Origin of the sequence: Phycicoccus sp. Soil802 (assembly GCF_001429605.1) — a bacterium.
GTDB lineage: Bacteria > Actinomycetota > Actinomycetes > Actinomycetales > Dermatophilaceae > Pedococcus.
The window spans coordinates 343,055-457,590 of the sequence record NZ_LMSS01000006.1 but is presented as its reverse complement, the minus strand read 5'-3'; the positions used below and the strand labels follow the sequence as shown (position 1 = coordinate 457,590).

Below are 114,536 nucleotides of genomic sequence, written 5' to 3'. Positions count from 1 at the left end.
CCGGTGCTGTGCCTCCTCCTGCTGTCGGTCTCGGCGCTCTGGTGGCTCCGGCTCCCCGTCGACTTCGAGGCGCCTGACGAGGAGCCGGACCCGTCGGTCCGGAGGCCGCGTCGCTGGCGCCCCGCCCCCGCACCCGACGCGAATGTCGACGACCTGACCCTCGACGGGGTCGAGCTGATCGAGCCGGTCGAGCGCCTGCACCCGCGCGACGACGACGGCGACGGATCGACGCCGAGCGGGTACGACGACTACTTCCGCCGTTTCTAGGGCTGCTTTTATCGAACGCATGCCTTCGGTCGGGTCTGTCGCGTGCAGTCGCGGTCATTCAGTTCGTTAGGCTTGCGGTGTGATTTCCAGGGACGACGCCGTGTCCATGCTGGGCGCCGTGTCGATCCTCCGCGAAGAGGTCGAGCAGGCCCGGCTGCCTCTCGACATCCCCGATGCGATGACCGGGCGCGCGACCCGGGACGCCCTCCTGAAGCAGCTCGACGACTACGTCATCCCGCGGCTGCGCTCCCTCGACGCGCCCCTGCTGGCCGTCGTCGGCGGGTCGACCGGAGCCGGCAAGTCGACCCTGGTGAACTCGATCGTCGACGCCGAGGTGAGTCGCTCCGGGGTGCTGCGACCCACGACCACGACCCCGGTGCTGGTGCACCACCCCCAGGACGAGCGGTGGTTCGCCGACGACCGCGTGCTCCCGACCCTGAGCCGGATCACCGGCGCGCCGACCGAGGGTGACGGGGCCAACACCCTGCGCCTCGTGCCGTCCAGCTCCCTGCCGCCGGGCATGGCCCTGCTCGACGCCCCTGACATCGACTCGGTGGTCAGCGCCAACCGCGCGCTGGCCGCGCAGCTGCTCGCCGCGGCGGACCTCTGGCTCTTCGTCACGACTGCCGCGCGCTATGCGGATGCGGTGCCGTGGGACCTGCTGCGCGAAGCCGCCGAGCGCGGCACCGCCATCGCGATCGTCCTCGACCGGGTGCCGCCAGAGGCGATGGCCGACATCCGCAGCCACCTCGCCTCCATGTTGCGCGAGCAGGGCCTGTCGACCGCACCCATCTTCGGCATCCCGGAGGCGACCCTGACGGCCGAGGGACGCCTGCCCGAGCCCGACGTGGCCCGGCTGCGGTCGTGGCTCACCGCCCTGGCCAGCGACGCCCGAGCCCGCTCGGTGATCGTCAAGCAGACCCTCGACGGCGCTCTCGGCAGCCTCGACGAGCGGGCCGCGGTGCTCGTGACGGCGACCCACCAGCAGGCGCAGGCCTTGGCCGCGCTGCAGCGGGAGTCCGACACGGCCTACCGCGAGGCGCTGGCCAACGTCGAGCACGGCATGACCGACGGCACCCTCCTGCGCGGCGAGGTGCTGGCTCGCTGGCAGGAGTACGTCGGCACCGGCGAGTTCTTCAAGCAGGTCGAGTCGACGATCTCCAAGGTCCGCGACCGGATCACCGCGGCGCTCAAGGGCCAGGCCCCACCGTCCGGCGACCTCGGTGAGGCGCTGCAGACCGGCGTCGCGGCCCTGATCGACGCCCAGGGGCAGGGCGCCGCCGCGACCGTGGCCCGCCAGTGGCGCAAGCTCCCCGGCGGTGATGCGCTGTTGGACGAGACGACAGGGCTGTCGAAGGCGTCCCCGGACCTGGGGGAGCGCACGGAGCGGCTGGTCCGTGACTGGCAGGGCGAGGTGCTCGAGCTGGTGCGCGGCGAGGGCAAGGACCGTCGCACGACGGCCCGCATCGCGGCATACGGGCTCAACGGCATCGGCGTGATCCTCATGCTGGTGGCCTTCGCGCACACCGGTGGCCTGATCGGCGCCGAGGTGGGCATCGCCGGCGGCACCGCCGTGCTGGCCCAGAAGGTGCTCGAGGCGATCTTCGGCGACCAGGCGGTGCGAGAGATGGCGACCAAGGCGCGCAAGCGCCTCCTCGAGCACGTGCAGGAGCTGTATGCCGCGGAGCGGGTCCGCTACGACCAGGCCCTCGAGGACGTGGAGACCAGATCCGGCCAGGCGCAACGCCTGGCCGACGCGGCAGCAGCGGTGAAGGCGGTTCGATGAGCCCGTTGAAAATGGGCAGCAAGCAGGTCAAGGCAGTCAGTGCCGAGGAGCTGACCTCCAGGTCGGCGGCTCTGGAACAGGCGGTGGAGACCGGCGGTCGTGAGCTCGACCCTGCCGCGGTCGCTGCCGCCCGGGCCGTGGTCGACAAGATCGGTGAGCGGATCTCCAAAGCCGGCAACCACACCGTGGTCGCGCTCGCGGGCGCCACGGGTTCGGGCAAGTCCAGCCTCTTCAACGCACTGGTCGGAGCCGAGGTCGCCGTGGTCGGCGCCCGGCGGCCCACGACCTCGCGGCCCGTGGCCGCGGTCTGGGGCGACGAGGACGCCACCGAGCTGCTCGACTGGCTGTCGGTGTCGCAGCGGCACCACGTGGCGCCGGGGGCGACCGACGCGACCCGGGTCACGCCCTGGACCCTCGACGGGCTGGTGCTGCTCGACCTGCCCGACTTCGACTCGCGGGTGGTCGCCCACCGTGAGGAGTCCGAGCGGGTGCTCGAGCTCGTGGACGTGTTCGTGTGGGTCACCGACCCGCAGAAGTACGCCGACGCGCGACTGCACGACGACTACCTGCGCGTGCTCGCCACGCACGACGCCGTGACCGTGGTGGTCCTCAACCAGTCCGACCGCCTCACCGGCGACGCCACCGGCCAGATCCGCAAGGACCTCACGCGGCTCGCCGCGGATGACGGGATCCGCGGTCTCCAGGTCATCACCACCTCGGCCACGACCGGCGTCGGGGTCGACGACCTGCGGATGCGACTCGCGACCGCGGTGGCTGCCCAGAACGCTGCACAGCACCGCCTGCTCGCCGACGTCTCGGCCAGCGCCGCGACGTTGCGCGGGGGAGTGGCCCCGACCGAGCCGACCCTGCCCGAGTCGGTCGACGCCGAGCTCGTCGACGCCCTCTCGCGGGCCGCCGGCATCCCCACCGTCGTGGCCGCGGTCGAGCGTGACTACCGCAACCAGGCCTGGGGCCGCACGGGCTGGCCGTTCACCCGGTGGGTCCGCGCCCTGCGCCCCGACCCGATGAAGCGGCTCCGGCTCAACACCCGTGACGCCGTCGAGGAGAAGCTCGCCGTCACCGCCGGCGACGTGCGCACCGTGCTCGGTCGCTCGTCGCTGCCGCCCCCGACCCCTGCCGCGCGGTCCGCGGTCGAGCTGGCCACCCGGCGGGTCGGGGACCAGGCAGCCGAGGGCCTGCCGAACCGGTGGGCCCAGGCGGTCGCCGACGCGGCGACGCCAGCGGGCCCCGAGCTCGCCGACGCGCTCGACCAGGCCGTCGTGGGCACCTCCCTGAAGATGCGGGCTCCCTTGTGGTGGCGGCTCTTCGGTGCGGCGCAGCTCGTGCTCGCCCTCGTCGCGGTGCTCGGTTTCGGCTGGCTCGCCGTGCTCGTGGTGATGGGATGGCTCGCGCTGCCCGACATCGACACGCCTCGGCTGGGTCCGCTGCCCTACCCGCTGCTGATGCTGGTCGGTGGTCTGCTGCTCGGACTGGGTCTGGCCGCACTGGCCCGCGCCCTCGGGCGCAGGGGCGCACGACGCCGGGGCCGGCAGATCCGACGGCGGCTCACCGACAAGGTCGCCGAGGTGGCCGGTGAGCGCATCGTCGGCCCGGTGCGCGCCGTGCTCGAACGGCACCGCCAGACCCGCGAGTCACTCGACCGGGCGGAGCAGATCTCGCGCCGTTGAGGCGTCGCTCGTCCACCGGTCGTCCCGCTCCCTCGGTGTGTCCACAGGCGACAGCCCGCACTGTCGCGGGGGCCTGGCGGCCGCACCACTGTTGCGTCGTACCCCGGGGAGTCACCTCCCCGGGGCTCATGGACAGCTGAGACACGACACAGATGAGGTGAGCGAGATGAACGAGTCCTACATCACGGTGACCGGTCGGGTGGTGGCCGACCCCGAGTCGCGGACCACCCGCCACGGGGTGCCGTTCGCGGCCTTCCGCCTGGCGTCGACGGTGCGCCGGCTCAATCCCAAGACGCGCGAGTACGAGGACGGCGGCACCAGCTTCTACAACGTGACGGCGTTCCGGTCGCTCGGCGCGAACGTCGCGAACTCGCTCAAGAAGGGCGAGCCCGTGGTCGTCTACGGCCGGCTCCGGATCAACCAGTGGCTGCGCCAGGACAACAGCCACGCGACCTCGGTCGAGATCGACGCCTACAACGTCGGTCACGACCTCAGCTGGGGCACCACCTCGCTGACGCGCGTGTCACGGGCGCAGCTCGACACGCAGGACCGGATGGCTGACGAGGGCGTGCAGGACGCGATGGCCGCCCTCGAGGGTGAACCGGTCGCGGTCGAGGAGGACTTTGCCTCCTACGACCCCGGCGACCTCGCCACCCGCCGCGCCTCGGGGGAGCACGATCCCGAGACGGACGACTACGAGGTGGCGGTCGAGCCGACCGGTGAGGTGCCTCGACAGGACGGCGGCCGGGAGCTCTCGACCGTGTGACGCGGATTCGGGCGTGGGGGCCCCGGCCGATAGCCTTGCCCCCATGCCCGAGTTCATCTACGTCATGTCGAAGGCCCGCAAGGCCCACGGCGACAAGGTCATCCTCGATGACGTCACCATCTCCTTCTACCCCGGCGCCAAGATCGGCGTCGTCGGGCCGAACGGAGCCGGCAAGTCATCGGTCCTCAAGATCATGGCCGGCCTCGACCACCCGTCCAACGGTGAGGCCAGGCTGACCCCGGGCTACTCCGTCGGGATCCTCATGCAGGAGCCCGAGCTCAACGAGGAGAAGACCGTTCTCGGCAACGTCGAGGAGGGTGCCGGCGAGATCAAGGCGAAGCTGGACCGCTACAACGCCATCTCCGCCGAGATGGCCGAGCCGGACGCCGACTTCGACGCGCTGATGGAGGAGATGGGCAAGCTCCAGGAGGCCATCGACGCTGCGGACGCCTGGGACCTCGACTCCCAGCTCGAGCAGGCCATGGACGCCCTGCGCTGCCCGCCGCCGGACGCCGACGTCTCCGTCCTCTCCGGTGGTGAGCGCCGCCGGGTGGCCCTGTGCAAGCTGCTCCTGCAGAAGCCCGACCTGCTGCTGCTCGACGAGCCCACCAACCACCTCGATGCGGAGTCGGTGCTCTGGCTCGAGCAGCACCTCGGGGCCTACCACGGCGCCGTCGTCGCGGTCACCCACGACCGCTACTTCATGGACAACGTCGCCCAGTGGATCCTCGAGCTCGACCGCGGTCGCGCCTACCCCTACGAGGGCAACTACTCGACCTACCTCGAGAAGAAGCAGGCCCGCCTGCAGGTGCAGGGCAAGAAGGACGCCAAGCTCTCCAAGCGGCTCAAGGAAGAGCTCGAGTGGGTCCGGTCCAACGCCAAGGCCCGTCAGGTGAAGTCCAAGGCCCGCCTCGCCCGCTACGAGGAGATGGCCGCCGAGGCCGACCGCACCCGCAAGCTCGACTTCGACGAGATCGCCATCCCGCCCGGCCCGCGCCTGGGGTCGACGGTCATCGAGGTCAAGGACCTGAAGAAGGGGTTCGGCGACCGCGTCCTCATCGACAAGCTCTCGTTCACGTTGCCGCGCAACGGAATCGTGGGCGTCATCGGGCCGAACGGTGTCGGCAAGACCACGCTCTTCAAGACCATCGTCGGCCTCGAGGAGGCTGACAGCGGGTCGGTGAAGGTGGGCGAGACGGTCAAGATCTCCTACGTCGACCAGAGCCGCGGCGGTCTCGACCCCGAGAAGAACCTCTGGGAGACGGTGTCCGGGGGCCACGACTACATCAACGTCGGCCAGGTGGAGATCCCGTCGCGCGCCTACGTGTCGCAGTTCGGGTTCAAGGGTCCGGACCAGCAGAAGAAGACCGGCATCCTCTCCGGTGGCGAGCGCAACCGGCTCAACCTGGCGCTCACCCTCAAGGAGGGCGGCAACCTGCTCCTGCTCGACGAGCCGACCAACGACCTCGACGTCGAGACGCTGGGTTCGCTGGAGAACGCCCTGCTGGAGTTCCCCGGCTGCGCCGTCGTGATCAGCCACGACCGGTGGTTCCTCGACCGGGTGGCGACGCACATCCTCGCCTACGAGGGTGACGACGAGAACCCGGCCAAGTGGTACTGGTTCGAGGGCAACTTCGAGTCCTACGAGGCCAACAAGGTCGACCGCCTCGGTGCCGACGCGGCCCGCCCGCACCGGGTCACCTACCGCAAGCTGACCCGCGACTGACCGGTCTCCCGCATAACGCATGTCCACGGCACGACGCGTGACCACGGACCCCGACGAGGTCGTCACCGCCCCGCTCACCGAGCGGGACTGGGACGACCTCGTCGCGTTGTTCGGCACGCGGGGTGACCCGTCGTGGTGCTGGTGCCAGTTCTTCCGCACGACCGGCAAGGACTACACGCACTCCAGCGCCGACAACAAGGCGGCGCTGCACGCACAGGTGCGGGACGACCCCCGCCCGCAGGGCGTGATCGCCCGGCTGGGGGACGAGGCGGTTGGGTGGGCGCAGCTCGGTCCGCGCTCGGCTTACCCGCGGCTGTGCGAGAGCCGGGCCCTGCGCGCGGTGACGGGCGAGGACATCGACGACCCGTCGGTCTGGGCGGTGACCTGTTTCGTGGTCAAGGTCGGACGCCGCCGCAGGGGCGTCGCCTCCGCGCTCCTGGCGGCGGCCGTCGACCTGGCCCGGGCCCAGGGCGCCCGCACCCTCGAGGGACACCCGGTCGACGTGGCCGCACGGTCCGGCAAGGTCGGCGGTGCCGAGCTCTACCACGGGGTCCTGACGACCTTCGAGCGCGCCGGGTTCGTGGAGGTCGGTCGCACCGGTGCCACGAGGCCGGTCATGCGACTCACGCTGTGACCACCGGTGTCGAGCCCTGAACGGCCGGCAGCAGGCGATGCGGGGCTCCCGGACGACCGGGGTCGCGCGTCAGCGTGCGGTCGCCTCCGCGTGGTGCGGGCGGCTCAGCCGGTGACCAGGCGGATGCCGAGGTCGGCGTAGGCCGCGCCGATGGCGTCGGGGGTGCGCTTGATCTCCGGGTCGTACCAGCGGGCGACGTCGACGGCCATCGACATCAGCGCCAAGGTGGTGTCGGGGACGTCGTCGACGGAGAACTCGCCGCTGGCCACACCTGCCGTCACGACGTCGCGGACGACCGCGTCGATCTGCTTGCGCAGGGCGAGGACGGCGTCGCGGTGCTCGGGGGTGAGGTTCGCGAACTCGTACTGGACGATCCGCGCCACGCGGAAGTGCTCGGCGTGCCAGGTGGCGAACCGGCCCATGATCGCGCGGAGCGCCTCGGTGGGGGACGCCGCCCCCTCGGCCGCGGCGCGCAGCATGTCGCGGGCAGCGACGTGGCCCTCGCGGCTGAGCTGGTAGAGCAGCTCCTCCTTGGAGGCGAAGTGCACGTAGACCCCGGCGGGGGACAGCCCGGCGCGCGAGGCGATGTCGCGGGTCGTGGTCGCGTGGAAGCCGCGGTCGGCGAACGCCTCGGCGGCCGCCTCGAGCAGGCGGTGTGCGGTGTCCACCACGGGTTCGATGGGGCGCGCGGAGGTGGACATGGTTGACAGCATGCCCCAGCCATCGGACACTAAGCAAGCGCTTAGTTACCCGGAGTTCAGCGTGCCAGCCAGCCTCACCAGCAGTGTCATCGTCAAGGAGAGCCATGCCCCGCAACGTCTACGGTCCCGACCACGAGGCCTTCCGCAGCTCGGTCCGGGAGTTCGTCGAGCGCACGCTCAAGCCGCGCGCCGAGCAGATGCTCGAGGTGAAGTCGGTCGACCGTGACATCTGGAAGGAAGCGGGCAAGCAGGGCCTGTTCGGGCTCGACATCCCGGAGGAGTTCGGTGGCGCCGGCGCCGACGACTACCGGTTCAACGCCGTCGCGGCCGAGGAGATCGCGGGCTTCAACTTCGCCGTCTCGTCGTGCTTCGGCATCCACTCCGACGTCTGCCCGCCCTACATCGTCGACCTCGGCACCCAGGAGCAGAAGGAGCGCTGGCTGCCCGGCATGGCCAACGGCGACCTGATCTGCGCCATCGCGATGACCGAGCCGTCCGGCGGGTCCGACCTCGCCGCCCTGAAGACCACCGCCGTCCGTGACGGTGACGGCTGGGTCCTCAACGGCTCCAAGACGTTCATCACCAACGGCTACCAGGCCGACCTCGTGATCGTCGCCGCCCGCACCGACCCGGCCAAGGGCGCCAAGGGCATCACGTTGTTCATGGTCGAGGCCGGCATGGAGGGCTTCAGCCGGGGCCGCAAGCTCGACAAGGTCGGTCAGGAGGAGGCGGACACGTCCGAGCTCTTCTTCGAGGACGTCAGGGTCCCCGACGCCAACCGGCTCGGTGAGGAGGGGCTTGGCTTCATCTCGATGATGCAGCGCCTCCCGCAGGAGCGCGTCGGCGCGGCCGTGGCCAACACCGCGCACGCCTTCCAGATCTTCCGTGAGACGGTCGCCTACACCAAGGAGCGCAAGGCCTTCGGTCAGCCGGTCGGCTCGTTCCAGCACAACAAGTTCAAGATGGCCGAGCTGCAGACCAAGCTCGAGGTCACCCAGGCCTACGTCGACGACTGCATCGCCGCCCACGCCGAGCAGAAGCTCACGGCGGTCGACGCCGCCAAGGCCAAGTGGTTCTCGGCCCAGGTGCAGAACGACGTGCTCGACGAGTGCGTCCAGCTCTACGGCGGCTACGGCTTCATGAACGAGTACCGCGTGGCCCGCGCCTGGCGCGACGCCCGGGTCTCCAAGATCTGGGCCGGGTCGAACGAGATCATGAAGGAGCTCATCGGCCGAGACCTCGGTCTCTGACGTGGCTGCTCCTGACACGGCTGGTCCTGACGCTGCGGGCCCGGGCGTCCACGCCGGCAAGGTCGCGATCGTCACCGGCGCCTCCCGGGGCATCGGTCTCGGCATCGCCCAGAAGCTGGTGGCGGAGGGGGCTCGGGTCGTCATCACCGCCCGCAAGCCCGAGGCCCTCGCGGAGGCCGTCGAGCAGCTCGGTGGCGAGTCCAGGGCGCTCGGCGTCGCGGGCAATGCCGCGGACGAGGCGCACCAGGACGAGGTGATCCGGCTCGCCCACGAGGCGTTCGGCGGGCTCGACCACCTGGTCAACAACACCGGGATCAACCCGGTCTACGGCCCGATCCTCGACGCACCCCTCGACGTCGCCCGCAAGATCATGGACGTCAACGTGCTGGCCGCGTTCGCCTGGACCCAGAAGGCGATCGCCGCCGGGCTCGGAGAGGGCGAGCGCCCCGGTGCCGTCGTCAACGTCGCGTCCATCGCGGGGCTCGGGGCCACCGGCACGATCGGCTGGTATGCCGTGAGCAAGGCTGCGCTGATCCACCTCACCGTCGAGCTGGCGTACCAGCTCGGGCCGTCGATCCGCGTGAACGCGGTGGCGCCGGCGATCGTCAAGACGCAGTTCGCGCAGGCGTTGTACGAGGGTCGCGAGGAGAAGGTCGCCGCGCGCTACCCGATGAAGCGGCTGGGCGCTCCCGACGACATCGCGGGGGCCGTCTCGTTCCTCCTGTCACCGGATGCCAGCTGGGTGACCGGGCAGACCCTCGTGGTCGACGGTGGCGTGACCCTCGGCGCCAACCTCTAGTGTCGCAACGTCATTCGGTCCCGGCCGCCTCGGCGGATCGGACACACGCGTGAGGGCGTGGCAGGTCGCCGCCCTGGGTGAGCCGGCCGACGTGATGGGTGCCGTCGAGGCGCCGCTGCCCGAGGTCGGGCCCGGTCACCTGCGCGTGCGGGTGCTGGCCACGGCGCTCAACTTCCCCGACGTCCTGATGGTGCGCGGTCACTACCAGGTGCGCCCCGACCTCCCCTTCACCCCCGGCGTCGAGGTCTGCGGCGAGGTGCTCGAGCTCGGCGACGGTGTCGCGGGGTTCGCGGTCGGGGACCGGGTCGTCGGCACGACGGCGGTGCCGCACGGAGGGCTGGCCCAGGAGTGCCTCATGCCGGCCACCGGCACGTTCGCGGCACCGGTGTCCCTCACCGACGCCGAGGCGAGCGCGCTGACGATCGGCTACCAGACGGCATACGTGGGGCTCGTGCGGCGAGCCGCACTCAAGGCGGGGGAGACCCTGCTCGTGCACGCGGCGGCAGGCGGGGTCGGCACGGCGGCGGTGCAGGTGGGCAAGGCGCTCGGCGCTCGGGTCGTGGCCGTGGTCGGCAGCGCAGCCAAGGGGGACGTCGCGCGATCGGCCGGGGCCGATGTGGTCCTCGACCGCTCGGCCGGCGACCTCGTGGCCGCCCTGAAGGACGCGCTGGGGCGCTCGGGTGCCGACGTGGTCTTCGACCCCGTGGGCGGCGCGGCGTACGACGCCTCGACCAAGGTGGTGGCGTTCGAGGGCCGGATCGTGGTGGTGGGCTTCACCAGCGGCTCGATCCCGGCGCCCGCGCTGAACCACGCCCTGGTCAAGAACTACTCGATCCTCGGGCTGCACTGGGGCCTGTACCTCCAGCGCGACCATGCCGTCGCGGCCGCGGCGCACGACCAACTCGTGGCCTGGGCCGGCGCCGGTCTGGTGCGACCGGTCGTGTCGCAGCAGGTGCCGTTCGACGAGGCGCCCGGAGCCCTCACCCGGCTCGGAGCCGGGGAGAGCACCGGACGCCTGGTCGTGCTCGGCGCCTGACTCAGGCAGCCAGCCCCTGGGCGACCTTCTCGAGGGCGTCGTAGGAGTCGTTCATCCCGACCTCCATGCCCGAGGCGAGCACCATCTCGACGGTCTCGGGCGAGTCGTAGGTGATCACGGCGGTCAGCGTGGTGAACCCGTCCTGCTCGGAGAACGTGGACTCGATCACCGACTCCGGGCTCTGGATGTTGTCGAAGATCTCGGTGTGCACCATCCGGCCGGGCGGGTCGAGCTCGCGGTACTCGCCGGAGAACGACACCACGTCGCCGCCTGGGGTGGTCTGGGCGAAGTGCCACTTGCCGCCGACGCGCAGGTCGACCTCGCAGGTGGTGACCTCACCGTGGCCGGCCCCCCACCACTGGCGGATGTGCTCGGGCTTGGTCATCGCCTCGTAGACGAGGGCCGCGGGGGCCGCGAAGGTGCGGGTGATGACGACCTCGCAGCCGTCGTGGGTGATGGTGGCGCGCTGGTGGGTGTCGGCTGCGTTGCTCATGACTGCTTCTCCTGGTGGGTGTCGGCGTGGCCGGTGCGGGTGGGGCGTGCGGTCCCCTGGATGCGGGGCTGTTGGAGGCGGTTGAGGTAGGCGTCGAGGCTGTCGAGGTTGGCCTCCCAGTGGCGGCGGTACTCCTCTAGCCACGACGTCGCGCTCTTCAGTGGGGTGGCAGTGATGCGGCAGTTGCGTCGCTGGCCGTCCCGGTCCTTGGCGACCAGCCCAGCCCGCTCGAGCACCGAGAGGTGCTTGGAGATGGCCGGCAGGGTCATGGCGAACGGCTCGGCGAGCTCCCCGACCGTGGCGTCACCGTCGGCGAGGCGCTCGAGGATGGCGCGTCGCGTCGGATCGGCCAGGGCGGCGAAGGTGGTGCTGAGCTGGTCGTGGTGGTCCATGATCCTTAACCGATCGGTTTATTAACTGATACGGAAACTATCAACCCACGGAGTGCCGACTGTCAAGGCCCTCGGTGACCCGTCAGTCGAGCGGGCCACCGGCCACGTAGATGACCTGGCCGGAGACGAAGCCGGCCTCCTCGGAGCACAGGAAGGAGATCGTGGCCGCGATGTCCTCGGGCTGGCCGACCCGCTGCACCGGGATCTGGGCGGCCGAGTGCTTGATGAATTCCTCGAACGGCACCCCGATGCGCTCGGCGGTGGCGGCCGTCATGTCGGTCTGGATGAACCCGGGGGCGACCGCGTTGGCGGTGACGCCGAAGCGACCCAGCTCGATGGCGAGGGTCTTCGTGAAGCCCTGGAGCCCGGCCTTGGCCGCCGAGTAGTTCGCCTGGCCACGGTTGCCCAGCGCCGAGGACGACGAGAGGTTGACGATGCGCCCGTACTTCTCGGCGGACATGTGCGCCTGCACCGCGCGGGTCATCAGGAAGGACCCCCGCAGGTGCACGCCCATCACGGCGTCCCAGTCGTCCTCGGTCATCTTGAAGATGAGGTTGTCGCGGATGATGCCGGCGTTGTTGACCAGGATCGTCGGCGCCCCCAGCTCGTCGGCCACGCGGGCGACGGCCGCCTCGACCTGGTCGGCCTTGCTGACGTCGACCCCCACGGCGATGGCTCGACCGCCCGCGGCCTCGATCGCCTCGACCGTGCCGGCGCAGGACGCCTCGTCGAGGTCCAGGACCGCGACCGCGTTCCCGTCGCGGGCCAGCCGCAGGGCGGTGGCCGCCCCGATGCCGCGGGCTGCTCCGGTGACGACTGCGACGCGCTGGGTGCTCATGGGGACTCCTGCTGCTGGTGGGTGGCGCCGGGGATGCGCCGCGAGTGGGTCTCCCGGCGAGTGTACTAAGCGACCGCTTAGTGGTTGGGGTGGACCTGGCGTGTGAATGGCGAGGAGTCGTGCACAATGGGTTCGCTGGAGGCCGTCGACGTCCTTCTTCACCCGGCCCCGCACCCCCGTGGGCTGATCAACGACGAAGGCGATGCATGGAAATCTGGCCCGGCAAGTCCTACCCCCTCGGCGCCACGTATGACGGCACCGGGGTGAACTTCGCGCTCTTCTCCGAGGTGGCGCAGAAGGTCGAGCTCTGCCTCATCGACGACAACGGCGCGGAGACCCGGGTCGAGCTCCCCGAGGTCGACGGGTTCGTGTGGCATGCCTACCTCCCGGGCGTGCAGCCCGGCCAGCGCTACGGCTACCGCGTGCACGGCCCCTACAAGCCGGCCGAGGGCCATCGCTGCAACCCCAACAAGCTCCTCATCGACCCCTACGCCAAGGCGATCGACGGCCAGCCCGACGGCGACCAGTCGCTCTTCTCCTACGACTTCGACGCCCCCAGCGAGGACCCGGCCAAGGCCAACGTCGAGGACAGTCTCGGCCACACGATGCTCTCGGTCGTGATCAACCCGTTCTTCGACTGGGGCCAGGACCGCCTGCCACGGCACGAGTACCACAACAGCGTCATCTACGAAGCCCACGTCAAGGGCCTCACCGAGACCCACCCCGACATCCCCGACGAGATCCGCGGCACCTACGCGGGCATCGCCCACCCGGTGATCATCGAGCACCTCAAGGGCCTCGGCATCACGGCCATCGAGCTGATGCCGGTGCACCAGTTCGTCAACGACTTCACCCTGCGCGACAAGGGCCTGTCCAACTACTGGGGCTACAACACGATCGGGTTCCTCGCGCCGCACAACGGCTACGCGGCATACGGCACGCGGGGGGAGCAGGTCGCCGAGTTCAAGGGCATGGTCAAGGCGCTCCACGAGGCGGGCATCGAGGTCATCCTCGACGTGGTCTACAACCACACGGCCGAGGGCAACCAGCTCGGCCCCACCATCTGCTTCCGCGGGATCGACAACGCCGCCTACTACCGGCTCGTCGACGACGACAAGGCGCACTACTACGACACCACCGGCACCGGGAACAGCCTGCTCATGCGGCACCCCCACGTGCTGCAGCTGATCATGGACTCGCTGCGCTACTGGGTCACCGAGATGCACGTCGACGGCTTCCGGTTCGACCTCGCGGCGACGCTGGCCCGCCAGTTCCACGAGGTCGACAAGCTGTCGGCCTTCTTCGACCTCGTCCAGCAGGACCCGGTGGTGAGCCAGGTCAAGCTCATCGCGGAGCCGTGGGACGTCGGCGACGGCGGCTACCAGGTCGGCAACTTCCCGCCCCTGTGGACCGAGTGGAACGGCAAGTACCGCGACACGGTCCGCGACTTCTGGCGTGGCGAGTCCGCGACGCTGGGCGAGTTCGCCTCGCGGCTCACCGGCTCGAGCGACCTCTACGAGCACAGCGGGCGCAAGCCGATCGCCTCGATCAACTTCGTCACCGCGCACGACGGCTTCACGTTGCGAGACCTGGTGTCCTACAACGAGAAGCACAACGATGCCAACGGCGAGGACGGCAACGACGGCGAGAGCCACAACCGCTCCTGGAACTGCGGCGTCGAGGGCCCCACCAAGGACAAGAAGATCAACGCGCTCCGGCTGCGCCAGCAGCGCAACATGCTCGCGACCCTGCTGCTCTCGCAGGGCGTGCCGATGCTCCTGCACGGTGACGAGCTTGGCCGCACCCAGTCCGGCAACAACAACGGCTACTGCCAGGACAACGAGATCTCGTGGATCGACTGGGACCTCGACCAGGACCAGCTCGACCTCATCTCCTTCACCCAGAAGCTCGTCGCGCTGCGTCGTGACCACCCGGTGTTCCGTCGGCGCCGGTTCTTCGCCGGGTCGGCCGACCACGGTGGCGAGAGCGCGGTCGGCGACATCGCCTGGTTCGAGCCTGGCGGCAACCACATGGACGAGGACTCCTGGGCCAACGGCTATGCGCGCTCGATGATGGTCTTCCTCAACGGACAGACGATCCCCGAGCCCGACACCCGCGGGCAGCAGACCCTCGACGACCACTTCCTCGTGATCTTCAACGGCCACCACGACCCGCTCCCGTTCGTGCTCCCAGGCAAGGAGTACGGCGACCGCTGGGTCACCGAGCTCGACACGTCCGCGCAGGAGGTCGAGGCGAAGGAGTACAAGCCCGACGCCAAGATCACCGCGCAGGGCCGCAGCGTCGTGGTGCTGCGCTGTCCTCGAGTGCTTCCGTCAGGGTCGCCGGCCGGAGCGGCGCTCGCGCGCCGATGAGCTCGTCGACGGGCGCAGTGCAGACCGGTATGCCGGGGGGTGCAGCACCGCACCGGCCCGCCGCCGGGCGGGTGGTGCCCACCGCGACCTACCGGCTGCAGGTACAGCCGGCCTTCACCTTCGGTGCTGCTGCCGAGCAGGCGGACTACCTGGCCGCACTGGGGGTCTCACACGCCTACCTGTCGCCGATCCTGGCGCCGGCCCCCGGGTCGACGCACGGGTACGACGTGGTCAGCCACGAGTTCCTCAACGAGGAGGCGGGTGGCGCGGAGGGTTTCGACCTGTTGGCTGCCGCCCTCCGGCAGGCCGGCCTCGGCACGGTCGTCGACGTGGTGCCCAATCACATGACGACGCCGACCCCGGCGTCGCTCAACCACCCCTGGTGGTTCCTGCTGCGCGAGGGGCGCGACTCCGACCACGCGCACTGGTTCGACGTCGACTGGGACGCCGAGGACGGGCGCGTCCTGGTGCCGGTGCTCGGCCAGTCGCTCGAGGCCGTGCTGGCCGCCGACGAGCTCTCCGTCGAGGCGGGCGGTGGGCCGCACGGTGACGAGACGGTCCTGCGCTACTACGACCACGTCTTTCCCGTCCGGTCCGGGACCGAGTCGCTCGACCTCGCCGATCTCGTTGCAGCGCAGCACTATCGGCTCTGCGACTGGCGCGAGGGCGGCAGTTGGCTCAACTACCGGCGGTTCTTCGACGTCACCACCCTGGTCGCCGTCAGGGTCGAGGACCCCGACGTGTTCCACCACACCCACCGGCTCCTGCTGGAGGAGTTCGGGGCCGGCACGATCGACGGGTTCCGGATCGACCACCCCGACGGGCTGGCCGACCCGGCGGGCTACCTCGCCCGGCTGGCCGACGCCACCGGCGACGCGTGGGTGGTCGCCGAGAAGATCCTCGAGGGCCACGAGCAGCTGCCCGACGACTGGCGCTGCGCGGGCACGACCGGTTACGACACCCTCCTGCGCGTGCAGCAGGTGTTCGTCGACCCCGAGGGCGAAGCGCCGCTGACCGACCTGCTCGCCGAGCTCGTGGGTGAGCGACAGGAGCTCGACGAGCTGGTGCTGGCCGCCAAGGAGCAGGTCGTCGCCCAGGTCCAGGAGGCCGAGGTCAACCGGCTCATGCGCCTGCTCGCGAAGATCGTGCCCGACGAGGACCAGGCCTCCCTGCGCCGTGGCCTGGGCGCGCTGCTCGTGGCGATGGACCGCTACCGCGCCTACCTCGTGCCCGGCCAGCCCGACGACCACGACCAGCTGCAGGTGCTCGCCCACGCCGAGGCCCGCGCCGCCACCCACGTCGCCGAGGCCGACCAGGACGCGGTGGGGATCGTCTCGCTCCTGGCCGAGGGCACGCCGCTCGACGAGCTGGACGAGGCCGCCGAGGCCGCCCACCGCGAGTTCATGGTGCGGTTCCAGCAGACCTGCGGCCCGGTCATGGCCAAGGGCATCGAGGACACCGCGTTCTACCGCTACGCACGCCTCACCGGTCTGAACGAGGTCGGCGGCGACCCCGGCCACCTCGGCCTCGACCCGACCGAGCTGCACGCGTTCGCCAGCCGTCAGCTCGCCAGCTGGCCGACCACGATGACGACGCTCTCCACGCACGACACCAAGCGGTCCGAGGACGTCCGCGCCCGGCTCTCGGTCCTCGCCGAGCTGCCGGGGGAGTGGGCGGCCTGGGTGCGCGCGACCCGCGACCTCGCGGCGCGCCACCGGGGCAGCCGGCTCGACCCGGCCACCGAGTACCTCCTGCTCCAGACCGCCGTCGGCGCCTGGCCGGTCGACAACGACCGCCTGCAGGCCTACGCCACCAAGGCGGTCCGCGAGGCCAAGCAGCACACCACCTGGACCGACCCTGACAGCGACTACGAGGCCGACGTCGCGACGTTCGTGGCGGCCCTGACCACCGAGCCCGCCCTCGTCGAGCAGGTCGGCCGATGGGTGGACCGCGCCGCCCCGGCCGCCCGCGAGACGCTGCTGGGCCAGAAGCTCCTCCAGCTCGTGCTGCCCGGCGTCCCCGACGTCTACCAGGGCACCGAGCTGGTCGACCTCTCCCTCGTCGACCCCGACAACCGCCGGCCTGTCGACTACGCCACTCGCAGGCAGCGGCTCACCCGGCTCGACGCCGGCGAGCCCGCCAGCGACCTCGACGACGAGAAGCTGCTCGTGACCTCACGCACCCTCCGGCTGCGCCGTGACCACCCCGAGTGGTTCACCGGCGAGGACGCCACGTATGCCGCCGTCCCCACCTCGAGCGCGCACGCCCTGGCCCTGGGGAGGGGCGACGCGAGCGGCACCCAGGTGGTCGCGGTCATGACTCGCCTCGGCGAGCGGCTGCGCGCCGACGGCGGCTGGGGCGCTGCCGGGCTCGACCTCCCCGAGGGTGCGTGGGAGGACCTGCTCACCGGCCGGCCCGTGCCGCCCGGGCCGAGCGGGTCAGCACAGCTCTCGGAGGTGCTGGCGGCCCTTCCAGTTGCCTTGCTCGTGCGGCATGGCAGCCTTGACCCCAAATGAACACCGCACAAATGACGTCCTCGCCCGCGACGAAGCCGGCAGGCGAGCCGGTCCTTCCCGGGCCCGAGCTCACCGTGTGGGCGCCCGCTGCCCAGCACGTGGAGGTCGAGTGGTCGCTCGACGACGGCCCGGCGCGGCGCTCGGAGATGGAGCGCAAGGGCGACGGCTGGTGGCGCTGGGAGGCCCCCGCCGCTGAGCCGGGCACGGCGGCATACCCGTGTCTGGACTATGCGTTCCGCGTCGACGGCGGTGACGTGACCCCGGACCCGCGCTCGGCCTGGCAGCCCCACGGCGTGCACGGCGAGAGCCGCTGGTTCGACGCGGGCCGGCACGCCTGGCGCGACGCGACCTGGGCCGGGCCGCAGCACGGTGAGGGTGTGCTCGGGGCCGTGGTCTACGAGTTGCACGTGGGGACCTTCACCCCCGAGGGCACCCTCGACGCTGCGCAGCGTCGGCTGCAGCACCTGGTCGACCTCGGGGTCGATGTCGTCGAGCTGATGCCGGTGGCCTCGTGGCCGGGTCGCTGGAACTGGGGCTACGACGGCGTCGGGCCGTGGGCGGTCGACGACGAGTACGACGGGCCCGCGGCGCTCCAGCGCTTCGTCGACGCGTGTCACGGCCTCGGCCTCGGCGTGTGCCTCGACCTCGTCTACAACCACCTCGGGCCGGTCGGGAACTACCTGTCGCGGTTCGGTCCCTACTTCACCGAGTCGCACCCCACGCCGTGGGGCCACGGGTTCAACCTCGACGGCCCGGGCAGCCTCCACGTGCGGCGCTGGATCATCGACAACGCGTTGCGGTGGTTCGCGGACTTCCACGTCGACGCGCTGCGCCTCGACGCCGTGCACGAGCTCAGGGACGACTCCGACCAGCACGTGCTCGCGCAGCTGGCCGACGAGGTGGCGACGCTGAGCGCGCGCCTGGGCCGGCCCCTCGACCTCATCGCCGAGAGCGACCTGAACGACCCCCGCACCGTCACCCCGACCGCCGACGGTGGGCTCGGCATGGACGCCCAGTGGGACGACGACATCCACCACGCCCTCCACGTCACCCTGACCGGTGAGACCCAGGGCTACTACGGTGACTTCGCCGGTCACTGCCGTGCCCTGCCCGACGGCGGGCCGCTCGCGGTGCTGGCCAAGACGCTCACGAGGGCGTTCCTCCACGACGGCCGCTGGTCCAGCTTCCGCGACGCCGAGTGGGGTGCCCCGGTCGACCGCCGGAAGGTCGACGGGCGACGGTTCCTCGCCTACCTGCAGACCCACGACCAGGTCGGCAACCGGGCCGTCGGCGACCGCATCTCCGCTGTCGTGACACCGGGTCGCCAAGCCATCGGGGCAGCCCTCTACCTCACCGGTCCGTTCACGCCGATGGTGTTCATGGGGGAGGAGTGGGCGGCCACGACGCCGTTCCAGTTCTTCACCGACTTCGACGAGCCGGAGATGAAGCGGGCCGTCACCGAAGGCCGCCGTCGCGAGTTCGAGGCCCACGGCTGGGCCGCCGAGGACGTGCCGGACCCGCAGGACGAGCAGACCTACCGTCGCTCGCAGCTCGACTGGGCCGAGCTCCACGAAGGGGAGCACGCGCGGATGTTCGCGTGGTACCAGGCGTTGATCGCGTTGCGGCGCAAGGAGTTCGACCTCGGCAACGGAAGCCTGGAGTCAGTGGCAGTCGACTTCGATGAGGGTGCCGGCTGGTTCGTCGTCCGTCGTGGCGCCCACCGGGTGGTCGTCAACCTGGCCGAGTCGCGCTGGACCGTGCCCCTCGACGCAGCACCCGAGAGTGTCGTGCTCGCCTGGGAGCCGGCACAGACCCGGCTCCGGGGCCATGGCGTGCACCTGCCGCCGTTCACCGCGGCAGTCGTGCGGATGGGTCAGTCGACGGCGAGGTCGTAGGTCACCAGGTCGGTCTGCACGGCGAGCCGGTCGTAGGTCGACCGGGCCCTGGTGTTCGACGCCCGGGTGATCCAGCGGACCGTGGTCCACCCCCGCTCACGGGCGCGCTCCTGCACGCCGCGGAGGAGTGCGTCGACGGCTCCGCTGCCACGGTGCCCCGGTGCCACGAACAGGTCGTCGAGGAAGCCGGCCACCGATCCGTGCAGCGGTCGGATGAAGGGTCGGAGGTGAGCGATGCCAACGGGTTCCGAGCCAGCTGCCTTGCGGACCACCAGGCACTCGAGCTCGTGGGCCGGGTCCGTCAGCCAGCCCCAGACGATGGCGCTGACCTCGTCGGGGCGGGTGGACTCGTAGAAGTCGAGGTAGCCGCGGTGCAGCCGGGACCAGGCCTCGTGGTCGTCGGCGCGGAGGTCGTCGACCACCCACTGGCCCGGGTCGCGCGGTCCCGCCTCGGTCACGGTCAGGACTCCTTGACGCGGACCATGCCCTCCTGGGCGACGGTCGCGACGAGGGTGCCGTCGGCGGCGAACATCCGCCCGATCCCCAACCCGCGGCCGCCCGAGGCCGAGGGCGACTCCTGCGTGTAGAGGATCCACTCGTCGGCGTGCACCGGCCGGTGGAACCACATCGCGTGGTCGAGGCTCGCCGGGCGCAGCCGGCGGTCGGTCCAGGTGAGCCCGTGCTTGCGGATCACCGGCTCGAGGAGCGTGTAGTCCGAGGCGTAGGCGAGCACCGCCGCGTGGATCAGCGGGTCGTCGGGCAGCCGCCCCAGCGCCCTCATCCAGACACTCTGGTGGGCGGTGAGCTCGGGCCCGGGCGCCACGAAGAGGTTGTTCTCGACGTGGCGGTGCTCGATCGGGCGCTTCACCAGGTGACGGGCACCCGGGTGGTCGATGCCGCCGAACTCGTCGGCGAGCGAGCGGAGCTCGTCCGGGCCGGGGACGACGGGCATCGGGTCCTGGTGGTCCAGGCCCCCGGAGGCCTCCTGGAACGACGTGATCATCGACAGGATGGGCAAGCCGTCCTGGATGGCGTGCACGCGACGAGTGGAGAACGAGTTGCCGTCGCGCATCCGCTCGACCGCGAACCGGATGGGTTGCGTGTCGTCGCCGGGCCGCATGAAGTAGCCGTGCAGGGAGTGGATGTGCCGGGGGCCGTCGCCGTCGTCGACGTCCTGCATCGTGCGGCCGGCGGCGATCACGCACTGCGCCAGGACCTGCCCGCCGAAGACCCGCCCGTGGGGCATCTTCTGGCTGCGCCCCAGGAAGACCGTTGCCCCGGACTCGCCGAAGTCGGCGCGGTCGCCGACGCCCTCGACGGTGATCCTGGCCGTGCCCAGCTCCTCGAGGTCGAGGGTGTCGAGCAGGTCGGCCAGGGGGTCGAAGTCGGGGTCTGACCCAGGGGCGATGTCAGGGGTGCTCTCGTCGCTCACGCCTCGACCCTAGCGGGGGCGGTGACGCGCTCACGCAGCAGTGCGACGGCTCTCCGGGCGGCCGGGTGGTGCTCGACGGAGGCCTTCACGGCGACGTAGACGTGCCGCACCGGCGTGGGTGCCACGAGCGGGATCGCGACGACACCCGGGGGCAGCCGGGTCGCCCCCAGACCGGGCAGGACGGTGACGCCGACGCCGGCCGCCACGAAGGCGATCGCGGTGGGGTAGTCGTGCGTCTCGATGCGGAAGTCGGGGCTGAAACCCGCCTCGGCACAGGCGTCGAGGATGACCTGGCGGCAGAAGCCGCGGTTGAAGTCGTTGTCCACCCACTGCTCGCTCGCCAGCTCGGCGAGCGGGACGCTCCGAGCCCGGGCCAGCGGATGGTCGGTCGGCACGACCACGGCATAGGGGTCGTCGAGCAGGTGGTGCACGCGGGACTGGGCGCGGCCCGGGCGCAGGTGCTCGTCGGCACCGCCGACGAAGATCTCGAGGTCGGGATCGGGGTGCCCGTCGCCGAGCAGCTCGATGAGCCGCAGGTCGAGGCGCAGCTCGGGGAACTCCTGCATCAGCCCGGCGACGATCGGCGGGATCCACGCCGCCCCGGCAGAGGCGAAGTAGCTGATCGAGAGCCGCCCCACCCGACCGGCGCGCAGGTCACCGACCACCCCCTCGACGCCGCTGAGCGACTCCAGCACGCGGCCGGCCTCGTCAGCCAGGGTGCGGCCCGCCGCGGTCGGCTGGATGCCGCGACCCTTGCGCTCGATGAGCAGCAGGCCGGTCTCGCGCTGCAGAGTGGCCAGGTGCTGGCTCACCGCGGACGGGGTGTAGCCGAGCGTGGTGGCTGCCGCACCGACCGAACCGGTGGCGACGACGGTGCGCAGGACACGGAGGCGATGCACGTCGAGCATGCTCCGACCATACAGTGATGCTTAACGGAAGTGAAGGAACCATCGCTTGTGCTGATGTGTCCCCGCCCTCGACGATTGACCGGTGACCACCGCGACCAGTCCAGTCCTCGAGCCCCGCGACGCCACCCTGCCGGAGACCGCGCAGCCGCGGCGGCTGGTCAGCCCCGCCACCCGGGCGGCCGGGGCCGCGCTCGTGACCATCGTGCTCTGGGCGTCGGCCTTCGTCGTCATCCGCAGCAGCGGTGCGCACCTGTCGCCCGGGCCGATGGCCCTCGCCAGGGTCGCGGTCGCCGCGGTCGGGCTCACCCCGTTCGTGCTGCTCGGGCCCGGACGCGCTGCCGGCCCGCTGCTGCCCCGCGGTTGGCGCGCGGTGCTTCCCGTCGTGGGGTACGGCGCGCTCTGGTTCGCGGGCTACAACGTCGCGCTCAACGCCGCGGAGCGGCACGTCGACGCCGGCACGGCGGCGCTCCTGGTCAACGTCGCCCCCGTCCTCATCGCCCTCGGCGGCGGGCTCTTCCTCCGTGAGGGCTTCTCGCGACCGGTCTTCCTCGGGTGCGCCGTGGCCTTCGCGGGCGTCGCCCTGATGGCGTCGGACTCCAGTGGACGGCGCGACGGCGCGGGCATCGCCTTCGCCCTCGTGGCCGCGGTGCTCTACGCGTCGTCGGTGCTCCTGCAGAAGGTCACACTTCGCAGCGTGGACGCGCTGCGGGCCACCTGGCTCGGCTGCCTGGTCGGCACCGTGGTCACCCTGCCGTACGCGGGCGAGCTGGTGCGCGAGGCGCAGGATGCACCCACGTCGGCGCTGCTCGGGGCGGCCTACCTCGGTGCGTTCCCGACGGCGGTGGCCTTCACGACGTGGGCCTACGCGCTGCGACGTATGCCGGCTGGTCGCCTCGGACCGCTCGGCTACCTCGTGACCGTGCTGTCCGTGCTGATGTCCTGGGTCTTCCTGTCGGAGGTGCCGAGCACGCTCGCCCTGGTCGGCGGAGCGGTCTGCCTGGTCGGCGTGGTGGTCAGCCGCCGCCGCCCGCGCTCACGCGACGAGGGGTGAGCCACCGTGCCTCGACGGCCGGGCCGACTGCGCGTCGTCCCAGGCCAGGGCCAGGCGCTCGACCGCCTCGCCGACCACCTCCGTCGGGTGACCGGTGAACGGCAACCGGAGGAACCGCTCCATGCCACCCTCGACCGCGAACTGGGCCCCGGGAGCCAGCACGAGGCCGCGCTGGTCGGCCGCCGCGCACAGCGGGGTCGACAACGCCTCGGGCAGCTCCACCCACAGGCACAGGCCGCCCTCGGGCATGCGGAACCTCCACTGCGGCAAGCGAATCCGCAACGCGTCGACCAGGGCGTCACGAGTGGACACGATGGCAGCGCGCCGGTCCGCGATGATCTCTTCCCGGTGCGCGAGCAGGTCGGTCAGCACGAGCTGCTCCAGCACCGGCGCCCCGAGGTCGAGGGTCAGCCGGGCGCCCACGAGGGCGGGCATCAGCTCGCGGGGGGCGCGGATCCAGCCGATCCGCAGGCCACCCCAGAACGACTTGCTGGCGCCGCCCAGGGTCACGGTGCGCGGGTGGTGGGCGCCGAGCGGGCGGGGCATGCGGAGGTCGGGGTCGTGGGCGAGGTCGACCAGCGTCTCGTCGACGACCCCGACCGTGTGGGTGCCGGCCAGGGCGTCGCCGAGCTCGGCGCGCTGGGCGTCGGGCATGAGCGCGCCGGTCGGGTTGTGGAAGTCGGGGATCAGGTAGGCGGCACGCGGGGCGGTCTGGCGCAGGGCGGCCTCGGCGGCGCCGATGTCCCAGCCGCTGCGGTCGAGGGGCAGGGCCACCGCGCGCGACCCGGAGCGCCGCAACGTGTCGATCGCGTTGGGGTAGGTCGGGCTCTCGAGCAGCACGCGGTCGCCGGGGGAGAGCAGCGCGCGAGCCGTCACGGCGAGCCCGGCGAGGGCTCCGCTGGTCACCATGACCTGGTCGGGTGTCGTCGCCAGCCCGCGCTCGGTGAACCGCTGGGCGAGGGCCTCGCGCAAGGACATCAGGCCGAGTGGGTGGTAGCCCGTGCCGGCGAGGTAGCGGGGCAGCTCGGCCACGGCGCGCTCGTAGGCGGCGACCGTCCCCGGCGGGGCGCTCATCGAGGCGCAGGTGAGGTCGATGACGCCTCCGTCGTGCTGCTCGGACGACGGGTGCAGCGCGGTGCCCTGCCGTCGCCCGGCCGGGTCGCCCGGCAGCGCGACGACGCTGCCGGAGCCCTGCCGCGAGGTGAGGTACCCGCGGTCGCGCAGCTCGGCATACGCGCGCGTGACGGTGGTGCGGCTCACCCCGAGGGCGGTGGTGAGGTCGCGTTCGCTGGGCAGCCGGGTGCCCACGGGGACCCGCCCGTCTGCGACGAGGAGCCGCACGGCGTCGGCGAGCCCGCGGTACGCCGGCGCCGTCTCGAGGGCCGCGCCCAGCATCGGCACCAGCCGGGTCGCGGAGATTGCTCGGGTCGCCATGCAGACCACTTTCTCACGATTGGCTATGGAAGAACAGACCAATGCAGGCCAATCTTGGCACCATGACCCGCACCTCCCTCGCCTCCCTCACTCCCCGGCAGCAGCTGCGGGCCGGCCGCACCACCCGTCGGCTGGTCCAGCTCGCCGTGGGCCTGACCCTCTACGGGGTCTCGATGGGGATGATGGTCCGCTCCGGGCTCGGGCTGGACCCGTGGGACGTGTTCCACTACGGCATCGCCCAGCACCTGCCGGTCAGCTTCGGCACCGTGACGATCATCGTCGGGGTGGCGGTGCTGCTGCTGTGGATCCCGCTGCGGCAGTGGCCCGGGCTGGGCACCGTCGCCAACGTGGTCGTCATCGGTCTGGCCACCGACGCGACGCTGGCGCTGCTCGAGGCGCCCGACGCGATGGTCTTGCGGGTCGTGCTCCTGGTGGGCGGGATCGTCCTCAACGGGTTGGCCGGCGCGCTCTACATCGGGAGCCAGTTCGGCCCCGGTCCGCGCGACGGTCTGATGACCGGTCTCGTGCGCCGCACCGGGCGCAGCTTCCGGTTGGTGCGGACCAGCATCGAGGTGACCGTGCTCGTCGTGGGCTGGCTGCTCGGCGGGGTGGTCGGGCTCGGCACCGTGCTGTATGCCGTGCTGATCGGCCCGGTCGTGCAGGTGTTCCTGCCGATCTTCACCGTGCCGCTCGACGGCATGGCAGGCGTGGCCGGCCTGACGGCTGCAGGCAACCCTCCGGCGTCAGGCGTCGAGGGCCAGCACGAACGGCAGCACGCCGGTGGCACCCGCACGGCGCAGGGCGGCGGCCGCGACGGTGAGCGTCCAGCGCGAGCTAGCGATGTCGTCGACCAGCAGGGCGGGTCCGTCGAGCCCGCGCAGGCCTGACGCCTGCTCGGCGCCGACCTCCAGACGACCCCACACCCCGGCGAGCCGGAAGGCGCTGTTGCCGCCCGCCTCGCCGACCGGTCCACCGTCGACGGCGTCGAGGGCGCCCAGCCACTGCATCCGGCCCATCTCGGCGATGCCCCGGCCCAGCGACTCGACCAGGAGCGGACGGGTGCGGGACGGGACCATGGCCACGGCGACGGGTCGCTCGGTCCAGCCCCAGTCGCGCAGGATCGGCACACAGGCCCGCAACAGCTCGGGCGGCACCGCGGCATCGGGCGCTCGCAGGAGCGACCGGAGCTGCTGACCCCAGCCCAGGTCGGTGAGCCGGGCCACGGCCCGACCGGTCTCCATCGCCTCGTCGGGGCTGATCTTCCCTCGCACTGGCACACCGAGCCGGTCCATGCCCGTCGGCCACTGCGCCCGCGACTCCAGCTCGACCCCGGCCCGCTCGAGACGACCTCGCGCCGTGGTGACCGCGACGGCAGGGATGTCGGTGGGGAACCACACCCCGGCACACGAGTCGCAGCGTCCGCACGCCGCGGCGGAGTCGTCGTCGAGCGACTCCTGGAGGAACTCCATCCGGCAGCTGCCGGTCTGCTCGTAGCTCACCATGAGGTCCTGCTCGCGCACCCGGGCTGCGGTCACCCGCGCGTAGCGCTCGGCGTCGTAGGTCCACGGCTGGCCGGTCGAGGTCCAGCCACCCGGCACCCGCTGGACGGCGCCGTCGACGTCGAGCACCTTGAGCAGGAGCTCGAGCCGGGTGCGCCGGATGTCGACGATCGACTCCAACGCTGCGGTGGACAGCGCCTTGGCCGAGCCGGCCAGGGCGGTCAGCACGGCGTCGGCCTGCTCCTGACGGGGCATCGAGGCGGAGGCGAAGTAGGCCCAGATGTCCTTGTCCTCCGGCCCGGGCAGGAGCAGCACGTCGGCCCGCTCGGTGGCGCGACCGGCACGGCCGACCTGCTGGTAGTAGGCGACCGGCGACGAGGGCGCGCCGAGGTGGAGCACGAAGCCCAGGTCGGGCTTGTCGAACCCCATGCCCAGCGCCGAGGTCGCCACGAGCGCCTTGACCTGGTTGTCGCGCAGCATCGCCTCGAGGCGCTCGCGGTCGGCCGGGTCGGTGCGGCCGGTGTAGGCCCGCACCTCGTGGCCCGCCTCGCGCAGGGCGACGGCGATGTCCTCGGCGGCCGACACGGTGAGGGTGTAGACGATGCCGCTGCCGGGGAGCGAGTCGAGGTGGGCGAGCAACCAGGCCAGCCGCTGCTCGGGTGAGGTCAGGGCCATCACGCCCAGGCGCAGCGAGTCGCGGGCGAGGCCGCCGCGCAGGGTCAGCACGTCATGGCCGCCGGCCCCGAGCTGCTCGACCACGTCGGTCACGACGCGGGCGTTCGCGGTGGCCGTGGTCGCCAGCACCGGGGTGTCTGCGGGCAGCACCGTGAGCAGGTCGCGGATCCGGCGGTAGTCGGGGCGGAAGTCGTGGCCCCAGTCGGACACGCAGTGGGCCTCGTCGACCACGAGCAGGCCGCACCGGCGGGCCAGGTCGGGCAGCTGCTCGTCACGGAACCGCGGGTTGTTGAGGCGCTCGGGGCTGACGAGCAGCACGTCGACCTCGTCGGCCGCCAGCGCCGCCGAGACCTGCCCCCACTCGTCGGCGTTGGCGGAGTTCATGGTCACCGCCCGGATCCCGGCCCGGCCCGCGGCGGCGATCTGGTCGCGCATCAGCGCGAGCAGCGGCGACACGATCACGGTCGGGCCGGCGCCCTCGGCCCGGCGCAGGGCGGTGGAGACGAAGTAGACCGCCGACTTGCCCCAGCCGGTGCGCTGGACGACGAGCACCCGGCGGCGCCGGCCGACCAGCGCCTCGACGGCCTCGAGCTGGCCGTCGCGGAAGTCGACGTCGTCGCGGCCGACCAGGCGCCGCAGCACGGTGGTGGCCTGGGTGTGCAGGTCGGGTGCCGCGGTGGTCTCCATGGCGACCACCGTATGCCGCCGGCCCGACAGCCCTGCGAGGATGTCCACATGGCCCACGACCAGCACCCCGACGGGAGTCCCGACGACCGCCGCGACTCCACCGAGCCCACCGCCCGGTACCGGGTCAACGTGCCGCTCCGCTGGAGCGACATGGACGCCTATGGCCACGTCAACAACGTGCAGTTCCTCCGGCTGCTCGAGGACGCCCGCGTGATCGGCTTCGAGGACTGGTTCGGCCAGGACCGGTCGGTGCTCTCGGAGGGGATCCTCGTCGCGCGCCACGAGATCGAGTACCTCGCGCCCCTGCTGTTCCGGGTGCCGCCCATCGTCGTGGAGATGTGGGCCACCAAGATCGGGGGCGCCGGCTTCGACCTCGCCTACGAGGTGCGCGACGGGCGGCCGTCGGCCGAAGGTGGCGAGGGCGACGTGGTCTACGCCCGCGCGGAGACGACGCTGGTCCTCTACGACTTCGCAACCAGCACCCCGCGACGGATGGACGACACGCTGCGGGCCATGCTCAGGGCGCACTCGGGTGAGCCGGTGCCCTTCCGCTGGCGTCGACGCTGATGGAGCTGACCTTCCCCGACCCGCAGGGCCTCGACGACCTGCGCACCTACGTCGCCCGCGCCAAGGCCGCGGACGAGGACGGCGCGATCCGGCTCCAGGCGACCGGGCAGACGTTGGCCGCCTACGTCGGCGTCCTGCCGGGCAGCGGCCTGATGGCCGAGGGGGTCGTGATCGGCCTGCGGGCGATGCCGCTGGCCGAGCCGGTCCACCTCGACGTCACGGTGTCGCTGGCCGCGGTCACCGACCGCCTCGCCCGCGAGGGCGGCTCCACCCTGTCCCTGCCCCCGGTGACCGTCAGCGTCGCCTGGGCGGCGATGGCGCCGCCGCGTGGCGGGTGGGAGCGCGTCGGGGCGGTCACCGCCGACGAGGTGTATGCCGTGGCGCGACAGGGGATCGAGGAGGTCGCCTCGGGCGCCCCTGCGGACGCGGGGAGCGCGGCCGTCACGGCCCTGCGCCGACGGGTGTGGGGGCGGCTGACGACCACGACCCCGCCGGTTCCTGCGGGCGGCGCCTTCGCGGCATACGTGCTGGGGTTCGCTGCTCCCGGGGCAGAGATGACGGTGTGGGCGCACGGCCGGTGGACCCGGCTGTCAACGCCCGCAGGTCACGTCCTGATCCGCTGACCGGCCACCACGGTCACTCCGTCGCGGCCGTCCAGAGCCGGGTGCCGGTCGCCGTGCCCGTCACGAGGACCAGCCGCCCGGGTGACGCGGCCAGCGACACCGGTCGACCGGGAGGTCCCCGGAAGGCGACCCAGCCGCTGCCCTCCTGACGAGCCAGCACGACGGCCTCGCGCCCGGCCACCGCGACCCAGACAGAGCCCGCTGTCACGGAAAGGGCTGGAGGCACGCCCGATGAGGTCGGCACCGCGGGCAGGGGCGATCGGGTGACGGACGCCGGCGCCACCTCCCATGCCGCGGGAGCATCCCCGTCGAGCCCGGCGACCCAGCAGGCGTCACCTGCGCAGGCCGCACTGGTGGCGCGGGCCGAGGGGCTCCTCGTGGGCAGGTCATGGCGCGTCCACGGCCCGCTCACCTTGGGTGCCGTCCACGTCGTGGCGCGGGTGACGACGGACGAACCTCCGCCCAGGTCGGTCACGGAGCCGGCCACGAGGAGCCGCGTGGCTGACCAGCCGACTGCCGCAGGCTGGGGCAGGAGGCGGCCGGTGCTGGCCAGAGCAGGGTCGGCAGGGACGCGGTCCCACCCGTGCGGCGCGGTGTCCGTCCAGAGCCTGGCGTCCAGGCCCGGGCCGTCGTCGTCCCACGTCCCCGCCACCACAGCTCCTCGGCCGAGTCCGACCGCGGCCAGCCCGCCCGATCGTGGTCCACCGAAGGTCTCGAACGGCTGGGGTTCCTCGACGAGGCGTGCCGGCGTGCCGTCCCACACGGTCCACCGGGGGAGGCCGTGGGCCCCGCCTGACGCTCGCCCGAGCGCCAGGACGCGCCGGCCGTCGGTGGCAAGGTCGACCCAGCGGGCGCCCGGGGCGTAGACGCTGTGCGGCTCGAGCCTGACCGGGCCGGAGCGGCCGTGCCCGGCACGTCGACCCGGTACATCGATGCCCGTTCCCCGGTGCGGGTCGCGACCAGGACGACTCCGTCGCCCGCGCGGACCAGCAGCGGGCGCGCACCGGCAGGGAGGTCCACGGCCGCCCACTGCATGGGCCGGGGAGAGGGCATGGGCACCGGCGCAGGGGTGCTGCTGCAGCCCACGGCGCCGCCGAGCAGCAGGGCGCTCGCCACGACCGTTCGCAGCCTCCTCACGGCAGGGCTGCGTCCAACAGCGGCGCGAGCTCCCTGGACACCACCCGAAGCGCGTGGGTGTCCCGCTCGGCGCGGGCCAGGACCAGGCTTCCTTCCAACGCTGCGAGCATCAGCGTGGCGAGGGCGGCGGCCCGAGCCGGCCGCACTCCCATGGTCCGCAGGCCGGAGCGCAGGGGCTTCTGCCAGGTGGCGAGAGCAGCCGCTGCGGCCGCCCGTACCTGCGGGTTGGCGTTGGCGGTGTCGACGACCGAGGCGGCGACAGGGCAGCCGCGCGCGAACTGCCGGTCCTCGAGCTCCGCAGCCCACTGGCGCACCAAGTCGTTGAACATGCCAGAAGGACTGGGCCGACGTGTGTCGCGGAGGTAGGCGCGGACCTGTGCGGCAGCGAATTCTCCTGACCACTCGAGCGCCTCGGTCACCAGCTGGTCCTTCCCGCCGGGGAAGTAGTGCTGGAGTGAGCCGCGCGGGGCGGCGGCACGGGTGGCGACGGTCCGCAGGGCCGCGCCTCCGACACCGTCCTCGCGCATGGCCTGCGCGGCCTCGTAGACCATCCGTTCCCGTGGGGACCGCTGCGGCTTCTCCATCGACCCACACTATGACACTTGTCATGATCGCTCTACTATGACAAGTGTCATGACAGGGTCGTGACACACCTGGACAGGAGGATCGACATGACGGTCGGATTCATCGGGCTGGGCATTATGGGGCGACCGATGGCGGCGAACCTGCTCGCAGCAGGTCAGGACCTGGTGGTGTGGAACCGCTCGGCACCGGCGCTCGACCACCTCGCGAGCCTGGGTGCACGGAGGGCTGTCGACGTGGCCGAGGTCTTCGAGCGAAGCGAGGTCGTCCTGCTCATGCTGGCCGGGGAGAGTGGGGTGGACGCCGCGTTGCCGAGAGGCACCGAAGAGCTCACCCACCTGGTCCGGGGACGCACCGTGGTCCACCTCGGGACCACGTCACCGTCCTTCTCGGTCGCACTGGGACGCGAGGTCGAGGCAGCCGGTGGCTGGTACGCAGAGGCACCTGTCTCGGGGTCGCGACCGGTCGCAGAGGCGGCCCAGCTCGTCATCATGCTCGCCGGTGAGGCAGCGGTGCGGTCCCGCGTCGCGCCGCTTCTCGCGCCGCTCGGCAGGGCGGTCGTCGAGACGGGCCCGGTGGGCAGCGCGCTCCTCACCAAGCTGGCGGTGAACCTCTTCCTCATCACCCAGGTGACCGGCCTGGTCGAGGCGTTCCACTTCGCGGCCGCGCACGAGCTCGACCTCGAGGTGTTGCAACGGGTCGTCGACGAGGGGCCGATGGCGAGCACGGTGTCCCGCGCCAAGCTGGCCAAGCTGGTCGCGGGTGACTGGGCCGTGCAGGCAGGCGCCGCCGACGTGCTCATGAATGCCGAGCTCGTGGTCTCGGCCGCCCGGCAGGCCGGGGTCGCCACACCACTGGCCGATGCGGCGCACGACCTGTTCGCCGAGACCGTGGACGGGGGGTGGGGAGGCCTCGACATGGCCGCGGTCATCGCTGCAGTCCGGGCGCGGTCCAGCCGTCCCGGCGGTGCGGAGCCGGGGCCGCGGGCTCAGGTCCTGATCCGCTGACCGGCGACCACGACCAGGGCGGCGACGACGCTGAGTCCCAGCCACATGCTCACGAACACCGGGACGTCCTGGCCGGCGGTCGTGTGCCGGGCCGCGAAGACCGCGCCGGCGGCGGCGATGCCGAGCACCGAGCCCAGGACGTCGGCGAGCTGGAGCGACGACGACGTCGTGCCGTGGTCGGCAGGCGACGTGAGGGTGAGTGAGAGCACCGAGAGGCTCGCGGTGCCCAGGCCCATGCCCATGCCGCAGGAGACGAGCGCCACGGCGATCAGCCACGGAGGCCAGGCGAACTGCGCGACCGCCACGATCGCGAGCAGGCCCGCGGTCAGCAGCACGCCACCGGCGACCACGAGCTGGTGGCGACGCCCGGCCCAGCGGTCGCGGCCCTGCACCCACGAACCGGTGGACCACCCGAGCGACCCGACCGCCAGGATCGTGCCGGCCGTCGCGAGGGTCTGACCACGCTCGTTGACCAGCATGAGCGGGATGTAGGTGATCGTGCCGAAGAACGAACAGGTCAGCAGGAAGCGCGCCAGCATCACCGACGGCAGCCCGCGACGCAGCAGCCAGGTGCCGCGCGGCAGGAGCATCGGTGCGGTGGCGGCGATCCCCGCCACACCGAGGACGGCGACCGCGGTCTTGGTCGACCAGCTGAGCTCGAGGTCGTGGGTGCCCCACTGGAGGGCGCCCGCGGACACCGCGATGAGCACCCCGAACCACGCTGCCCGGGCGTGCTCGCGGTGGTCGCGGCTCGACTCGTCGATACCCTCGTCGGCGGCTGCGATCTGTGCGCGCCGGGCGAAGACCAGCGCGAGGGCGGCGACGACCGGCACGACCACGAGCCAGAAGACCCAGCGCCAGGACCACGTCGTCGTGACCCATGCGGCGACCGGTGGACCCAGCAGCGAGGGCAGCACCCACGCGGCGGAGATCACGCTGAACACCTTGGGCCGCAACGACTCCGGGTAGGCCCGGCCGATGACGACGTAGCCGGCGACGATGATCAGCCCGGCTCCCAGGCCGGCGACCCCACGCCCGGCGAGGAACGGCCCGAACGACTGCGAGCCGCCACACAGGCCGCACCCGGCCGCGAACAGGAGCTGGCCCGCGAAGAGGGAGGGCAGCGGACCCAACCGGTCGCACCAGACACCGGCCAGCACGATGCCGAGCAGCTGGGTCGTCAGCATGACCGAGAAGGCGAGCCCGTAGGACCGCACCGCGTCGAGCTCGCGGGCGGCGTCCGGCATCGCCGTGGAGACCGCCATGCCCTCGAAGGCGATCACCGTGATCAGCGCCAGCAGGGAGACGGACAGCAGCACGTAGCGCGGGTGGAAGACGCCGACACGCGCCTCGGGTGCGCTGCCCGGACCAGCATCCTCGACACCCTCCGGGGCAGGGTGTGGGGTGGGCGTGGTCACTGGCGCAACGGTACGCCGCGCTCGGTCAGGACGTCGGCGAGGGTGTCGATGCGGTCGGACACGATGCCGTCCACGCCGAGGTCGAAGAGCCGGTGCATCTCGTCGGCGTCGTCGATGGTCCAGACGTGGACGTGCTTGCCCATCGCGTGCACCCGCTCGACCAGCCCCGGCGTGACCAGGTCGAGGCGACGACCGCCGACGAGGTGCCCGGTCGGGATCTGCAGGACGGCCGCGGGGGAGCGCAGCCACGAGGCGACCCGCTGGGGGGCCAGGCGCAGGGCGGCCACCTCAGCCGGTCCGGTCGCGGTGGCCAACCCCGGTCCGAGGAGCCGGCGCACGGCCCGCAGCCGCCGGTCGGAGAACGAGCCGACGCAGACGCGGTCGATCGCCCTGTGTCGACGGATCACCTCGGCCAGGGGCTCGATGGCTCCCGGCGCCTTGACGTCGATGTTGATCCGGGTGTCCGGAAACTCCTCGAGCAGGTCCGAGAGCAGGGGGATCGGCTCGGTGCCGTGGATCCGGGCGACCCGCACCGCGGCATACGGGAGGTCGGCGATCACGCCACGCTGGTCGGTGACCCGGTCGAGCCGCAGGTCGTGGAAGGCGAGCAGCGTGCCGTCCACCGTGGCGTGCACGTCGGTCTCGAGGTAGCGGTAACCCATCCGTACCGCCTCGCGGAAGGCCGCGAGGGTGTTCTCGAGGTGCAGGTTGGCCGCGAGCTTCGCCCCACCCCGGTGCGCCAGCCCGATGGGGGTCGGGGCGTCGAAGAAGGCGAAGTCCGCGGCTCTCACGCGCCCATTCTGTGCCACGACCCGACTCCGTCAGCCGGTTCGATGTGAACGCGCCGGGGATTCCCGGCGCGTTCACATCGAATGAGGGTGAGGGTCACGTCAGAGAGCGGCCCAGACCGTCGTGTCGGTCGGCACCAGGCCGTCGTCGGTCAGGTCGCCCGAGGCCACCACGACGGTCGCGCCGTCGGGCAGCGCCACCGGCTCGGTGCCGAGGTTCGCGATGACGAGGGTGTCCTGGCCCTGGCCCGTGTTGACCAGGGCGACCACCTCGTCGCCGAAGCCCTCCGCGAACCGCAGCCCACCCGTGCCGAGCTGGCGGTCGCGCCGCGTCCGCAGCAGGGTGCGGTAGAGCTCGAGCGTCGACCCCTCCACGCCGTCCTGCTGGTCGACGGCGTAGTCGCCGTAGATCGCGGGCTGCGGGAGCCAGGTCTGGTCGGTGGGACCGAAGCCGAACGACGGCGCGTCCTTCTCCCACGGGATCGGGACGCGACACCCGTCGCGGCCGATCTCCTTGCCCTTGCTGCGGATGAAGGTCGGGTCCTGGCGGAACTCGCCGGGCATGTCGGTGGAGTCGGGCAGGCCAAGCTCCTCGGCCTGGTAGAGGTAGGCCCCACCCGGCAGGGCGAGCATGAGCGTGGTCGCCGCCCGCGCCCGCCGGAGCCCGAGCGCCCGGTCGGGCTGCGGGTCCTCGGCGCTGATGCCGTTGGGCCGGCGCTCGCCGACCGGCAGGCCCAGCCTGGAGGCGTGCCGCACCACGTCGTGGTTGGACAGCACCCAGGTGCTGGGGGCGCCCACGGAGTCGGCCGCCGCGAGCGAGGACTCGATCACCTCGCGCAGGTCCTCGGCGCGCCACTGGCTCTGCAGGAAGTCGAAGTTGAACGTCTGGTGCATCTCGTCCGGGCGGATGTAGCGCACCGCGCGCTCCTGGGGTCGCACCCAGGCCTCGGCCACGAGGATCCGGTCGGGCTCGCCGTACTCGGCCAGCACCTTGTGCCAACGGCGGTAGACGTCGTGGACCGGGTCCTGGTCCCACATCGGCGGCATCGGGGCGCCGGGCTTCACCTCGCCGTCGAGGATGTGCAGCTCGGCGTCGTAGTCGGGCAGCCCCTTCTCCTTGATGAGGCCGTGCGCCACGTCGACCCGGAAGCCGTCGATGCCGCGGTCGAGCCAGAAGCGCAGGATCGACTCGAACTCGTCGCCGACCTCGGGGTTGTCCCAGTTGAGGTCGGGCTGCTTGGTGTCGAACAGGTGGAGGTACCACTGGCCGGGCTGTCCGTCGGCCTCGGTGATGCGCGTCCAGCCGTTGCCGCCGAAGACCGAGTGCCAGTCGTTGGGCGGCAGGGCGCCGTCCGGGCCCTTGCCGTCGCGGAAGATGTAGCGGTCGCGCTCCGGGCTGCCGGGTGCGGCGGCGAGCGCCGCCTGGAACCACTCGTGCTCGTCGCTGGTGTGGTTGGGGACGAGGTCGACGATCACCTTCAGACCGAGCTCGTGGGCCCGCGCGACCATCGCGTCGGCGTCCTCGAGCGTGCCGAACAGGTCGTCGATGTCGCGGTAGTCGGCGACGTCGTAGCCCGCATCGGCCTGGGGCGACTTGTAGAACGGGCTGAACCACACGGCGTCGACGCCGAGCGCCTTGAGGTAGTCGAGCCGGGCGGTGACACCGGGCAGGTCGCCGATGCCGTCACCGTCGGCGTCGGCCCAGGACCTGGGGTAGATCTGGTAGATCACGGCGTGCCGCCACCAGGCTGCGTCGGCCGAGGCTGCGGGGTGGATGAGGTGCGTGGAGAGGGTCGTCGTCACGGGAGACAATGCTGACGCATCGAACGCGTTCGGGGAAACCAGCCTGCCACCGTCTTGCCCAGCGGAACCACCCGCGAGCCGGAGGGTATGCCGCGTGGCCGGGCCACGCGGCACCCCGCACCGTGAGCGGTGGGTCAGTCCTCGTCGAGCGAGTTCACCATCGAGTGGGCGGCGCGCTCGAGGTAGTCGCGCAGCAGCAGGTCGTTCGCCGGGGGGAGGTCGAGGGTGTCGACCGCGGCCATGATGTGGTGCAGCCAGCGGTCGCGCTGCAGAGGGGTCACCTTGAACGGGTGGTGCCGCATCCGCAGCCGGGGGTGGCCACGTTGGTCGGAGTAGGTGGTCGGGCCACCCCAGTACTGCTCGAGGAACATCCGGAACCGCTCCTCGGCCGGTCCGAGGTCGTCCTCGGGGTAGAGGGCGCGCAGCGGGGGGTCGGTGGCCACTCCCCGGTAGAACTCGTGGACCAGCTTGCGGAAGGTCTCGTGCCCGCCGACCTGGTCGTAGAAGCTGCCGAACTGCTCGCCACCGGGCGACTGGATGCTCATCGGGCGCCTGCCGCGGGGCCGAAGGGCGTCATGACCGGGGCCTTGACGCCGTTCTCGTCGAAGGCGGCCTTGACCCGCTCGCGGATCTCGCGCGAGACGCCGTACTGCTGCTCGGGGGCGGTCTTGGCGATCACGCGGATCGTCACGACCGAGCCGGTCATCGACTCGACCCCGACGACCTGGGGCTCCTCCAGCAGCTTGTCGGTCCAGTCGGGGCTCTGGTCGAGCTCGTGGACCACGGTGCGGATCAGCGGGATCACCTTGTCGAGGTTCTCGGAGTAGGCGACCGGGATGTCGACCATCGCGGTGGACCAGCCCTGGCTCTTGTTGCCGATCCGGATGATCTCGCCGTTGCGGATGTACCAGACCACGCCCTGGCCGTCGCGCAGCCGGGTGACTCGCAGCGAGACCTCCTCGACGGTGCCGATGGCCTCGCCGGTGTCGACGACGTCACCGACGCCGTACTGGTCCTCGAGGATCATGAAGATGCCCGAGAGGAAGTCCTTGACGAGGCTCTGGGCGCCGAACCCGAGCGCCACACCGCCGACCCCGGCCGTGGCGAGCACCGGTCCGAGGTTGATCCCCACCGTGGTCAGGATCGTGAGGACCGTGACCATGACGACGACGAAGGTGACCATGCTCCGCAGCAGCGAGCCCATGGTCAGGGTGCGCTGGCGGTGCCGCTCGTGGGCCGAGCCGGTGGCCTGGGCCAGCACTCGTCCCGCCCGGCTGCTCTCGCCGGTCCGCCGGGCGTCCGACCGGGCGAGGGTCGTGGCGACCACCCGACCGATCGATCTCAGCGCCAGCCAGCGGAGGATGACGGCCGCGACCACCGTGATGACGATGTCCAACGGCTGGCCGGTGAACCAGTCCCAGGCCGAGTGGGGAGTGACCTCGAGCAGGGCATGCAGGTTGAACCCGTCCAAGAACCTCTCAGGCATCGGCATCACGCTGCTGCGCGCGCAGGGCGCGGGCGATCGGGTCGCGGTTCTCCGTGACCAGGCGGCGCAGGGCCGCGGGCGCGTCGGGGTGCGCCAACAGCCAGGCCTCGGTGGCGTCGTGGAGCCGCTGGTCGGCCAGGACCGTGGGGTAGAAGCCGCGGACCAGGATCTCGATGATGGCGTGCGACCCCTTGCCCTCCACGGTGTCGAGCATCGCGTGGTACTTCTCGACGTAGGGCTCCAGGAGCGTGTTGTCGTGCACCGTCGCGAAGCCGGCGGCGACCGACTCGAGGATCGAGTTGGGCAGACCGGTCTCCTCCACGCCACGGCGCCAGGCCTCGGCCTTGGCCTCGGCGGTCGGGAAGGACGCGCGGGCCTGCTCGGCGTGCTCGCGCCCGGTGGCCGTGTTGTCGCGCGCCAGCTCGGCGTCGATGTCGGCCGTCGTCGCCGCGCCACAGGCGGCGAGCGTGGTGAGCAGTCGCCAGCGCATGTCGGTGTCGATGGCGAGGCCGTCCAGCACCTCCGTGCCGTCGAGGAGGCCACGCAGGTATGCCGCGTCTTCGCCACCGCGCTGGTGCGCGGCATACGCCCCGACCAGCTGGAGCTGGGCGTCACTGCCGGGCTCGGCGGCCACAGCGAGGGCCCGCAGGTCGCGGGCGGCGCTCGCGAGCGCCGCCTCGCGGTGGGCCGGCGCGACATAGAGGTGCAACGCCGTCTGCAGCTGGCCCAGGAGCACCCGGAGCAGGGTCGAGTCGGTCTCGCCGGGGAGCGAGGCGAGGACGAGCGCCGCGAAGTCGCGGGCCGACATCTCGGCGTCGCGGGTCATGTCCCACGCGGCGCCGAGGACGAGGGCGCGGGGCAGGCTGTCCTGGAACCCGCGCGGGTGCGCCAGGGCGGTCGCGAGCGAACGCTCGTCGAGGCGGATCTTGGCGTAGGCGAGGTCGTCGTCGTTGACGAGGAGCAGGTCGGGGGCCGGGCGACCGACCAGCTGCGGCAGGTCGGTGGACTCCCCGTCGACGTCGAGCTCGATCCGGTCGGTGCGGACCAGCGCGCCACCGCCGGGGGCGCTGTCGTCGACGTCGTACAGGCCCACGGCCAGGCGGTGCGGACGCAGCGTCTCGAACCCCTCGGCGTAGGTCTGGACGATCCGCGCGGAGGAGACCAGACCCTGGTCATCGGTGTCGATCTCGGGGTGGAGGGTGTTGACGCCGGCGGTCTCCAGCCACAGCTTCGACCAGGATCCCAGGTCGCGCCCGGAGGTGGCCTCGAGCTCGCGCAGCAGGTCCTCGAGCCGGGTGTTGCCCCAGGCGTGCTTGGCGAAGTAGGCCCGCAGACCGGCGGTGAACGGCTCGCGGCCGACGTAGGCGACCAGCTGCTTGAGCACCGAGGCGCCCTTGGCATAGGTGATCCCGTCGAAGTTGACCTCGACGTCCTGCAGGTCGCGGATCGGCGCGACGATCGGGTGGGTCGAGGACAGCTGGTCCTGGCGGTAGGCCCAGGACTTCTCGGAGGTGCCGAAGGTGGTCCAGGCGCTGGTCCACTCGGTGGCCTCCGCCTGGCAGGTGGTCGAGGCCCACTCGGCGAACGACTCGTTGAGCCACAGGTCGTTCCACCACTTCATCGTCACGAGGTTGCCGAACCACATGTGGGCCAGCTCGTGGAGCAGGGTGAGCGCGCGACGCTCGACGAGGGCCTCGGTCACCTTCGAGCGGAAGACGTAGATCTCGCTGATGGTGACGGCGCCGGCGTTCTCCATCGCGCCCATGTTGTACTCGGGAGTGAAGAGCTGGTCGTACTTCTCGAACGGGTACTCGCAGTCGAACTCCTCCTCGAAGAAGGCGAAGCCGAGCTTGGTGCAGGCGAAGACGTTGTCGGCGTCCAGGTGCTCCAGCAGCGACTGGCGGCAGAAGATCCCCAGGGGCACCGTGCCGCGGCGGGTCTCCACCTCGTCGCGCACCACGGCGTAGGGGCCGGCGACGAGCGCGGTGATGTAGCAGGACATCCGCGCGGTCGTGCCGAACGCCCACGTGGCCACGCCGGCACGCACCGGCGTCGGCTCGGGGGTGGGGGAGTTGGACACCACCTGCCAGTGGTCCGGGGCGGTCACGGTGAACGCGAAGGTCGCCTTGAGGTCGGGCTGCTCGAAGACCGCGAACATCCGGCGGCAGTCGGCCACCTCGAACTGCGAGTAGAGGTAGACCTCCCCGTCCACCGGGTCGGTGAAGCGGTGCAGCCCCTCGCCGGTGTTCATGTATGCCGCGGTGGCGTCGACCGTGAGCGTGTTGCGCTCCGCCGTGGCCGGGACCCGGACGCGCACGCCGTCGAAGTGGGTGGCCGGGTCGAGCGGCTCGCCGTTCAGGGTGATCGCTTCCACGGACGGGGCGATCAGGTCGACGAACGTCTCGACGCCGGGCTCGGCGCTCGTGAACGTGATCGTGGTCGTGCTCCGGAACGTCGTGTCCGAGGTGGTCAGGTCCAGGGTGACGTCGTAGTGGTCGACGGCGATGACAGCGGCGCGGGCGGTGGCCTCGTCGCGGGTGAGGTTCATGCCAGGCAACGGTGCTCCTGCACGTAGGGAGGTCGAGTGGTTTCGGCGGCCATCCTCGCACGGGTGGGCCACCGGGCGACCACCGCTGGTGTGGCTCCCGGAGGGCAGTGGCAGGATTGTGGGTGTGACTGCCACCCCTGTGTCCGAGACCCGTACGTCCGCCGAGTTCTGGTTCGACCCCCTGTGTCCGTGGGCGTGGATGACGTCCCGCTGGATGATGGAGGTCGAGGAGGTCCGTCCCGTCGACGTGACCTGGTCGGTGATGAGCCTGGCGGTCCTCAACGAGGGTCGCGACCTCCCCGACAGCTACCGCGAGATGATGGATCGAGCCTGGGGCCCGGTGCGGGTCATCATCGCCGCGGCGCGCGACCACGGCGACAAGGTGATCAGGCCCCTCTACGACGCCATGGGCACGCGCATCCACCTCGGTGGCGAGAAGGACTACGCCAAGGTCATCGGCCCTGCCCTGGAAGAGGTCGGGCTGCCCTGGGAGCTGGCCGACTTCGCCGAGTCCGACGCGGTCGACGCAGAGCTGCGCGCGAGCCACCAGCGGGCCATCGACCTGGTCGGTGACGACGTCGGCACGCCGGTCGTCGCGGTCGACGGCGAGGCCTTCTTCGGTCCGGTCGTCTCACCCGCCCCCAAGGGTGAGGCTGCGGGTCGGCTCTGGGACGGCTGCGTCCTGGTGGCCGGCACCCCCGGTTTCTACGAGCTCAAGCGGTCGCGGACCGTCGGCCCGATCTTCAGCTAGACCCACGCAGCAGCTAGACCCACGCAGCAGCCAGACCCACGCAGCGACTGAGAGACGGGGGCTGCAGGGCGCAATAGGATCGCTGCGCGCTGTTGGCGACACAGCAGACTTCGACGGAGGAGCACCAGATGCGCGTCCACATCGGCGGCGACCACGCGGCATACGAGCTGCTCGGTGAGCTGGTCTCGTTCCTCGAGGCCGAGGGCCACGACGTGACCAACCACGGGCCGCACACCCTCGACCCCGAGGACGACTACCCCGTCTTCGTGCTGCGTGCAGCCGAGGCCGTCGCCGCTGACGCGGACTCGCTGGGTGTCGTGCTCGGTGGCTCGGGCAACGGAGAGCAGATGGCGGCCAACAAGGTCGCCGGCATCCGCGCGGCCCTGTGCTACAACGCCGAGCTCGCGACCCTCGCTCGGGAGCACAACAACGCCCAGGTCATCTCGATCGGGGGCCGGATGAACACCGTCGAGGAGGCCAAGGCGATGGTGGCGGCGTTCCTCGCGACGCCGTTCTCCGGTGCGCCGAGGCACCAGCGCCGGATCGACATGGTCAGCGCCTACGAGGAGTCCGGCACGCTGCCGCCGCAGGCCTGACTCGCCGCCTGATCTCCACCGATCTGGCGCGCACCCACTGACCTCCCACTACGCTGGCGGCGGGTCGGATAGGGGTCGACCCATCCCGCAGACGCACAAGGGTGCCCGCACCCTGCCTTGCCGAAGGAACTTCACAGTGGTTGTCGAGAGGACTTTTCTCGCTCGGCGATCCGTCATGTCCCGGGTCCAGCGCAGTCGGTACAGGTTCGTGCGCTGGGGCCAGGCGGCGACCGCGGCGGGCGTCATCGCTGCGAACACGCTGCTCTGCTGGTCCATGTCCCTGTGGCCCGACAACGTCCCCTTCTCGGCGTACGTCCCGGTGGCCGTCCTCGCGGGCCTCTTCCTCACCCCGAAGGTGCTGGCCGCGGTCGACGTCGCGATCCTCATCGCCGGGGCCTACACGGTGCTGGACCGGGACGCCTCCCCCGGCATCCTGGCCGCGTACGGCGTGCTGACGCTCGTCATGATCATCATGTTCTGGGTGGCTGCCTCGCGGGCCCGCCTGGGCGTGCAGGGCAACCTCGGGGAGTCGATGCTGGTCGACCTGCGCGACCGGCTGCGCACCCAGGGCGAGCTCCCGGAGCTGCCGAGCGGGTGGGGCGCCGAGCTGTCCGTCCTGTCCGCGTACGGTGACTCGTTCTCCGGCGACTTCCTCGTCACCAGCCGCCACGACGACGTCCTCGAGCTCGCGCTGGTCGACGTCTCGGGCAAGGGCATCGCTGCCGGCACGCGGTCACTGCTGCTGTCCGGGGCGTTCGGGGGCCTCCTCGGGTCGCTGCCCTACGACACCTTCCTGCCGGCCGCCAACTCCTACCTGCTGCGCCAGGCGTGGGACGAGGGCTTCGCGACCGCGGCGCACGCCATGATCAACCTGACCACGGGGGAGTACAGCCTGGGGTCGGCCGGTCACCCCCCGGGCGTGCGCTTCTCGGCCGGCTCGGGCCGGTGGGAGGTCCTCGAGGGTGACGAGGGCCCAGTGCTCGGCGTCACCGAGGGGCTGGCCTTCCCCCGGATCCGCGGCCAGCTCGGCCGTGGCGACGCGCTGCTCCTCTACACCGACGGGGTCATCGAGGTCCGCAACCGCGACCTGCGCGACGGCATCGACCGGATGCTCGGGACGGCGGAGCGGATGATCGGCAAGGGCTTCGAGGGCATGGCTGCGAAGGTGTGCAACGCGGCCCGGGCCGGCGAGACCGACGACCGCGCGGCCGTCCTCGTCTGGCGCCGCTGAGCCCGAGCCTGCGTCGGGTGGGCGCCGGCCCGGTCGTGGTCAGGCCTGCGAACCCGCGGGGGCCCCTGCGGCCGCCGCCTGGCGCTGGGCCGCGCGGCGGGTGATGTCGGCGCACTCGAGGCAGACCGACTCGGGGATCAGGCCGAGTCGCATCAACCAGCCGAAGACGATGCACCCCACGCAGATCCCGGCGAGCGACTCCAGCGCGGGGAAGACCACCATGACGACGCCGATGAGGATGACCGGCAGGCTCGTCCCGGCCAGCCAGAGGATCGTCGCGGCCAGGGTGAAGACGGCCCCGACGGTCGCGGCGAAGCGCTTGGGGGGCCCGGCCGTGTAGCGCGGGGCGGCCGACACCCGGGGTCGGATCCAGCGGTTGACGAGGATCGCCACCGGGCTGGCCGACGGTCCCCAGCCCGAGCGCAGCACGAAGTCCGTCGCGAGCACGGCATACAGCCACCACTGGTGCGCCGCGAGGGCGACGACGGCGAGCACCAGGATGACGCCCGCGATGAGGCGGACGGTGACGTCGTCGACGATGTTGGGGAAGCGGGAGATGCGCATGCCCACATTATGGGTTACATAAGCGTCGGTTATCGACCCGTGGGTCGCAGGTCGGGACGGGGAGGGTGTCGGCAGCCACTCCGCAGGCCGGGGTCAGGGGACGTCGTCCGGTCCCTAGGCTGGGGCGGTGGACACCGAGGGACGCGTGCGGTCCTACAACGCCCGCCGGGGACGGCTGTCGGCGCTCACCGTCGAGCGCATGCAGACCCTCGCCCCCGCGCACTCGGTCCCGACCGACGGTCCGCTCGTGCCGGAGGAGGCGTTCGGGCGGACCGCACCCGTCGTGCTCGAGGTCGGCTGCGGTCACGGCGCCGCCGCCCTGGCCTACGCGGCCACCCACCCGGGGCACGACCTCCTCGCCGTCGACGTCTTCACGCCCGCGCTCGCCCGGATGCTGGCCGAGGCGGAGCGCCGGGGGCTCGGCAACGTCTGGATGCACCAGGGCGACGCGGTCCTGCTGCTGGCCGACCGGGTGCTCCCGGGCTCCCTCGCCGCGGTGCACGTCTTCTTCCCCGACCCGTGGCCCAAGGCCAAGCACGCCAAGCGCCGCTTCGTCTCACGACAGACCCTCGACCTGGTGGCCGATCGGCTCGCCCCCGGTGGCCACCTCCTGCTCGCCACCGACCACGACGGGTATGCCGCCCACGTGCGCTCCGAGCTCGCGGCGCACGGGGGGTTCGACGTCAAGGAGGGGGAGCGGCCGCCGTGGCGACCCACCGACGGGTTCGAGGCCAAGGGGCTGGCCGCGGGCCGTCGGGTCAGCGAGTTCCGGGCCACCCCGCGCTGACCGAGCCCTGTGTCGGGGTAGCCGGATTTGAACCGGCGACCTTCCGCTCCCAAAGCGGACGCGCTACCAACCTGCGCCATACCCCGTCGATGGTGTGCCGATTTCAGGTCACACGATCGCGGGCATTAGGCTAACGCCTCGGATCAGCCGCCCCTCCGGGGGTCTGTCGGTCCACGCGGGTGTAGCTCAATGGTAGAGCCCTAGTCTTCCAAACTAGCTACGCGAGTTCGATTCTCGTCACCCGCTCCAGAGTCAGCCAAGGGCCCGCACCGACGTCCGGTGCGGGCCCTCGCTGACGGTGCCCAGGAGGGTCAGCTCTTGCCGCCTCTGGCGCGGAACTGCTGCCAGGCGTCGCTCATCCGGTCCGCCTGACCCTTCGTGAACATGTTCATGCACGAGTCCTGCGTGTAGTCCATGAAGTTGTGGATCGGGTCGACCCCGGGGGCGGCGCAGGTGTCCGCGCCGATCGGGCAGTCGAACTGCGGGATCGCCTCGGGTGCGGTGTCGGCCACCCAGTCGCCGTTGGCTGCGCAGCCGTGCGCGAACGTGTGCTCGAGCATCAGCCAGTGGCCGGACTCATGGGTGAGGGTGTCGCCCCCGGTGTACTGCGGGTATCCCAGCCCGGTCCCTCCGGGCATCGACTCGGCCATCATGACCACGCCGTCGATGTAGTCGCGGCCGTGGTTGTAGCCCTTGGGGAAGTAGGCCCAGCCCAACAGCCCGCCACCCTGGGTCCCGTAGACGTTGAGGGTGGTGGCGTCGCCGCGGTACAGCGTCCGCTTCATCTCCCGCTCGGCGTTGCTGCCGGGCACCGCGGTGTACCACGCCGGGTTGGTCGTCCACGTCGTGTCGACCAGTCGGAAGCGGAAGGGGGTGTCGGCGGCACCGGTGGCGGTCGCCCCCGAGTACGAGTCGTTGAGCACCTTCAGCTGGGCCGCGATGAGCGTCTGCCACCGGGCCTTCTCCGCGGTGGTGAAGGCATCCTTGTCGACCATGTGGAAGACGGTGTCGATGCGCACGCTGCCGTCGGCGAGGGTGGGCAGGTTCGTGAGCACGCCGTAGGCGTTGGCCTCGTTCTTGGGGTAGAGCGCGGGCTCGACGGCCTTGCTGCCGGCCTTGACCCGGGCGCCGCTGTGGTTGCCGCCGGGCTGGCACGCGGCCACCCCCGGTGACGTCACGGCCGCGGCGTTCACGGTGGCGGCCGTCCCACCACCGAGCAACGCGAGGGCTGCTGCCGCGGTCAGGACGCCCAGGCGCAGGGGAGTGCGAAGTCGCATGGTGTCCCTTCGGAGGTCTTCCCCCGCGTGCGGTCGCCGGGGTCAAATTCGGACCGTACCTCGCGAAACGTCCTCGTGGGCCGTACGGATGACGGAGAGCTCCGCTCGCCGACGGAGATCTTCCGTCGCCCGGCTCAGACGCCGTACTCCTCCAGCAGGCGCAGCCAGATCTCGCTCATCGTCGGGTAGGACGGCACTGCGTGCCAGAGCGTCGTCAGCGGCACCTTGCCGACGATCGCCACCGTGGCGGCGTGGACCAGCTCCGCGACGTCCTGACCGACGAAGGTCGCCCCGACGAGGACGCCGGCCTCCTCGTCGACGATGATCCTCGCCTGTCCCTGGTAGCCCTCGGCCTGGAGTCCGGCGCCGGCCGCGGAGTCCATCGGCAGGTCGACCATCCGGATGGTCAGGCCACGCTCGCGAGCCTCGGCCTCGGTGAGCCCGGCCGCCGCAACCTCGGGGTCGGTGAAGACGACCTGGGGCGACCCGGCGCCGGTGGCCCAGGGGACGGTGGTCCGCGGGTCCGGCTCACGGCCGGCCGCGCGCGCACCGAGCAGGTCCCCGACGGCCCTGGCCTGGTACTTGCCCATGTGCGTGAGGAGGGCTCGCCCGTTGACGTCGCCCACGGCATACAACCAGGGGTGGTCCGGCGAGATGCCCTCGACCTCCATGCGTTCGGTGACCCGGACGAAGCCCGCGTCGTCGAGCTCGCCGCCTACCTCCTGCACCCCGAGGCCACTCGTGGCGGGTGTGCGACCCACGGCGACGAGCAGCTCGTCCGCGGTCACGCTCGTGCCGTCGGACAGCTGGACGGTCACCTCGCCGGTGGGCCCCAGTCGCGAGACGGACTCGGCTCGCGTCCCCAGGCGGAGGTCGACGCCGTCGCGCTCCAGCGCCTCGGCGACCGCGTCTCCCGCGAACTCCTCGTGGCGGCCGAGGATCCCGTCGGCCTGCTCGATGATGGTGACCGCCGACCCGAGCGCCGCGTAGACCTGGGCGAGCTCGCACGCGACCACGCCGCCCCCGAGCACGGCCAACCGGTCGGGGATCCGCCGGCTCGTGGTCGCCTCCCGGTTCGTCCACGGGCGCGCCTCGCGCAGCCCGGGGATCGGCGGGATCGTCGAGGTGGTGCCGGTCGCGAGCACGACGGCCCGTCGGGCCCGGTACGGCTTCCCGTCGACCTCGACCGCGAGCTCACCGGTCAGGCGGGCCTCCCCGCGCAGCAGGGTGATGCCGACGTGGTCGAGCCAGCCGACCTGGCCGCCGTCGTCGAACGTGTCGGTCGTGCCGATCCGGTTGACCCACGCGTCGCGGCGAGCCAGCACCCCCGCGGGGTCGACGCGTGCCCCCTCGGAGCCCTGCACCCGCTGGGAGGCGCGCGTCGCGTGGATCGGGCGGAGCAGGGCCTTGCTCGGGGAGCAGGCGTAGAAGCTGCACTCGCCGCCCACGAGGTGCTTCTCCACGAGCGCGACCGTGAGTCCGGCCTTGTGCGCCCGGTCCGCGGCGTTCTCACCCACGGGGCCGGCGCCGACGACGATGACGTCCCACTCGGGCGGCAGGTCGGGGGTGCTGGGCGGGGTCTGTGCAGCCATGACCTCAACGTAGACGGCGGTCGGTCCGCGTGCGCGAGGAGCGCCCCACGACGGCGGGCGGTCCACGTGAGGAGCAGCCCGGCCAGCAGCATGGCCAGCGCCAGGGCGGTCTCGGGCGCCGGGTCGGCTCCCGTGACGGCCAGCTCGGGGGGGCACGAGGGGCACCGGTCGGTGACCGCGGGCGGCGTGGGCGACGCCGCCGGTGGATCGGGTGAGGCCGCCGGTGGCGGAGGCTCCGGGGCGGCGACCGCCAGCACCACGGAGTCCTGGTCGTTCGTGCCGACCCGGTCGTTGGACGGCGTGACCACGCGGGCCGTGTTGGTCAGGGACTCGCCCCCCGCTGCGGCGAGCGCCGTTGCGGTCACCCGGATCTCGGTGGATGCAGCGGCCGCCAGCTCGTCGAGGCGGCAGGTGACCCTGGGTCCGGAGACCGAGCACTCACCATCGTCGGCCACGGGGGTTCGCGACACCCGCAGCCCTGCAGGCAGGAGGTCGGTGACGACGACCTTGCGGGCGGTCGACGGTCCGGCGTTGGAGACCTTGAGCCTGAAGACGACGTCGTCGCCCACCTCGGCGGTCGAGCTCGAGACGCTCTTCAGGAGACTCACGTCCGTGTCGACGACGACCGGGGTCGAGACCGTGTCGGCGTTGTCGGCCTCATCGGGGTCGCGGGTGGGGGAGGACACCGACGCCGTGTTGGTGAGGGCGCCCCGGGCGCCTCCGGCGACGGTCGCCCTGATGGTGATCCTGGCGGTCTGTCGGTCGGCGAGGGACCCGAGCGCGCAGGCGACCGTGTGGTCGGTGCTGATCGGGGCGCAGCTGCCCACGGTCGTGGTCACGGACGCGTCGAGCAGGTCCGCGTCCAGCAGGTCGGTCACCGTGACGCCGTGGGCGGTCATCGGACCGGCGTTGTGCACCCTGATCGTGTAGGCCACCCTCGTGCCGGCAACGGGAGCGCGGGGGCTGACCGACTTCACCAGGGACAGGTCGGCGCTCGGGCCGGTCGTGGCCGTCACCGTGTCCGTGTTGTCGGCGGGATCGGGGTCCGGCGTAGCGCTCTCGACGCTCGCGGTGTTGGAGATCGTCCCCACGTGGTCACCGTCGAGGAGCGCGATGACGCTGATCGTCACCGGGTCGTCGTCCGGGTCCAGGGAGCCCAGCGAGCACCGCAGCGTGTTGTCCGTGCCCACGGCGTCGCACGTGCCGGCGGTCGTCGTCGACGTCGCCCCGCTGAGGGCGACATCGAGCACGTCCTCGACGGTGACGTCGGTGGCCGCCGACGGGCCGTCGTTGTCGACCGTCAGGGTGTACGTGACCGTCGACCCCGGCACCAGCACCGGCGGCGAGACGGTCTTGACGATGGAGACGTCCGCAGAGGCGGCGGCCGCCTCGGGCGCCGCGGGGGTGTCGCTGGCGTCCTTCTGTTCAGCGGAGGGCGGGTGGACCGGGGCCACGGCCGGGGCGGGTGCCGGTGGGCCGTTGGTCGGGTGGGAGGCGGGGGTGCCCGAGGGCGGCACCGCGGCCGCCAGCGCCCGGTCCGCGGGAGCGATGACCGTGACGACCGAGGTCAGGGCGACGACCAGCACGAGGAAACCTCGTCGAGGAGCCGCAACCCGATGCGGCGTCGAGTACTGGACTGACGGCACAGCGCTAACCCCTATTCGTCCACTCGACGTCCGTGGACTGGGGGCGCCGAACAGCGGCCGCCGTTGGCCGTTCGGCACATGCTAGGTGCGGGGTGCGGCTGCGCCAAAGGTCTGCCGTCCCAGCCTTGTCCAAGGTCAACCAACTGCTCACCAACGGGCGTGAACGGAAGGTTTCGGCAGGACCGGAGCGCCGGACACGCAGGTGCCCTGGGGTACACCGCCGGCCCCGGGGGTCGTCCCCGGGGCCGGCGGTGTGACTGACCGGTCAGGTCAGAACGCCGAGGTGCCGTTCGGGGTGCCGAGCCCGGTCGGGCCGTCCCAGCCGGACCTCGCCGTGCACCAGGAGGCGCACGTCCCGTTGGAGCCCGAGGTCACGTCGAACAGTCCCGCCGGGTTGGCGTAGGGGAGCGTGTTCGCGTAACCGGCGGTGTTGCCACTGAGGGCGTAGACCGAGGCGACGATCGGCGAGGAGAGGCTGGTGCCGCCGTACTGCGCCCACGACGAGGCGGTCTTCGTGGTCGGTGCGTAGGTGGCCAGTCCGGTCGCCGGGTCGGCCACGGCCGAGACGTCCGCGATGGCACGACCGCTGCAGCTGGTCATCGCCGAGGTCTGGCCGGCCGGCGCCGCGTTGAGGGTGGTGCAGCCGGAGCCGGCGCCGCTCCAGGCCGTCTCCGACCACCCGCGGGCGCTGGAGTCCTTGACCAGGGAGGTGCCGCCGATGGCGGTGACGTAGTGCGATGACGCGGGGAAGCTGCCGCCCTGGTACCCGTTGTCGCCGGTCGAGGCGGTCACGGCGATACCGGGGTGGTTGTATGCCGCGCCGTACGAGCCGTCGGCAAGGTCGCCTCCGCCGTAGCTGTTCGAGATCGCGGCGACACCGGCCTGCGTGGCCGCGGTGTTCACCGCTGCACCGAGGTCGGTGAGGCTGGCGCTGTTGGCCTGCACCAGCACGATCTTGCAGCTCGGGCAGGTCGCCGACACGGCGTCGAGGTCGAGGGCCTGCTCGCCGGCCCAGCCGACGTTGAAGCGGGGCAGCGACGTGCCGCCGGTCTGGTTGATGATGCGCAGGCAGCCGTTGGCCGTGGTGCAGGCCGACAGGCCCCACTGGGCGCGGTAGATGCCGAGGTCGCGCTCGGCGTTCGGGTAGCCGTAGGCGTCGACGATCGCGACGGTGCGTCCGCCGGCCGACAGCCCCGTCACCTTGTAGGCGCTCTGGATGTCCGCGGGGGTCTTGCCGGAGATGGCGTTCGGGGTGACCGGTTGTCCCGCTGGGCTGACCGCTCGGCCGTCGGGGTCGACCAGCTTCAGGGCGTGGCACGCCGCGACGGTCGGTGAGCTCGGCGTCGCGCACACGCGCTGGGCGTGCGCCTTGGGGGAGGGGGCTGCCGAAGCGGCGGTGACCGCGGTCGTGACGAGCCCCAGGGATGCCGAGGCCGCCAACGCGACAGAGAGGATCTGCGTGCGCATACGAAGTGTCTCCTGACGTGGAAGGAGGCGGCCACTACCGCCTCACCCGTGGAAGACTCACTCCGAAAGCATTGTCTGGCAATGGATTTCGGTGCCCAACCTCCCGGCTGGCGAAGAATTGGGAAGCGCCGGGGAGACCCTTGACACAAAGTCGTGACGGATGTCATGGGCACTTCGGCCGGCGATGTGGCGGTGGTCCCGCGCGGCATGCTCCGCGGCATACTCCTCGGGCTGGTGGGCCGCCGGTTCGGAGCGTGGGCGCACACCGGCTACCATGAGGTTTTGGCCCGGTCGCCGCCTGTTGAAGCCGGCGCAGCGGGCCTTCGCATTGCCCCGTCGCGAGGTGACCGGTGGTGCTCCGCACCGCAGGCACGCACCACGCCCCAGCACCACCACCAGCACCACGCCCCCCACGACCTTGGAGTATCCCGCAGTGAAGAGTGCCGTCGAGACCCTGAACCCGACCCGGGTCAAGCTGACCGTCGAGGTGCCGTTCGAGGAGCTCAAGCCGAGCCTCGACGCCGCCTACGCCACCATCGGCTCGCAGATCCAGGTGCCCGGTTTCCGCAAGGGCAAGGTCCCCTCGCGCATCATCGACCAGCGGGTCGGCCGCGGCGCGGTCCTGCAGGAGGCCGTCAACGAGGCCCTCCCGCAGTTCTACGGCCAGGCCGTCGAGGAGAACAAGGTCCGCCCCATCGGGCAGCCCGAGGTCGACGTGACCGAGGTGCCGGCCGAGGACGGGCAGGACCTCAAGTTCACCGTCGAGGTCGACGTGCGCCCCGACGTCGAGCTGCCCGACGACTTCAGCGGCATCACGGTCGAGGTAGACGAGGCCAAGGCGTCCCCCGAGGACGTCGAGGCCCGGCTGATCGCGCTGCAGGAGCGCTTCGGCACCCTCAAGGGCGTCGAGCGCACCGTCGAGAACGGCGACTTCGTCTCGATCGACCTCAAGGCCAGCATCGGCGACGACGAGATCGACTCGGTCACGGGTGTCTCCTACGAGGTCGGCTCGGGCAACATGCTCGACGGGCTCGACGAGGCCCTCACCGGGATGGCCGCAGAGGAGACCAAGTCGTTCACCGCGCCGCTCGCCGGCGGTGACCGTGAGGGCGAGGACGCCGACGTGGTCGTGACCGTGCAGTCGGTCAAGGTCCGCGAGCTCCCCGCGCTGGACGACGACTTCGCCCAGCTGGCGTCGGAGTTCGACACCCTCAAGGAGCTGCGCGAGGACGTCACCAAGCAGGCCGACCAGGCCGCCAAGTTCGAGCAGGGCGTCCAGGCCCGCGACAAGGTCCTCGAGCACCTGCTCGAGACCATCGACATCCCCGTGCCGGACGGCGTCGTCGAGGCAGAGGTCAACCAGCACCTCGAGGGCGAGAACCGCCTCGAGGACGACGAGCACCGCGCCGAGGTCGACGCCAACACGCGCAAGGCCCTCAAGGCCCAGTTCCTGCTCGACGCCATCGCCGAGAAGACCGAGGTCAAGGTCGAGCAGCCCGAGCTGATCGAGTACCTCGTGATGTCCGCCCAGCAGTACGGCATGGACCCCAACCAGTTCGCCCAGGCGATCGACCAGCAGGGCCAGGTCCCCGCGATGGTCGCCGAGGTGGCTCGTCGCAAGGCGCTGGCCGCGGTGCTCGAGCAGGCCAAGGTCGTCGACACGGCCGGTCAGCCCGTCGACCTCAACGAGGTCACCGCCACCGACGTCGCCTCGCAGCTGTTCGAGGGCGGTTCGGAGCACGACCACGAGGGCCACGACCACGCCCACGACCACGACCACGACCACGACCACGGTGACCACGAGGGTCACGACCACGCCTGAGCGCTCCGTCTGACCGACCCGAACGAGGTCATCCAGCAACAAACAGTAGGTCGCGTCCCCTCCCGGGGACGCGACCTACTGCATTTGGGTGATTTCCTGGAGCCCCGCCGCGCCCGACCATGAGGCATGGACGTCACGAGTTTCAACAAGCTGCGGCTCGCGGTGCAGGAGAATGCCAGCCCGGCTGACTCCGCACTCGCCACCCACCTGCGGCACGCGCTGCAGGCTGCCCTGACCGAGAGCCGGTTGTTCGGCGATGTCGAGCTCGGCCACACCGACGACGTCGACCAGCTGGTCATCGGGGTCTGCCGCTGCGCCGACGGCGTCCTCCCGTGGGAGGCCGGCATGGGCCTGGAGCGGCTGTGGCAGACCGTGGCGGCCGACACGGCCTGGGAGGCCCACTTCGTGTCGTGCACCGACAGCCTGATGGACTTCCAGGCCGCGGTGACGGTGGACGACAAGGGTCGCTACATCACCGTCCACGTCGTGGCCGAGCCGTCCGAGGCCACGAAGGCGGTCCAGGCGGCGCAGGCCGCCGAGGCCGAGCGGGAGGCCGAGCGCCAGGCCGAGCTCGCCGAGCAGGCCGACGGCGAGACCGCCGAGGCCCAGCAGAGCGTCAGCATCCTGCGGTCCTGACCGCGTCCGGGTGACCTAGCCGACCGGTGCCGTGGTCGTGCCGATCCGCAGGTCGGTGCGCTGCACGGCGTCGTCGGGCCGGTCACCGTCGAGCAGGCTGCGCAGCATCTCGCCCATCAGCCGACCCTTGGCGCCGCCGTGCTGGTCGATGGTCGTCAGCGTGCCGGGGAACCACGGCAGCTCCACGCCGTCGAACCCGGTCACGCTCAGGTCGTCGGGCACCCGGAGCCCCAGCTCCTCGGCCGCCCGGACCACCCCCATCGCGAGCAGGTCCGACTGCGCGACGACGGCCGTCGGTCGCTGGGCCTGTGGAACGTCCAGCAAGAGGCGGGCGGCGATGGCGCCCTGCTCGACGTCGGGGATCGAGGTCTGGACGAGGCCGGAGGGCGCGCTCGGCACCCCGCCCGCATCGCCGAAGACGTCGAGGAAGCCGAGCGCCCGGTCGCGGGTGTCGGCGAACTCGGCGGCAGCGACGTCCGCCAGGCTGGCCGGTCCGGTCACGGAGTCGTGTCGCAGGGGCATCATCACGTGCGCCACCCGGCGGTGACCCAGCGACTCCAGGTGCCGGCCCAGCTCGACCGTGGCGCCACGGTTGTCGAGGGCGAGGTGGGTGATGCGCGGGTCGGCGGGTGAGCCGTCCCCGAGCATCGGTATGCCGCGGGCGGCCAGGTGATCGACCGCCGGGTTCGTGTCGGGACCGCAGAGCGAGAAGACCACCGCGTCGAGGGCGGTGGCGGACAGCTGGGTGATGGCCCGCTCCGGGGTGCCCGCAGGCTGGGCGATGAGCAGCATGCCGGCGGGGATCTCGTCGAGCACCTGGGAGAGCCCGTCGAGGACACTGACGGCGAAGGGGTCGCGGAAGGCGTGCAGCAGCCGGCCCTCGACGACGACGCCGACCACGCCGGAGCGCCCCTGCCGCAGGGACGACGCGAGGGGGTCCGGCCCGGCGTACCCGAGCTCCTCCGCGGCGGCGCGCACGCGGGCGACGGTCTCCGGTGCCACGGGGCCCTTGCCGCTGAAGGCGAGCGAGGCCGTCGACGTGGACACGCCCGCGGCCTGCGCCACGGCGCGCAGGGTGGGACGAGGTTGACGCGGACGGCTCATGGACGACAGACTATCGAATCGATTCGACCGAATCGATTCGATCCGCAGATTCCCTCCGTACCGACCGCCGAGAGCACCTCCGTGACGACCTCCTCCCTCGCCCTTCCCCAGCACCGGGTGCTGGCCGCCCGCAACGCCGTCTTCGTGGTCTTCGCGCTCGCCGGCATCACCTTCTCGTCCTTCGCGTCGCGGATCGCCGACAGCAAGGCGGCGCTCGGGCTCTCCGCCGGAGAGCTGGGCCTGACCCTCTTCGCCGCCTCCGTCGGCTCGGTGCTCACCCTCCCGTTCGCCGGGCGGGTCGCCGACCGGATCGGGGCGGCCCGGGCCGTGGTCGTGGGTGTGGTGGTGGCCTCGATCGGGCTGACCGGCATCGGAGTCGCGGTGGACGTCGCGAAGTCGCGGCCCCTGATGGCGCTCTTCCTGTTCTTCCTCGGCATCGGGGTCGGCCTCTGGGACGTCGCGATGAACCTCGAGGGCGCTGCCGTCGAGCGGCTGCTCGGGCGCACGGTCATGCCGCACTTCCACGCCGCCTTCTCCGGTGGCACCGTCGGCGCCGCGCTCGTCGGGGCGCTGATGTCGTGGTCCGGCGTGACCCTGGTGCCGCACCTCCTCGGCGCGGTCGTGGTGACCGTGCTCGTCGCCGCGTGGGCGCTGCGGGCGTTCCTCCCGCGCGACGTCGAGGTCGACACCGACGCAGCGCAGGTCGTCGACGACGCCGCCGTGGTCGCGCCGCGGTCGGCCTGGCTCGAGCCGCGCACCCTGATGATCGGCCTGGTCGTCCTCGCGGCCGCGTCCACCGAGGGCATCGCCAACGACTGGATCGCGGTCGGCTTCGTCGAGGGTCACGACCTGCCCAACTGGGCCGGCGTGCTCGCCTTCGCGGTCTTCCTGTCCTTCATGACCCTGGGCCGGATCCTGGGGACCCGGCTGCTCGACCGGCACGGCCGGGTGCCGGTGCTGCGGGCCACCTTCGCGATGGCTGCCCTCGGCTCGGTGCTGGTGATCTTCGGCAACGCGCCGGTGGCCTACGTGGGTGCCGCGATCTGGGGTGTGGGTGCCTCGCTGGGCTTCCCGGTCGGGATCTCCGCCTCCGCCGACGACCCGGCGCGGGCCGGTGCCCGGATGTCCGTGGTGGCCACGATCGGCTACACCGCCTTCATCGCGGGTCCGCCGCTGCTCGGCTTCCTCGGCGACCGCTTCACCGTGCTGCGCTCGCTCGCGGTGGTCACGGTCATCGTGGCGCTCGCCATGCTGGTCATCCCGGCGACCCGTGAGCTGGCCGGCCGGCCCTCGGGCGACGCTGCTGGTGACTCGGCCGCAGACTCGGCTGGTGAGCCGGCCGAGGAGTCGGCACGCAGCGGCCACGCGGCCAGCTGAGGGAGTTCGCCACGGGGCCCGGCCGGACGGCATACCGGTCCGGACGCCGGCCCGCCCCGCACTTGAGTCCTGTGCGCTCAGGGCGAACATGGAGCGGATCGGGGACTTCTGCCCACCATGACCGCGTTAGGGTCACTGACAGGCAAGGACCTCAAGTGATGGAGACATGGTGAACGAGATTCACGGCGCGGGCGAGGGCCCGCAGGGTGGTCTGGACGACCACATCTACAACCGTCTGCTCAAGGAGCGGATCATCTTCCTCGGCTCCGACGTGCGCGACGACAACGCGAACGCGATCTGCGCCCAGCTGCTGCTGCTCGCCGCGGAGGACCCGAGCAAGGACATCTGGCTCTACATCAACAGCCCCGGCGGCTCCATCTCCGCGGGCATGGCGATCTACGACACGATGAAGTGGATCCCCAACGACGTCGCGACCGTGGCGATGGGCATGGCCGCGTCGATGGGGCAGTTCCTGCTGTCGGCCGGCACCCAGGGCAAGCGCTACGCCACGCCGCACGCCCGCGTGATGATGCACCAGCCCTCGGGCGGCATCGGCGGCACGGCCTCGGACATCAAGATCCAGGCCGAGCAGATGCTCTACGTGAAGAAGCAGATGGCCGAGCTGATCGCCGAGCACACGGGTCAGACCAAGGAACAGATCGAGAAGGACTCCGACCGCGACCGCTGGTTCAGTGCCGAGGAGGCCAAGGAGTACGGCTTCGTCGACCACGTGTTCAGCAGCGCCGCCCAGGCCGGTGGCCGCAGTGGCAGCGACGACAACCCGGTCACCGGGGACAAGTGAGGGATCGACACATGAACGCCAACATCAACCCCTCGATGCACTCGGCCGGCCGCGGCGGCCTGCAGGTGCCGGGTCCGTCCAGCCGCTACATCCTGCCCCAGTTCGAGGAGCGCACCTCCTACGGCATGAAGCGGCTCGACCCCTACACCAAGCTGTTCGAGGACCGCATCATCTTCCTCGGCGTGCAGGTGGACGACGCGTCCGCGGACGACGTCATCGCGCAGCTCATCGTGCTGGAGTCCCAGGACCCCGACCGCGACATCCTGATGTACATCAACAGCCCCGGTGGCTCGTTCACGGCGATGGCCGCGATCTACGACACGATGCAGTACATCAAGCCCGACGTGCAGACGTTCGTGATCGGCCAGGCCGCCTCGGCTGCCGCGGTGCTGCTGTCGGCCGGCGCCAAGGGCAAGCGGTTCGCCCTCCCGAACGCCCGGATCCTCATCCACCAGCCCGCGCTGGTCGGTGGCGACTACGGCCAGGCGTCCGACATCGAGATCCAGGCCAACGAGGTGCTGCGGATGCGCACCTGGCTCGAGGAGACCTGGGCCGAGCACTCGGGTCGCACCCCGGAGCAGGTCCGCAACGACATCGAGCGCGACAAGATCCTGTCCGCGGCCGAGGCCGTCGAGTACGGCCTGATCGACGAGGTCCTGCTCTCGCGCAAGGGCACCCTCGCGGACTGACCCGCCCCGGGCCTCGTCCCCGACACCGCGCCACCAGGTATGCCGCCCGCTCGCCAGAGCGGGCGGCATACCTGCGTCCCGGGGTGGGGAACGGCACACTGGTGGGGTGCGTCCGACCGTCATGAAGCGCGCGCTGCTGGTCGTCCCGCTGGTGTTCGCCGCCCTCCTGGTGCTGCCGACCGCCCCCGCGTGGGCGTGCTCGTGCGCCGCCGCGACGCCGGCGCAGCTCGTGGACCGGTCCGACGTCGTCCTGCGCGGCACGCTCGGGGACGTCGCGGAGCCAGCGGGGCTGGCCGAACCGTCCTCCGGTGCACCCGCGCGCAGCTATCGGTTCACGGTCGCGGAGGTCTACCGGGGCACGGTGGCCCCCACCACCTGGGTCGGCTCGGCAGCGGACGGCGCCAGCTGTGGGCTGGAGGGCCTCGAGCCGGGCCGCGAGTACGTCGTGTTCGCGCAGGAGCGTGGGGAGGAGCTGTGGGCCAACCTCTGCGGTGGCACGGCGCCGGCCGACACCCGTCTCGTGGGGGAGGTCGAGGCGGTGGCGGGTCCGGGGCAGGCCCCGGCGCAGGCGCTGCCCGAGTCCCCGAGCGGGCAGCCTCCCGGCGCCGTCGCCCCGGGGTCGGAACGGGCCTGGCTGGTCCCCCTGCTCGGCGGGCTGGCCCTCGCGCTCGGGCTGGGAGTGGCCCTGGTCGTCGTGGTCCAGCGTGGTCACCGCAGGGAGTGAGGACGGGTCGCGGCGCCCCTGCGGCGTGTTGTCCGCCCTCAGCGGACAAGCGCGACGAACCGGCGACTCGACCGTTTCAATGGAGCGAAGGCGGTGTCCTGCGCTGTAGCGTCGGGGCGTTGCCGGTCCGAGGTGGACCGCACACCGTCGGGCAGATTCGTCAGACAGGTTCGTCAGACAGACCGGAGGACGTCGCGTGGCACGCATGGGAGAGAGCGGCGACCTGCTGAAGTGCTCGTTCTGCGGAAAGAGCCAGAAGCAGGTCAAGAAGCTCATCGCCGGCCCCGGGGTCTACATCTGCGACGAGTGCATCGACCTGTGCAACGAGATCATCGAGGAGGAGCTGGCCGAGTCCTCCGAGCTGGGCCTCGACGAGCTGCCCAAGCCCCGCGAGATCTTCGACTTCCTCCAGAACTACGTGATCGGCCAGGACGTCGCCAAGCGCGCGCTGGCCGTCGCGGTCTACAACCACTACAAGCGGATCCAGGCGGGCGAGACGGCCGGCAAGAAGGACGCCGAGTCGGTCGACATCGCGAAGTCCAACATCCTGCTGATCGGCCCCACGGGCTGTGGCAAGACCTACCTCGCGCAGACCCTGGCCCGCATGCTCAACGTCCCGTTCGCGATCGCCGACGCCACCGCCCTGACCGAGGCCGGCTACGTCGGCGAGGACGTCGAGAACATCCTCCTCAAGCTGATCCAGGCCGCTGACTACGACGTCAAGAAGGCCGAGACGGGCATCATCTACATCGACGAGGTCGACAAGATCGCCCGCAAGTCCGAGAACCCGAGCATCACCCGCGACGTGTCCGGTGAGGGCGTCCAGCAGGCGCTCCTGAAGATCCTCGAGGGGACCACCGCCTCGGTCCCGCCGCAGGGCGGTCGCAAGCACCCCCACCAGGAGTTCATCCAGATCGACACCACGAACGTGCTGTTCATCGTGGGTGGGGCGTTCGCCGGCCTCGAGAAGCTGATCGAGTCGCGCAACGGCAAGAAGGGCCTGGGCTTCGGCTCCGAGCTCCACACGCCCAAGGACCTGGCCGACTCGATCCACGAGGTCATGCCCGAGGACCTCATGAAGTTCGGGCTCATCCCCGAGTTCATCGGGCGCCTGCCGGTCATCACCACGGTCAGCCCGCTCGACCAGGCCTCGCTCGTGACGATCCTGTCGCAGCCGCGCAACGCGCTGGTGAAGCAGTACAAGAAGATGTTCGAGATCGACAACGTCGAGCTCGAGTTCACCGACGACGCCCTCGAGGCCATCGCCGACCAGGCCCTCAAGCGCGGCACGGGTGCCCGCGGCCTGCGCGCGATCATGGAGGAGGTGCTCATGCCGGTGATGTTCGACGTCCCGAGCGACGAGGGCATCTCCCGCGTGGTCGTCACCCGTGAGGTCGTCCTCGACAACGTGCTGCCGACCATCGTGCGGCGCGACGAGGAGCCCAAGCGCACCCGCAAGCGCTCCGCCTGAGAGAGCTCGACCCCAGCCCAGACGCCAGGGGCCGCCCGGTTCGCCGGACGGCCCCTCACGTCTGCCCTGGTGTGGCACCCAGCTCTGGCCACCGGTGCCGGGTGTGCGCCCCTTTTCGGCACCCCGGAGCGGCATGGGTGGCCAGAAGTCGGGGTGGGTCAGGGGCGGGGGCGGTCCTCGCGGCTCAGCAGCCAGGTGGCGAACGCGAGCAGCGCGATGGCGGCGATCGCGGCATACGTCAGGGAGACCTGACCCCGGGCGCTCTCCTGCCCGGCGAGCAGCGCCACCGCCCACACCGGCACCGTGGCCGCGGCCACGACGGCACCACGACGGGCCCAGCGGCGCAGGCTCGGGACGGGGACGGGGGCCGGACCCGGCAGGCTGGCCGCGAGGCTGGCGGTGAGGTGCAGGACCAGTCCCGACCACGCGGCGCCGAGCAGGGCCACCCACGCCCCGGTGGTGGTCGGCACGGGGACGGCCGCCGCCCAGTGCAGTGCCTGCGCCCCGAGCAGGACGGTGACGAGCCCGGAGTCCGGCTCGACGGCGGCGTACACGGTGAGCGCGACGATGCCGATTGCCAGCACGACGATCGGGTGGGGGGACCAGGCGAGGGTGAGGGCGAGGAAGGTCAGCGAGGCCACCGTCAGCAGACCGCGCAGCACCAGCTGGGAGCGCGACATCAGCGGCTCACGACCCTCGGCGCCCGTGACCGCCGGCCCAGGTCGCGCAGCACGAGGTCGAGCGTGCCGGGGCCGGCCCACGGAACGATCGGTACGCCGGCCTCGCGCGCCCTGGTCATCTCCCGGTGCCGCTCGAGCAGCCGCAGCCGCCAGGCCAACCGGGTCTCGGTCGGGTGCTCGTCGGCGGTCGAGGCGAGCTGCGCCAGCGACTCCTGCGGGATGCCGGGGGAGGCCAGCTCGGCGGGCAGCGTGTCGACCGTGACGACGGAGATGCCGCGTCGGGCCAGCGCGACCGCGTGGGCCAGCACCTCGGGGGAGACGGCCGGGGTGAGGACGATCGCAAGCGTGCCGGCCGAGACGTGGTGGCGCAGCTGGGACCGGAGCCGCTTCTCGTCGCTGACCGTGCCGTCGGCGACGGTGACGCGGGCGAGGACGTCGAGCAGGCGGCGCAGGTGGTTGCTCCCGGCGGCCGCGGTGACGTGCGGGGTGTCGCGGGAGCCGAGCACCAGCAGCCCGACCCGGTCGCCGCTGCGCAGGTAGTGCTCCGCGATCGCGCCCGCGGCGCGGACGGCGTTGTCGAGGCTGCTGCTCGACCCCTCGATGCCGGTGCTCTGCCCGATGTCGTGCATGGCGTCGACCAGCAGGAGGATCTCGGTGTCCTGGTCGGCATGGGTCGCGGTGACGTGGAGCTCGCCGGTGCGGACCGAGACCGGCCAGTGCACCCGCCGGAGCCGGTCGCCGAACCGGAACGGCCGGATCTGGTCGAGCTCGCCACCGGAACCCTGGTGGTGCGAGCGGTTCTGGCCCACCAGGCCGTCGGGGTGGGGCACCGGGACCCGGGCCGAGAACGTGTCGGGGAGGGGGACGGTCGGGATGGCGGGCAGGGACACCGCCGGTGGCTCCCACCGGAAGGCGCCGAACGGCCCACTCACGGCGAGGATCGCGGGCCCCAGGGGTCGCCGACCCCATCGCGTGCTCCGGCAGATGACCTCGAGCGAGCGGGGCTGGTCGTCACGGGCGAAGGCGGTCGCCGTGGTGCGGTGCCCCGGGGTGTACTCGGTGTGCGGGGTCGGCAGCAGTGCGAGCCCGGCCTCCTCGATGCCAGGGCCGGGCGAGATCGTGGCCCGCCACCTGGTCGCCTGCCCCTCCCGCAGGAGGGGGTGGACCAGCCTGGCGACGACGGTCGGCGCGGACCTGGGGCGGCTGGCGGTGGCCCACAGCCCGACGACGAGCAGCGGGGCACCGATCACCAGGGCGTCGGGCCGACGCAGCAGGACGCCGATCCCCGCCAGCAGCAGCCCCAGGAACAGCGCCCGGAGGTGGGCCGAGGTCACGCGCCAGCGCGCCTCCAGCCGGCGCCCGGGTGAGGTGGTCACGGACGCTCGAAACCAGTCCGCGGGCCGGTCTCCGTGGCCGCCGGGATCGGCACCGAGGACAGCACGCTGTCGACGACGCTGGCCGCGGAGACGTCGTTCATCCACAGCTCGGGACGCACGGTGACGCGGTGGTCGAGGGCAGCGTGCGCCACCGCCTTGACGTCCTCGGGGGTGACGTAGTCGCGGCCGCGCAGCACGGCATACGCGCGGGACGTCAGCAGCAGCGCCAGCGAGGCGCGCGGCGAGGCACCCATGAGGAGGTTCTGGTGGGTGCGCGTCGCGCCGACGAGTCGCACGCAGTACTGGCCCACACCCGCGTCGACGGTCACCGTCTCGACGGCCCGCTGCATCTCGATAAGGCCGGCCCCGTCGGTCACGCTGGCGACCACCTGGGCCTCCTGCTGGCGCGCCATCCGTCGTTGGAGGACCTCCCACTCGTCGGCCGGGGTCGGGTAGCCGAAGCTCACCCGCAGCAGGAAGCGGTCGAGCTGGGCCTCGGGAAGGGGGTAAGTCCCTTCGTACTCAACAGGATTCGCCGTGGCCAGCACGTGGAACGGCTTGGGCAGCACGAAGGTCTCGCCCTCGACGGTCACCTGCCCCTCCTGCATCGCCTCGAGCAGCGCGGACTGGGTCTTGGGGGGCGTCCGGTTGATCTCGTCGGCGAGCAGCAGCCCGGTGAACAGCGGCCCCTTGCGGAAGGTGAACTCGTGGCTGCGCTGGTCGTAGAGGAACGACCCGGTCAGGTCGCTGGGCAGCAGGTCGGGCGTGAACTGGGCCCGCGCGAAGTCGAGCCCCAGCGCCTGCGCGAACGACCGCGCCGCGAGCGTCTTGCCCAGCCCCGGGAAGTCCTCCATCAGCACGTGGCCGCCGGCGAGGATGCCGGAGAGCACGATCTCCAGGCTCTGGCGCTTGCCGACGACGGCACGTTCGACCTCGGTGAGGATGGCGGTCGCGCGGGCGGCGACCTCGTCGAGGGTCAGGGTCACGAGAGCTCCTCCAGGGTGGTGGTGAACGCCGCGAGCTGGGCGGCGGTGAGGCGGGTGGTCGGGGGTGCAGCGAGGTATGCCGCGAGGTCGGGACCCAGGACCGCGGCGCCGTCGGTCAGGGTCCCGTCGCCGCGGCTGCGGAGCCGTTCGGTGGCCAGGCTGCTGAGCGTGGCGTGGAGACGGGCGCTCGGGGCGGGGGCGCCGGTGCCGGCCTCGCGCACGTCGCCGGCGAGCCGGCTGATGCGGGAGTCGACGCCGCGGGGCGCAGCGGCCTCGGTGAAGGTGTTGTCCCAGTCCGTCGACTGGCGCGCCTGCCAGAGCCACTGGGCCACGATGGCCAGCGCCGCGAGCAGGGCGGCGGAGGCGATCAGCATGCCCACGTTGCCCAGCGCCGTCACCGACACCGCGAGCGCGCCGATGGCCACCGTCACGCCGAGGACGACGAGGAAGAGCTGGGCGGGGGGCAGGCCCGCGAGACGGCGGATCACCGGCTGACGGTCCTCGCCTGGGCGAGCCGCGCCATGGTGCGTCGGAGATCGGCCTGCACCTGCACCAGGGCCTCGCGGGCGGTGGTGCGCTGGTCCTCGCCGATCGGGTGGGTGGAGAACCTGGCCTCGCGGTAGAGCGCTGCGAGCGTGTCGAGGGGCGCGCGGTCGACGCGGTGCGAGCGCAGGACCGCCGTGACGAGCTCGGCTGCGGTGCGGGAGTAATCGTCCCGGACGCCGGCGGCGCGACAGGCGTCCTCGAGGGCCACCCAGGCGGCGATCACGGCGTTGGCCGGCGTGCCCCGGGACAGCTGGCGCTCTCCCTCGAGCGCGGCCTCGAGGAGCACCTCCGGCACGACGTCGACCGCGGCCACCTGGTCCGTGGTGACCTCGCGGGTGCGCCAGCGGTCGAGGAGGGCCCGGCCGATGGCGACGAGGACGATGACGACGACGACCACCAGGACCAGCTTCAGGGCCAGCTCGACCAGGGTGACGGTCCACGGGTCGCCGTGCCGGACGTCCGCGCCCCTGAGGCCGTTCCCCCTCCTCGGCGGGGCGGTGACGGCGCCGAAGTCCTTGCCGGGCGTGCCCGACTCCTTGCCCGAGAAGTCCTTGCGCGCGAAGACGCCGACCGGACCCGCACCGGACACCCAGGCAGCCAGCAGCAGCGTCGCTCCTGCCCCCACACCCACGGCCACACCACGCTGGTTCACGATGGTCGACCCTAGCAACGGCACCCGTGGAGTCGAGCGAACCGGGCAGATCGCACACAGTTCGTTACGGACCGATGAGTTTTCGGAGGAGGACCGGTCTGTCCCTGTAGCGCTGGTGCCACGTGGCCCGGTGTGAGGTGCCCTGGAGCCAGGTCGCACCGGTGTGGCTGTCGCACCGGTGTGCCAAGGTGGGCAGGGTGCGCAGGGCTGGCCAGTGGTCGGACGACGGAGGAGGACCCCATGACCGAGGTGCGCGAGCGGGTGGACGTGCAGGACTTCCCGGAGGCCGCCGACGGCTACCGGCGCGAGCTGACCGCGCACTGCTACCGGATGACGGGGTCGATCCACGACGCCGAGGACCTCGTGCAGGAGACCTACCTGCGCGCCTGGCGCGCCTACGCGGCGTTCGAGGGCCGGTCGTCGGTGCGGACCTGGCTCTACCGGATCGCCACGAACGTGTGCCTCACGGCGCTCGAGGGCAAGGACCGACGGCCGCTCCCGGCCGGGCTGGGTACGCCCTCCAGCGACGCCGCCGACCGGCTCGTGGAGTCGACCGAGGTGTCCTGGCTGGAGCCGGCGCCCGACCCGTTGGTCGCGGGCGACGCGAGCGACCCGGCCACGATCGTCGCGCAGCGCGAGAGCATCCGGCTGGCCTTCGTCGCTGCCCTGCAGCACCTGCCGGCCCGGCAGCGCGCGGTGCTGATCCTGCGCGACGTCCTGCGCTGGAAGGCCTCCGAGGTCGCCGAGGCGCTCGAGACGAGCGAGGCCGCGGTCAACAGCGCCCTGCAGCGCGCGCACGCCCAGATCGCCAAGGCGAAGGTCAGCCAGGACGAGGTGCCCGCCGAGCTGGACGCCGAGCAGCAGGAGCTGCTCGACCGCTACGTCACGGCGTTCTGGGACAAGGACGTCGACGCCATCGTCGCGATGCTCACCCGCGACGCCGTCTGGGAGATGCCCCCGTTCACCGGCTGGTACACCGGTGCCGAGAACATCGGCCGCCTCATCGACACCCAGTGCCCCGGCGAACGCCACGACATGCCGATGGTGGCGACCCGTGCCAACGGCCAGCCGGCCTTCGGCCTCTACATGCGCCAGCCCGACGGCACGTTCACCCCCTTCCACCTGCAGGTGCTCACCCTCGACGCCTCGGGTGGGGTCAGCCACGTCGCCGCCTTCTTCGACCTGACGCTCTTCGAGACCTTCGGCCTGCCCGCCTCGCTCCCGGCCGGTTACTCCGGCCCGACGTGAGGCAGCCGGTGTCCAGCGCGGCCGGCCACAGCCGGCCACCGCGGGCCGTCGAGCTGCTCGAGCGGGCGATCGGCTACACCCGGACCAGCCTGGTCCTGGTGACCGAGGCCGACCTGGGGCGGCGCACTCCGTGCCGGGGGTGGCTGCTCCACGACCTGCTCACGCACATGGACGACTCGCTGGAGGCCATGGTCGCGGCGGCCCGGGCCACCTCGCTCAGCCTCGTGCCGCCCGTCCCGCCGACCGAGGACGCCGACCTGCTCGACAGCATCTGCCACCGGGCGCGGGGGTTGCTCGCGCACTGGCACCCCGAGGACGACGTGCCGGCCGGCCCGGTGCGGCTGGGTGACCTGAGCCTGTCGCGGGAGCTCCTCGGGGCGGTCGGGGCGCTGGAGATCGCCCTGCACGGCTGGGACGTCGCCGAGTCGATCGGCCGGCCCCGCTCGATCCCCCCGGCTCTGGCGATGGACCTGTGGCCGGTCGCCCGGGACCACATCACCGACGCCGACCGGCCGATTCGGTTCGGTCAACCGGTCGAGCTGTCGGACTGGGCGACGCCTGCCGCCCGGCTCCTGGCCCACGCCGGTCGGTCGACCTGCTGGTGACCGCGCGCCGTTGGTGGAAGTTTGCGGCGTCACCCGCGAGGATGAGGCCATGTCCTCGGGGTACCGGTTGCGCAGCGGTGACATCGGGCCGGTCCAGCAGTCCCCGGTGACGTGTGGTTCGGCCTGCCTGACGGTGGCCAGGATGCTGGTCAACCCGGTCTTCGCGCGGTGGATCACCTCCGGTGAGGGCCCACGGGCCGACGCCCCACCCGGCGCCACCGAGAAGGAGCGCTTCGCGGCATACGAACGGGTCGTGATGGGGCGCACCAACCGGCTGTTCTCCGGCGGCGGCCGGCTCAACGTCCCGTGGCCCCGGTCGCTGGGCACCCCACCCTGGGGTGCTCGCAAGGAGCTCGAGTTCGGGGCGTCGCGGCGGGGGACCGACTACGAGCTGCGGGTGCTCCGGCAGCTCACCCGGCGCGCGCTGCGGGACGCGCACGCGCGCCTCGTGGAGGTCGTCGCCGACGGCGAGCCGGCCCTGCTCTACATCGGCAACGGCCTGCTGCCGCGCCACGTCACGCTGGTCCTCCCGGGTGACGGCGACCGGGTGCTCGACGTCTACGACCCGGCGACGGGTCAGGTGACCCTGCTGGACGAGGGCAGGTTCGCCAGCCGTGAGCTGCGGATCGCCGGGTGGGACGTGCCGTGGATCGCGGTGCAGCCCAACGGAACCCGTCGGATTCAGGCCTTCGGCTTCGCCACCGGGATCAGCTCCGCGTCGCGCACCTCGGGCGTCTCGGCCTCGGCGTAGTCGACCGTCCCGGTGATCCGGCCTGCCGCCCGCAGGTCGGTCTCGGCGAGCCGGACGTGGTCGGTCCACGCACCCGGTCCGGCCAGCACGATCGACGCCACCTCGGCGCGCATGCCGACCTTCGCCTCGGACTTGGCCTTGCGGACACCGGCCAGGGCCTCGCCCACGGCGGCCAGGAGTGCGGGGTCGCCCCCGTCGCCGGCTGCGGCGTCAGCAGCCGTCGGCCACGGGGCCCGGTGCACGGAGCCCTCGTGCCACCACGACCAGGCCTCCTCGGTGACGTAGGGCAGCATCGGCGCGAACAGCCGCAGCAGCACGTCGAGCGCGATGCGCAGCGCAGCCCGCGCGGACGCGGCCTCGCCGTCGCCCTGCCCGCCGTAGGCGCGGTCCTTGACGAGCTCGAGGTAGTCGTCGCAGAACGTCCAGAAGAAGGTCTCGCTGACCTCGAGCGCACGGGTGTGGTCCCACGCCTCGAAGCCCGCGGTCGCCTTCGTGACGACGTCGCCGAGCTGGGCGAGCACGGCGCGGTCGAGCGGGTTGGTCACCGCAGCAGCCAGGTCGCCATCCACCTCACCAAAGCTGAGCGCGAACTTCGTGGCGTTGAGGATCTTGATGGCCAGCCGGCGGCCGACCTTCATCTGCCCGGTGTCGTAGGCGGCGTCGGCGCCGAGCCGGCCCGAGGCCGCCCAGTAGCGGACGGCGTCGGTGCTGTGCTCCTTGACCACGTCCTCGGGCGTCACGACGTTGCCCTTGGACTTGCTCATCTTCTTGCGGTCGGGGTCGAGGATCCACCCGGACAGCGCGGCGTTGCGCCACGGCACCGAGCCGAACTCGAAGTGCGAGCGCACGACGGTGGAGAACAGCCAGGTGCGGATGATGTCGTGCCCCTGCGGGCGGACGTCCATCGGGAACACCCCCGCGAACAGCTCGGGGTCGTCGCGCCAGCGCCCGGCGATCTGCGGCGTCAGGGACGAGGTGGCCCAGGTGTCCATGATGTCGGGGTCGCCGACGAAGCCGCCGGCCTGCCCGCGCTGCGACTCGTCGTAGCCCTCGGGCGCCTGCGCGGCCGGGTCGACGGGCAGCTGGTCCTCGGAGGGCACGAGCTGCTTGTCCCAGACCGGCTCGCCCTGGTCGTCGAGCGGGTACCAGACCGGGATCGGCACGCCGAAGAAACGCTGGCGGGAGACCAGCCAGTCGCCGTTGAGACCGCTGACCCAGTTCTCGAAGCGGGCCCGCATGAAGGCGGGGTGGAAGTCGACCTGCCGGCCGCGCTCGATCATCTCGGCGTTGAGGTCGGCGTCGCGGCCACCGTTGCGGATGTACCACTGCCGCGAGGTGACGATCTCGAGCGGCTTCTCCCCGCGCTCGTAGAAGTTCGCCTTGCGCTGGGTCGGGGTGGGCTCCCCGTCGAGGTCGCCGGACTCGCGCAGCGCGGTGACGATCGCCTCCCGGGCGCTGAAGGTGGTCTTGCCCGCGACCTGCTCGGCGAACAGCTGCTCACCCGGGCTGCCGGCCAGCCACTCGGGCGTCTCGGCCTGGATGCGTCCGGACCGGGTGATCACCGACCGGGTCGGCAGCTGCAGCTCACGCCACCACAGCACGTCGGTCAGGTCGCCGAAGGTGCAGCACATCGCGATGCCGGCGCCCTTGTCGGGCTCGGCCGCGGGGTGGGCCACCACCGGGATCTCGACCCCGAACAATGGTGAGCGGACCGTGGTCCCGAACAGCGCGGCATACCGCTCGTCGTCGGGGTGGGCGATCAGCGCGACCGCGGACGGGATGAGCTCGGGCCGTGTCGTCTCGATGTGGATCGGGCCGTCGGCGCCGTGGAAGGCGACCCGGTGGTAGGCGCCGGGGTAGTCGCGGGCCTCGAGCTCGGCCTGGGCGACCGCGGTCTGGAAGGTGACGTCCCAGAGGCCGGGCGCCTCGGACTGGTAGGCCTCACCGCGGGCGAGGTTGCGCAGGAAGGCCTGCTGGGCCGTCGCGCGGGAGTGGTCGTCGATGGTGCGGTAGCTGATGTCCCAGTCGAGGCTGAAGCCCATCCGGCGGAACAGTGACTCGAAGGCCTTCTCGTCCTCGACGGTGAGCTCATCGCACAGCTCGATGAAGTTCTGCCGGGAGATCGGCAGGGTGTCGGCGGCCTTGAGGCTCTTGGCGTCACCGCGGTGCGGCGGCTCGAAACCCTCGACGTAGGGCAGCGACGCGTCGCCCCGCACGCCGTAGTAGTTCTGGACCCGCTTCTCGGTCGGCAGGCCGTTGTCGTCCCAGCCGATCGGGTAGAAGACCTCCAGGCCCTGCATCCGCTTGTACCGGGCCATGCAGTCGGTGTGCGTGTAGGAGAACACGTGCCCCATGTGCAGGGAACCCGAGGCGGTCGGCGGGGGAGTGTCGATCGAGAAGACCGACTCACGCCCCTGGGCGAGCGCCGTGGCCCGGTCGAAGGTGTAGGTGCCCTGCTCCCGCCATACCTGCGCCCACTTGTCCTCGAGCCCCTCGATGGAGGGCTTGTCGGGGATCGTGGCGGCGCCGGACGTGGTGGGTGCATCGGTCATGGCGTCAATCTTCCCATCCCCTCACCAGTGGTGACCAACGGGATACGGGTATGCCGCGGGCTCACCCCTAGGGGCCGTCGACGACCACCACATAGGGTTGCGGCATGGAACCCGTGTACACCCCGGTCATCGGGTTGGCCCGAGCGCTGTTCGCCGCCCAGGGCCTCAAGATCACGATGACCGGTACCGAGCACGTGCCGCGTCACGGTGGTGCCGTGATGGCGATCAACCACACCGGCTACTTCGACTTCACGTATGCCGGGTTGGTCGGTGTGAAGGCCGGGCGCTACGTACGGTTCATGGCCAAGAAGTCGATCTGGTCGAACCCGGTGGCCGGCCCGTTGATGAGGGGGATGAAGCACATCCCGGTCGACCGCGAGGCCGGTCTGGGGTCGTTCGACGCCGCGCGCGACGCGCTGCGCAGCGGTGAGATCATCGGCGTCTTCCCCGAGGCCACCATCTCCAGGTCCTTCGAGCTCAAGGCCTTCAAGTCCGGCACCGTCCGCCTCGCGCAAGAGGCCGGCGTGCCGATCCTGCCGGTCACGATCTGGGGTTCGCAGCGGGTCTGGACCAAGGGCCAGCCGCGCAAGATGGGCCGGCACCGCATACCCCTCTTCATCACGGTCGGCGCACCCATCGTGGTCGGCGCCGACGAGAAGCCGGGTCTGGCCACGGTTCGGGTGCGGGCCGCCATGGACGCCCAGCTGCGCGCCGACCAGGACCGCTACCCGCACTGGCCGGACGCGGAGCGACACCTGTTGCCGGTCCGCCTCGGGGGCACCGCACCCACCGTCGACGAGGCCGAGGAGATGGACCGGGCCGACCGGCGCCGGCGCAGCAGCCACTGAGGCGGGCCGCCTTCGCAGGGTCGCGGCGGCGAGCGGACTAGCGCTTGCCCTGGTTGGTGTGGCCCTTGCCGTGCGCCTTGGCCTGCGCCTTGGTCAGGTGCTTGGCGTGCGCCTTGGCCTGCGCCTTGGTCAGGTGCTTGGCGTGGCCCTTGGCGAGGTGCTTACCGTGGTGCTTGGCGTGGCCCTTGGCGAGGTGCTTGCCCTGGTGCTTGGGGTGGCCCTTGCCGTGGCCGTTCCCGCTGACGGCCGGCTTGACGGTGCCGTTGCCCCGGCCGTTACCGCTGCCCTTCCCGATGGCCTGGCCCTTGCCGTGCCCGTTGCCCTCCCCGTTGCCCGCGGGCACCACGGGCGGCCGCGGCTTCGGCGGGGTGGGGACCTCCGGAGTGGTGGGCGTGACGGGCGGCTCGGTGGGCGTGGGGGTCGGGGTGTCGACGGGCGTCGACGGCGTCTGGGGGGTTGGGTGGAAGACGGCGACCACGACCTGGACCCCGGTCCCGCGAGGCGGGCTCACGACCTCGTCGGTGCCGCCGCTGCCGTCCTGACCTCCGCCGGAGTCGGTCGGGCCGGTGGCGGGCTTCGTTGGCGTGGGGGTGGGCACCCGTCCGGGCGAGGGTGTGTCACCCGGGGTGGAGGGCAGCGGGCCGGGGACCACCGGGCCGTCGGCCGTGACGAGTGGACCGCGGTCCCGGCCCAGGACGCCGTCGATGGCCACGCTGAGCAGGCCGCTCATGGCCGCGGCCGTGCTGATGCCGCCGACGGCGAGCAGCCACGCGGCGGCTGCGGCGGCGGTCCGGGCCGACCGACTGGGGGTGCCGAGGGTCCGCTGGGCGCTGGCGGGGGCGGACGACTGCAGGCTGTGGATGTCGACGACCGACGGCTGCTGGAGCGCCCCGACCGGCACCACGGCCGGTCCCGCGGCGGCTGCGGCGCCGAACGCGCCAACCGCAGCCGGTGCCGGTGCCGGCGCAGCCGAAGTCGCTGCGGCCGGTGCCACTGGCCTGAGCACCACGGGGAACCCCGCCGCGAACAGCCCAGCGGCGAAGGGCAGGTCGGCGAGCTCGCTCGGAGTCGCCGGCACCCGCAGGGAGTCGATCAGCACCTCGAGCGTCACGGGCAGGTGCTGCTGGCCCTGGCGCACGAGGGCCAGGACGGTGTTGGGCTCGAGGCCGGTCAGTCGCGAGACGGCCTCGCGGCCGAGGTTGGCCACGGCACCCATGGCCAGGACCTCCGCCTCTGCCGGCGGGCAGGCGCGCAGTGCTGCGATGGCCCGGCCGAGGGCCTCGGGCTCGACGTCGGAGGGACTCTCCGACGTGCCTGCTGGTGCCAGCGAGGAGGCGCCGTCTCCGGCCAGTACGGCGGTGCGGGCAGCGCCCACGACCAGCTCGAGCCAGGCGTCGTCGTCAGGGGGGCAGACCTGCAGCTGGGGCAACGCCGTCGTCCAGGCCGCGCGGGCGAGCTCGGCGTGGTCGCCGTCGGCAGTCACCCGCAGGTAGCGCAGCAGCACCGGGTTGGTGGCCGCGTGGAGGCGTGCGAAATCGTCCGCGACGCCCCCTTGGGCGCCGTGGAGGTATGTGGCGATTTCCCCCGGCACGTACCCAGTTTCGTCCTCTTGCGTGCGAATACGCGTCATCCGTTCGGCCGATGTTGGCCGAATGAGGTCGCGCAACCGTCGACCTCAGCCGTACAAAGGTGGGTTCGGCCGGGCCCGGCCGCGCTCAGAGCGGGTGTCCCAGGTGGGCCATCGCCTGGCGCAGGAGCACACCGTGCCCGCCGTCCATCTCCTCGAGGAGCGAGGGTGCCACGGCCTCCTCGGGGGTCAGCCAGGCGAGGTCGAGGGCGTCCTGCTGCGGCTGGCAGTCACCGGCCACCGGCACCACGAACGCGAGCGACACCGCGTGCTGGCGAGGGTCGTGGAACGGCGTGACACCGGGTGTCGGGAAGTACTCCGCCACAGTGAAGGGTTGCGGGCTGGCGGGGACCTGGGGCAGGGCCATCGGCCCGAGGTCCTTTTCGATGTGCCGGATCAGGGCGTCGCGGACCCGCTCGTGGTAGAGCACTCGGCCGGAGACGAGCTCGCGGTTGATCGCCCCGTCGGAGGCGCGCAGGAGCAGGCCGACCGCGCTCACGGCCCCGCGCTCGTCGACCCGCACCGGGACGGCGTCGACGTAGAGGATGGGCAGCCGCTCGCGGGCGGCGTCGAGCTCCTCGCGGGTCAACCAGGCCTCACTGCGGTCGAGTTCGAGGTTGCTCATGACCCTGTTTCTACCAGTCACCCCCCAGTCCCAGCTTTATCGGGTCAAGCAGGAACGTTGACCTTCACCCCGGTTGCGAAGTCGTGCGAGGGTCAACGAAGTCCCTAGACCCGATAAAGCTGTGACTGGGTCAGGACCAGTAGACCCGGCCGGGGTTGAGGATTCCGCGCGGGTCGAAGAGCGCCTTCACCGCGCGCTGGCGCTCGAGCTCGGGCTGGCCGAGCTCCTGCGCGAGCCACGGCGCCTTCAGCGTGCCCACCCCGTGCTCGCCGGTGATCGTGCCGCCCATCTGCAGGGCCGCCGTGACCATCGCGGAGAACGCCTGGTGGGCCCGCTGCCGGCTGGTCGGGTCGGCCGGGTCGAAGAAGATGCTCGGGTGCAGGTTGCCGTCCCCGGCATGGCCGGCCATCACGATCTCGACACCGTGGGTGGCGGCGATGCCCTGACCGATGCGGATCAGGTCGGTCAGCCGACCCACGGGGACGCAGACGTCCTCGAGGTAGCGCGAGCCCTTGGCCTCCAGGGCCGGGCTGAGCGCACGGCGGCCCGCGAGCAGCAGGTCGGCCTCCGCCGGGTCGTCCGCCACGGCCACGTCCACGGCCCCCGCGTCGGTGAGCAACGCGGCATACCGCTGCACGTCCTCGCTGGTGTGGTCGGGGCGGTCGGACTGCACGAGCAGCACCGCCGCGCAGTCCTGCGGGAAGCCGTAGTCCGCGAGCGCCTGCACGGCCGCCACCGCGGCCCGGTCGAGCAGCTCGACCAGCGAGGGCACGTGCCGCTCGCGGCGCAGGGCGACGATCGCCACGGAGGCGGCGTCGAGCGAGTCGAAGGTCGCCAGCACGGTGAGGGCAGGGTCGGGCGCGGGCACCAGGCGGGTGGTGACCTCCGTGACCACCCCGAGCGTGCCCTCCGACCCGACGAACAGGCCGGTGAGGTCGAGGCCGGCCACCCCCTTCGCGGTGCGGTGGCCGGTGCGGATGACCTCCCCGCCGGGCAGCACGACCTGGAGGGCGCGGACGTAGTCGGCCGTGACGCCGTACTTCACGCAGCAGAGGCCGCCGGCATTGGTGGCGACGTTGCCGCCGACCGTGCAGAACGCCGAGCTGGCGGGGTCGGGTGGGTAGAACAACCCTTCGGCGGCCGCCGCGTCCTTGAGCGCCTTGGTGACGACGCCCGGCCCGAGCACGGCCAGGCCCTCGAGCTGGTCGACCGTGGTGATCGTGTCGAGGCCCTCCGTGTTGAGGACGACGCCGCCCTCGATCGCCACCGAGCTGCCGGTCAGGCCGCTGCGCGCGCCCTGTGGCACGACCGGCGTCCGGGTCTCGTGGGCCCACCGCATCACCTCGACGACGTCACCGAGGTCCCGCGCGCGCACGACCTCGAAGTCGGCCGGGGCGACCGCGCCCACCGACTGGTCGACGGCGTAGGTCGCCTTGACGTCGGGGTCGGTGACGGTGCGGATGGGCAGCGAGGTGGGCGTGCTCACCCGTGCAGCGTATGCCGCGTGGCCGGCTCGTCGGCGTCGGCGAGCTCCACGTCGGCGAACTCCACGTCCGCGTCGAAGGCGGCCCGTCGCGAGGCCCGGCGCAGCGTGCCCAGGACAGCCCGCCCGGTGACGGCGATGAGGACGACGTTGGTGACCGCGCGCCCGACGTCCCACCAGACCGACGTGGCCAGCGAGAAGAGCCCGAACCGCCGCAGGTTCTCCCACGGTGCGGCACCGGCGACGAACGACAGGTCGCTGGCCAACCCGCTGGCGAACGGCCAGAACGAGAAGTTGAGCGCCACCCCGTAGAGCAGCCCGGCCACCGCGCCGTAGCCGGCCAGGAGGAGCAGCTCCCAGCGCCCGGGGACCCGCGGGAGCAGGCCGGCGCCCAGACCCACCCAGGCGGCACCGAGCATCTGGTAGGGCAGCCACGGGCCGACCCCACCGGTGACCAGCGCCGAGGCGAACAGCGTGGTCGAGCCGAGCACGAACCCGAAGGCGGGACCGAAGACCCGGCCCCCCAGGACGAGCAGGAAGAAGACCGTCTCGAGCCCGGCAGTGCCGGCGCCCAGCGGGCGCAGCGCAGCACCGACCGCCGACAGCACGCCAAGCATCGCCACCGCCTTGACGTCCAGGCCACCCTCGCTGATCTCGAACAGCACCACCGCCATCAGCAGCGGCAGCAGGAGCGCGAAGACCAGCGGGGCGTCGGCGTGCTGGCCGAGCCGCGAGCCGGCCGTCGCGAAGAGCGGCCAGAGGAAGGCCAGCAGCCCGGCCACGGACACCAGGACGAGCGCCGCCGTGGAGCGCGGACGCAGGGCGATGGCGCGCATCGGGGTGGCCATCAGGGTGCCCCGAGCCTGGTGGCGGCGCCCAGCACCTGGTCGAGGCGCAGCACTCGCGCCGGGGCGAGCACCTTGGCCACCTGTGGTGCGAACGCGGGGGAGTCGCACAGGATGTCGGTGGCCGGCCCGTCCGCGACGACCTTCCCCTCGGCCAGCACCACGACCCGGTCGGCCGCCGTGGCGGCGAACTCCACGTCGTGGGTCGCCACCGCCAGCGCGGTCCCCCCTGCGGCGAGATCGCGCAGGACGGTGGCCAGGGCCGCCTTGCCGGGGTAGTCCAGCCCCCGGGTGGGTTCGTCGAGGAGCAGCGCCCCCGGAGACGCGGAGAGCTGGATCGCGAGCACGAGGGCCAGCTGCTGCCCCTCGGACAGGTCGCGCGGGTGGTGGTCGTCCGGTATGCCGGGTGCGAGCCGGTCGAGCGTGGCGCGCGTTGCGCCCGGTGCGGCTCCCGACTCGTGGTCGGACTGCTGGCACTCGGCGTGCACCGAGTCGAGGTAGAGCAGGTCCGGGGCGCTCTGGGGGACCAGCCCGACGTGGCCGCGCCGGGTGCGCGGAGCCTCGGCGGCGGGGTCGACCCGTGCGCCGGTGGCCGTGACGACGGTGACCGCACCGTCACTGCGGGTGCCGCTGCCGTGCAGGGCCCAGAGCAACGAGGACTTGCCAGAACCGTTGCGGCCCATGAGGACTGCGAGCTCACCGTCACGCAGGGACAGGTCCACCGAGCGCACCGCGGCCACCGTGCCGTGGGTGACCGAGACGGCCGAGGCGATGAGGCGCTCAGGCCCGAGGGGGTGTGTCTCCACTCCCGCAACCTGAGCACCCCCCGGGGCGCCCAGGTTGCGGGAAAGGTCGGCGCGGAGTCCAGTCGCTGCACGCCGGGCATCCCGGACCGTCAGGGGCAGCGGGTCCCAGCCGGCCCAGCGTCCGAGGTGGACCACCGGTGGCGCGAGGGCCGAGGTGGCCATGACGTCGCTCGGTCGGCCGTCGCTGACCGTGCCGTCGTCGTGCACCTCGATGACCCGGTCGGCCGCCCCGACGATCCGCTCCAGCCGGTGCTCCGAGAGCAGGACGGTCAGGCCGAGGTCGTGCACCAGCCGCGAGAGCGTCGCGAGCACCTCCTCGGCGCCGGTCGGGTCGAGGGCCGAGGTGGGTTCGTCGAGCACGAGGAGGCGCGGGCTGGCCGTGAGCACCGACCCGATGGCCACCCGCTGCTGCTGCCCGCCCGAGAGGTCGCGCAACGGCGCGTCGCGCAGGTCGGCGATGCCCAGCAGGTCGAGCACCTCCTCCACCCGGCGGCGCATGGCTGCCGGGTCGAGCGCCAGCTGTTCGAGCGTGTAGGCGAGCTCCTCCTCCACGGTGTCCGTCACGAAGCCTGCCAACGGGTCCTGGCGCACGACGCCGACCACGCCCGCGAGGTCCCGCGGCCGGTGGTTGCGGGTGTCCCGGCCGAAGACCGACACCCGGCCCGAGAGGTGGCCACCGGTGAAGTGGGGGACGGTGCCGTTGACCGCGCCCAGCAGGGTCGACTTGCCCGAGCCCGTTCGGCCGGTGACGACGACGAGCTCACCCTCCTGGAGGGCGAACGACGCCGCGCGGAGCGCGGGACGAGGGCGATCGGCATACCGGATGGTGACGCGGTCGAAGACGACGGGGGCGTGCGGGTCGACGGGGCCGCTCATGGCTCTCCTCGCCGGGCCACCGGCGGGTCGGGGGCGACGAACGCCGGGAGGGCGGCCACGAGGATCCCGAGGACGGGCAGCAGCGGCAACGCGGGGGCAGCAAGCGGGTCGACGGGGAGGACGAGGGTGCCCGGCGCACGGGCGGACTGCACGACCACGAGGACGGCGGCCAGCAGGCCCGAGGCGGCGACGAGCCACTCGGGCAGCGCCCACGGGTCGGGCCGGTAGACGCTGCGCTGCACGCTGCGGCCGCCCACCCGCAGGCCGATCGCCGACAGGGCGAGGCCGAGGACGAGCATGGGCAGGCCGATGGCCGCCGGCGCCGTGCTGTCGAGCAGGCCGTACATCCCGATACCGGCGCCCAGCAGCCCGGTGAGGGTCAGGGCGGCGGTGACCCGCCGCGTGGCCGGCGACTGCTCGGTCCGGCGCCCGTACCCGCGCGAGTCCATCGCCGAGGCGAGCGAGAGCGACCGGTCGAGGGTGTCCTGGAGGACCGGCAGCGCTACCCGGCCGACCGACCGTAGGCCGGTGCCACCCTCGCCCCGCAGCACCCGGGCGCGCCGGACCCGCTGGACGCTCTCCGCCAGCTGCGGTGCGACCGTGACCGAGATGACGACGGCGGTGCCGATCTCGTGCAGCGCACTCGGCAGCGCCCGCAGGAGGCGCTTGGGGTTGGCCAGCGCGTTGGCTGCGCCGATGCAGGCGATCAGGCTGGCCAGCCGCAGACCCTCGACCGCCGCGGCCAGCAGCCCCTCGAGGTAGAGCGGGCCGAGGAGGGTGATGCCGGGCAGCTCGACACTGGGCAGGGTGTAGAGCCGGGTGCTGCCGAGCTTGTAGCCGACCACGACGTGCAGCAGGACCCGCAGGACGATGATCACCGCCCCGAGCACGAGGTACAGCCGGAACGCCCGCGCCCACGGGGAGCTGCCGCGCTTGGCCGCGACCACGAGGCAGGCGACGGTCACGGCGAGCAGGAGCAACAGGGGGTTACTGGTGCGGGAGCAGGCCACCGCCAGCCCGATCGCCCACACCCACCAGGCGACCGGGTGGAGGTGTCGGGCCAGCGGGGAGCCTGCCGTGCGCACGAGCCTCAGCTGGCGGCTCGGCGACGGATCGCCAGGTATGCCGCGCCGGCGCCGACCAGCCCGACCAGGCCGAGACCGGCCAGCAGGGTGGTCGGCGAGCCCGAGTCGGTCGAGTCCGCCCGGGCCGCTGCGGCGTTCGCGCCGTCGCCGGTCGAGTCCGTCGAGGGGGTCGTGCCGGTGGTGGTGCCACTCGGCGCCGTGGTGGTCGTGCTGCCCGGCGCCGTGGTCGACGGCCTCGGGCCGGGCCTGGTCACCGAGCCGGCGGCCGAGGTGGTGCCGGGCTTCGCGCCGGCCGAGCTGCTCGAGCTGCTGGGACGCGGGGGAGTGGTGCTCGCGGGCTTCGGCTTGGGCGCCGGCGGCCGGCTCGACGACGAGGACGGGCTGGGCGACGGCGACGGCTTGGGGGCAGCCTTGGCGGGAGGGGGGCTGCTGGGGGCCCCACCGGAGCCGAACGCGAACCCGATGACGCTGCCCGGCGCAGGGTCGTAGTCCGCCACGCCGGAGCTGCTGTAGGTCCACGAACCTCCGCGGGGCGCGTGGAAGAACGCCCAGTAGGCGCTCGCCGGAGGCATCCGCTGGCAGGACTGGTCGGAGGGGACGCTGTTGATCTTGCAGACCACCGTGCCCGGGTACTGGACCGGGCTGACGACCGTGGCGACCTTCTTGAGCACCTTCATGGCGGAGGTGTCGTCCGCGGCGCAGAGCGTGCTGCTGCTCGAGCCGTAGTCGATCACCACCGTCACGCCGGTCGTGTTGCTGCAGGCCGCCGCCTGGGCGGCCCCGCCCGGGAGGGCGAGGCCACCGGCGAGGACCAGACCGGCGACGGCGACGAAGCGCGCGACGAGCCGCATCAGGCGTGCACGCCCTTGCGCCGGGCGAGCACGATGGCGCCGACCCCGGCCAGCAGGAGCAGTGTGCCCAACAGGCTCATCGCCGCCACGTCGGTGCCGGTGAGGGCCAGCGACCCGGGCGTGGCCGACCCGGGGTCAGCCGGGTCGTTGCTACCGGTCGAGGGAGCTGAGGACGTGCTCGTCGACGTCGCGGGCGACGTGGTGGTCGTCGTGCTGGTGCGGCAGTCGAGCGTCGGCGCGGTGGCCGCGGCTCCGTCCGCGCTGACCGTCAGCAGCGAGTCGCCGGCCAGGCCCAGGGTGGCCTGGGGCGTGGCCCGCAGCGCGCGGTCGATCGCAGCCGTCGTGGTCGGGGCTGCCTTGAGGGTGGCGTGGTCGGCTGCGGTGAAGGCGATCCCGCCGCGCAGGCCGGCTGCGAAGGAGCAGTCGAACTGGAGCGAGGCCAGGAACTCCTGGGCGCTCGCGAGCTCGTCGTCGAGGCCACCGGCGGCGAAGGCCTGCGCCGCGACACCGGCGGTGTTGGCGTTGTACTGGCCGTCCTGGTTGAGGAAGCCACCGTTGGGCGCCTGGCGCGACGAGAGCCAGTCGAGTGCGTCGAGCGTGGCCGGGTCGTCCGCCCCCAGCAGGCCGACGAGGGCCTGGGCGGCGAAGGCAGTGGCATCCGCGTCGCTCGTGCAGGCGGCACCCGCGACGTCGAGGTTGCCGCGGAACCCGCCGTCGGAGCACTGCTGGTCGAGGAGGTAGTCGCCAGCCGCGTCCGGGACCGAGCCGGTCGCGCGACCGAGGGCGATGATGTCGAGGACCTGGCCGATGGTGTTGGAGTAGTCGCCGCTCGGGTTGGTCGGGTCACCGAAGTTGGACTTGTCGGAGAACCGGCCGTCGACGGTCATCAGGCCCTCGAGCCGCGCGACCAGGTCCTGGCCGCCGAAGTCGGTGGGGTCGCCGCCCTGGGCGACCACGCCGACGATGAGCTTGCCCAGCGGGCCGGCGTAGGTCTCGGCGGTGGGTGAGCCGGGCGGGTCGGGGTAGCCGACGTAGTCGTTGACGTGGGCGGCGAGGTAGTCGGTGGTGGCATCCGCCTGGTCGAGCCCGGCGCCCGCCCCGTCCAGCGCGAGGATCGCGTCGATGGTGTTGCCGCCATCGAAGAAGGTCGAGGCAGGGTAGTTGTAGTGGTCGTCGCGCGCGGCGAGGGTGCGGACCACGAAGCCCGCGGCGTAGGCGGCCTGGTCCGAGCTGTCACCCGGCACGAGGGCGGCCCGCAGGGAGGAGCTGGCGCCGAACGGCATCCGCTCCTTCGACGCGGCCGGGGCCTTGGCCTTCGCGGCGGTCTTCGGCTTCGACGCGGTCGTCGTCGTGGCGGGGGGCGGGGTCGTCGACGTCGTGGACGACTCGGTGCTCGTCGTCGCGGTGCCGGTGGTCGGCGGTGTCGTCGTCGTGGGCGACTCGGTGGCCGTCGTGGTCGTCGTCGACGGCGTGGTGGTGCTCGTGCTGCCGGTGCTCGTGCCGGTCGGCTCGGTCGTGCCGGCGAACGCCGCGCTGGGGACGACCAGGGTGGCCGCCAGGGCCAGGGCGAGGGCAGCCGCCGGACGGGCGGTGCGAAGGGTGCGGTGCATGGTGCCTCTTCAAAGCGAACGGTGTCGCGACGGGTGCACCGGCACCAGAACGTGAAAGACCCCCGGCGTCGCTGGAGCGACATCGGGGGGCGGCCTCGGACTGGGTGTCCGGGCTCCGCCCCGCGTACCTCGACGGAAATGGAGCCGCTTCGCGTACCAGGTGTTCCGGCTTGCCGCGTTTCAGGCGGCCTACGGTTGCGGGTCAGCGCCGGCATCTGACCGGCTTCCCCTGGTGTCGCGTCGTGGGTGTTGCCAAGCGGTCGGGACCTCAGGGCAACGCCGCTCAGACTACACCGCTGGAGGGCGTCCTCCCGTCGTGCGCACGTGCCGTTCGTCACGGACGGCTAGACTGGGCTGCACAGGCGTCGAACCGGCCATCACCGGGGAGCCTCCGGAAGAACGGCAGGGCGCCCCGCGGCATACGCAGGGCACCCGGCTCACTAGAACCGGACGGGTGGGTCCGTCACAACCTTCGGCAAGAGCGGCCGTATGCCGCGTGCGGAGCACGCGGGGCACGGCAAGCGAGGTGGCACCACGGTGCCGTCGGGAAACCCGGCGACGTCGTCCTCGTGTGAGAACACGAGTGATGTGAGGACCGCCGACACCATGACCTACCCCAAGGTCTCCAGCGACACCGTCTCCAGCGACGCCCCGGGCACTCCCTCGGGCGTGCCCGCGTCCCCGCGCTTCCCGGAGATCGAGGAGCGAATCCTGAAGTACTGGGACGAGGACGGCACCTTCATCGCGTCGGTGGAGAACCGGTCGGCCGGCACCAACGGCGACAACGAGTTCGTCTTCTACGACGGCCCGCCGTTCGCCAACGGCCTGCCCCACTACGGCCACCTGCTCACCGGCTACGTCAAGGACCTGATCCCGCGCTACCAGACGATGCGCGGTCGCCGGGTCGAGCGCCGGTTCGGGTGGGACACCCACGGCCTGCCCGCCGAGCTCGAGGCGATGGCCCAGCTCGGCATCAAGACCAAGGACGAGATCCTCGAGATCGGCATCGAGGAGTTCAACGCCAAGTGCCGCCAGTCGGTGCTGAAGTACACGGGGGAGTGGCGTGAGTACGTCACGCGCCAGGCCCGCTGGGTCGACTTCGACAACGACTACAAGACGCTCAACCCCGACTACATGGAGTCGGTCATCTGGGCGTTCAAGTCGCTGCACGACAAGGGCCTGATCTACGAGGGCTTCCGCGTCCTGCCCTACTGCTGGAACGACCAGACGCCGCTGTCGAACCACGAGCTGCGGATGGACGACGACGTCTACCAGATGCGCCAGGACCCGGCCGTCACCGTCGGCGTCCGGCTGTCCACCGGCGAGCTGGCCCTGGTCTGGACGACCACGCCGTGGACCCTGCCGTCGAACCTCGCGGTGATGGTCCACCCCGACATCGACTACGTCGTCGTGGAGTCCGCCCTGCCCACCGGCAGCACCGAGCGCTACGTCATCGGTGCGGAGCGGCTGCCCAGCTACGCGCGGGACCTGTTCGGCGACCCCAAGTCCGACGTGGAGTCCTTCGTCGTCGAGCGGCTCAAGGGCCGCGACCTGCTGGGCCGCTCCTACACGCCGCCGTTCAGCTACTACGAGGGCCACGAGAACGCCCACCGCGTGGTCGAGGCCGACTTCGTCACGACCGGCGACGGCACCGGGCTGGTGCACAGCGCCGGCGCCTTCGGCGAGGACGACAAGATCGTGACCGACCGCGAGGGCATCGAGCCGGTCATGCCGGTCGGCCCGGACGGGTGCTTCACCTTCCCGGTCGCGGAGTACGAGGGCATGCTCGTGTTCGACGCCAACCTGCCGATCATCGACCACCTCAAGGCCGCCACCCGCGGCGAGGCCGACCACGGCTCGGTCACGGACGGCACCGTCCTGGTGCGCCGGGAGACCTACGACCACTCCTACCCGCACTGCTGGCGTTGCCGGCAGCCGTTGATCTACAAGGCGGTGTCGAGCTGGTTCGTCGAGGTGACCAAGTTCAAGGACCGCATGCTCGAGCTCAACGAGCAGATCGACTGGACCCCCGACCACATCAAGAACGGCCAGTTCGGCAAGTGGCTCGACAACGCCCGCGACTGGTCGATCACCCGCAACCGCTTCTGGGGCAGCCCCGTTCCGGTGTGGCGGTCCGACGACCCGCAGTACCCGCGGATCGACGTCTACGGGTCCTTCGAGGAGATCGAGCGCGACTTCGGCCGGCTGCCCCGCAGCGCCGACGGCCAGGTCGACCTGCACCGCCCGTTCGTCGACGAGCTGACCCGGCCCAACCCGGACGACCCGACCGGGCAGTCGACGATGCGTCGCGTCGAGGACGTCCTCGACGTGTGGTTCGACTCCGGCTCGATGAGCTACGCCCAGGTGCACTACCCGTTCGAGAACGCCGAGTGGTTCGAGCACCACTTCCCGGCCGACTTCATCGTCGAGTACATCGGGCAGACCCGCGGCTGGTTCTACATGCTCCACATCCTCTCGACGTCGCTGTTCGACCGACCGGCCTTCAGCTCGGTGATCTGCCACGGGATCGTGCTCGGGTCCGACGGCCAGAAGATGTCGAAGTCGCTGCGCAACTACCCCGACGTCCGCGAGGTGTTCGACCGCGACGGGGCCGACGCCATGCGCTGGTTCCTCATGGGCAGCCCGATCCTGCGCGGTGGCAACCTCATCGTTACCGAGCAGGGCATCCGGGACGGGGTGCGCCAGGTGATCATCCCGCTGTGGAACACCTGGTACTTCTTCTCGTTGTACGCCAACGCGTTTGGTGGCACTGGGGGGAAGGGTGGCAGTGGTGGTGGGGCCGGGTACGAGGCGAAGTGGTCGACGGCGTCCACCGACCCGCTCGACCGCTACCTGCTGGCCAAGCTGCGCCAGTACGTCGAGACCATGACGACCCAGCTCGACGGGTACGAGGTGGCCTCGGCCTGCGAGACGACGCGCGGCTTCCTCGACGTGCTGACCAACTGGTACGTGCGGCGTTCGCGCGAGCGGTTCTGGGACACCGGAGCGACCGGCGGTGCAGCCGGCGGTGGTGCCGCGCAGGCGTTCGACACCCTCTACACCGCGCTGGAGGTGCTGTGCCGCGTGACGGCGCCGCTGCTCCCGCTGGTGACCGAGGAGATCTGGCGGGGCCTGACCGGTGGCCGTTCGGTGCACCTCACGGACTGGCCGGAGGCCTCGGACCTGCCTGCTGACGACGCGCTCGTGGCGGCGATGGACCGGGTCCGCGACGTCTGCTCCGTCGCCTCGTCGCTGCGCAAGGCCGACGGGCTGCGCACCCGCCTGCCGCTGGGTGACCTCACCGTGGTCGTGGCCGATGCCGCGTCCCTGCAGGCCTACACGCCGATCATCGCCGACGAGGTCAACGTCAAGCAGGTCACCCTCATCGACGAGAGTGACCCGGCGGCCGCTGCGTTCGCGGTCGACCAGCGGCTGACGGTGCACGCGCGGGTGGCCGGGCCCCGACTCGGTCGCGAGGTGCAGAAGGTCATCCAGGCCTCGAAGTCCGGCGACTGGACGGTGGACGAGGACGGCACGGTGCAGGCCGGCGGGATGGTGCTGCAGGAGGGCGAGTTCACCCTCGAGCAGGCCTTCCTCGGGGAGAAGGACGAGCGGCACAGCCGGGCCCTGCTGCCCGACGGCGGTGGCGTCGTGGTCCTCGACACCCTCGTCACGCCCGAGCTCGCGCAGGAGGGCCTGGCTCGCGACATCGTCCGGGCCGTCCAGCAGGCCCGGCGCGACGGCGGGCTCGACGTGTCCGACCGGATCTCGTTGACGGTCACGGGCTCCCAGGCGGTCTGGGAGGCGACGGTGGCCCACCAGACGCTGATCGTCGAGGAGACGCTGGCCAGCCAGTTCGGGTCGGCGCCGCAGCTCGACGCCTTGCCGGAGCGCGCCGACGTCGTCGGTGCCACGGTCGGTGACGGCGAGCCGGTGCGCATCAAGGTGATGAAGCTCTGACCCGGCCCTGACCCGGCTGGACGAGACGGGCGGTGGTCCTCCGGGACCGCTGCCCGTTTCGCGTCGAGGGTGGTCACTGCGGGAGGATGGGTGGCATGCCCGCCCCTGATGCCGCCCAGCGCGAGGCCGCGCACAACCTCGAGGTCATGAAACGGCTCCGTGAGGTCGAGCAGGCCATCGACGCCCGCGCGCCGGAGTCCGACATCGAGCCGTCCCTCGACCAGATCCGTGCGGTCATGGACCTCCTCGGCGACCCCCAGCGCAGCTACCCGGTGATCCACCTGACCGGCACCAACGGCAAGACGTCGACGACCCGGATCATCGACTCGCTGCTGCGCGAGATGGGGCTGAAGACGGGGCGGTTCACCTCGCCGCACCTGCACTCGATGCGCGAGCGGATCGCCCTGTCCGGGGTGCCGATCAGCCCGGAGCGGTTCATCGCCGCCTACGACGAGGTGCTGCCGTTCGTCGAGCTCGTCGACGCCCAGTCCGCGGAGGCCGGGCGTCCGCGGATGAACTACTTCCAGATGCTGGTGGCCATCGCGTATGCCGCGTTCGCCGATGCGCCGGTCGACGTCGCCATCGTGGAGGTCGGGTTGGGCGGGGCGTGGGACGCGACCAACGTCGCCGACGGCCAGGTCGCCGTGGTCACCCCGGTGAGCCTCGACCACACCCGCATGCTCGGCGACACCGTCGAGGCCATCGCCGACGAGAAGTCCGGCATCATCAAGGCCGGCGCCGTGGCCGTCATCGGCGTCCAGGAGCCCGAGGTCACCGAGATCATGGCGGCACGGGCGGAAGCGGTGGGTGCACGAATCGCCTTGGAGGGCAACGACTTCGGTCTGTTGACGAGAGAAGTCGCCGTCGGTGGGCAGCAGATCTCGGTGCGCGGCCTCGGCGGCGACTACGAGGACCTCCTGCTGCCCCTGCACGGTGCCCACCAGGCCCACAACACCGTGCTCGCCATCGTGGCCGTGGAGGCGTTCCTCGGCGGCGGCGAACAGCGCCTCGAGCCCGACATCGTGCGGGCGGGGATCGCGGCCGTCGCCTCACCGGGGCGCCTCGAGATCGTGCGGAGGTCGCCCACCGTGCTGGTCGACGCGGCGCACAACCCCGCCGGCGCCCTGGCGCTGCGGGCCGCCCTCGAGGACTCCTTCAACTTCGCCAGGATCATCGGGGTGGTGGCGATCCTCAAGGACAAGGACGCCACCGAGATTCTCGAGATCCTCGAGCCGGTGCTCGACCACGTCGTCGTCTCCCGGACCACCTCACCGCGGGCGATGCGCCCCGACGAGCTCGGCGAGCTGGCGGTCGACATCTTCGGCGAGGACCGCGTCACGGTCGTGCAGGACCTGCCCGACGCCCTCGACACCGCAGCGGGCCTGGCCGACGAGGGCGGCGTCGGCGGGGGAGTGCTGGCCACCGGTTCGGTGACGACCGCGGCCGAGGTGCGCATGCTCCTCGGCGCCACCGAGGTCTGACCGGGAGACCCCACGCGTCCCCCCTTTATCGGGTGACCCGATAAAGGTCGGCTCCACCCCGAAACGGTTCCGGGGTGGAGCCGACCTTTGCCGGGTGAGGCGACGTGCCGATCCGGTGCGCTACTTCTTGCCGATCTGGCCCACGTCGAGGTGGGTCTTCGCGTCGGCCTTCGCGTGCTTCTCGGCGCGCTTCTCCTTGATGGACTTGCCCGCCTTCTTGGCCAGGTGTTGTCGAGGTGACTTGTCGGCCATGGCTGTGCTCCCAGCGCTAGGAAGCCTGAATGACTCCGTGCTCTGACAGTACGCCGTTCCGGTGCCTGCACGCGGCCGTGACCGCACGGCATACGCTCGAGGCATGGGAAAGCTCGTGGTGCTCGTCCTCGTGGTGGCGGTCGTGTTCTGGCTCGTCACGAGGTTCCGTGACAACGGCCGGGGTGGTCGATGAAGGGGATCGTCTTCTACGGGTCCCTCGGCACGTTCACCTGGCGGATGCTCGCCACCGTGCTGGGCAGCCAGGGAGTCGTCGTGTTCCTGGGGGCCCTGGTCGCGCGCGGGCTCGCCAGCGCCGAGGGTGACAGCCGCAGCCACGCGTGGCTGTGGACCGGGGTCGGGCTGGCGCTGCTGTGCTTCCTCGCCGCCGGGCTGATGCGGCGCCCGTGGGGCGTCACGCTGGGCTGGCTGATCCAGGTGCTCACCTTCGCGAGCGCCGTGGTGGTGCCGGCGATGATCGGCGTCGGGGTCATCTTCCTGGTGCTGTGGGTGGGCTCGCTGGTGTTGTGCCGGCGGGTCGAGGACCAGGTGGCCGAGCGGGACCGGGCCTCTGCGGCTCGGTAGGCTGGCGCCGTGACGACTCAGACCGAACGTTCCCTTGTCCTGGTCAAGCCCGACGGGTTCGCCCGCGGCCTCTCCGGCGAGGTCCTGCGCCGCATCGAGGCGAAGGGCTACACGCTGGCCGCGCTCGCGATCACCACGCCGACCCGGGAGCAGCTCGCCAAGCACTACGCCGAGCACGAGGGCAAGCCGTTCTACGAGCCGCTCGTCGAGTTCATGTCCAGCGGCCAGGTCACCGCGATCGTCATCGAGGGCAACCGCTGCATCGAGGGCTTCCGGGCCCTGGCCGGTGCCACCGACCCGACCGCGGCGCTGCCCGGCACGATCCGCGGCGACCTCGGCCGCGACTGGGGCAAGAAGGTGCAGGAGAACATCGTCCACGGCTCCGACTCCCCGGAGTCGGCCGCCCGCGAGATCGCGATCTGGTTCCCGAACCTCTAGGTCCTACGGCGTCTCGAGGTCGTCGAGCCTGCTGATCACCACTTCGAGGAGCGCGGCCAGCTGGCTGCGCTCCTTGCGGGTCAGGCCCGCGAGGACGTCGGACTCGACGACGTTCGCCTCGCGCACGGCGGCACCGAACAGCTCCCAGCCCTGGTCGGTGAGCTCGACGCGCACGCGGGTGCGGTTGTCGGGGTCGGGGGAGCGGCGCACCAGGCCGCGTTCGGTCATCTTGTCGAGCCGGTGGGTCATCGAGGACGCCGCCACGTTGCTGGCGTCGGCGAGGCGGCTCGGTGTCATGGGGGCGCCATCGGCGGTGGCCAGCTGCGCCACGACCGACCACTCGCCGTGCGACAGGTCGAGGTCGACCAGCTGGCGGGTGTACCACTGCTCGAGCTTGCGGCTCATCGAGTTCACCGCCGTGATGACCCGCTGCACCGACTCGTCACCGCCGGCCGCCACGTAGGTCGCGACGGCTTCCTGGTATTGCTCCTGGGCGCTCGGGGCGCGCTTTCCGCGGGGAGGCATGGCTCCATCTTCACATGCTAAGTTTTCGACTGCTAAGATTTCGATATCGAAATATTCGGACTCGAAGAACTGTTGACCCTCCCATGCGCGCCCGCCTCCTGATCATCGCCTCAGCCGTAGCCATGCTCGGCTGGGGCACCGTGCTGCCCTACCAGTACGCCTACGCCGCCACCACGCGTGGCTGGGGCGCGCTCGTCGCGGCCGCCGCGTCGAGCCTGTTCTCGGTGGGCGCGCTGCTCGCCGCGCCCGTCGGTGGGCGGCTGGCCGACCGCATCTCACCGGTGACCGTCGCCGTGGCCGCCAAGGTCGTGGCCGCAGCGGGAGCCGCGTCGCTGATCTGGGCGAACGGTCCCGTCTCCTTCCTCGTCGGCATGTTCGTCTTCGGCCTCGGCATCACCGCCGCGGGTCCGGCCCAGTCCGTCCTCGTGCTGCGCTGGGTGGGCGGGGCGGACCGCCGCAAGGTCTTCGCGTGGCAGTTCACCGGGCAGGCCCTCGGCATGGCGGTCGGCGCGTTCGCGGCCGGCTACGTCGTCGACCTCGACCGCGCCACCGGCATGTGGCCGGCGTTCGCCGCCGCCGCCGTCGGCTTCCTCGTCTCGGGTGTCCTGCTCGTCGCGGCCGGTGCCCGCCGCTGGGGTATGCCGGTCGGCTCGGTCGACGAGCCCGGCCTCACCTCCCAGGGCGTCGGGTCGACCAGCCCCCGCGAGGCGCTGCGGGCCATCTGGGCGATCCCGGCGCTGCGGTGGACCGCCCTCATCACGGTGACCCTGGCGCTGGGCTTCTACGCCCAGTTCGAGTCGGGCCTCCCGGCCTACGCCCTCACCGTCCTGCACGTCCAGGAGACCACCATCGGCCTGGCCGCGGCGGTCAACTGCGTCGTCATCATCGCCCTCCAGATGCTCGTGGTCCGGCTGACGGCGAAGCGCAGTGGCGCCACCCTGCTGATGGGCGTGGGCGCGATCTGGACCGTGTCCTGGCTGGTGCTGGCTGCCGCGTCGCTCAGCCCCGAGCTCTCGGCAGCGCTGTTCGTGACGACCTTCGGCATCTTCGCCGTCGGCGAGACGATGTACGCGCCGGTGCTCAACCCGCTGACCGCGAGCCTGGCCCCGTCCGGGCTGGTGGGCACCACCCTCGGCATGTTCACGGCGTTGCAGACCGGGTTCTCGGCCGTGGGTCCGCTGGTCGCCGGGGTGGTCCTCGGCGCCGGGCTGGGCAGCCTGTTCATCGGCCTGCACGTGGCCATCAGCCTGGTGGCCGTGTTCGCCGCCTGGCGCCTGCGGGCCGCGATGCGCCAGCCTCGCGAGGTGGCCCAGCCGGTCCGGGAGGCGGCGGCGTTGGCCGCCTGAGGATCCCCGCGGCACACCCGCCGATTCGAGGTGAACCCGCCGGTGAGCACCGGCGTGTTCACCTCGACCGAGGCGAGTCTTGGTCACACCAGTCACACCCGCACCATCCTCGGGGTGGCTCGGGCGCGGCTCCCCGATCGCGGGGAGCCGCCGACCTAGCATCGCGGCGTGAGGAGCGGTGCGCGCGGCTGGATGACGATGGGCAGGGACCTGGCCATCGACCTCGGCACCGCCAACACCCTCGTCTACGAGCGCGGTCGGGGCGTCGTCCTCGACGAGCCCTCGGTCGTGGCGGTCGAGGCGGGCACCGGCCGGCTGATCGCCGCCGGCACCCGGGCCAAGGAGATGCTCGGGCGCACGCCCGGGCACGTCCGGGCCGTGCGCCCGCTGGCCGACGGCGTCATCTCGGACGCCGATGTCACCGAGCAGATGCTGCGCTACTTCGTCGACCAGGTCCGCCCGTCGCGGCTGGTCCGCCCGCGGATGGTGGTGTGCGTCCCGAGCGAGGTCACCGGGGTCGAGCGCCGGGCCCTCGAGGACGCCGCGGTGCGCTCGGGCGCTCGCCGGGTCTACGTGATCGAGGAGCCGATGGCCGCCGCGATCGGGGCCGGCCTCCCGGTCAACGAGACGTCGGCCTCGATGGTCGTCGACATCGGGGGCGGCACGACGGATGTCGCCGTGATCAGCCTGGGCGGGATCGTGACCGCCAGGTCGGTGCGCGTCGCCGGCGACGAGATCGACGAGGCGGTGATCGCGCACGTCAAGAGCGAGTACTCCCTGTTGCTGGGGGAGCGCAGCGCCGAGGACATCAAGGTGGCGGCCGGCTCCGCGTTCCCGCTCAGCGAGGAGACCAGCGCCCGGGTGCGGGGTCGCGACCTGGTGAGCGGGCTCCCGAAGACCGTGACGATCACCAGCCAGGAGGTGCGCCGCGCGATCGAGGCCCCGGTCCTGCAGATCGTCGACGTGGTGCGGGCCACCCTCGACGTGTGCCCGCCCGAGCTGGCCGGCGACATCCTCGACAACGGCGTCACGCTCACCGGCGGAGGAGCGCTCCTGCGTGGGCTGGACGAGCGGCTCCGCCACGAGCTCGGCGTGCCGGTGCGGGTCGCCGACGACCCGTTGCGGGCCGTCGTGCGCGGCTCCGGCCGGTGCGTGGAGGAGTTCTCGACACTGGAGCGGGTCCTCATCGACACCCGCCGTTTCTGACCGGCGCAGGTGACCGATGCGTGACACCTCTCGCCGCCGGCTCCTCGTGGTGCTGCTGGCCCTGACCGTGGTCCTGCTCGGGGTCGACGTCGCAGGAGGCCCGGGAGCGGGGCAGCTGCGGGCCGCCGGGGGTGCGGCGTTCGGACCGGTCGAGCGGTTCCTGTCGCCGGGGGCCGACGCCGCCGGTGCCGGCGCGTCCGAGGCCCGCGCCGGGGTGCTGCGCGACCAGCTCGTCGCGCAGTCCCGTGAGGCCCGTGAGCTGGCCGCCCTCTCCGGGGCGCCCGACCTCGCGGGGAGCACCTTCCTGCCGGCTCGCGTGGTCGGCGTCGGGCGCCAGGGGGCTGCCGGGCCCGAGCGCGTCACCCTCGACCTCGGGGCCCGCGACGGGGTGCGGACCGACCTGTCGGTGGTCGCCGCCGAGGGGCTGGTCGGCCGCGTCGTGGCGGTGTCGCCGTGGACCTGCGACGTGCTGCTCGTCGGCAGTGCCGACCTGGTCGTCGGCGTCCGCGTCGGCGCAGCGGGCACGCTCGGCTCGGTGGGCAGCGGCGCTCGCGGTCCCCAGCACCGCCCGGCCGGGCAGCTCAACCTCACCGTCGTCGAGCGCGGCACGGTCCGGACCGGCGACGCGGTGACCACCCTGGGCAGCGTCGGTGGCTCGCCCTTCCCGGCAGGTCTACGGGTCGGTTCGGTGCAGCACGTCGACGAGGCGCCCGGTGACCTCACGCCGACCGCGTCGGTGCGGCCCGCCGTCGACCTGACCACCCTCGACGTCGTCGGTGTCCTGCTCGCCGGCCCGCGCACCACGCCACGCACCCCCAGCACGGCGACGGGGTGAGGCCGTGCCGCTGCCGTCGCTGACGCTGACCTTCCGGAGCCTGGTCCTGCTGCTCGCGGCCGTCACCTCGGTCGTCCTCTCCGCGCGCACGCAGCTCGCCCTGCCCGACCTCGTCCTCCCGGTCGTCGTGGCCGGGGCGCTCTGGGTGGGGCCGTCCCGCGGAGCCATCCTCGGGCTGGTCGGCGGCTGGCTGGTCGACCTGATGCCCCCCGGTTCCGCGGTGCTCGGCACCGCAGCCCTCCTGTATGCCGCGGCCGGCCTCGTCGCCGGCGCGGGCCGCCGCGAGGGGCAGACACCGTTCGGCTGGATCGCCACCGTCGGTGCGGCTGCCGCGGTGGTGGTCACGACGGGGCGGCTGGCCGTCGCGGCCCTGACCGGTGCGCCGGTGCAGTGGCCGGTGGTGGGCGTGGAGCTCCTCCTGACCGTCGTCCTGTGCGCGGTCCTCGTCCCCGTCCTGGTGCGCTGCGAGCAGCGGTTGGCCAGGGGTCGAGGATGAGGCTCCCGGCCACCCGCGCCGACCACTCGCCGCGGGTGTGGGTACTGGCCCTGGTCGTGCTGGTGTTCATGGGCGCCCTGCTCGGGCGGCTGGGACAGGTGCAGATCGCCGGCCACGCGGACTACCGGGCAGCCGCGGCCACGGTCAACACGCGCACCGTGACCGAAGCGGCGGTGCGGGGCAGGATCCTCGACCGCACCGGCACTCCCTTGGTCGACAACACCACCGAGACCGTCGTCACGGTCGACCGGGCCGTGCTCGTCGACTCCGCCGACGGTGGCCGTGACCTCGTCGGGCGGGTGGCGAAGGTCGTGGGCGCCCCGTTCGAGCAGCTGTGGGGGCGGACCCAGCTCTGCGGCGTCGCGGGAGCCCCGCCCGCCCCGGTCTGCTGGGCCGGCTCCGCCTACGTGCCCATCCCGCTGGTCAGCGGCGTGGATCCCCGCAAGGCCCTCAGCCTCCTCGAGCGCCCGGACCGCTACCCGGGCGTCGGCGTCTCCGCCGAGCCCGTGCGGGACTACCCCGCCGAGCGGACCGTCAACGCCGCCCACCTCCTCGGGTACCTCGGGCGCTCCGACGCCGACGACGTCAGGACGTCGAGGGGCGCGATCGGCGACCTCGACCTCGTCGGCCGGGCCGGCCTGGAGCAGCAGTACGACCAGCAGCTGCGGGGCACGCCGGGCACGACCACCGTCGCGGTCGACCCCCGCGGGATCGTCACGAGCCAGCTCGCGCACGCCGACCCGGTGCCTGGGCAGGACCTCGTCACCAACCTCGACGCCCGCGTCCAGTCCGCCGCCGAGCAGGCCTTGGCCACCGCAGTCACCAACGCCCGGAAGCGGGGCGACCGGGCCGACTCGGCTGCCGCCGTGGTCCTCGACGTCACCACCGGCGCGGTGGTGGCGGCGGCGAGCTACCCGTCCTACGACCCGCAGGTGTGGACCGGTGGCCTCGGCGCCGACGAGCTCGCCCGGCTCACCGACCCGAAGGCCGGCACACCACTGGTCTCGCGGGTGACCTCGGCGGCGTTCTCACCGGCCTCGACGTTCAAGGTGGTCAGCCTGCCGGCCGCAGTCGCGGCGGGAAACTCCCTCGGCGGCACGTACAACTGCACGTCCAGCTACACGATCGGCAACCGCAGGTTCGCCAACTTCGAGTCGCGGGCCTACGGACCCATCCGGCTGCGCAAGGCCATCGAGGTCTCCTGCGACACGATCTTCTACGACTTCGCCTACCGGTCGTGGCTGGCGCAGGGCGGACTCACGGCGAAGTCCGACGCGCAGGACCCGTTCGTCGAGATGGCCGACCGGTTCGGGCTCGGCCGCAGGACCGGCATCGACCTGCCCGGCGAGCAGGCCGGCCGGATCCCCGACCGCCAGTGGAAGCAGAGCCAGTGGGCCGACACCAGGGTCGACACCTGCAGACGGGCCCGGTCCGGCTACCCGGAGGTGGCTGCCACGGACCCCAGCCGCGCGGCATACCTCAAGCAGCTGGCCGTCGAGAACTGTCAGACCGGCTTCCAGTTCCGGGCCGGTGACGCCGCCAACTTCGCGATCGGCCAGGGCGACATCACGGTGACCCCGCTCCAGATGGCCCAGGTCTACGCCGCGATCGCCAACGGCGGCACGCTCTGGAAGCCGGAGGTGGCGCGGGCCTTCGTCACGCCCGGTGGGGCGACGCGGAAGGTGGCGCCGGTGAAGGCGGGGACGGTGCGGTTCCCGCCCGGCACCCTCGCCTTCCTGCGGGGTGCGCTCGGCGGGGTCGTCACGCACGGCACGGCCCGGGGTGCCTTTGCCGGCTTCCCGCTGGCGCAGTGGCCGGTGGCGGGCAAGACGGGCACCGCCGAGGCGTTCGACAAGCAGGACACCTCGTGGTTCGTGTCCTACGCGCCGACCACCAGACCGAGGTACGCCGTCGCGGTCGTGGTCTCGCAGGGCGGGACCGGCGCCGAGGCCGCGGCCCCCGCGGCTCGCGCCATCCACGACGTCCTGCGCACCCTGCGCTAGGCACGGGCGAAGTGGGGACTCGTCGGACGAGTCAGTAGGCTGGCGCGCATGGCTGACTTCGATGTCGTAGTTCTCGGTGCTGGTCCTGGCGGTTACGTCGCGGCGATCCGCGCCTCCCAGCTGGGCCTGCGGGCCGCAGTGGTCGAGTCGAAGTACTGGGGCGGGGTCTGCCTCAACGTCGGCTGCATCCCGTCGAAGGCGTTGCTGCGCAACGCCGAGCTCAGCCACATCCTGACCCACGAGAAGGACAAGTTCGGGATCGAGGGCGACGCCACCATGTCGTTCGGCCCGACGCACGCCCGCTCGCGCGCGGTGTCCGCGGGGATCGTCAAGGGCGTCCACTTCCTGATGAAGAAGAACAAGATCACCGAGATCGACGGCTGGGGCACCCTGACCAGCCCGACCTCGATGGACGTCGCGCTGAGCTCGGGCGAGAAGCAGACGGTGACCTTCGACAAGCTGATCATCGCGACCGGAGCCACCACCCGCCTGATCCCCGGCACCTCGCTGTCCGACCGGGTCGTGACCTACGAGGAGCAGATCCTCACCGACCAGCTGCCCGGCTCGATCGTCATTGCCGGCTCGGGGGCCATCGGCGTCGAGTTCGCCTACGTGATGAAGAACTTCGGGGTCGACGTCACCATCGTGGAGTTCCTCGACCGGATGGTGCCGACCGAGGACGCCGAGGTCTCCAAGGAGCTGCTCAAGCACTACAAGAAGCTCGGCATCACCGTCCTGCTGTCCACCAAGGTCGAGTCGATCGACGACAGCGGCGAGAAGGTCAAGGTCACCGTCTCGCCGGCGGCCGGCGGCGACTCGCAGGTCATCGAGACCGACAAGGTGCTCCAGGCGATCGGCTTCGCGCCGCGCCTCGAGGGCTACGGCCTCGAGGCGCTCGGCGTGGCCACGGAGCGGGGCGCCATCGTCATCGACGACTACTGCCGCACCAACATCGACAACGTCTACGCCATCGGCGACGTGACCGGGAAGCTCATGCTGGCCCACACCGCCGAGGCCCAGGGCGTCGTCGCCGCCGAGACCATGGCGGGCGCGGAGACCATGCCGGTCGAGTACGACTTCATTCCGCGGGCGACCTACTGCCAGCCGCAGATCGCGTCGTTCGGCTACACCGAGGCCCAGGCCAAGGAGAAGGGCTTCGACGTCAAGGTCGCGAAGTTCCCGTTCTCGGCCAACGGCAAGGCGATGGGCCTCGGCGACGCCGTCGGCTTCGTCAAGGTGGTCGCCGACGCGACCCACAACGAGATCATCGGTGCCCACCTGATCGGCCCGGACGTCACCGAGCTGCTGCCCGCCTTGACGCTCGCCCAGAAGTGGGACCTCACCGCCGACGAGGTCGCCCGCAACGTCTTCGCCCACCCGACCCTGTCGGAGGCCGTCAAGGAAGCCGTCGAGGGCATCGCCGGCCACATGATCAACCTCTGACCGCACCCCACCGTCCGTCCGCGGACAGTTCGGAGGACGCGGTATGCCGCGCGTCAGCCTGCCGATCACGACCGAGCGACTCGTGCTGCGCAGCTTCCTGCCGCGGGACGTCGACGACGTGCACGCCTACCGGTCGCAGCCCGACGTGGTGCGCTACATCCCGGGGGAGCCGCGGGACCGCGAGCAGGTGTCCGACCTCGTCGCCCACTCGACGACGGCCGGCCTGGTCGACGAGAAGCGCACCCACCTCACGCTCGCGGTCGACCTCGGCGGACGGGTGATCGGCGACGTCATGCTGGCCCTCAACGGGCTCGACGGCTCCGACGGCAAGCAGGTCGAGCTGGGCTGGGTGTTCACGCCCGACGTGCAGGGGCAGGGCTACGCCACCGAGGCGGCCCGCGCGCTGGCCGAGGTCGCGTTCACGGAGATCGGGGCGCACCGGGTCTGGGCGCAGCTCGAGCCGGAGAACACCGGGTCGTCGCGGATCTGCGAGCGGCTCGGCATGCGGCGCGAGGCGTACTTCGAGCAGGGATCCTGGTTCAAGGAACGGTGGACCGACCTGGCCATCTACGCGATCCGCGCCGACGAGTGGACGTCCGGGGACAGCTCCTGACCTCCGCCACGACGACGCCGGGGACCTCGGAGCGTCGCTCCCCGCTCCCGGCGCTGACCGGACTGCGCGTGCTGGCCGCCACGTGGGTGGTGCTCTTCCACTACCGCGCCGACCTCGAGGCACTCGCACCGTGGACGCTGCCCGCCGACACCTTCATGCGGGCCGGGTACCTCGGTGTCGACCTCTTCTTCCCCTTGAGCGGCTTCATCCTCGCGTACAACTACGCCGACTCGATGCGCACCTTCTCGCGGGGGTCGGCCTCCTCCTTCGTGCGCAACCGGTTCGCCCGCGTGTGGCCGGTGCACTTCGTCGCGCTGAACATCGACCTGGCGATGGCCGTCGCGATGGGGACCCTCGGCACCGGTGAGGGAGGGCACCGTCGCACGCCCGCGGCATACGGGCAGAACGTGCTGATGGTGCACAACTGGTTCAACGACCGCCCGAGCTTCAACGGCCCGGCGTGGTCGATCGCGTCGGAATGGTTCGCCTACCTCCTCGCGCCGCTGCTGTTCGTGCTCGTCGCGCGGGTGGTGCGGGCGCGCACCTCGCTCCTGCTCGCCGTCCTCTCGTATGCCGCGATGCTCACCGTCTTCGCCGGGCTCGCCCTGCCCAACGGCAACCTCGAGCACATGTTCTACGTGCGGATCATGGGGGAGTTCGTCGCCGGGATGTTCCTGTGCCTCGCGTGGGTGCGCGGTGGCCTGGCCCTGGGTCGGCTGGCGCCGGTGCTGCCGCTCGTGGTGGTGGCGGTCGCGCTCGTGCCGGCGCTCTCGTCGGGCGACTACTGGATGGCTCCGGTGATGGGGCTCGTGGTCGCCGTCGTGGCCTCGGCCGGCGGGTGGGTCGGCGCCTGGCTGTCGACCCCACTCATGGTCGCGGCGGGGGAGGCGTCCTACTGCCTCTACATGACGCACTACCTGATGCGGCCGGTCGTGACGTGGCTGCGCGAGTGGGGTGACGACGCCTGGTGGTCGGCGGGTCTGGCCGTCGTCGCGCTCGTGCTGGCGCTGGGTGCCGCCGCGTGGCTGGTGCACGTGCTGGTCGAACGCCCGGCCAGGCACGTCCTCCACGCGCGCGCAGCCCGCCTCAGCCCCGAGCCGGAGCGCGAGCTCGCCGTGACGCGCGGCTGAGACACGTGCGGCTGAGACACGGACGGCTGAGGCACGGGCTGGGGATGTGGCCTCGTCCGCCTCGATGACGAGCGCCCCACTCGGGCGAGCACGCGCTGTCGCGGAACTACGACACTGCTCGCTGAGAGTGAGCAGTGTCGTAGTTCCACGAACGGCCTGGGTGGTGGCTCCGCCCGGCGTCCGGCCGGTCGAGGCTGTCGGTGCGGAATGCCACGCTGGCCTGTGCGAGGTGCCTGTGCGAGATGCCCGTGGGAGGTGCCCGTGGGAGGTACCCGCACCAGGCGGCAAGGGGGGACGATGGAGAAACGGGGCTTTCGGGCAGATGCCCTGCTCGCGCGCGCACGAAGGCACGCACGGATGAGCCAACGTGAGCTGGCGGTGGCGGTCGGCGTTGCGCCGTCGACGGTGGCGGCCATCGAGTCCGGAGCGCGGCATCCGAGCGTCGAGCTGCTGGACCGCCTGCTGCGGGCGAGTGGGCTCCGTCTTGCCGTTGTCGACGCCGACGGCGTCGAGCTCGCGCCATTTCCTGACGAGGCCGTCCGCGACAACGCGGGCCGGCGTTTCCCGGCGCACCTCGACGTCCTGCCACCGGATCGGGTCCCGCCGACCCGAGTGGCGTCACCGCGCTACGACCGCCCGCCCGCGAAGGGCTGGTACCGCCTTCGGGCCGACGCCCCCAGGGAGGGGGCCGTCGGACCACGAGCGGACCACCCCACGGTCGCCGAGGTCGAGCTCGCCCGCCAGAAGACCCTCTACGGGAGGTCGCCCACCTGGCCGCGGCGCGAGGCCACCCTGCGCGAGGCGTGGGGCCTCGCCCCAGGGCCCGACGACGATTAGGGGGGTGCAGCACGGCGCTGGTAGCCTTGGGACCGCCGTAGACCGGCCGCGGATTCAGAGAGCCCAGGTGAACCAGCCCTGGCGCACCGCGCAACGATCACACGAAGGAGCAGTGCCGACCCATGCCGTTGAGCGCAGACGTCAAGCAGAAGATCATGTCCGAGTACGCCACGCACGAGGGCGACACCGGCTCCCCCGAGGTCCAGGTGGCGATGCTCACGCAGCGCATCCTCGACCTCACCGAGCACAGCCGCCAGCACAAGCACGACCACCACAGCCGGCGCGGCCTGCTGCTGCTGGTCGGCCAGCGCCGCCGGCTCCTGCGCTACCTCGAGAGCGTCGACGTCGAGCGTTACCGCTCGCTGATCAAGCGCCTCGGTCTGCGCCGCTAAGCATTCGACAGGGACGGTCCTCACCACGAGGACCGTCCCTCTCGCATGAGGGTGGCACCCGTGCCGCCCGAGAGCACCACCCCGAAGAACAGCACCACCCCGAAGAAGAACCCGTGCACAACGACGATGCACAGGGTCGTATGAGAGACAGAACTCTCAACTGAAGAGAAGGAGGGCCCATGGAGGGTCCAGAGATCCAGTTCGCCGAAGCAACCATCGACAACGGTTCGTTCGGCACCCGCACGGTCCGGTTCGAGACCGGACGCCTGGCCAAGCAGGCCGGTGGCGCAGTCGCCGCCTACCTGGACGAGGACACGATGCTCCTCTCCACCACCACCGCCGGGAAGTCCCCTCGCGAGGGTTTTGACTTCTTCCCCCTGACGGTCGACGTCGAGGAGCGGATGTACGCCGCGGGCAAGATCCCCGGCTCGTTCTTCCGCCGCGAGGGTCGTCCGTCGACCGACGCGATCCTCACCTGCCGCCTGATCGACCGCCCGCTGCGCCCGACCTTCACCAAGGGTCTGCGCAACGAGGTCCAGGTCGTCATCACGGTGCTCGCGCTCAACCCCGACCACCAGTACGACGTGCTCGCCATCAACGCGGCCAGTGCCTCCACGCAGATCTCGGGTCTGCCCTTCTCCGGTCCGATCGGCGGCGTCCGCGTCTCCCTGATCGACGGCCAGTGGGTCGCGTTCCCGAACTTCTCCGACATCGAGCGCTCGACCTTCGACATGGTCGTCGCCGGCCGGGTCGCGGGTGACGACGTCGCCATCATGATGGTCGAGGCCGAGTCCACCGAGTCCACCTGGGACCTGGTCAAGAACGAGGGCAAGCAGGCCCCGACCGAAGAGGTCGTCGCCGAGGGCCTCGAGGCCGCCAAGAAGTTCATCAAGGTCCTCTGCGAGGCCCAGGCCGAGCTGGCGAGCAAGTCCGCCAAGCCGGTCCAGGAGTTCCCGATCTTCCTCGACTACGAGGACGACGCGTATGCCGCCGTCGAGGCTGCGACCGCGGACGACCTGGCGCAGGCGCTCACCATCGCCGGCAAGCAGGAGCGCGAGGAGCGCATCGACGAGCTGAAGGACTCCATGAAGGAGAAGCTCGCCGCGGAGTTCGAGGGTCGCGAGAAGGAGCTGTCCGCGGCCTACCGGTCCGTGCAGAAGAAGCTGATCCGTCAGCGCATCCTGCGCGACAAGGTCCGCATCGACGGCCGTGGCCTCGCCGACATCCGCGCCCTGGGCGCCGAGGTCGAGGTCCTGCCGCGCGTGCACGGCTCGGCCATCTTCGAGCGTGGCGAGACCCAGATCATGGGTGTCACCACGCTGAACATGCTCCGCATGGAGCAGCAGCTCGACACGTTGTCGCCGGTGACGCGCAAGCGCTACATGCACAACTACAACTTCCCGCCCTACTCCACCGGTGAGACCGGTCGGGTGGGTTCGCCGAAGCGTCGCGAGATCGGTCACGGAGCGCTCGCCGAGCGTGCGCTCATGCCGGTGCTCCCGACCCGCGAGGAGTTCCCCTACGCGATCCGTCAGGTGTCCGAGGCGCTCGGCTCCAACGGCTCGACGTCGATGGGCTCCGTCTGCGCGTCCACCCTCTCGATGCTCAACGCCGGTGTGCCGCTGCGCGCCCCGGTCGCCGGCATCGCCATGGGCCTGGTGTCCGACGAGGTCGACGGTGAGACGCAGTACGCCGCGCTGACCGACATCCTCGGCGCCGAGGACGCGTTCGGCGACATGGACTTCAAGGTCGCCGGCACCCGCGAGTTCGTCACGGCCATCCAGCTCGACACCAAGCTCGACGGCATCCCCGCGTCGGTCCTGGCCGGCGCGCTGACCCAGGCCCGCGACGCGCGCCTGCACATCCTCGACGTCATGAACGAGGCCATCGACGCACCCGACGAGATGAGCCCCTTCGCTCCTCGCGTCATCTCGGTGCAGGTCCCGATCGACAAGATCGGCGAGGTCATCGGGCCGAAGGGCAAGATGATCAACCAGATCCAGGACGAGACCGGCGCCCAGATCTCGATCGAGGACGACGGCACGATCTACATCGGTGCGACCGACGGCCCCTCGGCCGAGGCCGCCCGCGCGCAGATCAACGCCATCGCGAACCCGCAGATGCCGGAGATCGGCGAGCGCTTCCTGGGCACCGTGGTGAAGACCACGACGTTCGGTGCGTTCATCTCCCTCCTGCCGGGCAAGGACGGCCTGCTGCACATCTCCGAGGTGCGCAAGCTCGTCGGTGGCAAGCGGATCGAGGCCGTCGAGGACGTCCTGGCTGTCGGCCAGAAGGTCCAGGTCGAGCTCAAGGAGATCGACCCGCGCGGCAAGCTCTCGCTGGCGGCCGTCCTGGCCGAGGGTGAGGGTGGCGACGCCGAGGCCGGCGACTCCGACGAGGCCCCGGCCTCCGAGGCCAGCACCGACGAGGCACCCCGCGAGGACCGCGGCGAGCGTCGTGAAGGTGGTCGCAGCCGCAACCGCCGTCGTGGCGGCCGTGGCGACGACCGTGGCGACGACCGTGGCGGCGACGCCCCGGAGGGCGCGGCCGCGGCCACGTCCGAGGACGCCGCAGGCTGATCGACTGAAACACGCCTGACGAGCGGGCCGGTCCACCATTCGGTGGGCCGGCCCGCTCGCTGTTGTGCCGGTCAGGTCGCTGTCGTGCCGGTCAGGTCGTGGTGGTGGCTCGGACGCAGCAGTGGCCCGGGGTCGGGTCGAGCCGAGGGCGCACCTCGGGGCAGCCCAGCCCGTCGACCGCGCCCTCGACCAGGGCGAGGTTCAGCGAGCACACGAGGTCGGTGTGCTCCCTGGCGAGTCGGTCGAAGGGGCAGTTGTCCAGGGCCAGCTCGGTGCCGTCCGGACTGAGGCGCGGCTCGTAGCCGTACCGCTCCAACAGCTGTGCCACCCTGGCCAGCGGGCGACGAGCCGGTGGCGCCGGGGGCTGCGCCGCGAGCTCCCGCCCGGTCGTGGCGGCGGCCGTCGCGACCGCGTCCGGGAGCGACCCGCCCGTGGCCGTCGCCGCGTCGAAGGCCTCGGCGAGGATGGCCCCGGCCAGGTCGTAGCGTCGCGGCGGCAGGGAGACATCGAGGGTGCGACCCGAGCGGCGGTAGAGCTTGGTCGGCCGGCCGGCGCCCGGGCCGGACCGGCCGGAGAGCCGCTTGAACTCGACGTCCAGGAGGCCCTCCTCCACCAGCCGGTCGAGGTGGAACTTCGCCGAGTGGACCGGCAGCCCCACCGCCTGCGCGGCGTGTTCGCGACTGACCGGGGAGTCGGCCGCGGCGACGTGGTCGTAGAGCGCCCGTCGCGACGGCTCGGCGAGCGCACCGAGGACGGTCAGGTCGTCACTGGTGGTCATGGGCCTCTCCCTGAGTTCCTTCTAAAAGACATATTCATTGACTAATTCGGTCGCGCGATCGTAAAGTCAAAATATCACTCCGATAGAAGAAGCTGGGAGCAACTCATGGACACGACCCGGTCAACCACCGCAGCACCAGCCCCCGAGGCTGTCGCGGCTCCAGCGGGAGCCAGGCAGGCGTTCCTCCTCCTGCGGACCGCCTTCACCGTCGCGCCGATCCTCTTCGGCCTCGACAAGTTCACCAACCTGATGACCGACTGGCCCGGCTACCTCGCGCCGTGGATCGACGACCTGGTGCCGGGGACGGCGCAACAGGCGATGTACGCGGTCGGCGTGACCGAGGTCGTGGCCGGGCTCCTCGTCGCCCTCGCACCGCGACTCGGGGGCCTCGTCGTCGCGGCCTGGCTGGCCGGCATCATCGTGGATCTCCTGACGCTGGGCGACTACTACGACGTCGCCCTCCGTGACGTGGGACTGCTCGCGGGCGCGGTGGCGCTGTCCCGGCTGGCGCCACCGGTGCACCTGCGCAGAGGATGAGGGTATGGCTGACCAGCGCAGGTTCGTGATCGTCGGTGGCGGGCTCGCCGGGGCAAAGGGCGCGGAGGCGTTGCGGGAGCGCGGCTTCCAGGGGTCCATCGTGGTCTTCGGGACCGAGGAGCACCTGCCCTACGAGCGCCCGCCACTGTCCAAGGGCTACCTCAAGACCGGCGAGGGCCTCGACGAGGCCTACGTCCACACCCGTCAGTGGTATGCCGCGCACGACGTGGAGGTGCGCACCGGCACCACCGTCACGGCGATCGACCGCGACGCCGGGGAGGTCGTCACCGCGGACGGTGAGCGCACGGCATACGACCGGCTCCTGCTGGCCACCGGCAGCTCGCCGCGCACGCTCACCCTGCCCGGCCACGACCTCGGTGGGGTGCTGTCGCTGCGGACCATCGAGGACAGCGACCGGATCCGCGCGCTGATGCAGCCCGGCGCGCGGTTGGTGTTCATCGGGGGCGGCTGGATCGGCCTCGAGGTGGCGTCGGCCGCGCGCGAGGCGGGCGCGGACGTCGTGGTGCTCGAAAGCCTGGAGCTGCCGCTGGTGCGGGTGCTCGGGTCACGGGTCGCCCAGGTCTTCGCCGACCTGCACCGCGAGCACGGGGTTGACCTGCGCACCTCGGTCACCGTCGAGGCGATCGAGGGCTCGGACGGCGCTGCGAGCGGGGTCCGGCTCGCCGACGGCTCCGTCGTGCCCGCGGACGCCGTGGTGGTCGGCATCGGCGCGGCCCCCAACGTGGCGCTCGCCGAGGCGGCCGGCCTCGCGGTCGACAACGGGGTGAGCGCCGACGCGGTCGGTCGCACCAGCGACCCCGACATCTTCGTCGCAGGTGACCTCGCCAACGTCGAGCACCCGTTCCTCGGCCACCGCGTGCGGGTGGAGCACTGGGCCAACGCGCTCAACCAGCCCGACGTCGTGGCTGCCGCGATGCTCGACCAGGACGGCCCCGAGCCCGAACTGCCCTACTTCTTCACCGACCAGTACGACCTCGGCATGGAGTACCACGGGCTGGGGGGCCCCGACGACGACGTGGTGGTCCGGGGGAGCCTGGCCGACCGGGAGTTCGTCGCGTTCTGGCTGCGCGAGGGCCGCGTGGTGGCCGGCATGAACGTCAACGTGTGGGACGTCGGCGACGGCATCAAGGCGCTGATCCGCTCGCGCACGGTCGTGGACCGCGACCAGCTGGCCGACCCGGAGGTCGAGCTCGAGGCGATCGCTCGCTGACCGCGCCCTGACCTCTCGCAGAATCTGACCCGAACTTTACCTTCCTGACCCATTCCAGACATTCCGCATTCCCCGTCCTCGTGATGTGATGCTCGACGGCCCGGACCACCGTCCTGGGGCTGCCGATCCTGAGTTCGCTGTTGGAGGACTGCTGTGCGCGTACCCCGCAAGCACGTGATGGGAGCGGTGGGCGCGATCGCCCTCACTGCTGGAGTTGTCGGTGTGGCTCCGACGAGTGCGCTGGGCGCGCCGTCGCCGGGAGCAGCCGTGGTGATCAACGAGGTGTACGGCGGCGGCGGCAACTCCGGCGCCACGTTCAACCGCGACTTCATCGAGCTGGTGAACAAGACCACCGCGGCCGTCGACCTGTCGACCTGGTCGGTGCAGTACGCGTCGGCGGCCGGAACCAGCTGGTCGACCAAGACCAACCTGACCGGCGTCACGATCCCGGCCGGCGGTCGGGTCGTCGTCGGTGGCGCCAGCGGGGCCAACGGCGCCCCCATCACAGCCGACGTCGACGGCGGCATCAACCTCAGCGGCAGCGCCGGCAAGGTCGCGCTGGTCGACACCCAGACCGCCTTGCCCGGCACCACGTGCACCGACGCCTGTTCCGACCTGCCCCAGGTCGTCGACTTCGTCGGCTACGGCACGGCCAACGACTGGGCCGGCGCGGGCGCCGCCCCGGGCACGGCCAACGCGACCTCGGTGTCGCGCAACAGCACCAGCACCAACACGGCGAACAACGCGACCGACTTCACGGTCGGGACGCCGACGCCGGGTGCAGGCACCCCGCCGCCTCCCGGCACCCCGGTCCCCAAGACCATCGCCGAGGTCCAGGGCACTGGCTCCACCTCGCCGCTGGTCGGCCAGAACGTCATCGTCAAGGGTGTCGTCACGGCCGCCTACCCGACCGGCGGTTTCCACGGCTTCTACCTGCAGACGCAGGGCACCGGCCCCGAGCCGAGCGCGTCCGGTGCCTCGGACGGCGTCTTCGTGTTCCAGTCCGGGAGCTCCACCCCGCTCGACGCTGACGCCGTCGTCGGCAACTACGTCGAGGTCACCGGCAAGGTCAGCGAGTTCAGCGGGCTCACCGAGGTGACCGCTGCCGGTGCGGACATCGTCGACGCGGGCGAGGACTTCAGCCCCGTGCAGGCACTCACGGTGCCGTGGCCCATCACCGATGCCGGTCGTGAGTCGCTCGAGGGGATGCTGTTCCAGCCGACCGGCGACTACACCGTCACCAACACCTTCGGCACCAACCAGTTCGGCGAGGTGGGCCTGGCCGTGGGTGACCACCCGCTGCTCCAGAACACCGAGGTCGGCGCCCCGGGCAGCCCGGAGGCCGCGGCAGTCGTGACCGACAACGCCAAGCGTGCGGTCACCCTGGACGACGGCGCGTCGAGCAACTTCACGGCGAGCAGCTTCGCCACCTCGACGTGTGGCACCCGGCCGATCCCGTGCCTGCTCAACGCTGACCTCACCCCGGCCTATGTGTCCAACACCAAGCCGGTCCGGGTCGGCGAGGCGGCGAGCTTCAGTGCCCCCGTCGTCGTCGACTACCGCTTCAGCCTGTGGCGCTTCCAGCCCACGGCCCAGGTCGTCGGTCCCGACAACGCCACGTCGCCGGTGAGCTTCGAGAACACCCGCACCGCGGCACCGGACACCGCAGACATCAACCAGCTCGGCACGGCCGACCTGAAGGTCGCCTCGTTCAACGTCCTCAACTACTTCACCGACCTGGGTGACCAGGACCCCACCTGCCTGGCCTACTACGACCGCGACGACGACGGCGTCACGGTACGCGACGGCTGCGACCGCCGTGGTGCCTGGGATGCCGGTGACCTGGCTCGCCAGACCGAGAAGGAGGTGTCGGCGATCACCGCGCTGGACGCCGACGTCGTCGGGCTGATGGAGATCGAGAACTCGGCCAAGTTCGGCCACCCGCGTGACACTGCGCTCGCCGCCCTCGTGGCAGCCCTCAACGCCAAGGTGGGGGCCGGCACCTGGGCGTTCGTCCCGTCGTCGACGGACCTGCCGTCGGCCGACGACCAGGACTTCATCACCAGCGCGATCATCTACCAGCCGGCCAAGGTCATGCGGGTCGACCGGTCGCGCGCCCTGGGTGACCAGAGTGGGCCGACGCAGGCGTTCGGGAACGCCCGTGAGCCGATCGCCCAGACCTTCAAGAAGAAGACCGGCAAGGCCGACAAGTTCCTCTTCGTCGTCAACCACTTCAAGTCCAAGGGCTCGGCCGGTCCGTTCCCGGGCGACGAGGACACCGGGGACGGCCAGGGCGCCTCGGTGACCAGCCGCATCCTGCAGGCCCAGGCCCTGCGCGACTGGGTGCCCGGGGTCGCGGCGGAGTACGGCGCCAAGGCCGTCGTGATGGCCGGCGACTACAACTCCTACACGATGGAGGACCCGCTCGACGTGCTGTACCGGGCCGGCTACACCGATGTCGGGAGCACGTTCGACCCGTCCAGCTACTCGTACTCCTTCAGTGGCCTGTCCGGCTCGCTGGACCACATCCTCGTCAACGACCACGCCCTGCGGATGTCGACGGGGGCCGACCACTGGAACATCAACTCCGGTGAGTCGGTGGCGCTGGAGTACAGCCGGTACAACTACCACTCGACCGACTTCCACCAGTCCGGCCCCTACCGCTCGTCCGACCACGACCCCGTGGTCCTCGGTCTCAAGGCCTTCGTGCAGTAGGCCACGTAGTGGGGATCACCCAGCGGTTCAGCGGGTCCGGTGCCACCATCACCGGGCCCGCTGCCGTCGGTGGACGGTCGCTAGGCTGGCACCGTGAGCGAGAGCAACGTGGGGACGACCAGGGTGGCCGTGGTCGGTGCGGCGGGTCGGATGGGCGCGGAGGTGTGCCGGGCGGTCACCGCCGCGGCGGACCTCGAGCTCGTCGCGACGTTCGACCAGGGGGACGACCTCGGTGACCTCGGCGGGGCCGACGTCGTGGTGGAGTTCTCCGTCCCGGCCGCCTCGCCCGGCAACGTGGCGCACTGCGTCGAGCGCGGCGTCCACGTGGTCGTCGGCACCACCGGCTGGGACGACGCGAAGCTGGACTCGCTGCGGGAGCCGCTGGCCGCGCACCCCGAGGTCGGGGTCCTCATCGCACCCAACTTCGCCATCGGGGCGATCCTGATGATGCGGTTCGCCCAGCAGGCCGCACGGTTCTACGAGTCGGTCGAGGTCATCGAGCTGCACCACCCCAACAAGGTCGACGCCCCCTCGGGCACCGCCGCCCGCACCGCCCACCTCATCGCGGCGGCCCGGTCGGACGCCGGGCTCGGCGACGTGCCCGACGCCACCACCCAGGACCCCGACGGCACCAGGGGCGGCCGGGTCGACGGCATCCCGGTGCACTCGGTGCGGCTGCGCGGCCTGGTCGCGCACCAGGAGGTCCTGCTCGGCGGCGAGGGCGAGATGCTCACGCTGCGGCACGACTCCTTCGACCGCACCTCGTTCATGCCGGGGGTCCTCGAGGGGGTGCGCCACGTCGGTGCCCACCCCGGCCTCACCGTCGGGCTCGAGCACTACCTCGGCCTGGACGACTGAGTGCGCGAGAAGGTCACCGCCCTCGTCCTCCTCGTGGTCCTGGGCTTCTACTCCGCCACGATCGGGTGGCGTGGGGTCGAGCTGGTCCGGGACGGACGACCGGTCCCCGTGCTCCTCGGGCTGGCCGTCATCCTCATCCCGGTGGTCGCGCTCCTCGCCATGGTGCCCCTGGTGCGGTTGGCCAGGGACGGTTCGGCGATGCTGGCGCAGGCCCGCGAGCACGGCGCCGAGGGCGCCTGGGGCGCCGAGCTCGAGCAGGCCGAGGCGAGCCGGGTCGCCGGTGACCGGGCCGGGGAGCAGCGGCACTACCGAGCCGCCGTGCGGGCCTGGCGCGCGAGCCGGGTGGGGTGACCGGGGCGCCAGCGGCGCCTGCGCGGCATACCGTGGTGGCATGCACCGTTCGCGCATCGGCATCGTCCTGGTCGACCACCCCGGCGAGCACCACGACGCGGCGCTGGCCTTCTGGGCCGGGGTCCAGGGGGTCCGTCCCGTCCCCGACGGGCCGTACGCCAGCGTGGGGGAGATCGGGTCGCTGAACCTCGAGGTCCAGCGCCTCGACGAGGGGCAGCCCAGGGTCCACCTCGACATCGAGAGTGACGACATCCCGGCCGAGGTGGCCCGGCTCGAGGCGCTCGGTGCCACCGTGCTGGAGCGCCGCGACGGCTACGTGATCATGGCCGACCCCGGCGGCGTGGTGTTCTGCGTGGTGGGCATCCAGACGGGGGACCGGTTCGAGGAGGACGCCCGGGAGTGGCCGTGAGGTCAGGGCAGGCCGAGTAGCCGCAGGCCGGCCGCGACAGCGGCCGCCAGCACCACGACAACGATGAACGGGGCCCGGAGGACGAGCGCCATGACCGCGACCGCCACGGCGGCCAGCCGCGAGTCGACGGCGATCGAACCGTCGGTGTCGGTCAGGGTCTGCACGCCCACGAGGGCCGCGAGCAGCGCGATCGGCAGCGCCGACGTGATCCGGGTCGTGCGGTCGCCGTCGAGCCAGCGGGCCGGCACGACATAGCCCGACAGCTTGAGCGCGAAGGCCAGGGCCGAGGCCAGGAGGACGGCCGTCCAGGTGCTCACGCGGCGGCTCCTTCGCCCTCGTGCTCCCAGTGGTGCGGCGGTGGTGGGTCGTGGTGGGCGCGGCGCCACACCCCGGCCAGGAGGGCGGTGGTCGCGGCGACGAGCACGGGTATGCCGGACGGCGCGTGGGGCGCGACGAGCACCGCCACGAGCGCGGCCAGGGCGGCGATGGCGCAGGCGTCGACCGATCGCAGCCGTGGCCACAGCAGGGCGCAGAACGCCGCGGCGGCCGCTGCGTCGAGCCCGTACCGGCGGGGGTCGCCCAGCGCGTCGCCGAGCAGGGAACCCAGGAGGGTCATCAGGTTCCAGCAGACGAAGACGCCGAGGCCGGTGGCCCAGAAACCGGTGCGTGCTGCGGCCGCGTCGCGCTGTCCCACCGCGACCGCCGTCGACTCGTCGATGGTCAGCTGTGCCGCGGCGACCCGGCGCCAACCGCGGACGTCGAGCATCTTCGACACCTGGAGGCCGTAGAGGCCGTTGCGCACGCCCAGCAGGCTGGAGGCGGCGACGGCAGCGGGTGCCCCGGCGGGGCCGGCCGCCAGGACGCCCACGAGGGCGAACTGCGACCCACCGGAGAAGAGCAGCAGTGACAGCGCCTGCGTCTGGAGGACCGACAGTCCGGCAGCGACCGAGAGCGCGCCGAAGCTGATGCCGTAGGCGCCGGTCGCGACGGCCACCGAGAAGGCCTGCCGCAGGACCCGCGAGTCGCGGGTCACGGGGCAGGGGTGTCCAGGTCGGCGACGAGCCGCACCTCACGGGCCGTGGCGCCGTCGGGGGAGACCACCCGGTCGCGGAACGCGCCGTCGGGGCCGAGCCCACCGGCCAGCAGGAACCCGCGGGTCGCCTCGTCGGAGGCGAGCACCCAGGTGTGCATCCGGGTGGCGCCGGCTCCGCGCAGGGTGTCGACGACGGCGTTCAGCAGCCGGGAGCCGTGCCCGACCCGGCGGGCGTCGGGGTGCACGCCGAGCGCGGACAGCTCACCGGTCTCGGGTGACGCGTCCGGGTCCTGGCTGGGCCCGATCGAGGCGAACCCGACCACCTGGTCACCGGCGCACGCCGCCAGCAACCGGTAGACGCCCTGGGGTGGGGACGCCAGGGACTGGCGCCAGACCGACGCGAAGGCCTGCGGCTCGAAGGTGGCGAGGACCTCCTCGGGCAGCACCGCGGCATACGCCTCGCGCCACACCACCGCCTGGACCAGGCCCACGGCGGGGGCGTCGGTCTCGCGAGCCACCCGCACGCTCGCGTCCGCGAGCGGGCCCGGGGAGTGGCTGTGCTGGGGGTCGTGGGGGTGGTCGTGCTGCGGTGCCATGGCCTGCATCCTGCCATTCGGGGGATGGCCGCCCGTGGGCCGCCCGCCGGGCGGTCAGCTGCGCTCGTAGGTGACCCAGCTGAAGCCGTCGCGGGGCTCGCGCGCGACCTCCTGCCATTCCTCCGGGTCGATCTCGGGGAAGCGCACGTCGCCCTCGGGGGACTGGTCGACCTCGGTGATGAGGAGCCGACGGGCCCAGGGCATCGCCTCGGCGTAGACCTGACCGCCACCACAGATGAACACCTCGTCGGCCGGTCCGGCCAGCGAGAGGGCCTCGCTGAGGGAGTGCGCGGTCTCCACCTCGGAGTGGGCCCAGTCGTCCTGCCGGGTCACCACGATCGTGCGCCGGCCGGGGAGCACCCGACCGATCGAGTCGAAGGTCTTGCGCCCCATCACCATCGGGTGGCCCATCGTGGTGCGCTTGAAGAACGCGAAGTCCTCGGGCAGGTGCCACGGCATGTCGTTGTCGGCCCCGATGACGCCGTTGCGGCCGACCGCGGCAATGAGCGTCACGTTGGTCATGGCGTACAGGCTATCGACAGCCGCCGCCGCACCCGGCCGGGACAGCGGGCTCAGACCGCGATCGGCGCCTTGATCGACGGGTGGGCGTCGTAGCCGACCAGCTCGAAGTCATCGAGGTCGAACTGGTCGATGTCCTTGCCCGGGGTGATCCGCATGGTGGGCAGCGGTCGCGGCTCACGGGTGAGCTGGAGGGTCGCCTGCTCGACGTGGTTGGAGTAGAGGTGGGCGTCGCCGAGGGTGTGCACGAAGTCGCCGGGCTCGAGGTCGCAGACCTGCGCCACCATCATCGTCAGCAGGGCGTAGGACGCGATGTTGAACGGGACGCCGAGGAAGATGTCGGCCGAGCGCTGGTAGAGCTGGCAGGACAGCCGCCCGTTCGCGACGTAGAACTGGAACATCGTGTGGCACGGGGGGAGCGCCATCGAGTCGACGTCGGCGACGTTCCAGGCGGACACGATGTGCCGCCGGCTGTCCGGGTTGGTGCGGATCGACTCGATGACCTTGGCGATCTGGTCGATGTGCCGGCCGTCGGGGGTCGGCCAGGACCGCCACTGGTAGCCGTAGACCGGCCCGAGGTCGCCGTTCTCGTCGGCCCACTCGTCCCAGATGGTGATGCCACGGTCCTGCAGCCACTTGACGTTGGAGTCGCCCCGGAGGAACCAGAGCAGCTCACCGATGATCGACTTGAGGTGGAGCTTCTTGGTCGTGAGCACCGGGAAGCCCTCGGACAGGTCGAAGCGCATCTGGTAGCCGAACACCGAACGGGTGCCGGTGCCGGTGCGGTCGGACTTGTCCGTGCCGGTCGTCATGACGTGGTCGAGGAGATCGAGGTACTGCTGCACGGAGGCAGCGTAACGCCGGCCGGCGACATCGCCGTGCCGACGCGGCGTTGGCGCCACGCGACGTCGCCTTCCCGCCAAATCGGGTCCCGGTCGGTGTCCGCTGCGCGGGGCCTGCTCGGCGGGGCGATAGCCTGCAGGCATGAGCACCTCGTCCCCGTTCGGCCGCGTCCTGACCGCCATGGTCAGCCCGATGAAGGCTGACGGGAGCCTCGACCTCGAGGGCACCCGCCGACTGGTCGCCCACCTGCTCGACCACGGCCACGACGGCCTCGTCGTCAACGGCACGACCGGTGAGGCCGCCACGCTCAGCGACGACGAGTCGATCGAGATGGTCCGGGTCGTCGCCGAGGCCGTCGGGGGAGCCGCTGCGGTGGTGGCCGGGGTCGGCTCCAACGCGACCGCGCACAGCGTCGAGATGGCGGCCCGTGCGGTCGACGCCGGCGCGACCGGGCTGCTGCTCGTGTCGCCCTACTACAACAAGCCGACCCAGCCCGGGCTGGTCGCGCACTGCCATGCGGTCGCCGACAGCACCGACCTGCCGGTCATGCTCTACGACATCCCGGGGCGCACCGGCATCCCGTTCGACACCGCGACGCTCATCGAGCTCGCCGCCCACGACCGCATCGTGGCCGTCAAGGACGCCAAGGGTGACCCGTGGGCCTCGACGCACGTGCTGGCCGAGACCGACCTGCTCTACTTCTCCGGCGACGACGCGACCACCCTGCCCTGGCTCGCGCTGGGTGCCGTGGGCACGGTCAGCGTCGTCGGCCACGTGGCCGGCAACGAGTATGCCGCGATGGTCGCCGCCGTCGACCGCGGCGACCTCGCGACCGCCCGCGACATCCACCGACGGCTGGTCCCCGCCGTCGACGCCATCATGAGCACCTCCCAGGGTGCGATCATGGCGAAGGCCGCGCTCGTCGAGCTCGGCGTCATCGACCACGCGACGGTGCGGTTGCCGCTCGTCGAGTCACCACCGGAGCACCTGGACATCCTGCGCGCCGGTCTCAAGGAGTCTGGCCTGCTGTGAGTCATCCCCACCCCGAGCTCAACCTGCCCCGGCCGCTGCCCAAGAACGGCGTGCGCATCATCGCGCTCGGTGGGCTCGGCGAGGTCGGTCGCAACATGGCGGTCATCGAGCACGACGGACAGCTGCTGGTCATCGACTGCGGGGTGCTCTTCCCCGAGGACCACCACCCGGGCGTCGACCTGATCCTGCCCGACTTCGAGTACCTCGAGGACCGGCTGGACGACATCCAGGCGATCGTGCTGACGCACGGCCACGAGGACCACATCGGTGCCGTGCCCTACCTGCTCAAGCTGAAGCGCGACATCCCGGTCGTGGGCTCGATGCTGACGCTGGCGCTCATCGAGGCCAAGCTCAAGGAGCACCGGATCACCCCCTACACCCTCGGGGTGAAGGAGGGGATGCGCGAGAAGCTCGGCGTCTTCGACTGCGAGTTCGTGGCGGTCAACCACTCGATCCCCGACGCGCTCGCGGTGTTCGTGCGGACGCCCGGCGGCACGATCCTGCACACCGGTGACTTCAAGATGGACCAGCTGCCGCTGGACAACCGCCTCACCGACCTGCGCGCCTTCGCCCGGTTGGGGGAGGAGGGCGTCGACCTGTTCATGACGGACTCGACCAACGCCGAGGTCCCGGGGTTCACGACGCCGGAGAAGGACATCGCGCCGGCCATCGACAAGGTCTTCCGCGACGCCGAGCGCCGGATCATCGTGGCGTGCTTCTCCTCGCACGTGCACCGGGTCCAGCAGGTGCTCAACGCGGCCGAGCAGGCCGGCCGCAAGGTCGCCATGGTGGGTCGTTCGATGGTGCGCAACATGGGCATCGCGGCCGAGCTGGGCTACCTCCACGTGCCTGACGGCGTGCTCGTCGACGTCAAGAAGCTCGACAACTTCCCCGACGACCAGGTCGTCCTGATCTGCACCGGGTCCCAGGGTGAGCCGATGGCCGCCTTGTCCCGGATGGCCAACCGCGACCACCGCATCGACGTCGGCGAGGGCGACACGGTGCTGATGGCCTCGTCCCTGATCCCGGGCAACGAGAACGCCGTCTACCGCATCATCAACGGGCTCATGCGACTCGGCGTCAACGTCGTGCACAAGGGCAACGCCAAGGTGCACGTCTCGGGACACGCCAGCGCCGGCGAGCTGCTCTACTGCTACAACATCGTCAAGCCCCGCAACGTGATGCCGGTGCACGGTGAGTGGCGCCACCTGGTCGCCAACGCCGAGCTCGCCGTCCAGACCGGCGTGCCGCGTGAGCAGGTCGTGCTGGCCGAGGACGGTGTGGTCGTCGACCTGGTCGACGGAGTCGCCCGCATCGTCGGGGCCGTGCCGTGCGGCTACGTCTACGTCGACGGGTCGTCGGTGGGCGAGTTCGACGAGGCGCTGCTCAAGGACCGTCGCATCCTGCGCGACGAGGGCTTCATCTCCGTCATCGTCGTGATCGACGCCGCGACCGGCAAGATCGCGGCGGGCCCGGAGATCCAGGCGCGCGGTTTCGCCGAGGACGACGAGATCTTCAGCCAGGTGCGTCCCAAGATCGAGCAGGCGCTGGCGGAGGCGACCGGCAACGGCGTCACCGACTCCCACCAGCTCGAGCAGGTCATGCGCCGGGCCATCGGCGGCTGGGTCGGCGGCAAGATCCGCCGCCGCCCGATGATCATCCCGGTCGTCATCCAGGCCTAGCCCTGGAATCACCTTTATCGGGTCTAGGGACAAACGCCGGCTTCACCCCGGAACGGTTCCGGGGTGAAGCCGACGTTTATCGGGTCACCCGATAAAGATGAGGTTCGGTATGCCGCGGGGGCGGCTACCAGGGGCGGGCGACGTCCAGGGCGCGCGGGTCGTTGACCGGCGCCCAGCCCTGCGGTCCCTCGACGTACTCGGCCCGCGGGCCGTGCTCGGCGAGCTCGGCCACGGCGGCGAGCAGCCGGTCGACGTGCTCGGCCGTGGTGGCCAGGCCGACACTGGCGCGGACGGCGGTCGTGGACGCCGCGGCATACGGGTCGTCGAGCAGGGCGTCGACGCACAGGTGCGCGCAGAACTTGCCGTCCCGGACGCCGATCCCGTGCTCGGCGGACAGGGCGGCGGAGACCAGCGACGACTCGACGCCGTCGACGGTGAAGGTCGCGACGGCCACCCGCTCGTGGTCGGCGGCGAACAGCGAGTAGGTCTCGACGCCGTCGATGGCGGCCAGGCCGTCGAGCAGTCGCTTCCCGAGGGCGGCCTCGTGGGCCTCGATCGCCTCGGCGTGCGACCGCAGGCTGTGACAAGCCGCGGCGAGGGCGACCGCGCCGATGACATTGGGGCTGCCGGCCTCGTGGCGGGCCGCACCGTCCTGCCACACGACCCCACGGGTGGTCACCGCCTTGGTGGCCCCACCGCCGGCCAGGTAGGGGGCGGCCGCGTCGAGCCAGTCGGCCCGGCCGGCCAGCACCCCGGCGCCGAAGGGCGCGTAGAGCTTGTGCCCCGACAGCACCAGGTAGTCCACGCCGAGGTCGTCGAGGTCGACCGGGCGGTGCGGGGCGTACTGCGCCGCGTCGAGGACGACCCGGGCACCACCGCGGCGCGCGATCGCCGCGAGCTCGCGGATCGGCCAGATCTCGCCGGTGACGTTGGAGGCACCGGCGAGGACGACCAGCTTGTGCCGGCCGGGGTGCTCACGCAGTGCGGTCCGCAGCAGGACGGCGGCGTCGCCGACGCTGCCGGGCACCGGGAGGCGGTGGGTCCGCTTGGGCGCCCACGGCAGGAGGGCCGCGTGGTGCTCGGTCTCGAAGACGAAGACGTGGGTGTCGCGGGGCAGGCAGCGGGCCAGCAGGTTGAACGAGTCGGTGCTGTTGCGGGTGAAGACGACCTCGTCGCCCTCGCGCGCCCCGACGAAGGCGCGCACCTCGGCGCGGGCCTGCTCGTACCAGGAGGAGGTCACGCGGGAGGCCCAGCCGTTGCCGCGGTGCACCGAGGAGTAGGTGCGCAGCGCGCTGTCGACGGCTGCCTTGACGCTGACCAGGGCCGGGGTCGAGGCGGCGTGGTCGAAGTTGGCGTAGTCGACCGTGCCGTCGAGGGTCGGCACCGGCAGCGCCTCGGAGACGACGGCGGGCAGCGGCCCGACCTCGCCCCACGTGCGCGCGTCCGGCACGGGGCGCAGGTGCGTGCGGGCGTGGGCGAGGGGCGCGCTCCGGCGGAAGGCGGGGGGCGGGGTGCTCGCGATCGACATGAGGGGTGCTCCTGGTCCGGGTGGGACCCGAGAGTGCTCACGGGTCCGCGCTTGCCGGCTGCGGGTGCAGACGGCCCGGTCGTCACCCGGAGCACCCCACCGCGGAGGAGGGTTGCTGGTCAGCAAGCCGGGGCTTCGCGCTGACACTCATGACCTGGTGTCGAGGGTAGGGCGTCGACACGGGGTCGAGCCACCCTGTGGGCGCAGGTTCCCGTCATCTGAGACATGGACCGCGCGGACTCGAGCGGTCGGCGCCGTGGCCTGGCGGGGGGTCGGCCTGGCCGGTCCCCGCGACCGGTTCCCCCTCGATGCGCGCCTGCGCCGACGACCATTGCTGGTCGTCGGCGCAGGCCCCGCCAGACGCACTGCTGAGCGTGTCACCTGCGGTCGCCTCTTGGTAAGGGGAAACCGGCCCGTGCGACCCAATCGCGACCAGATGTCGACCGTTCGGATGAGGGGCGGCCGGGGCAGATTGCCCCGCCGTGATACGCGTGTGACGCGTGTTTCCGGTGTGACCTTCGCGTAGCCTGCGGAGCATGGCGACACGTCCGTCCACCTCCGCACGATCAGCAGCAGGGTCGCGCTCGACCGGGAGCCGGGGCAGCGCAACCCGCCCCGCCAACCGCAAGACCAGTGCACCCCGCAAGACCTCCGCCCGTGGCAAGACCAAGGGGGGCGGGCTGCCGCTGCCCCTGCGCGCCGTCCGGGGCACCTGGATGGGTATGGCGCACGTGGCCGGTGGCGCCGTGCGCCGGGTCGGCACCAGCGCCCGTGAGCTCGAGCCCGAGCACCGCCGTGACGGGCTCGGGTTCTTCCTCATCGGGCTGTCGATCCTCGTGGCCGCCCGTGAGTGGTGGGCCTTCGAGGGCGCGCTCGGTGACATCGTGCACGCCGTCGTCGCGGGCACCTTCGGGCGCGTCGCGTATGCCGTGCCGCTCGCCCTGCTCTTCCTGGGCATCCGCTTCCTGCGCGCGCCGCAGGAGGACTCGGCCAACTCCCGCATCGGGGTGGGCCTGGGTGCGCTCGCGTTCGCGGCCGCCGGCCTGGCCCACGTCGCCGCGGACATCCCGACCCCGCCCCAGGGCGCCGACGGCATGCGTGACGGTGGCGGCATCATCGGCTTCCTGGCCTCCAGCCCGCTGGAGGCGGCGGTGTCGGTCTACGGCACCGTGCCGATCCTGCTGATGCTGGGCTTCTTCGGACTGCTGGTCATGACCGCGACCCCGGTGCACATGATCCCGACGCGCCTCACCGAGCTGCGCGACCACCTCCTGCACCGTGGCCACCTCGACGACGGAGCCTCCGCGCCCGAGGAGGTCGCCGAGGAGAAGCCCAAGCGTCGCCGCCGGGTGATCGACCCGGAGGGCCCGCTCGAGGGCGACGAGGCGTTCGAGCAGGCTGCCCTGGTGGCCCCCGACGGCCGTCGGTTCCGTCCCGGCGAGAAGCGTCCGACCAGTCCCGGCGTCCTCGCCCCGGAGTCGACTCCGGCGAAGAGCCCCGTGATCGAGGTCAAGGCCGCCCTCGAGGCCCCGCCCACGACGCCGCTGCCGCAGCGCGTGGAACAGCTGGCGCTCGCCGGCGACATCACCTACACGTTGCCCGACAACGCGATCCTCGAGCCCGGCTCGCCCCACAAGACCCGCAGCGCCGCCAACGACCGCGTCGTCGAGTCGCTCAGCCAGGTGCTCGAGCAGTTCGACATCGACGCCCAGGTCACCGGCTTCAGCCGCGGTCCGACGGTCACCCGCTACGAGGTCGAGCTCGGCCGCGGCACGAAGGTGGAGCGGGTCACCGCACTGTCCAAGAACATCGCGTATGCCGTCGCGTCGGCGGACGTGCGCATCCTCTCCCCGATCCCCGGCAAGTCGGCGATCGGCATCGAGATCCCCAACGCCGACCGCGAGAAGGTCAGCCTCGGCGACGTCCTGCGCAGCCAGGCGGCGCGGGGCAACGAGCACCCGATGGTCATGGGGGTCGGCAAGGACGTCGAGGGCGGCTACGTCATCGCCAACCTCGCCAAGATGCCCCACCTGCTCGTCGCGGGCGCCACCGGCGCGGGCAAGTCGAGCTTCGTGAACTCGATGATCACCTCGATCCTCATGCGGGCGACGCCCGACGAGGTGCGGATGGTCCTGGTCGACCCCAAGCGGGTGGAGCTCACCGCCTACGAGGGCATCCCGCACCTCATCACCCCGATCATCACGAACCCCAAGAAGGCCGCCGAGGCGCTGGCGTGGGTGGTCCGCGAGATGGACACCCGGTACGACGACCTCGCCCAGTTCGGGTTCAAGCACATCGACGACTTCAACAAGGCGGTCAAGGCCGGCAAGGTCAAGCCGCTGCCCGGGTCGGAGCGGACGATCCACCCGTACCCCTACCTGCTGGTCATCGTCGACGAGCTCGCCGACCTGATGATGGTCGCGCCGCGGGACGTCGAGGAGTCGATCGTCCGCATCACCCAGCTCGCCCGCGCCGCCGGCATCCACCTCGTGCTCGCGACGCAGCGCCCGTCCGTCGACGTCGTCACCGGCCTGATCAAGGCCAACGTGCCGTCGCGGATGGCGTTCGCGACGTCCTCGCTCGCCGACAGCCGGGTCGTGCTCGACCAGCCGGGGGCGGAGAAGCTGATCGGCCAGGGTGACGCGCTGTTCCTGCCGATGGGTGCCTCCAAGACGATGCGCGTGCAGGGCGCCTGGGTCACCGAGTCCGAGATCCAGCAGGTGGTCAAGCACGTCACCGGCCAGCTCAAGCCCGACTACCGCGACGACGTCACCGTGGTCGCCGCCAAGAAGCAGGTGGACGACGACATCGGTGACGACCTCGAGCTGCTGCTGCAGGCCACCGAGCTCGTCGTGACCACGCAGTTCGGCTCGACGTCGATGCTCCAGCGCAAGCTGCGCGTCGGCTTCGCGAA

General features: G+C 71.8%; 100 protein-coding genes, 2 tRNA genes, 1 pseudogene and 2 riboswitches (2 of these 105 running past the window's edge). Of the genes and pseudogenes, 56 read left to right on the top strand and 47 right to left on the bottom strand.

Translation table 11 applies throughout. From position 1 onward, the window contains the following. From ASG91_RS16160 to ASG91_RS16135, 6 genes are all read left to right on the top strand, one after another. Positions 1–267: the 3' end of a hypothetical protein gene (locus ASG91_RS16160; protein WP_157606385.1), read on the top strand. It extends 498 nt beyond the left edge of the window; 267 of the gene's 765 nt are visible here — the last part of the coding sequence; the start codon falls outside the window, past its left edge; the stop codon is at positions 265–267. 79 nt (positions 268–346) lie between these two features. Further along, complete coding sequence (locus ASG91_RS16155) at positions 347–2,053, top strand: dynamin family protein (RefSeq protein WP_371262058.1); 1,707 nt, start codon at positions 347–349, stop codon at positions 2,051–2,053. Beyond that, positions 2,050–3,741, top strand: a complete 1,692-nt coding sequence (locus ASG91_RS16150) for a YfjP family GTPase (protein WP_056923641.1) — start codon at positions 2,050–2,052, stop codon at positions 3,739–3,741. The genes ASG91_RS16155 and ASG91_RS16150 overlap by 4 nt, the downstream gene beginning before the upstream one ends. A gap of 166 nt (positions 3,742–3,907) precedes the next feature. After that, complete coding sequence (ssb, locus tag ASG91_RS16145; RefSeq protein ID WP_056923640.1) at positions 3,908–4,507, top strand: single-stranded DNA-binding protein; 600 nt, start codon at positions 3,908–3,910, stop codon at positions 4,505–4,507. 43 nt (positions 4,508–4,550) lie between these two features. Then, complete coding sequence (ettA, locus tag ASG91_RS16140) at positions 4,551–6,233, top strand: energy-dependent translational throttle protein EttA (protein WP_056923639.1); 1,683 nt, start codon at positions 4,551–4,553, stop codon at positions 6,231–6,233. 37 nt (positions 6,234–6,270) lie between these two features. Further along, the gene (locus tag ASG91_RS16135; RefSeq protein ID WP_056923638.1) at positions 6,271–6,867 is read left to right on the top strand and encodes a GNAT family N-acetyltransferase; all 597 of its coding nucleotides are present in this window, start codon (positions 6,271–6,273) and stop codon (positions 6,865–6,867) included. Between the two features lie 104 nt (positions 6,868–6,971). Here ASG91_RS16135 and ASG91_RS16130 read toward each other — a convergent pair whose 3' ends face one another. Continuing rightward, positions 6,972–7,568 (bottom strand): TetR/AcrR family transcriptional regulator, encoded by a 597-nt coding sequence (locus tag ASG91_RS16130; RefSeq protein WP_082594271.1) that lies wholly within the window; start codon positions 7,566–7,568, stop codon positions 6,972–6,974. A 104-nt stretch (positions 7,569–7,672) separates the two neighbouring features. On the opposite strand from ASG91_RS16130, the gene ASG91_RS16125 reads away from it, so the two are divergent. From ASG91_RS16125 to ASG91_RS16115, 3 genes are read left to right on the top strand one after another with little or no spacing between them, the layout of a single operon-like run. Then, positions 7,673–8,818, top strand: coding sequence for an acyl-CoA dehydrogenase family protein (locus tag ASG91_RS16125; protein WP_056923636.1), 1,146 nt, complete (start codon positions 7,673–7,675; stop codon positions 8,816–8,818). Between the two features lies 1 nt (position 8,819). After that, complete coding sequence (locus ASG91_RS16120) at positions 8,820–9,617, top strand: SDR family oxidoreductase (RefSeq protein ID WP_056923635.1); 798 nt, start codon at positions 8,820–8,822, stop codon at positions 9,615–9,617. Between the two features lie 49 nt (positions 9,618–9,666). Next, positions 9,667–10,653 carry an NADPH:quinone oxidoreductase family protein gene (locus ASG91_RS16115; RefSeq protein ID WP_056923634.1) on the top strand — a complete coding sequence of 329 codons (987 nt, stop codon included), beginning with the start codon at positions 9,667–9,669 and terminating at the stop codon, positions 10,651–10,653. A 1-nt stretch (position 10,654) separates the two neighbouring features. On the opposite strand, the gene ASG91_RS16110 is transcribed toward ASG91_RS16115, so the two are convergent. From ASG91_RS16110 to fabG, 3 genes are all read right to left on the bottom strand, one after another. Beyond that, positions 10,655–11,146 (bottom strand): SRPBCC family protein, encoded by a 492-nt coding sequence (locus ASG91_RS16110; RefSeq protein ID WP_056923633.1) that lies wholly within the window; start codon positions 11,144–11,146, stop codon positions 10,655–10,657. Further along, on the bottom strand, positions 11,143–11,538 hold the full coding sequence (locus ASG91_RS16105) for a helix-turn-helix transcriptional regulator (protein ID WP_056923632.1): 396 nt from the start codon (positions 11,536–11,538) through the stop codon (positions 11,143–11,145). The genes ASG91_RS16110 and ASG91_RS16105 overlap by 4 nt, the downstream gene beginning before the upstream one ends. Before the next feature lie 82 nt (positions 11,539–11,620). Next, positions 11,621–12,376 (bottom strand): 3-oxoacyl-ACP reductase FabG, encoded by a 756-nt coding sequence (gene fabG, locus ASG91_RS16100; protein ID WP_056923631.1) that lies wholly within the window; start codon positions 12,374–12,376, stop codon positions 11,621–11,623. Positions 12,377–12,582: 206 nt separating this feature from the next. Between fabG and glgX the strand changes: the two genes are divergently transcribed. Genes glgX through treZ form a run of 3 tightly spaced genes read left to right on the top strand, consistent with a single transcriptional unit; the run spans position 12,583 to position 19,159 of the window. Next, positions 12,583–14,748, top strand: a complete 2,166-nt coding sequence (gene glgX, locus ASG91_RS16095; protein ID WP_056923630.1) for a glycogen debranching protein GlgX — start codon at positions 12,583–12,585, stop codon at positions 14,746–14,748. Further along, positions 14,745–17,264, top strand: a complete 2,520-nt coding sequence (gene treY / locus ASG91_RS16090; RefSeq protein ID WP_157606383.1) for a malto-oligosyltrehalose synthase — start codon at positions 14,745–14,747, stop codon at positions 17,262–17,264. The genes glgX and treY overlap by 4 nt, the downstream gene beginning before the upstream one ends. After that, positions 17,261–19,159, top strand: a complete 1,899-nt coding sequence (gene treZ / locus ASG91_RS16085) for a malto-oligosyltrehalose trehalohydrolase (protein WP_235545700.1) — start codon at positions 17,261–17,263, stop codon at positions 19,157–19,159. Before treY ends, treZ begins: the two co-directional genes overlap by 4 nt. Here the strand turns inward: treZ and ASG91_RS16080 are convergent. The 3 genes from ASG91_RS16080 to ASG91_RS16070 are packed head-to-tail and all read right to left on the bottom strand — an operon-like array spanning position 19,138 to position 21,499. Beyond that, positions 19,138–19,617, bottom strand: a complete 480-nt coding sequence (locus tag ASG91_RS16080) for a GNAT family N-acetyltransferase (RefSeq protein ID WP_235543599.1) — start codon at positions 19,615–19,617, stop codon at positions 19,138–19,140. The two genes, treZ and ASG91_RS16080, sit on opposite strands and share 22 nt — an antisense overlap. Before the next feature lie 2 nt (positions 19,618–19,619). Continuing rightward, positions 19,620–20,591, bottom strand: a complete 972-nt coding sequence (locus tag ASG91_RS16075) for an acyl-CoA thioesterase II (RefSeq protein WP_235543601.1) — start codon at positions 20,589–20,591, stop codon at positions 19,620–19,622. Next, entirely contained in the window at positions 20,588–21,499 is a 912-nt protein-coding gene (locus ASG91_RS16070) for a LysR family transcriptional regulator (RefSeq protein ID WP_056923627.1), read from the bottom strand. The genes ASG91_RS16075 and ASG91_RS16070 overlap by 4 nt, the downstream gene beginning before the upstream one ends. Before the next feature lie 82 nt (positions 21,500–21,581). Between ASG91_RS16070 and ASG91_RS16065 the strand changes: the two genes are divergently transcribed. After that, positions 21,582–22,550, top strand: coding sequence for a DMT family transporter (locus ASG91_RS16065; protein WP_235545698.1), 969 nt, complete (start codon positions 21,582–21,584; stop codon positions 22,548–22,550). Here ASG91_RS16065 and ASG91_RS16060 read toward each other — a convergent pair. Further along, entirely contained in the window at positions 22,533–23,984 is a 1,452-nt protein-coding gene (locus ASG91_RS16060) for a PLP-dependent aminotransferase family protein (RefSeq protein WP_056923811.1), read from the bottom strand. The two genes, ASG91_RS16065 and ASG91_RS16060, sit on opposite strands and share 18 nt — an antisense overlap. A gap of 743 nt (positions 23,985–24,727) precedes the next feature. Continuing rightward, complete coding sequence (locus tag ASG91_RS16050) at positions 24,728–26,845, bottom strand: ATP-dependent DNA helicase RecQ (protein WP_056923810.1); 2,118 nt, start codon at positions 26,843–26,845, stop codon at positions 24,728–24,730. 48 nt (positions 26,846–26,893) lie between these two features. Here ASG91_RS16050 and ASG91_RS16045 point away from each other — a divergent pair, with 48 nt between their 5' ends. Beyond that, positions 26,894–27,412 carry a thioesterase family protein gene (locus ASG91_RS16045; RefSeq protein WP_082592426.1) on the top strand — a complete coding sequence of 173 codons (519 nt, stop codon included), beginning with the start codon at positions 26,894–26,896 and terminating at the stop codon, positions 27,410–27,412. Continuing rightward, positions 27,412–28,035: a hypothetical protein gene (locus ASG91_RS16040; protein ID WP_056923626.1), complete on the top strand. Its 624-nt coding sequence runs from the start codon at positions 27,412–27,414 to the stop codon at positions 28,033–28,035. The genes ASG91_RS16045 and ASG91_RS16040 overlap by 1 nt, the downstream gene beginning before the upstream one ends. A gap of 13 nt (positions 28,036–28,048) precedes the next feature. Here ASG91_RS16040 and ASG91_RS16035 read toward each other — a convergent pair whose 3' ends face one another. Together ASG91_RS16035 and ASG91_RS16030 are read right to left on the bottom strand one after the other, a co-directional pair. Then, positions 28,049–28,687 carry a hypothetical protein gene (locus ASG91_RS16035; RefSeq protein WP_157581830.1) on the bottom strand — a complete coding sequence of 213 codons (639 nt, stop codon included), beginning with the start codon at positions 28,685–28,687 and terminating at the stop codon, positions 28,049–28,051. Between the two features lie 481 nt (positions 28,688–29,168). Then, positions 29,169–29,756, bottom strand: a complete 588-nt coding sequence (locus ASG91_RS16030; protein WP_056923624.1) for a TetR family transcriptional regulator C-terminal domain-containing protein — start codon at positions 29,754–29,756, stop codon at positions 29,169–29,171. Between the two features lie 87 nt (positions 29,757–29,843). Between ASG91_RS16030 and ASG91_RS16025 the strand changes: the two genes are divergently transcribed. Next, entirely contained in the window at positions 29,844–30,761 is a 918-nt protein-coding gene (locus ASG91_RS16025; RefSeq protein WP_056923623.1) for an NAD(P)-dependent oxidoreductase, read from the top strand. On the opposite strand, the gene ASG91_RS16020 is transcribed toward ASG91_RS16025, so the two are convergent. From ASG91_RS16020 to pepN, 6 genes are all read right to left on the bottom strand, one after another. After that, positions 30,743–32,179, bottom strand: a complete 1,437-nt coding sequence (locus ASG91_RS16020) for an MFS transporter (RefSeq protein WP_056923622.1) — start codon at positions 32,177–32,179, stop codon at positions 30,743–30,745. The two genes, ASG91_RS16025 and ASG91_RS16020, sit on opposite strands and share 19 nt — an antisense overlap. Continuing rightward, on the bottom strand, positions 32,176–32,970 hold the full coding sequence (locus ASG91_RS16015) for a glycerophosphodiester phosphodiesterase family protein (RefSeq protein WP_056923621.1): 795 nt from the start codon (positions 32,968–32,970) through the stop codon (positions 32,176–32,178). The genes ASG91_RS16020 and ASG91_RS16015 overlap by 4 nt, the downstream gene beginning before the upstream one ends. Positions 32,971–33,069: 99 nt before the next feature. Next, on the bottom strand, positions 33,070–34,770 hold the full coding sequence (locus ASG91_RS16010) for a glycoside hydrolase family 13 protein (protein WP_235543605.1): 1,701 nt from the start codon (positions 34,768–34,770) through the stop codon (positions 33,070–33,072). 134 nt (positions 34,771–34,904) lie between these two features. Further along, complete coding sequence (locus ASG91_RS16005; RefSeq protein WP_056923619.1) at positions 34,905–35,315, bottom strand: globin; 411 nt, start codon at positions 35,313–35,315, stop codon at positions 34,905–34,907. Beyond that, on the bottom strand, positions 35,312–36,256 hold the full coding sequence (locus tag ASG91_RS16000) for a mechanosensitive ion channel family protein (protein ID WP_056923808.1): 945 nt from the start codon (positions 36,254–36,256) through the stop codon (positions 35,312–35,314). The genes ASG91_RS16005 and ASG91_RS16000 overlap by 4 nt, the downstream gene beginning before the upstream one ends. Then, entirely contained in the window at positions 36,249–38,813 is a 2,565-nt protein-coding gene (gene pepN / locus ASG91_RS15995; protein ID WP_056923618.1) for an aminopeptidase N, read from the bottom strand. The genes ASG91_RS16000 and pepN overlap by 8 nt, the downstream gene beginning before the upstream one ends. A 115-nt stretch (positions 38,814–38,928) precedes the next feature. Here pepN and ASG91_RS15990 point away from each other — a divergent pair, with 115 nt between their 5' ends. The 3 genes from ASG91_RS15990 (at position 38,929) to ASG91_RS15980 (ending at position 41,382) form a co-directional block, all read left to right on the top strand. Beyond that, positions 38,929–39,555, top strand: a complete 627-nt coding sequence (locus tag ASG91_RS15990; protein WP_256363729.1) for a DsbA family protein — start codon at positions 38,929–38,931, stop codon at positions 39,553–39,555. Between the two features lie 128 nt (positions 39,556–39,683). Next, positions 39,684–40,151: a ribose-5-phosphate isomerase gene (locus ASG91_RS15985; RefSeq protein WP_056923616.1), complete on the top strand. Its 468-nt coding sequence runs from the start codon at positions 39,684–39,686 to the stop codon at positions 40,149–40,151. Positions 40,152–40,326: 175 nt separating this feature from the next. Continuing rightward, positions 40,327–41,382, top strand: a complete 1,056-nt coding sequence (locus ASG91_RS15980) for a PP2C family protein-serine/threonine phosphatase (protein ID WP_056923615.1) — start codon at positions 40,327–40,329, stop codon at positions 41,380–41,382. 39 nt (positions 41,383–41,421) lie between these two features. Here ASG91_RS15980 and ASG91_RS15975 read toward each other — a convergent pair whose 3' ends face one another. Further along, a complete protein-coding gene (locus tag ASG91_RS15975; protein WP_056923614.1) occupies positions 41,422–41,946 on the bottom strand; it encodes a DUF4395 domain-containing protein in 525 nt (174 codons plus the stop codon). 127 nt (positions 41,947–42,073) lie between these two features. Here ASG91_RS15975 and ASG91_RS15970 point away from each other — a divergent pair, with 127 nt between their 5' ends. Continuing rightward, positions 42,074–42,733, top strand: a complete 660-nt coding sequence (locus ASG91_RS15970; protein WP_056923613.1) for a tRNA (guanosine(46)-N(7))-methyltransferase TrmB — start codon at positions 42,074–42,076, stop codon at positions 42,731–42,733. Positions 42,734–42,745: 12 nt separating this feature from the next. On the opposite strand, the gene ASG91_RS15965 is transcribed toward ASG91_RS15970, so the two are convergent. Then, a tRNA-Pro gene (locus ASG91_RS15965) sits at positions 42,746–42,819 on the bottom strand. A gap of 89 nt (positions 42,820–42,908) precedes the next feature. Between ASG91_RS15965 and ASG91_RS15960 the strand changes: the two genes are divergently transcribed. Beyond that, positions 42,909–42,982 (top strand) — tRNA-Gly (locus ASG91_RS15960). 62 nt (positions 42,983–43,044) lie between these two features. On the opposite strand, the gene ASG91_RS15955 is transcribed toward ASG91_RS15960, so the two are convergent. The 4 genes and pseudogenes from ASG91_RS15955 to ASG91_RS15935 all read right to left on the bottom strand — a co-directional run bounded on the left by ASG91_RS15955 (position 43,045) and on the right by ASG91_RS15935 (position 48,715). Then, on the bottom strand, positions 43,045–44,010 hold the full coding sequence (locus ASG91_RS15955; RefSeq protein ID WP_056923612.1) for a zinc metalloprotease: 966 nt from the start codon (positions 44,008–44,010) through the stop codon (positions 43,045–43,047). Between the two features lie 134 nt (positions 44,011–44,144). After that, positions 44,145–45,602, bottom strand: a complete 1,458-nt coding sequence (locus tag ASG91_RS21285; protein ID WP_056923611.1) for an NAD(P)/FAD-dependent oxidoreductase — start codon at positions 45,600–45,602, stop codon at positions 44,145–44,147. 314 nt (positions 45,603–45,916) lie between these two features. Further along, positions 45,917–46,933, bottom strand: a pseudogene (locus ASG91_RS21470) (hypothetical protein); the annotation flags it as partial. Between the two features lie 585 nt (positions 46,934–47,518). Continuing rightward, complete coding sequence (locus ASG91_RS15935) at positions 47,519–48,715, bottom strand: S53 family peptidase (RefSeq protein ID WP_056923608.1); 1,197 nt, start codon at positions 48,713–48,715, stop codon at positions 47,519–47,521. 433 nt (positions 48,716–49,148) lie between these two features. On the opposite strand from ASG91_RS15935, the gene tig reads away from it, so the two are divergent. Together tig and ASG91_RS15925 are read left to right on the top strand one after the other, a co-directional pair. Then, positions 49,149–50,537 carry a trigger factor gene (gene tig / locus ASG91_RS15930; RefSeq protein ID WP_056923607.1) on the top strand — a complete coding sequence of 463 codons (1,389 nt, stop codon included), beginning with the start codon at positions 49,149–49,151 and terminating at the stop codon, positions 50,535–50,537. Positions 50,538–50,663: 126 nt separating this feature from the next. Further along, positions 50,664–51,173: a hypothetical protein gene (locus ASG91_RS15925; protein WP_056923606.1), complete on the top strand. Its 510-nt coding sequence runs from the start codon at positions 50,664–50,666 to the stop codon at positions 51,171–51,173. Between the two features lie 15 nt (positions 51,174–51,188). Here ASG91_RS15925 and ASG91_RS15920 read toward each other — a convergent pair whose 3' ends face one another. Further along, on the bottom strand, positions 51,189–52,277 hold the full coding sequence (locus tag ASG91_RS15920) for a LacI family DNA-binding transcriptional regulator (RefSeq protein WP_056923605.1): 1,089 nt from the start codon (positions 52,275–52,277) through the stop codon (positions 51,189–51,191). A gap of 81 nt (positions 52,278–52,358) precedes the next feature. On the opposite strand from ASG91_RS15920, the gene ASG91_RS15915 reads away from it, so the two are divergent. The 5 genes from ASG91_RS15915 (at position 52,359) to clpX (ending at position 57,340) form a co-directional block, all read left to right on the top strand. Further along, entirely contained in the window at positions 52,359–53,654 is a 1,296-nt protein-coding gene (locus tag ASG91_RS15915) for an MFS transporter (RefSeq protein WP_082594232.1), read from the top strand. A 166-nt stretch (positions 53,655–53,820) separates the two neighbouring features. Further along, positions 53,821–54,456 carry an ATP-dependent Clp protease proteolytic subunit gene (locus ASG91_RS15910; RefSeq protein WP_056923604.1) on the top strand — a complete coding sequence of 212 codons (636 nt, stop codon included), beginning with the start codon at positions 53,821–53,823 and terminating at the stop codon, positions 54,454–54,456. An 11-nt stretch (positions 54,457–54,467) separates the two neighbouring features. Next, positions 54,468–55,145: an ATP-dependent Clp protease proteolytic subunit gene (locus ASG91_RS15905; protein ID WP_056923603.1), complete on the top strand. Its 678-nt coding sequence runs from the start codon at positions 54,468–54,470 to the stop codon at positions 55,143–55,145. A 106-nt stretch (positions 55,146–55,251) separates the two neighbouring features. Beyond that, a complete protein-coding gene (locus tag ASG91_RS15900) occupies positions 55,252–55,869 on the top strand; it encodes a hypothetical protein (protein WP_056923602.1) in 618 nt (205 codons plus the stop codon). 196 nt (positions 55,870–56,065) lie between these two features. Next, positions 56,066–57,340 (top strand): ATP-dependent Clp protease ATP-binding subunit ClpX, encoded by a 1,275-nt coding sequence (gene clpX, locus ASG91_RS15895; protein WP_056923601.1) that lies wholly within the window; start codon positions 56,066–56,068, stop codon positions 57,338–57,340. Between the two features lie 158 nt (positions 57,341–57,498). Here clpX and ASG91_RS15890 read toward each other — a convergent pair whose 3' ends face one another. From ASG91_RS15890 to ASG91_RS15870, 5 genes are read right to left on the bottom strand one after another with little or no spacing between them, the layout of a single operon-like run. Next, positions 57,499–58,020 carry a hypothetical protein gene (locus ASG91_RS15890; RefSeq protein WP_056923600.1) on the bottom strand — a complete coding sequence of 174 codons (522 nt, stop codon included), beginning with the start codon at positions 58,018–58,020 and terminating at the stop codon, positions 57,499–57,501. Further along, positions 58,020–59,396, bottom strand: coding sequence for a DUF58 domain-containing protein (locus tag ASG91_RS15885; protein WP_056923599.1), 1,377 nt, complete (start codon positions 59,394–59,396; stop codon positions 58,020–58,022). Before ASG91_RS15885 ends, ASG91_RS15890 begins: the two co-directional genes overlap by 1 nt. Then, a complete protein-coding gene (locus ASG91_RS15880; RefSeq protein WP_056923598.1) occupies positions 59,393–60,382 on the bottom strand; it encodes a MoxR family ATPase in 990 nt (329 codons plus the stop codon). Before ASG91_RS15880 ends, ASG91_RS15885 begins: the two co-directional genes overlap by 4 nt. Further along, positions 60,379–60,870: a hypothetical protein gene (locus ASG91_RS15875; protein ID WP_056923597.1), complete on the bottom strand. Its 492-nt coding sequence runs from the start codon at positions 60,868–60,870 to the stop codon at positions 60,379–60,381. The genes ASG91_RS15880 and ASG91_RS15875 overlap by 4 nt, the downstream gene beginning before the upstream one ends. Next, positions 60,867–61,580, bottom strand: a complete 714-nt coding sequence (locus tag ASG91_RS15870) for a DUF4129 domain-containing protein (protein ID WP_056923596.1) — start codon at positions 61,578–61,580, stop codon at positions 60,867–60,869. Before ASG91_RS15870 ends, ASG91_RS15875 begins: the two co-directional genes overlap by 4 nt. A gap of 240 nt (positions 61,581–61,820) precedes the next feature. On the opposite strand from ASG91_RS15870, the gene ASG91_RS15865 reads away from it, so the two are divergent. From ASG91_RS15865 to ASG91_RS15855, 3 genes are read left to right on the top strand one after another with little or no spacing between them, the layout of a single operon-like run. Further along, positions 61,821–62,828 (top strand): sigma-70 family RNA polymerase sigma factor, encoded by a 1,008-nt coding sequence (locus tag ASG91_RS15865; protein ID WP_056923595.1) that lies wholly within the window; start codon positions 61,821–61,823, stop codon positions 62,826–62,828. After that, the gene (locus ASG91_RS15860; RefSeq protein WP_157606382.1) at positions 62,825–63,433 is read left to right on the top strand and encodes a TIGR03086 family metal-binding protein; all 609 of its coding nucleotides are present in this window, start codon (positions 62,825–62,827) and stop codon (positions 63,431–63,433) included. Before ASG91_RS15865 ends, ASG91_RS15860 begins: the two co-directional genes overlap by 4 nt. Positions 63,434–63,482: 49 nt before the next feature. After that, complete coding sequence (locus ASG91_RS15855) at positions 63,483–64,184, top strand: hypothetical protein (protein WP_235543609.1); 702 nt, start codon at positions 63,483–63,485, stop codon at positions 64,182–64,184. Here ASG91_RS15855 and valS read toward each other — a convergent pair. After that, complete coding sequence (valS, locus tag ASG91_RS15850) at positions 64,115–66,736, bottom strand: valine--tRNA ligase (RefSeq protein ID WP_056923593.1); 2,622 nt, start codon at positions 66,734–66,736, stop codon at positions 64,115–64,117. The genes ASG91_RS15855 and valS overlap by 70 nt on opposite strands. 104 nt (positions 66,737–66,840) lie before the next feature. Here valS and ASG91_RS15845 point away from each other — a divergent pair, with 104 nt between their 5' ends. After that, positions 66,841–67,584: a 1-acyl-sn-glycerol-3-phosphate acyltransferase gene (locus tag ASG91_RS15845; protein WP_056923592.1), complete on the top strand. Its 744-nt coding sequence runs from the start codon at positions 66,841–66,843 to the stop codon at positions 67,582–67,584. A 37-nt stretch (positions 67,585–67,621) separates the two neighbouring features. On the opposite strand, the gene ASG91_RS15840 is transcribed toward ASG91_RS15845, so the two are convergent. The 8 genes from ASG91_RS15840 to ASG91_RS15810 form a co-directional block, all read right to left on the bottom strand. Then, positions 67,622–69,175, bottom strand: coding sequence for an RNA polymerase sigma factor (locus ASG91_RS15840; RefSeq protein WP_056923591.1), 1,554 nt, complete (start codon positions 69,173–69,175; stop codon positions 67,622–67,624). 124 nt (positions 69,176–69,299) lie between these two features. Then, complete coding sequence (locus tag ASG91_RS15835) at positions 69,300–69,836, bottom strand: NUDIX hydrolase family protein (protein ID WP_056923590.1); 537 nt, start codon at positions 69,834–69,836, stop codon at positions 69,300–69,302. 130 nt (positions 69,837–69,966) lie between these two features. Beyond that, positions 69,967–71,322, bottom strand: a complete 1,356-nt coding sequence (locus ASG91_RS15830; RefSeq protein WP_056923589.1) for an FAD-binding oxidoreductase — start codon at positions 71,320–71,322, stop codon at positions 69,967–69,969. Beyond that, the gene (locus ASG91_RS15825) at positions 71,319–72,167 is read right to left on the bottom strand and encodes an ECF transporter S component (RefSeq protein ID WP_056923588.1); all 849 of its coding nucleotides are present in this window, start codon (positions 72,165–72,167) and stop codon (positions 71,319–71,321) included. Before ASG91_RS15825 ends, ASG91_RS15830 begins: the two co-directional genes overlap by 4 nt. Beyond that, positions 72,167–73,846 carry an ABC transporter ATP-binding protein gene (locus tag ASG91_RS15820; RefSeq protein WP_056923587.1) on the bottom strand — a complete coding sequence of 560 codons (1,680 nt, stop codon included), beginning with the start codon at positions 73,844–73,846 and terminating at the stop codon, positions 72,167–72,169. Before ASG91_RS15820 ends, ASG91_RS15825 begins: the two co-directional genes overlap by 1 nt. Beyond that, positions 73,843–74,931, bottom strand: a complete 1,089-nt coding sequence (locus ASG91_RS15815; protein WP_157606381.1) for an energy-coupling factor transporter transmembrane component T — start codon at positions 74,929–74,931, stop codon at positions 73,843–73,845. The genes ASG91_RS15820 and ASG91_RS15815 overlap by 4 nt, the downstream gene beginning before the upstream one ends. Before the next feature lie 5 nt (positions 74,932–74,936). Beyond that, complete coding sequence (locus tag ASG91_RS20760; RefSeq protein ID WP_157581838.1) at positions 74,937–75,782, bottom strand: hypothetical protein; 846 nt, start codon at positions 75,780–75,782, stop codon at positions 74,937–74,939. Continuing rightward, positions 75,782–77,392 carry a prenyltransferase/squalene oxidase repeat-containing protein gene (locus ASG91_RS15810; RefSeq protein ID WP_056923586.1) on the bottom strand — a complete coding sequence of 537 codons (1,611 nt, stop codon included), beginning with the start codon at positions 77,390–77,392 and terminating at the stop codon, positions 75,782–75,784. The genes ASG91_RS20760 and ASG91_RS15810 overlap by 1 nt, the downstream gene beginning before the upstream one ends. Positions 77,393–77,551: 159 nt before the next feature. Then, positions 77,552–77,621, bottom strand: a riboswitch (cobalamin riboswitch). A gap of 377 nt (positions 77,622–77,998) precedes the next feature. Here ASG91_RS15810 and ileS point away from each other — a divergent pair. Both ileS and ASG91_RS15800 read left to right on the top strand, forming a co-directional pair. Beyond that, positions 77,999–81,352 carry an isoleucine--tRNA ligase gene (gene ileS, locus ASG91_RS15805; protein WP_056923805.1) on the top strand — a complete coding sequence of 1,118 codons (3,354 nt, stop codon included), beginning with the start codon at positions 77,999–78,001 and terminating at the stop codon, positions 81,350–81,352. Positions 81,353–81,438: 86 nt separating this feature from the next. After that, the gene (locus ASG91_RS15800; protein WP_056923585.1) at positions 81,439–82,833 is read left to right on the top strand and encodes a folylpolyglutamate synthase/dihydrofolate synthase family protein; all 1,395 of its coding nucleotides are present in this window, start codon (positions 81,439–81,441) and stop codon (positions 82,831–82,833) included. 120 nt (positions 82,834–82,953) lie between these two features. Here ASG91_RS15800 and ASG91_RS21370 read toward each other — a convergent pair whose 3' ends face one another. After that, a complete protein-coding gene (locus ASG91_RS21370) occupies positions 82,954–83,085 on the bottom strand; it encodes a hypothetical protein (protein ID WP_255358323.1) in 132 nt (43 codons plus the stop codon). A 189-nt stretch (positions 83,086–83,274) separates the two neighbouring features. Here ASG91_RS21370 and ASG91_RS15795 point away from each other — a divergent pair, with 189 nt between their 5' ends. Together ASG91_RS15795 and ndk are read left to right on the top strand one after the other, a co-directional pair. Further along, the gene (locus tag ASG91_RS15795) at positions 83,275–83,667 is read left to right on the top strand and encodes a DUF4233 domain-containing protein (protein WP_056923584.1); all 393 of its coding nucleotides are present in this window, start codon (positions 83,275–83,277) and stop codon (positions 83,665–83,667) included. Between the two features lie 9 nt (positions 83,668–83,676). Beyond that, positions 83,677–84,105 (top strand): nucleoside-diphosphate kinase, encoded by a 429-nt coding sequence (gene ndk, locus ASG91_RS15790; RefSeq protein WP_056923583.1) that lies wholly within the window; start codon positions 83,677–83,679, stop codon positions 84,103–84,105. 3 nt (positions 84,106–84,108) lie between these two features. Here ndk and ASG91_RS15785 read toward each other — a convergent pair whose 3' ends face one another. Further along, complete coding sequence (locus ASG91_RS15785; protein WP_056923582.1) at positions 84,109–84,630, bottom strand: MarR family winged helix-turn-helix transcriptional regulator; 522 nt, start codon at positions 84,628–84,630, stop codon at positions 84,109–84,111. An 83-nt stretch (positions 84,631–84,713) separates the two neighbouring features. Between ASG91_RS15785 and ASG91_RS15780 the strand changes: the two genes are divergently transcribed. From ASG91_RS15780 to ASG91_RS15730, 11 genes are all read left to right on the top strand, one after another. After that, positions 84,714–85,976 (top strand): MFS transporter, encoded by a 1,263-nt coding sequence (locus tag ASG91_RS15780; protein WP_056923581.1) that lies wholly within the window; start codon positions 84,714–84,716, stop codon positions 85,974–85,976. Positions 85,977–86,168: 192 nt separating this feature from the next. After that, complete coding sequence (locus ASG91_RS15775; protein ID WP_056923580.1) at positions 86,169–87,182, top strand: rod shape-determining protein; 1,014 nt, start codon at positions 86,169–86,171, stop codon at positions 87,180–87,182. A 16-nt stretch (positions 87,183–87,198) separates the two neighbouring features. Beyond that, positions 87,199–88,017 (top strand): rod shape-determining protein MreC, encoded by an 819-nt coding sequence (mreC, locus tag ASG91_RS15770; RefSeq protein WP_056923579.1) that lies wholly within the window; start codon positions 87,199–87,201, stop codon positions 88,015–88,017. A gap of 4 nt (positions 88,018–88,021) precedes the next feature. Next, the gene (locus tag ASG91_RS20755) at positions 88,022–88,513 is read left to right on the top strand and encodes a hypothetical protein (protein ID WP_056923578.1); all 492 of its coding nucleotides are present in this window, start codon (positions 88,022–88,024) and stop codon (positions 88,511–88,513) included. Further along, positions 88,510–90,516, top strand: a complete 2,007-nt coding sequence (mrdA, locus tag ASG91_RS15760) for a penicillin-binding protein 2 (RefSeq protein ID WP_082594230.1) — start codon at positions 88,510–88,512, stop codon at positions 90,514–90,516. The genes ASG91_RS20755 and mrdA overlap by 4 nt, the downstream gene beginning before the upstream one ends. A gap of 48 nt (positions 90,517–90,564) precedes the next feature. Continuing rightward, positions 90,565–91,959 carry a dihydrolipoyl dehydrogenase gene (lpdA, locus tag ASG91_RS15755; RefSeq protein ID WP_056923577.1) on the top strand — a complete coding sequence of 465 codons (1,395 nt, stop codon included), beginning with the start codon at positions 90,565–90,567 and terminating at the stop codon, positions 91,957–91,959. 43 nt (positions 91,960–92,002) lie between these two features. Beyond that, positions 92,003–92,572: a GNAT family N-acetyltransferase gene (locus ASG91_RS15750; RefSeq protein ID WP_056923576.1), complete on the top strand. Its 570-nt coding sequence runs from the start codon at positions 92,003–92,005 to the stop codon at positions 92,570–92,572. Then, positions 92,548–93,702: an acyltransferase gene (locus ASG91_RS15745; RefSeq protein ID WP_056923575.1), complete on the top strand. Its 1,155-nt coding sequence runs from the start codon at positions 92,548–92,550 to the stop codon at positions 93,700–93,702. The genes ASG91_RS15750 and ASG91_RS15745 overlap by 25 nt, the downstream gene beginning before the upstream one ends. A 207-nt stretch (positions 93,703–93,909) precedes the next feature. Next, complete coding sequence (locus tag ASG91_RS20750; RefSeq protein ID WP_371262057.1) at positions 93,910–94,539, top strand: helix-turn-helix transcriptional regulator; 630 nt, start codon at positions 93,910–93,912, stop codon at positions 94,537–94,539. A gap of 122 nt (positions 94,540–94,661) precedes the next feature. Continuing rightward, positions 94,662–94,931: a 30S ribosomal protein S15 gene (rpsO, locus tag ASG91_RS15735; protein WP_056923573.1), complete on the top strand. Its 270-nt coding sequence runs from the start codon at positions 94,662–94,664 to the stop codon at positions 94,929–94,931. Positions 94,932–95,110: 179 nt separating this feature from the next. After that, a complete protein-coding gene (locus tag ASG91_RS15730; protein ID WP_056923572.1) occupies positions 95,111–97,510 on the top strand; it encodes a polyribonucleotide nucleotidyltransferase in 2,400 nt (799 codons plus the stop codon). 91 nt (positions 97,511–97,601) lie between these two features. Here the strand turns inward: ASG91_RS15730 and ASG91_RS15725 are convergent, their stop codons facing one another. Next, a complete protein-coding gene (locus ASG91_RS15725; RefSeq protein ID WP_056923571.1) occupies positions 97,602–98,288 on the bottom strand; it encodes a metalloregulator ArsR/SmtB family transcription factor in 687 nt (228 codons plus the stop codon). A 105-nt stretch (positions 98,289–98,393) separates the two neighbouring features. Between ASG91_RS15725 and ASG91_RS15720 the strand changes: the two genes are divergently transcribed. The 6 genes from ASG91_RS15720 (at position 98,394) to ASG91_RS15695 (ending at position 104,389) form a co-directional block, all read left to right on the top strand. Beyond that, positions 98,394–98,825 carry a DoxX family membrane protein gene (locus tag ASG91_RS15720; protein WP_056923570.1) on the top strand — a complete coding sequence of 144 codons (432 nt, stop codon included), beginning with the start codon at positions 98,394–98,396 and terminating at the stop codon, positions 98,823–98,825. 4 nt (positions 98,826–98,829) lie between these two features. Further along, positions 98,830–100,056, top strand: coding sequence for an NAD(P)/FAD-dependent oxidoreductase (locus ASG91_RS15715; protein WP_056923569.1), 1,227 nt, complete (start codon positions 98,830–98,832; stop codon positions 100,054–100,056). Between the two features lie 222 nt (positions 100,057–100,278). Next, a complete protein-coding gene (locus ASG91_RS15710) occupies positions 100,279–102,771 on the top strand; it encodes an ExeM/NucH family extracellular endonuclease (RefSeq protein ID WP_235545691.1) in 2,493 nt (830 codons plus the stop codon). A gap of 93 nt (positions 102,772–102,864) precedes the next feature. After that, positions 102,865–103,629 (top strand): 4-hydroxy-tetrahydrodipicolinate reductase, encoded by a 765-nt coding sequence (dapB, locus tag ASG91_RS15705; protein WP_082594227.1) that lies wholly within the window; start codon positions 102,865–102,867, stop codon positions 103,627–103,629. Continuing rightward, the gene (locus tag ASG91_RS15700; protein ID WP_056923567.1) at positions 103,630–103,980 is read left to right on the top strand and encodes a hypothetical protein; all 351 of its coding nucleotides are present in this window, start codon (positions 103,630–103,632) and stop codon (positions 103,978–103,980) included. 40 nt (positions 103,981–104,020) lie between these two features. Then, entirely contained in the window at positions 104,021–104,389 is a 369-nt protein-coding gene (locus ASG91_RS15695; RefSeq protein WP_056923566.1) for a VOC family protein, read from the top strand. Positions 104,390–104,391: 2 nt separating this feature from the next. Here the strand turns inward: ASG91_RS15695 and ASG91_RS15690 are convergent, their stop codons facing one another. The 5 genes from ASG91_RS15690 to ASG91_RS15670 are packed head-to-tail and all read right to left on the bottom strand — an operon-like array spanning position 104,392 to position 107,382. Beyond that, entirely contained in the window at positions 104,392–104,706 is a 315-nt protein-coding gene (locus tag ASG91_RS15690; RefSeq protein ID WP_056923565.1) for an AzlD domain-containing protein, read from the bottom strand. Next, positions 104,703–105,422 (bottom strand): AzlC family ABC transporter permease, encoded by a 720-nt coding sequence (locus tag ASG91_RS15685; RefSeq protein WP_056923564.1) that lies wholly within the window; start codon positions 105,420–105,422, stop codon positions 104,703–104,705. Before ASG91_RS15685 ends, ASG91_RS15690 begins: the two co-directional genes overlap by 4 nt. Further along, positions 105,419–106,018, bottom strand: a complete 600-nt coding sequence (locus ASG91_RS15680; RefSeq protein ID WP_056923563.1) for a GNAT family N-acetyltransferase — start codon at positions 106,016–106,018, stop codon at positions 105,419–105,421. The genes ASG91_RS15685 and ASG91_RS15680 overlap by 4 nt, the downstream gene beginning before the upstream one ends. Before the next feature lie 54 nt (positions 106,019–106,072). Then, positions 106,073–106,540, bottom strand: a complete 468-nt coding sequence (locus tag ASG91_RS15675; protein ID WP_056923562.1) for a dihydrofolate reductase — start codon at positions 106,538–106,540, stop codon at positions 106,073–106,075. Between the two features lie 50 nt (positions 106,541–106,590). Continuing rightward, positions 106,591–107,382: a thymidylate synthase gene (locus ASG91_RS15670; RefSeq protein WP_056923561.1), complete on the bottom strand. Its 792-nt coding sequence runs from the start codon at positions 107,380–107,382 to the stop codon at positions 106,591–106,593. A gap of 139 nt (positions 107,383–107,521) precedes the next feature. Between ASG91_RS15670 and dapA the strand changes: the two genes are divergently transcribed. Both dapA and ASG91_RS15660 read left to right on the top strand, forming a co-directional pair. Next, on the top strand, positions 107,522–108,412 hold the full coding sequence (gene dapA / locus ASG91_RS15665) for a 4-hydroxy-tetrahydrodipicolinate synthase (protein WP_056923560.1): 891 nt from the start codon (positions 107,522–107,524) through the stop codon (positions 108,410–108,412). After that, positions 108,409–110,094, top strand: a complete 1,686-nt coding sequence (locus tag ASG91_RS15660) for a ribonuclease J (RefSeq protein WP_056923559.1) — start codon at positions 108,409–108,411, stop codon at positions 110,092–110,094. Before dapA ends, ASG91_RS15660 begins: the two co-directional genes overlap by 4 nt. Positions 110,095–110,218: 124 nt before the next feature. On the opposite strand, the gene ASG91_RS15655 is transcribed toward ASG91_RS15660, so the two are convergent. Continuing rightward, positions 110,219–111,622 carry an aminotransferase class V-fold PLP-dependent enzyme gene (locus ASG91_RS15655; RefSeq protein WP_082594226.1) on the bottom strand — a complete coding sequence of 468 codons (1,404 nt, stop codon included), beginning with the start codon at positions 111,620–111,622 and terminating at the stop codon, positions 110,219–110,221. 42 nt (positions 111,623–111,664) lie between these two features. Beyond that, positions 111,665–111,777, bottom strand: a riboswitch (SAM riboswitch). Positions 111,778–112,158: 381 nt separating this feature from the next. On the opposite strand from ASG91_RS15655, the gene ASG91_RS15650 reads away from it, so the two are divergent. Next, positions 112,159–114,536 carry the 5' portion of a DNA translocase FtsK gene (locus ASG91_RS15650; protein ID WP_082594225.1) on the top strand. Its footprint extends 343 nt past the window's final position, so only the first 2,378 of its 2,721 coding nucleotides appear in the window; its start codon is at positions 112,159–112,161; its stop codon lies off the right edge, out of view.

Coding starts and splice junctions, on each gene's coding strand:
- ASG91_RS16150 (WP_056923641.1), top strand. CDS start 2,050: ATGAGCCCGTTGAAAATGGGCAGCAAGCAGGTCAAGGCAGTCAGTGCC.
- ssb (WP_056923640.1), top strand. CDS start 3,908: ATGAACGAGTCCTACATCACGGTGACCGGTCGGGTGGTGGCCGACCCC.
- ettA (WP_056923639.1), top strand. CDS start 4,551: ATGCCCGAGTTCATCTACGTCATGTCGAAGGCCCGCAAGGCCCACGGC.
- ASG91_RS16130 (WP_082594271.1), bottom strand. CDS start 7,568: ATGTCCACCTCCGCGCGCCCCATCGAACCCGTGGTGGACACCGCACAC.
- ASG91_RS16125 (WP_056923636.1), top strand. CDS start 7,673: ATGCCCCGCAACGTCTACGGTCCCGACCACGAGGCCTTCCGCAGCTCG.
- ASG91_RS16110 (WP_056923633.1), bottom strand. CDS start 11,146: ATGAGCAACGCAGCCGACACCCACCAGCGCGCCACCATCACCCACGAC.
- ASG91_RS16105 (WP_056923632.1), bottom strand. CDS start 11,538: ATGGACCACCACGACCAGCTCAGCACCACCTTCGCCGCCCTGGCCGAT.
- fabG (WP_056923631.1), bottom strand. CDS start 12,376: ATGAGCACCCAGCGCGTCGCAGTCGTCACCGGAGCAGCCCGCGGCATC.
- glgX (WP_056923630.1), top strand. CDS start 12,583: ATGGAAATCTGGCCCGGCAAGTCCTACCCCCTCGGCGCCACGTATGAC.
- treY (WP_157606383.1), top strand. CDS start 14,745: ATGAGCTCGTCGACGGGCGCAGTGCAGACCGGTATGCCGGGGGGTGCA.
- treZ (WP_235545700.1), top strand. CDS start 17,261: ATGAACACCGCACAAATGACGTCCTCGCCCGCGACGAAGCCGGCAGGC.
- ASG91_RS16070 (WP_056923627.1), bottom strand. CDS start 21,499: ATGCTCGACGTGCATCGCCTCCGTGTCCTGCGCACCGTCGTCGCCACC.
- ASG91_RS16060 (WP_056923811.1), bottom strand. CDS start 23,984: ATGGCGACCCGAGCAATCTCCGCGACCCGGCTGGTGCCGATGCTGGGC.
- ASG91_RS16050 (WP_056923810.1), bottom strand. CDS start 26,845: ATGGAGACCACCGCGGCACCCGACCTGCACACCCAGGCCACCACCGTG.
- ASG91_RS16045 (WP_082592426.1), top strand. CDS start 26,894: ATGGCCCACGACCAGCACCCCGACGGGAGTCCCGACGACCGCCGCGAC.
- ASG91_RS16040 (WP_056923626.1), top strand. CDS start 27,412: ATGGAGCTGACCTTCCCCGACCCGCAGGGCCTCGACGACCTGCGCACC.
- ASG91_RS16030 (WP_056923624.1), bottom strand. CDS start 29,756: ATGGAGAAGCCGCAGCGGTCCCCACGGGAACGGATGGTCTACGAGGCC.
- ASG91_RS16025 (WP_056923623.1), top strand. CDS start 29,844: ATGACGGTCGGATTCATCGGGCTGGGCATTATGGGGCGACCGATGGCG.
- ASG91_RS16005 (WP_056923619.1), bottom strand. CDS start 35,315: ATGAGCATCCAGTCGCCCGGTGGCGAGCAGTTCGGCAGCTTCTACGAC.
- ASG91_RS16000 (WP_056923808.1), bottom strand. CDS start 36,256: ATGCCTGAGAGGTTCTTGGACGGGTTCAACCTGCATGCCCTGCTCGAG.
- ASG91_RS15985 (WP_056923616.1), top strand. CDS start 39,684: ATGCGCGTCCACATCGGCGGCGACCACGCGGCATACGAGCTGCTCGGT.
- ASG91_RS15980 (WP_056923615.1), top strand. CDS start 40,327: ATGTCCCGGGTCCAGCGCAGTCGGTACAGGTTCGTGCGCTGGGGCCAG.
- ASG91_RS15975 (WP_056923614.1), bottom strand. CDS start 41,946: ATGCGCATCTCCCGCTTCCCCAACATCGTCGACGACGTCACCGTCCGC.
- ASG91_RS15955 (WP_056923612.1), bottom strand. CDS start 44,010: ATGCGACTTCGCACTCCCCTGCGCCTGGGCGTCCTGACCGCGGCAGCA.
- ASG91_RS21285 (WP_056923611.1), bottom strand. CDS start 45,602: ATGGCTGCACAGACCCCGCCCAGCACCCCCGACCTGCCGCCCGAGTGG.
- ASG91_RS15935 (WP_056923608.1), bottom strand. CDS start 48,715: ATGCGCACGCAGATCCTCTCTGTCGCGTTGGCGGCCTCGGCATCCCTG.
- ASG91_RS15925 (WP_056923606.1), top strand. CDS start 50,664: ATGGACGTCACGAGTTTCAACAAGCTGCGGCTCGCGGTGCAGGAGAAT.
- ASG91_RS15920 (WP_056923605.1), bottom strand. CDS start 52,277: ATGAGCCGTCCGCGTCAACCTCGTCCCACCCTGCGCGCCGTGGCGCAG.
- ASG91_RS15910 (WP_056923604.1), top strand. CDS start 53,821: ATGGTGAACGAGATTCACGGCGCGGGCGAGGGCCCGCAGGGTGGTCTG.
- ASG91_RS15905 (WP_056923603.1), top strand. CDS start 54,468: ATGAACGCCAACATCAACCCCTCGATGCACTCGGCCGGCCGCGGCGGC.
- ASG91_RS15890 (WP_056923600.1), bottom strand. CDS start 58,020: ATGTCGCGCTCCCAGCTGGTGCTGCGCGGTCTGCTGACGGTGGCCTCG.
- ASG91_RS15865 (WP_056923595.1), top strand. CDS start 61,821: ATGACCGAGGTGCGCGAGCGGGTGGACGTGCAGGACTTCCCGGAGGCC.
- ASG91_RS15855 (WP_235543609.1), top strand. CDS start 63,483: ATGTCCTCGGGGTACCGGTTGCGCAGCGGTGACATCGGGCCGGTCCAG.
- valS (WP_056923593.1), bottom strand. CDS start 66,736: ATGACCGATGCACCCACCACGTCCGGCGCCGCCACGATCCCCGACAAG.
- ASG91_RS15845 (WP_056923592.1), top strand. CDS start 66,841: ATGGAACCCGTGTACACCCCGGTCATCGGGTTGGCCCGAGCGCTGTTC.
- ASG91_RS15835 (WP_056923590.1), bottom strand. CDS start 69,836: ATGAGCAACCTCGAACTCGACCGCAGTGAGGCCTGGTTGACCCGCGAG.
- ASG91_RS15825 (WP_056923588.1), bottom strand. CDS start 72,167: ATGGCCACCCCGATGCGCGCCATCGCCCTGCGTCCGCGCTCCACGGCG.
- ASG91_RS15820 (WP_056923587.1), bottom strand. CDS start 73,846: ATGAGCGGCCCCGTCGACCCGCACGCCCCCGTCGTCTTCGACCGCGTC.
- ASG91_RS20760 (WP_157581838.1), bottom strand. CDS start 75,782: ATGCGGCTCGTCGCGCGCTTCGTCGCCGTCGCCGGTCTGGTCCTCGCC.
- ASG91_RS15810 (WP_056923586.1), bottom strand. CDS start 77,392: ATGCACCGCACCCTTCGCACCGCCCGTCCGGCGGCTGCCCTCGCCCTG.
- ileS (WP_056923805.1), top strand. CDS start 77,999: ATGACCTACCCCAAGGTCTCCAGCGACACCGTCTCCAGCGACGCCCCG.
- ASG91_RS15800 (WP_056923585.1), top strand. CDS start 81,439: ATGGGTGGCATGCCCGCCCCTGATGCCGCCCAGCGCGAGGCCGCGCAC.
- ASG91_RS21370 (WP_255358323.1), bottom strand. CDS start 83,085: ATGGCCGACAAGTCACCTCGACAACACCTGGCCAAGAAGGCGGGCAAG.
- ASG91_RS15795 (WP_056923584.1), top strand. CDS start 83,275: ATGAAGGGGATCGTCTTCTACGGGTCCCTCGGCACGTTCACCTGGCGG.
- ASG91_RS15785 (WP_056923582.1), bottom strand. CDS start 84,630: ATGCCTCCCCGCGGAAAGCGCGCCCCGAGCGCCCAGGAGCAATACCAG.
- ASG91_RS15780 (WP_056923581.1), top strand. CDS start 84,714: ATGCGCGCCCGCCTCCTGATCATCGCCTCAGCCGTAGCCATGCTCGGC.
- ASG91_RS15775 (WP_056923580.1), top strand. CDS start 86,169: ATGACGATGGGCAGGGACCTGGCCATCGACCTCGGCACCGCCAACACC.
- mreC (WP_056923579.1), top strand. CDS start 87,199: ATGCGTGACACCTCTCGCCGCCGGCTCCTCGTGGTGCTGCTGGCCCTG.
- mrdA (WP_082594230.1), top strand. CDS start 88,510: ATGAGGCTCCCGGCCACCCGCGCCGACCACTCGCCGCGGGTGTGGGTA.
- lpdA (WP_056923577.1), top strand. CDS start 90,565: ATGGCTGACTTCGATGTCGTAGTTCTCGGTGCTGGTCCTGGCGGTTAC.
- ASG91_RS15750 (WP_056923576.1), top strand. CDS start 92,003: ATGCCGCGCGTCAGCCTGCCGATCACGACCGAGCGACTCGTGCTGCGC.
- ASG91_RS20750 (WP_371262057.1), top strand. CDS start 93,910: ATGCCACGCTGGCCTGTGCGAGGTGCCTGTGCGAGATGCCCGTGGGAG.
- rpsO (WP_056923573.1), top strand. CDS start 94,662: ATGCCGTTGAGCGCAGACGTCAAGCAGAAGATCATGTCCGAGTACGCC.
- ASG91_RS15730 (WP_056923572.1), top strand. CDS start 95,111: ATGGAGGGTCCAGAGATCCAGTTCGCCGAAGCAACCATCGACAACGGT.
- ASG91_RS15725 (WP_056923571.1), bottom strand. CDS start 98,288: ATGACCACCAGTGACGACCTGACCGTCCTCGGTGCGCTCGCCGAGCCG.
- ASG91_RS15720 (WP_056923570.1), top strand. CDS start 98,394: ATGGACACGACCCGGTCAACCACCGCAGCACCAGCCCCCGAGGCTGTC.
- ASG91_RS15715 (WP_056923569.1), top strand. CDS start 98,830: ATGGCTGACCAGCGCAGGTTCGTGATCGTCGGTGGCGGGCTCGCCGGG.
- ASG91_RS15695 (WP_056923566.1), top strand. CDS start 104,021: ATGCACCGTTCGCGCATCGGCATCGTCCTGGTCGACCACCCCGGCGAG.
- ASG91_RS15680 (WP_056923563.1), bottom strand. CDS start 106,018: ATGGCACCGCAGCACGACCACCCCCACGACCCCCAGCACAGCCACTCC.
- ASG91_RS15675 (WP_056923562.1), bottom strand. CDS start 106,540: ATGACCAACGTGACGCTCATTGCCGCGGTCGGCCGCAACGGCGTCATC.
- dapA (WP_056923560.1), top strand. CDS start 107,522: ATGAGCACCTCGTCCCCGTTCGGCCGCGTCCTGACCGCCATGGTCAGC.
- ASG91_RS15655 (WP_082594226.1), bottom strand. CDS start 111,622: ATGTCGATCGCGAGCACCCCGCCCCCCGCCTTCCGCCGGAGCGCGCCC.